Origin of the sequence: Pedobacter immunditicola, from assembly GCF_037482985.1 — a bacterium.
Classification (GTDB): domain Bacteria; phylum Bacteroidota; class Bacteroidia; order Sphingobacteriales; family Sphingobacteriaceae; genus Pedobacter; species Pedobacter immunditicola.
This window is the reverse complement of record NZ_JBBHKC010000010.1, coordinates 1-115,343: the sequence shown is the minus strand read 5'-3', so window position 1 is coordinate 115,343 and position 115,343 is coordinate 1. Positions and strand designations below refer to the sequence as shown.

Below are 115,343 nucleotides of genomic sequence, written 5' to 3'. Positions count from 1 at the left end.
AAGCCTGGCCTCGGCGCATAAAACCTTAGGTTGACAGTAATATTCCAGATTGGGTTTACACTTTGTGAATTATATTCAAAGACATTGGCCTTACTTTGATCTGCAAGGAGCGCATTGCTCAGCGCAGCAGCATAATTACCTGCCATTAGGTTATAACGAGCATTGTAAGTATATAAAACACTACGTAAGTCAAAGCGCGGACCTGTAATCAGCGAAGTGAATTCTGGCGTAAGTGGTGTGGCATTGATTTCAGCGATGGCTTCATCCAGCAAACGGATGGCCTCTGCTAAAACCTGCGCCCGGGGTACGAAGGTTACTTTCTCCGTTTTACTGGTGGCAATATTGGCCTGCTCAAAGGAGGTCGCCAACGTGCCCAGGGAAATGGCCTTGAAAAGTTTCGCATTAGCATTAATGCCAGCCAGTAAACCGCCGGTCAGTGTGGTTACATTGGGTGCATTGGTGATTACATCCTGACTCATGGTCATCAGGCGCTGCATGTCAGACCATAAAGTCAGAATATTACCATTTGCAGTCGGCAAGGCTGTTCCTCCAGCCTCCAGTTCCAGGGTATTGGTAAAAGTAGCCACCCCTTGTATTTCCCTGGCGGTTACTGCCGGGTAGAAATAAGCTGATGCAATGCCGTTGCTGGCATAAAATTGCCGCATCCCTATACTCAGTCCGATGAGCCCCTCACGTGTGGTCAATACATCGGTTTCATTAGGTGCATTGGGGCTCACCGTATCCAGCTTGCAGCTGCCTGTAAATAAGAGCAAGGTAATCAGTAAGCCTGTCTTTATCGTGTAAACGAGCTTGTTCATATTTTTATAATTGATCATATTCATCTGCTTATACCTGTTAAAATGTGACGCTTAAACCGGCAACGATCATTCTCGGGATAGGCACTTCCACAAAATCAAATCCGCGGACGGCAGAACTCTGTCCCGCCGCATTTACTTCCGGATCATAGCCACTGTAATCATCGAAAGATAAGAGGTTCCGTCCGGCGATGCTTACACGCATGCTGCCCGATTTCAAAAATGCAGGCTTAAACTCATAAGTTGCCGAAACTTCCCTCAACTTCACATAGGAGCCATCCTCAATCCAGTTCTCGAAAATAGAAAATAAAGCCGCAGAGGTTCCCTTGGGCACTTCACCCCTAAGCTCAGGCTCATAACCCTTCAGACCGCCGTAGAGATCCCGGTCGCCAACCCTTTTCGTAAAGTTAAATACATCGCCACCGATGGAAGCGTCAAACTGAGCACGGAAAGTCCATTGCTCACCAACGGACACTTCATTAATCAAGGAGCCGATCCAATCTGGATTAGGATCACCGATCACCTTTCTCAGGGTAGCACCAACAGGCTGCCCGTTTGCATCGCGGCCTACTTTCTCTGTCTGTGGTAAGCCCGATGCGTTCAACAACCTGGAGCCATCCGCATTGCGTGCAAAATAAGTAGAGTAAAAGGTGCCCAATGGCTGGCCATTGATGGCAGCTACTTGTCCGAAGCCACCTGCAAAGGTCAGCAGGCCACCGGGTATGTCGTCCACCTTATTCCTGTTCCTGGAGTAGGTAGCTGTAATGTTCCACCTTAAATTATCCTTATAAATAGGTACGCCCCGCACCATCAGTTCAACCCCCTTATTGGTCATGGTACCCACATTGATAAACTGGCTTACATAGCCGGTAGTGGGGGCAAGGTTAGCCAGGATGATCAGGTCTTTCACATCTTTTTTATAATAACTAAATTCCAGGCTCAGCCGTTCACTGAAAAAACTCATGTCTGTACCAATCTCAAATTCCTGCTGGCGTTCAGGCTTAATGTCTGCATTGCCCAGTAGCGGCGGAGAATAGACCCCCGGTAAGCTGGAAACGTTCACTGGTACATAGGATGTGGTTTTATCATAAGCAGAAATGGCCGTTAAATTACCCGCCTGTCCGTAGGAAGAGCGGATTTTAAAACTGGAAATCACCTTTGAAAGATTGGAATTCTTCCAGAAATCCTCATTGGAGATGACATAACTGCCGCTTACTTTCGGATAAAACTGCCCCCTGAACTCCTCACCAAACACCGAGGAAACATCATAACGCGCCGCACCGGTGATGTATATCTTATCTAAGATGCCAAAAGTCTGCTGTGCAAAAGCACCCATGATGTTGATGTCACTACGAAACTCCGTTGGTACAGCAACCCCGTTGTTAATAGTTTGTCCGATAGGGCCCAGTAAGGTGGCGGTAATGGCAGTCTGGTAAAGTTTTTCGCTTTGGGCGGTAGCGCCAATCCCAGAAGTGGATTCCAGCCAATCGTTTATTTTAGTTTGATAGGAGATATTGATGTCATTGTTGAGCAGATAGGTCGTGCGGTCGGCCCTGCGGGAATACCCTGTATTGTAGGAAGGTGTGGTGTTACCCACTGGGATATAACCCGTGCCTATTTGTGTAGAGTTATCATAACCAAAAACATAATTAATGTTCAGTCCCTTGATAGGGTTGGCAGTTAATTGAAGATCCCCTATAAAGCGGTTGGTCCTTTGTCTGAAATTAAAACGGTTAATTGCTTCCAGGGGGTTGGTTCTGGCGATGGCAGGAGATAAGGACGGGTAGACCCCGGTTACAGGATCAGGGTATGGGCTGATATGGTTATTGCTAAAGATAAAGCCTGTTAAAGCGCCGTAGGCCTCTACTAAACCCCCGTTTGGTATTTCCTTACTTGTGCTCAATACATAATTTGCACCCAGCGACAGTCGCAGCCAGTTATTTAATTTCTGGTCGATCCTTGCCCTGCCACCACCTCTTACAAAGTTGGTCTGGTCAATAATTCCCCGGTTATCAAGGAAGTTTGCGCTCACATAATATTGGGTGAGGGCACTACCTCCTGATACGGAAATATTATTATCGGTACCGATAGCGCCAATAAAAATTTCATTCTGAAGGTCATAGCGGGTAACGGGTGTCTGGGTATTATCGGTTGCAATAAAATTGTTGAAGCGGAAACCATACCTGTTCACCTCCAGTTTCTTTCTTAAATCACTTACACTGAACTGTGTAGAAACGGTGAAAGAAGGTTTCCCTTCCCGGCCTCTTTTGGTAAAGATCTGCACAACGCCGTTGCTTGCCCTTGAGCCATAAATAGCTGCTGCTGCAGCGCCTTTGATGATCTCCATGCGGTCGATATCATTCGGGTTTAAATCAACCAGGCGGTTTTGTGAATAACCACCCAGATCCAGCAACTCAGCTGAGCTGTTATTGATGATCACTCCATCCACAATGTAAAGGGGGTCACCGGCGCCGGCAACCGTACTCGTGCCGCGGAGCCTCACACTGATTCCGCCGGCAGGGTTTCCTGAGTTTTGGGTAATCTGTGCACCCGAAATTTTACCACTCAATGCCTGGTCGATAGAGGTCGCTGCACTGCTGGCAATATCCCTGGAATTTACCGTGGATATGGCGTTACCTAAAGTTCTTTTGGTCCGCCCCCCGGGGTTACCGGTTACCACCACCTCATTCAAACGCACCAGGTCTTCAGCAAGGCTGGCATCCAAAGTAACCTCAGTCTGTTGCCCCAATGTCAATGTCTGTGTTTTTGGCGTATAACCCAGGTAGCTGAAAGTCAGCGTATAACTGCCCGGAGCCAGTTGCACGCTAATCTGATAGGCGCCATCGTTGTTGGCCACATCGCCTGCATTGGTGTTGTTAATTCTGACACTTGCTCCTGGAATAAGTTGATTTGTTCTGGAATCTCTGACCACGCCTTTGATCGTGTATTGTTGGTTCTGAGCCAACACAGCTCCTGAGAAAAACAGCAGCATAAATGCGAGTAGTTGTGTTTTCATCCGTCTATTATTTGGTTTTCATAGGTGATGAAGCTATCATAAGCCACATTTCCACTTAAAGTTAAGCAATTGTGAAGAACAATTTCCTAGTATTTTAAAATTGGGAAGTGCTTGTTAACCAGCATGTCTATCTCGCTTGCCGGCGCCTCATGGACACGTTATGTTGTGTGCGCACTCCCTGCACTCATGGTGGACTCACCCTTATCGAGCGCCAGAACGACACCCATTTTGATAAAAGACAAAAAGCAGATATTTTATAAGGATGATTATGCTAACTTTAAACCATGATTTACCAGTCGACTTATCAAGCAGCCAGAATTGTTGCTCCGAAATTGGAGGCCATATTTGCAGAACACCTAAAGACAGCAAAGGAAAGCGGAGAGGACGACCTTGCCCCCCTGCCCGAGGCTCATTTCGTAGAACATATATTGGATGCCACTTTTTGGGCTAGTTTGCGTAAAGAAGAGGGGCACCCCACAAAGATATCTTTGGCCTTCGTCTCTCCTGAACAGGCTGGTAATCCATTGCTTCTAAAACATCATTTGCCTTTAAACCCCAGCGTTTTAACCAAACTGGCACCAGGTGTAGAGCGGCCCGGTATACATATTGGGGTCTGGCATGATGGCAATGACCTGTATGTTTGGGGTACAACCATCATTATTCCGAATTATTGTTTCGTACTCGATGTTTCTGAACCTGGTCTGCTGGTCATTAAACACCGCAGAATTTATGGCTTCGGAAAATATACCAATGTGGCTGTGCTGAAGGGTGAACAGATTAAAATTGTTGATACCACGTCGCCTCGTTCTCACGACTGGCCCACCATGTTACTGACGCTACTTGATTTGATGGCGCCTTCTTACTGGAACGATTCCGTCAATGTGCTCATCCAGATTGCCGTTTCCATGCGTGCGCACCAGCGCGGGGGTATCATGCTGGTGGTTCCATCAGAAAATAATAATTGGCTGCAGTCTATTGTAAAGCCCATCATTTATAGTGTGCAGCCTTCTTTTAGCGGCTTATCGAAGTTACTGATCCAGGACAGGAAAGAGGCCAGTCAGATTTTTTGGCAAACGGCCTTAAGGCGTGAAGTAGATCACTTAGCCGGTTTAACTGCGGTTGATGGTGCAACAGTAGTGAACGAGCGGTTTGAATTATTGGCTTTTGGTGCTAAAATTGGCCGTGCAAAAGGGAAAGATATTCTGAATGAAGTCTCCTTCAGCGAGCCTATTGTTGACGGTGGTGCCATCAAGATTCCTGCAGCCAAAATTGGCGGCACGCGCCACCTTTCAGCAGCACAATTTATCAATGATCAGAAAGATGCCCTTGCTTTAGTCGCATCACAAGATGGCCATTTCACCATTTTTTCCTGGTCTGAACAAAGTAATTGTCTGCAGGCACACCGTATCGATACCCTGTTGTTATAACATCGCATACCTGAATATAGGGCGTAGAAAATGCAAAGCATTCGTCAGCTGGTTTTCTACCGTGCGTTTTGAAATGCCCAAGTGCCTTGCGATCTCGTCGTTGCTCAGTTGTTTCCTGCGGCTCAGGATGAAAATTTCCCTGCATCTTTTTGGCAATTGCTTTAAGGAAGTATCTATGGTGTTTTCCAGTTCTATCCGGCAAAGTTTTTCCTCGCCTTCATTGACGCTTTTCTGCCGTGGCTGTATTTTTTCATAATCAGCGATGTAGGAAAGTGACGCTGATTTTTTCGCTTTCAATTGTTTGTAAACATGATACCTGGCTGCACTTTCCAGGTACTGCTTTAAGCAGTGAATCTCATACACATGCCTTTTCTGCCAGATCCTTAAAAATATATCCTGCACCACTTCTGCTGCTGCTGCTGCATCTTTCAAAAAATAAAATGCAGTCCCGTATAAGCTGGACCAGTAGCGATTAAACAAAGTGTCAAATGCTTTGTGGACGTCTCTTTTCATGGCCTCCAACAATTCCAAATCTGAATACTGATGTAATAACATACAATGTTTTTGAATGGTTATTCAATTTACTTAAAATTTAAGTTGGGAGCAAATTTTAAATTTTATGTGTGTGAACCCGGAAAATGGTCTCTATAGTAAGATATCATTAAACCAATCTATTATGAAAAAAGATTATCTAACCATGAACATGATCAGGGTCATACGGCTTATGCTGATCTTATTCTTCACCACAGTTTTCCAGGCTAAGGCCGGCAATTATTTTCAGGAACAGCCCTTTCGGGTTACAGGGGTAGTGAGCGATGAAAACGGACAACCCTTGCCGGGGGTTGGTGTTAAAGTGAAGGGCGCAACTGTTGCTACGGTAACCGATACCGAAGGCCGGTTCGGACTGCAGATTCCAGGGAATAGCACCTTGATTTTCACGTCAGTAGGGTACGCAGCCCAGGAAATAGCCCTCAATGGGCGGACTTCCCTCAATGTAAGAATGGCGGAAGCTGCTGCGGCATTAAGTGAGGTGGTGGTTATTGGTTATGGTACCGTTAAGCGGGCCGACCTCACCGGTTCGGTGGCCACGGTAAAAGGTGCCGACATTAAATCGCAGGGTGTGAGTGATATTACACGCTCCTTGCAGGGTAAAATGCCCGGTGTAAGCATTGAATCAGCAGGGGGTGACCCCGGTTCGGGAACAAGGATTTTAATCCGCGGTGTGGGTACTTTAGGAAATGCGTCACCGCTCTATATTGTTGACGGTGTACAGGTATCTAACATCAATAACCTGAACCAAATGGATATCGAGTCTATTGATGTGCTGAAAGATGCTTCTGCAGCAGCTATTTATGGTTCCAGGGCTGCCAATGGCGTGGTTTTGGTGACCACCAAATCAGGCAGGGCCGGCGCTCCGGTGGTGCAGGTAACGGCCAATTATGGTGTTCAAAAAAAGGCCAGTAGTGTAGATGTGCTTAACGCACGGGAATGGGCAATAGTGAGTAACCAGGCAAATGCCAACGCAGGTTTCCCGGGCTTAGAAATTGCGCAGAACCCTGATCAGCTGGGTGAAGGTACAGACTGGCAGGATGCCATCTTTAGAACCGGAGCCGTGCAGCAATACAATTTATTGGTAAGCGGAGGTGGGGAAACCACCAAGTACAGTGTTTCTGGCGGTTATAACGACCAGGAAGGAATTGTGGATATCACCAATTACCGGCGTTATAATTTAAGGGTGAAAACAGAAACGACTAAGGGTATATTGAAATTCGGACAAACCGTATTGCTTTCCCGGGAGAAGTTTGTGACTATGCCCGGTGGCTGGGGCGGACAGGGAGGAAATCCGGTAGGCTCGGCCATGCAAATGATTCCTGCTTTTAGCATCTATGACCCTGCTGCTCCGGGCGGTTACGCCGGTGCTTTTGGTCCGGTGGTTAATATTGCCAACCCTGTTGCACAGTTGTACCTTGAAGATATTAACCGGGTCAATACCAGCTTGCTGGTAAATGCTTTCGGTGAATTAAAGATTCTGCCGGGCTTAACCTACAGGCTTAATGTCGGTTATACCAATGCTTCCAATTCTAATTACGACTATTACAGGCGCCATACCGTAGGTGCTTTGTTTTCGCACCCCACAAATGATATTTCTTTAAGTGAAGACAGGAATATCTTGACGCTGGTTGAGAATACCCTTAGTTATAACAAGGAGGTTGGAAAACACAGCATTCAGGCGCTGGCAGGTTATACCTATCAGGATAACGACTATAAATTTACCGAAGCCGCCAGAACAGATTTGCCTGATGGCATTGACCAGATTGATGCCGGTGGAGGTATCTCTACCAACTCTGGTAATAGCCTGGAGAGCAAGCTGGTTTCTATTCTTGGCCGGGTGATTTATTCTTATGATGAGCGTTATTTGCTGACAGCCAGTTTCAGGCGTGATGGTTCTTCCAGGTTTGGTCCGGATAACCGTTATGGTAATTTCCCCTCAATAGCTTTGGGCTGGAATATTTTCAGGGAGAATTTCTTTGAGCCCGTAGCAGATATTTTCTCCAACATGAAATTAAGAGCGAGTTATGGGGTGTTGGGAAATCAGGAAATTGGCGACTATCAATATAGCGCAGCTGTGGCGTCAAATATTAATTATGTCATCGGTGCTGATCAGCAGCGATGGTTTGGGGCCATCCAGACTGCCTATGCATCGCCAGACATTAAATGGGAGACTACCAAGACATTTAACTTCGGTGTGGATGCAGGGTTCTTTAAAAATAAACTGACCTTCAATGCTGATTATTTCATCAAAAAAACTTCTGATGTTCTTTTAAATGTGCCGATACCTGGTTCTGCCGGTGCAGTTACCAATCCGGTGGTGAATGCGGGTACACTGCGTAACAATGGCTTTGAGTTTGGAGCGAACTTTAACAGCAGCTTTGGTAATTTTAATTATGGTGTTACGGGTACCATCTCAGCAGTTAAAAATAAAGTGATCGAACTGGGTACAGGCTCCCAGCAGATTTTTGGCGGTCAGCCTTCCCACCATGGTGCTTCCAGTACCCTAACTGAAGCAGGTGGTTCTATCGGTTCTTTCTTCCTCATCGAGGCCACAGGTATTTTTAATTCGCAGGAGGAAGTGAACAACTATGCCAGGAATGGACAGCTGATACAGCCTAATGCAGGGCCTGGAGATATCATCTTTGCTGACCATAACGGCGACGGACAAATCAACGATAATGATAAGGTCAACCTGGGTAGTCCTTTTCCAGATTTTGAATATGGAATAGGCCTCAATGGCTCGATGTACAACTTTGATATCAGCCTGTTTTTCCAGGGTTCACAAGGCAACAAAATCTACAATGGCCTGGCACAGGTGCTGCAAAGTACCAACCTGGGGATCAACTATTCTACAAAAATGCTGAATGCCTGGACCCCGGAAAACCAAAGTGATATACCGAGGGCAATTTCCAGTGATCCCAACTCCAATAACAGAACCTCGTCAAGGTTTCTGGAAAGCGGATCTTATTTCAGGATGAAAACTTTGCAGATCGGTTATACGCTAAAAGAAGAGCTTGCGAAAAAAATCCGTGTGAATTCATTGCGGGCTTATTTCAGTGCCGATAACTTGTTTACCATCACCGACTATAGCGGCTTTAACCCGGACCTTGGAAGAACCGGGACTATCCTGGATCGTGGGGTGGATTTTGGTCATGTTGCTTATCCGCTGGCCAGAACCTTTTCCTTTGGTATTCAATTGACCTTGTAAATACTGTGCAAAATAAATGCATGACCATTGAAACTTAAACTACATACAGATGAAAAAATTAATCATATTTTTTTTAGCAGCAGCCCTGTTCGGCAGTTGTAAAAAAAGCGTTTTAGAACTAGAAAATCCCAATCAAATTACTGAAGAAACTTTTTGGAAAACTGAAGCTGATGTTAACAGTGCCTTTGCTGCAACTTATACTTTGTTAAGGAATGTGGATGGCGGCTTCTGGGGGGTAAGGGGAATTGAACTGGCTAATGGCAGGGGAGATGACTTTTACATCAGAAATGACGTTGCTGATCTGTACCAATTGTCCACATTTACCAATAATGCCGATAATGGTGTAGCTGCTAACCTGTGGAACACTTCTTACCGGGCTATTTTCCGGGCTAATCAAATTCTAGAGAAGATCCCGGGGATGTCCCTTGATGCCCAAAAAATGACGGAATTTACTGCTGAAGCTAAATTTTTAAGAGGGCTGAATTATTTTATTCTTGCCATCAATTTTGGCGATGTGCCTTTGATTCTTGCTGTCCCTAAAAACAAAGATGAGTATTTCCAGCCTAAAGTTCCTGAAGCGGAAATATGGAAACAGGTCATTGCAGATTTTACTGCTGCAAGTACTGATCTTCCGGCTTCCTATTCAGCACAATGGGTTGGAAGGGCTACAAAAGGTGCAGCCCTGGCATATCTTGGCAAATCTTACCTCTACATGAAGGATTATGCTAATGCAGAAACCACACTTACCCAGGTAACGGCTTTGCCTTACCAATTGATGCCTGATTATGAGGCTAATTTTATGGCAACGACAAAGAACAATGCAGAGTCAGTTTTTGAAATTCAGCTGGCCGATGTTGGTGGTACAGACCCTTGGGCAGGTGAAGTTGCCAACCAGGCTTTAGGCGTAACCACGGCACAGGAATTTGCGCCTTCAGAAGTGGGCGGCTGGTTTGAAATCGGGCCAACAGATAAGCTCTTCAACGAGTTTCAGAAAGAAAAAACGGTTGATAATGATTTCGATCCGCGGATGTATGCCACCATCGTCTGGAATTATCCTGGAGCAACCTTTTACAGGAAGCCTTTCAGTAGTTTCAACCTGGTATTCGGCTACCAGAGTTTACTTAAGAAATACCAGAATTTTTTGCAGGAGAATGAGTTGTCTGGTGCCAGCGGTGCTTCCAACTTTACTTCCAGCAATAATGAAAGAGCCTTGCGTTATGCCGATGTGCTGCTGATGCTGGCCGAAGCTTATACCATGCAGGGCAATGTAGGTGCAGCTTACCCGCTGGTGGAACAAATAAGAACAAGGGCCAAGCTTGCTGCCTTACCTGCTGGTTTTACCCAGGATCAAATGATGACCGAAATCAGGCACCAGCGGATGATTGAGTTTGCAAGGGAAAATCAACGTTTTTATGATTTAAAACGCTGGGGACTGCTACAACAGGAAATTGTCAATAGTGATAAGGTTGGAAGGCAGTTCTTTGTTGGTGGAAAACATGAATATTTCCCTATTCCACAAAGTGAAATCAATGCAAATCAGGCAATTCAGCAAAACCCTAACTGGTAATTTGCTGCCAATGCTCATAAAAGGGGCCTTTCCTTAACCGGAAGGTCCCTTTTATATTCTCACGCTGTTAAAACTTAGCGGCTTGTTATGAAAACACGACAGCACCGATGATGGCCAATAAAAAAAGCAGTGCCATTACAATGCGGTCGATTTTTATCCATTCTTCATGGGTTAATGATGTCTTCGTACTTACTTTTTTTTCCACCCTTTGCCTGGCAAACGTTGGGAAGAGATAGTTCAATTTAAATAACATATTGGACGTAAAGAGATGTACTCATCTCTCGCAAACCTTAAGCCAGCTTTAAGAAAATCTATTAATTGTAATAAAAACTGCTCACAAAGGTGTGCAGTGTGATATATAGTTAAAAGCTGTGTATTAGATCTTTATACCTCAGATTCTTGCTTTTTGTGTAGCGCCTTTCTTAGGACACTGTTCTTTTTACCGTATAGAAAATAGATGGCCAGGCCGATGGCTAACCATACAATTAACCGTAACCAGGTGTCCAGTGGCATGAAAACCATCATTGCCAGACAGGTAACAATCCCTAAGATGGGAATTAAAGGAACGAATGGCACTCGAAACGGCCGTTCAGCATTTGGGTCAGTCTTGCGTAGAATCAAAATGCCCACGCAAACCATTAAAAAGGCCAGTAAAGTGCCTATGCTGGTCATTTCACCTACCACACGCATGGGTACAAAGGCTGCGAACATGGAGATAAATGCACATAAAACGATATTTGATTTATAAGGTGTCTTAAATTTAGGATGTATTTCTGAAAATATCTTTGGCAGCATACCATCACGGCTAATGGAATAAAACATGCGCGACTGTGCCATCAGGTCGATCAGGATGACAGAGGTATAGCCAATCAGGATCGCTAAAATAATGGCCTGACTCAACCAGGCATAGGGTGTGTTTTCTATGGCAATGGCCACCGGGGCACCGCTATCCCCAAAATCTTTATAATTTGCCAGACCGGTCATCACATGTGCAAACAAGCCGAACAACACAGTACACACCAGTAAGGAGCCTAAGATTCCGATAGGCATATCCCTTTTCGGATTTTTAGTTTCCTGCGCTGAGGCCGCAACGGCATCAAACCCTATAAACACAAAGAACACTAATGCTGCTCCCCTTAGCACACCACTCCAGCCATATTCACCGAATGTGCCTGTGTTTTGAGGGATATAGGGTTGGTAATTGGCAGGGTCTATGTAATTCCAGCCCAAGGCAATAAACACCACGACCACACCAACCTTTAGAAAAACCACAATGGCATTAAATATTGCCGATCCTTTAGTGCCCCTCATGATGATCATGGTCATCATGATCACAATCAGCGCCCCGGGTATGTTGATCCAACCCTGGACAATACTGCCATCGGCAAGTTTGGCAGTTTCAAAGGGCGACATGGTGAGCTGTGCCGGCAGGTAAATGTTAAAAGAGGCGAGAAAACGGGTGAGGTACTGCGACCAGCTGATGGCTACCGTGGCACAGCCGACGGAATATTCCAATACCAGGTCCCAGCCAATAATCCAGGCGAAAAACTCACCCATAGTGGCATAAGAATAGGTATAGGCACTACCGGCAACCGGGATCATCGAAGCAAATTCTGCATAACATAAAGCAGAAAAACCACAGCCCAATGCCGCAATAAGAAAAGAGAGGGTAACAGCCGGACCTGAATAATTAGCTGCGGCAATGCCGGTGATGGAAAATAAGCCGGCTCCTAAAGTTAAACCTACCCCAATCAGGATGAGGTTGAAGGGGCCCAAGGTCCTTTTTAAGGAGTTTTCTGAATACTCGGCCGCCTCTTCTTTGATCAGCGCAATTGGTTTCTTTAACATCTGCGTTTAATTGGTTTGCAAAAGTACTTTATTGTTGATATAAGTACGACAAAATAAGTCGTTTAAATCGCTTAAAAAAATTAATAACTTAATTATCAAATGGTTATAAAATTTATTTATCTTTATATAGTACTATGTATTGCATATTACTATATAAAACATATATCTTTGTGATATGATAGCAGAAAATACGCAAACGCAAATGCGAAAGGGCATACTCGAGTACTGTGTGCTGCTTATAATATCAAGGGGCGAGATTTATGCTTCGGATATCATCGCAGAATTAAAGTCGGCCAAATTACTGGTGGTAGAGGGAACGCTCTATCCATTGCTGACCCGTTTAAAGAATAATGGCTTGCTGAGTTATAACTGGGTAGAGTCTACATCGGGACCGCCGCGCAAGTATTACACCTTAACGGAAGAGGGTAAGGGGATGGTAAGACAACTGGATACCACCTGGAAGGAATTGGCTTATGCAATTGAAACATCTAAACAAACAAAACAATGAAACGAACGCTAAACATAAATATCGGCAACTCCATTATCCATATCGAGGAGGATGCCTACGAGCTGTTAACCAGTTACCTGAATGAGATCAAGGCTCATTTTGCCAGAAATGCAGATGATTTTGAGATCGTAACAGATATCGAAAACAGGATTGCCGAAATGTTCCTGGAGATTTTGACCATCCAACAAAAGCAGGTGATCAACATCGATGATGTGCGGGTGATCATGGCGCAGATGGGTAGTGTGCATGATTTTGAAACTGGTGAAGAAGCTGCAGAGCCTATTGATTCTTCCTATTCAACAGGGGTTAAAAAGTTATACAGGGATACCGACCAGGGTATGGTTGCTGGTGTTTGTGCAGGTTTAGCTCATTATTTAAACGTGGAAGCGCGATGGGTAAGGCTGTTTGCTTTAATTACGATATTTTTTGGTGGCGCTGGTATATTAGCTTACCTGGTGATGTGGATCATGGTACCGCGTGCGGCAACGAGGTCAGAGAAAATGTACATGAAAGGGGAGGCCGTAAACCTGCAAGGTTTTATACGCAGTTTCCAGGAGGAGATGGAAAGTAACCAGCTGATTAAAAGGTCTGGCGGATTTCTCAGCGAAATGGTAGACTGGCTAGGCAAGTTTTTAGGCGGGGCGGGCTCTGCACTCTTTAAAATCTTCGCTGCCATCATCATCTTTATTGCTTCGGGCATGTTATTAAGCCTGGTCGCTGCATTGGCTGCTTTTCTAGGAATTTTTGATGCCAATACCAATGAGGTCTTTCCTTTAAGTATGGTGGATCCTTCCTACCTTTCCCCGTTATTAATTGCGATTTTTCTAGCCTTAGCGATCCCTTTATTGGCCCTGGTGCTTTTCGGCGTCCGTGTGGCATTTAACGGTAGGCCGATGAACAGGTCTGTTTCCTTCGGACTGCTGATCATCTGGTTACTTGGGGTTGCAACGAGCATCTTCTATATTGCCAAAGTAACCTCTGAATTTAAGGAAGAGGCGGAGTTTACACAAATAATGCCTTTAAAGCCTTATCCGGTATATACCCTGGAGCTGAATAATTCACGTTTTTTCTCTAAAGAAGATAGCATCAGGTACAAGATCAATGCGGAAGGTTATAAAGGAAAGATTATTCTGGATGACCGGGAGGGGCCTTTCAATAACCGCAATAATGTGCGCATTGATATCGTGAAGAGTCTTGATAGTGTGGTTTCCGTTTCACAGAATTACAGTGCACATGGAAAGACTTTTGAGCTTGCTTTGAGAAATGCACAAAATATAAAGTACGATTTTCAACAACAAGATTCACTCTTGCATTTCAGTTCGAGCTTACACCTGGATAAGAATGTAAATTGGCGCGACCAGGAGGTACGTTTAACGGTTAAGGTTCCTGTAGGAACTAAATTGATATTGAGTGAAAAGCTGGACCGCTATTTAAATCAGTATGGATCCTGGGCATGTAACGAGGAGGGAGAGCGTAACCGCGATTATATAGAATGGGTGATGACAGAAGAAGGTTTGAAATGCCAGTATGAATTAAACCAGGGAACACATCAGCATGATCAGTGATGATGTGCTCCCCGGTGGAGAATTATTTAACGGTATAACGGTAGACAAAACGGCCAGGGTTGCCGTTTTTGTCTAGCCCTTCTACTACTGCTTTATAGGTTCCTTTACCTTCAGCATTATAAAAGTCAAAAGATATTGTGCCTGTGGCATCAGTGATCACCCTTGGATTCCAGTAAATGGTGCTCCTCAAGTCTTTAGCTGTTGAATTAGGGGTAGTATATTTCGGAGAATAGAATTCTCTGTGTTTGCTGAACCCTTTAGGGTTAATGGTGACAATATTGTTTTGAGGCAGCAACTTTTTAAGGTCTGCCAGGCTCATTTTTTCTTTCTTGATTACTTTCATGTTAATGGAGATCACACCATTAGTACCATAGGTACGGTTAACGGTCCCCAGTTCATCCTTCAGGAAGATTTCAATAGACTCCATCTCTGCAATATTCACCGAGCTGATTGAAAAGACATCTACCGGTGTACCTGCCAGGAATACCTGCATAGGCGTTCTTCTGCCAGCATTATAGTCCCTGGTGATATAAAAGTAGCCTTCATCATAGGTTACCCCTGTGGCCATGGTTCTTAAACAAGAAAGCAGATCGTTACAGCCAGCAAAGCGTGAACCATCGATCTGGTGATCGGCCATCATAGAGAGTGAAGATAAGGCAGAGTAATCGGAGTGATTTACCTTTTTAATTGGCGCACCTTCAATTACCACCTCTTTTAACTGGCGCATATAGCTGTATTGTTTTTTGCTGTTACTCAGGTAATTGTTTAAAGTGCTGTCGATGTTCTGAATTTCTTCAGCTCTATTTTTGTTATGGGAAATTGCAGCCATCGGTGCCTGGTCTACCATGATCATTAAATTATTGCCAGCAGAGCCATATTTAGCACTGATCACCACCTGTGAAGAATCAGGGAAGTTCAGGTTCTGGAAGTTAAATATTCCCGAAGGACTGGTCAGTGCCTCTGATGAGTAAGTTCGTTCTGGAATGGTTAGGCGTAAGCCTGCCTTTTTCACAGGCATCCCTGTGCGGTCCCTTAAGGTTCCGGTAATGTTCATGCCCTGTTCCGGAAGAAAGTTAACCTTCGGATATTTATCGGCAAGGATATCCTTGTAATTAAACCTGCGGTATCCCTGGGTCAACATCAGTATATCGAGTTCAGCCAGTTTTTTATCATCAGTTTTATTAAAATAATAGTTCGGTTTTTCTATGTATCCTTTCAGGTCGGAACTTAAAAGTAAGGAACTGAAAATAGTAGTCTCTGTGTCTTCATTTGTAGGTACTTTCTGTTCATCAGTAACCGCAACCGAGAAATCGCCGACCAGTTTTTCCGTTGCATTTTTTGCTGTAACGGTCATCTTCACTTTCTGGCGGGGCTTATAGGTTGGCAGGTCTGTTGCAACGGTCAGTTTTAGCGAATCCGGATGTAAAACAAATACCAATCTCTCGCTCACAGGCTCTCCTGCTGCAGAAAACAAGGTGATCTGAACGATGCCGGAAGGGAATTTTGCTTTCGGGATTTTAGCCGTAATCACCTGGTTTTGCAAACCAGTTTGTGCGGCATAATAAATTATTCCGCCATTTTGAGCAACAATGTAGACCCCTTTATCTTTATGCTGTTGGAAGAAAGCATCATTGGCCACGATTTTAAGGCTGATGTTTTCAGGATTGCTATTGTTGATCTGTAAGGTAACACCGGAGGCTACAGGTTTAGGCAGTTCTATTGTTTTTTTACTGCCATCCTTAAAGCTGATAGTGGCTTTATAGGTTTTAGCGGCATCTGTATTCAGGTAAAAAGCACCCATGCCCGCATGGCCAGACGTAAACGTGGTAATCTGGTTGCCATCCTGATCGGTAACTGTTCCTGTTGAACCAATACCAAGGCCTTTAGAATTTACTGCTTTAAAGGCTACCTGAGTAGGGACCCCTAATATAAGATCTCCTCCTTCAGGAAAAAACTGGATATCATTTTCGCCGGTACTGGGTTTAATATCAAAGCTGGCGCTCAAAGTTTCTTTATCGGCAACCGTGATGTCGGTAACCAGCTGGCCATTTTTGATGGCTTCGCTTTTACGCGGACTGATGTTTAACGTCAACACCCCGTTTTGATCGGTGGTGCCTTTACCCTTATCCACAACATCGTAGGATGATATCATCTTCCAATTGACGGTTTTATTGGCATAAGCCACTTTATCTGCGTTTTTGTATTGAATGCGTGCCTTGATCACCTGGTCTTTGGCTGTCTTTTCGGTGTCGTAACTGAAATGTGTTAACAATTCCTTGTCGACAGCCTCTCCAATGGCAATATTCTTTGTAAAAAAATAGTCGGGATCGAAATTAAGCATCCATACGGTGTAAGCCCTTACATAATAGTTCCCCTGTTTAAAGTTCAATGGATCTAGCGGAAGGTTGCCATAGGCAACACTGTTTGTAACGGGGAATTTTAACGAAGAAACCAGTGAATCCTTGCTGTTCATCACGTCTACGTAGACAATTTTGCTGAGCAGTGAAGGAAGGTTTTGCTCTGAAGTGAGGTATGCTTTGAACCAGATGGTATCTACCACACTGTAATAAGGTTTATCAAAGTGTAAATAAACCTTCTCCACCGGATACAATTCCGGAAGCTTGCTGGTTTTATTGATAATGTTCGTTAAAGTTGTCGTGTCTAGCTGCGAAAATGCTGAAAATTGCAGGCCAATTACCAGGATGATCAAGGCAGAAACAAATTTTAAATACTTCATGAATATAATTTAACGTTTATTTTCGCTAATATATTCATTTAGCCTCTTAGCTGCTTCATATAATCAAGCCTTTAACAAATTTTTACATTTTGATAAGGGGAAGAAAAAAAAAGGCAGGCTTGATCATATGATCAAGCCTGCCTTGGATATATATTTAAAGATCTTAATTTAATTCAATCACAAAGTCAGTTAAAGGCGTGCGGACTTTTTTAAGGTTCACTAACCAATCGCCGTTTTCTTCACGGTAACCCAAAGGTAGCAGGGTAGTGCTGCCCAAGTTTTGTGCTTTAAGATCTAACAGTTCATCCAGTTTTTCGGCGTCGAAACCTTCCATTGGTGTTGCATCAACTTTTAATAAAGCTGCTTCTGCAATGGCCGTTCCGAAACCAATATAGGCTTGTTTAGCTGTATGATGAAAGTTTTCTTCAGCAGATCTGGTGGTGTAGTTTGCGATCAGCATATTTACATAACCTTCAGTAGCTGAATCAGGCAGATTTCTTTCTGCATTTGCATGAGCAAATACTTCTTTGATGTTTTCTTCGGTGTAATTTTTCCAGGCTGCAAAAACCAATAGGTGTGAACAGTCGATAATTTGTTGCTGGCCATTGGCAACTGCAGCGATTTTTTCTTTCAGTTCTGGATTGGTGATCACCAAAATTTTGAAAGGCTGTAAACCTGAAGATGTTGGTGCAAGGTGTGCTGCTTTAACAATCTGGTCTACTTTTTCTTGTGGAACGGCATTGCCATTCATTTTTTTAGTCGCATAGCGCCAGTTTAAGGCTTCAATTAAACTCATAATTTTTTATAATTTATTAAAATTTTTCTTAATGATTACTTCATCACCATATATGAACAAACTATAGGCTGATGAAGATGTTATAGAGAGGTATTGCAAAGATAAGCGTTGAGATCCCTGCATAAGGAATGTGGCGCCTCTTTTGACTTTTAAATGAAAATGGTCGGTTTATGACGAAAGCGAAATATTTAATATAATGGCTTCATTGCCCGTAAAAACAACTATTATGAAACAAATATTACTTAGTTTTTTATTGATCATTCCTGTTTTGGCTTTCTCACAATCCTTCCAGGTCAACCTGCATGGACAAAAACAAATTGGAATGTCAGGCGCCGGAACCGGCGTAGTGTTAGACGAAGCGGCCTTGTTTTTTAATCCGGGTGCGGTTTCATTTCTGAAATATAACGGCGTACAAGGCGGTGTGAGTCCGATTTTCTTGAAAGCTGCATTTAATGAATTTGGTTCCACCCTTGTAGAGCACAATAAAAATAAAGTGCCTACGCCAATACAGTTATATGCTGTTTTTGGTTCCCCTGAAGGTCGTTTAAGGTTTGGTTTAGGTGTGTACACCCCTTTTGGCGGTGATATGTTCTGGGATGAAAACTGGAGCGGTAAATACAGCATTACTTCTTTAGACTTGCAGGCCATCTTTATCCAGCCGACTGTAAGTTTTAAAATTACAGATCAGATTGGTATTGGCGCCGGCTTGGTTTATGCCATGGGGAAGGTTGATTTAAGACGTGCCATTCCGTTGACGCTTAACAATGGGCAGACTGCTACAGCACAATTAGAAGGCGACTCACATGATTTTGGCTGGAATGCCGGCATTTATGTGGAGACCGTATCTGGTGTGTCTATCGGTGTTACTCATCGCTCGCAGGTTACTGCGTCTGTAGATGATGGTGATGCTATCTTTAACGTTCCCTCGGCACTGGTTGCTGGCTTCCCCACCAAGTTCTCTGCGAAGTTACCCTTGCCGGCAACGACTACCATTGGCTTTGGTTTTCGTCCTTCAGCGAAAACCACACTTGCCCTGGATGTGAACTGGGTGCTCTGGAATAAATATGAGGAGCTGGCCTTTGTTTATAACAACAATGACAGGATTGAAAATACGAGGTCTCCCCGCAATTACAAGGATGCAGCAACTTTTCGTTTCGGCATAGAAAACCAGACTACGGATAAGCTTGCGCTGAGGGCTGGTATCGGTTATGCGGTTACGCCAGTAAGAAAAGGTTATGTAACACCCGAAGTTCCGGATGCGGACCGTTTGTTACTAAGTGCTGGTGTTGGTTTTAAACCTACAAAAAGGTTGGGTATAGATCTTTCCTTTCTTTATGAAAACCTGGTGTCAAGAACGGAAACGAATATAGAAACGGGCTTAAATGGCACTTTTAAAACTTTAGTTTACATTCCTGGGATAGGTATTTCTTATAAATTTTAATATCAATCAGAAACATCATGAAATCATTATACTTCAATAAAATATACGCCCATAAGATAATGCTGGCAATAGGTGTGTTCAGCCTGGCCGCCTGTAAGCCTTCTATAGATACGGTCGCTCCTGATAAAGGTACAGCAGATTTCTCCCGTTATATTGCGGTTGGCGATTCCTATACTGCTGGTTTTGCTGACGGTGGTTTATACCTTGAAGGGCAAAAGAATTCTTTTCCTGAAATGCTGGCTGCACAGCTGAGAAATGTTGGTGGCGGCGAGTTTGCTACGCCGTTTTTTACGGAAGCCCAGGCAAATGGCTCGGGGTACCTGAAGCTAACCGGTTTTAACCCCAACGGTACGCCAATCATCACTCCGGAGACAACAAATTTAGCTATACGGGGGCAGGTTGCCATTCCTGGTTTTGGCGATGTAACCCTGTATACCAAACACACAGGTGCAATTAATAATTATGGTGTTCCCGGATTGAAGTCAACACATGTCAATTTCGCCCCATACGGCAACTTAAATGGTTATTATGAACGGCTGCTTCCAGGGAATGCAGGTGCTAACAATACCGCATATCTAGATTTTATAACTGCCGAGCCGTTTACATTTTTTAGTTTGTGGTTGGGCTATAATGACATTGCAGGTTATGCGAATTCTGGTGGTGCTGGTGATGTGCCAACACCTGCGCCTACATTTTCTGCTTTATACCATGCGACAGTGAACAAGTTGGTGGAATCGGGTGCCAGGGGAGTGCTGGCTACAATTCCTGACCTGGTAAATTTACCCTATTTCAAGACCGTAACCCTTGAATCGTTGTTGGCGGCAATCCGTGCCACACCTGCAGGTGCTTCGGTAACGGCTTTGTATATTAAAACCGGCGCTAATGTGACCAGAGCGGCAACTGTGGAAGATTTATTTACCTTGACTTTAAGTTCTGCCAATGTCATTGGTGTGCCCAATCAATCACAAATTCCCTATGGCTTGCATCCTTTAAACCCTATTGAAAGCAAATGGGTGCTGGATCCTGCAGAAGTTGCTGTAGTCAACAACTTTGTCAATGACTACAATGCGACAATCAAATCGGCAGCAGCTTCAAAAGGCCTGGCGCTGATGGATGCCTATGAATTGCTGAATACCTATACCACTAAAAATGAGCAGGGTGAGTTAGTGGGCGCACCAGTAAATGGTGCCGAGGTAAGCTCGGCCTTCATTACAGGTAACCTTTATTCATTGGACGGCATTCATTTAACGCCCCTCGGTTATGCAATTATGGCTAATGGTTTTATCAAGGCTATTAATAGCCAGTATGGGTCAAGTATCCCGATCGTAGCGGTGTCGAAGTTTAGCGGGGTAAAATTCCCTTAATTTCTGATATAATATTACTTTTTCAGCTTATCTTTTTTCAGTTTGTCTTTGAATACTTTTTCCAGTTTATCCAGCTTTGGTAAAATTACCGCCCTGCAATATGGCTGATTTTTATTATTGTTGAAATAATCCTGGTGGTAATTTTCAGCCACATAAAATGGCGCTGATTTTTGAATGGCAGTAACTACGGGTTTCCCAAAGGCATTGCTTTTGTTCAGCTCATTTTTGTATTTCTCTGCCGTTGCTTTCTGCTGTGCGTTGTGGTAGAAAATTACCGAGCGGTATTGTGTGCCCACATCGGCACCCTGACGGTTTAATGTCGTCGGGTCGTGGGTTTTCCAGAATACATTCAGCAATTCATCGTAGCTGATTTTAGCCGGATCGAAAGTAATCTCAATGACTTCTGCATGTCCTGTTGTGCCGGTGCACACCTCCGCATAGCTGGGGTTTGGCACTGAGCCACCCTCATAGCCTGATCTGGTGCTGATTACCCCTTCTAAACGTTGAAATACGGCTTCTGTACACCAAAAGCAGCCATTTCCAAATGTTGCCTTTTGTACCTTTTTCTGCTGGGCATCAGCATTGATAAAGGATAAAAGGACCAAAACTAGAATAGATAAATATTTCATCTTCAATTATTTTTTTAAAGTTACGTATCAGGTGGCATTTTTGTTTTATAACGCTGGATTCTTATGATTAATTACACGCTGCTGATATAGTTTGATTTGGTTTACTGCTGTCGTTTTTATTTAGTAAGGCCTGCAGGTGTCTGGGATTGTTAATAACTTAAAATGCTGATTTCAAAAACATTACCAGCCTGATATGCGTATAATAAATGTTTATTAACAATTGTTCCTAATTTTGAGGCCTACATGATAAAAGCAAAACCGATGTCAACACCTTATATACCTTGTTTAGATCTGGGTTCCTATATCAATGGAACTGAAGATGAGCGTAAGCAATTTTCTGACCAGTTGGGCAGAGCCTTTAATGATTCAGGTTTCGTAACCATCACCAATCATGGTGTTAGTCAGGAATTGATTGATCAGCTTTATGAAAATATTAAAGCTGTTTTCGCTTTGCCGCGTGAAGTGAAATTAAAATATGAGAAACCTGAACTTGCTGGTCAGCGGGGTTACACTAGTCCGGGTAAGGAAACTGCTAAGGGGGCTAAAACGGCCGACTTAAAAGAATTCTGGCAAATTGGCCAGGAAGTAACTGATGGTGACCCGATTAAAGCGTTATATCCTGACAATGAGTACCTGGAGGAAATTCCGGGATTTAATACGGTGACACGAGAGATCTACGAAAAGTTGGAAAGCAATGGGAAGCATTTGCTGCGGGCTATCGCCACTTACCTGGGGCTGCCGATTAATTATTTCGATGCGCAGGTTCATAACGGAAACTCTATTTTAAGGGGGATCCATTACTTCCCTATTGAGCACCCCGAAACTATTCCTGCTGATGCAGTACGCGCCGGTGCGCATGAAGATATTAACTTAATTACTTTGTTGATTGGTGCCAGCGCGGACGGTTTGGAAGTGCTGACCCGGAGTAAGGAGTGGCTGCCAATTAAGGCGCATCACTCGGATATTGTGGTGAATGTGGGGGATATGTTACAGCGATTAACTAATAACAAATTACGGTCAACTACCCATCGTGTGGTTAACCCTCCACGTGAACTGATGAAAACTTCCCGTTTTTCTGTGCCTTTCTTTTTACATCCCAGAGCAGATATGGATCTAACGAGCTTGTCTTCCTGTGTGGATGCTGAAAACCCGAAAGTGTATGAGGATATGACGGCTGGGGAATATTTGGATGAGCGGTTGAGGGAAATCGGACTCAAAAAATAATTTTACTCCGGAAGTAACAGGTATGGTTGGCGTTTGGTTTGGTTGTTTGGTTAGTGTGGTTTTTTGGGTTGTTGTTTTAGGTTGTTTGGTTAATATATTTTTTTTGCGGTGTTTGGTTCTCGCAATTTGCTCAAAGCCGTTTTTGCAACCTGCCAGAAGAAACTTTTGTTTGGTCCAGCCACCCATAACAACAAATATGCGCCAACTCTTTGCACCCTGTCGGAAAGACCTTTGCAATAAGGCCATTGGCCGAGCCTGACCATAACATTAACTATGTTCAACTTTCCAAAAAAAAACAATGTCTGTGAAAAGGCCTAGAAATCTTTTGCCTCTTCCGGCAAAAGATTTCAGACTTTGAATAGACATTGTTTTTTTACTGTTATTGGAGTATTTTACTTTTATTTTCGGCCGGCATCAATTGCCTTATTGATCACATCTTGAATTCTTCCTCTGATTTTCAATTTACCCAGCATTTCAGATACCCCCGGATGTACCCGGTTGGACAGGAAAACATACACCAACCCTCTTGATGGATCTACCCATACGCAAGTTCCGGTGTAGCCTGTATGACCAAATGTTTGTGGTGAAGCCAACTCTGATGGATATTGTTTGGTTGCATCTGGATCCCAGCGGTCAAAACCTAAGCCTCTTCTGCTGAGGTTGGATTGCTTGATCGTAAACTTTTCTACAGTTTCCGGCTTAAAGTATTGATGACCACCGTAGCTGCCTTTATTGAGCAACATCTGGTAAAAAATAGCCATATCATTTGCGCTTCCGAATAAACCGGCATGACCTGATACCCCGCCGACAAGTGCAGCACCCTGGTCGTGGACATAACCTACAAGCAGTGTTTTTCTAAATTGTGTATCATTTTCTGTGGGGATAAGTTGTTCCCTTGTAAAGCGGTTGCGTGGTACAAAACCTGCAGTCTGCATGCCGAGTGGTGCATAAAAATTCTCATCTACATATTCATTTAGCGGCTTATAGCTGATCCGTTCCACGATATCTTTCATTACATACATGCTGATGTCGCTGTAAACGTATTTTCCGCGTGTTTTAATGGGAGAGTTTAACATTTTAGGCCACATAAAGTCTTTAAAAAAGTCTTTTCTGACAAAATAACCATCGGCTGCCTTGATAGGGTAAGCGGCTGACGAGTCTGCACTGTTGTCTGTTGGTTTAACCAGGTTATGGAACGGGATAAAAGGGATGAACCCAGCCTGGTGTAACATCACCTCACGGACATGGATGTTGTTCATGGGAGAAGTTCTTGCTCTTGGAATATAAGCGCCTACATTCGTGTCCAGATTTAATTTCTGCTCTTCAACCAGGCGCATCACCGCTGGTGTGGTTGCTGTCGTTTTTGTAACGGAAGCCAGGTCATAAATATCCGTTACTTTATTTTGCAGGGAATTGCTGTCGTAAGTATGGGTGCCATAAGCCTTGTTGAAAATTACTTTACCATCTTTGGCTACAAGGACAACCATGCCAGGGGCCGCTTTGGCTCTAATCGCTTCGGCAACAATTTTATCGATGTCTTTTAAATGGTCGCTATTAACGCCTGCATCTTCAGGAACCGTATACTTAAAACGAATAACGGCGGTCATAAACCCTGAACCCAAGGTGTATTTTGGCGAATAAGCCTGGGTTAATTTACCTGTGGTGGCGATGCCGCCAAAAATCATCTGTGGAACAATGCCCGCTGCTTCAACATTGTTTGCTGAGCACCAGATGATGGGTGCAGAGATGGCATCAAAAGAAGCCAAGCTTTTACCTTCGCCAAATAAGGAGATGATGACCTTTTTGCTTTTGGCTATGTCTCTGATAAAATTCAGATACTGACCATTGGTGGCATCCTTGTCTGCAATGGAGATGATTACCGTATTGAAAAATTTAAGGTCATCTTCCAGGAAGTTCAACGTGTCACCATAATTGGCTGCGGAGAAAGACGTGACTTTTGCATATTTGTTCAACAGGCTGTCTACTGTTAACTGTTTGTCGTAACCAAGGCTCACAGAAGCAATGGTATTGGTATCCAGTGAGAGAATAGGGACCAGGTTTTCCTGGTTATTTAATAAAACGGTATGGTTAATGGCATTATTGATTTGGGCAAGTCTGCTTTCATTTTTTCTATGCTCCTGTGCGCAGGCACTAAAGGCAAAAAGAGCGATAAAGCAAATGGTAAGCAAGCTTGTCAGGTTATTTTTTCTCATAGACTTTCTCTCCATTGATATAGGTTTTTATTACTTGTGTTTTTAAAATTGAGGGTGCTGCCACGGTCATGATGTCCTGATCGAGGATAATGAAGTCTGCGAATTTACCTTTTTCAAGACTTCCTTTTTCATTTTCTTCAAAGTTAGCTTTTGCGGCCCAGATGGTCATCCCTTTGAGTGCTTGTTCTTTCGTAAGCGCATTTTCCATTTGGAAGCCGGCTTCAGGATAGTTTTTTGCATCTTTTCTTTCTGTTGCGGCATAAAAGGTGTTGATCGGGTTGATGTCTTCAACAGGGAAATCTGTTCCTAATGCTAACCAGCCATTTTGCTTCAATAACTGCTGATTCGCGTAAGCGCCTTTTACGCGTTCATGACCAAGTCGGTCGGCTGCCCAATACATGTCTGATGTGGCATGCGTTGGCTGTACAGAAGGAACGATGTTCCCTTTTCCAAATAGCTCAAAATCTTCGGGGGCTACCACTTGGGCATGCTCTATGCGCCAGCGTTTGTCGTTTTTACCACCCAATACTTTATTATAAATTTTGAGGATGCTGCGGTTGGCAGAATCACCAATGGCATGGGTGCACATCTGAAAGTCATGATCGGCAATTTTCCGGGCTACAGTTTCGAAATGCTGAGGATTGCTGAGCAGGAAGCCTTTTTTATTGGGCATATCCTGGTAAGGTTGCATTAAACAAGCACCACGGGAACCTAGAGCGCCATCCGCAAAAACTTTAAAAGAGCGAACATTCAACCGTTCAGTTTTAACTGCACCACGTTTGAAAAGATAGTCGTAATTTGATTCTTTGTCTGCCAGCATTAAATATAAGCGCATCTTTAGGGCATTGGAGGCCTGGAGTTTTTCGATCACCTCAATCAACCTTGAATCAACACCGCAATCATCAATGGTGGTCAATCCTGCGGCAAAGCATTTCTCTTGTGCATCCAATAACATTTTTTCAACCTGTGCTGCGTTAACAGGAGGGATTTTACTGCTGACCAGGTCGATGGCATTGTCGATCAGGACGCCAGTAAGTTTTCCGTTTATTTTGATAATTTCTCCGCCTGTTAAGGCATAACTTTCTTTAATTCCGGCAGCTGTTAAAGCATGCTGATTTGCAATGGCGGCATGTCCATCGATACGGGTGAGCAGCACAGAGCGGTTAGGGAACATTTTATCCAACTGTGATTTCTCAGGGAATTCTTTATTTTTCCAGTCATTTTGATCCCAGCCCCTGCCAATCAGCCAGCCTTCAGGATGAGTTTTTGCAAATTCAGCTAGTTTCTGACAAGCTTCTTCCCAGCTGGTGGTTCCGCTTAAATCCGCCATTTGCAAACTTTCGCCATAACCGTAGAAATGTGCATGGGCATCAATAAAGCCAGGGAATAACGCTTTTCCTTGTGCATCTACTTCTTCAGTAGCCGAAAACTGTTTACGGATTTCCTGGTCGGTGCCCAGGCCGATAATTTTACCATCTTTAACGGCCATGGCCTGGGTGATGTCGAAATTATCATTAACCGTATACACTTTGGCATTGTAAACAATCAAATCTGCTTTTTGACCTGCGCAACTGCAGAGCAGAATCACGCATAAAGTAAGGATGGGTAAAAGTTTATTCATATTTCGAAGGTTATAGAATTAATGTTATTGTTAAAGGTATAAAAAATGGTGTCTTTACCTTCCAAATTACATTCAAATTAGAGAAAAGACACTAGGGTAAGGCTTATTTTAGCTAAATTAGCAACCTTTACCGAAGATAATAAATGTCAGATATTATACAACTTTTACCCGATAGTGTTGCGAATCAAATTGCAGCAGGAGAGGTGGTTCAACGCCCCTCCTCGGCAGTAAAGGAACTTTTAGAGAACGCGATAGACGCCGGGGCGAATAAAATACAATTAATACTTAAAGATGCAGGGAAGGCCCTGCTGCAAGTGATTGATAATGGGTGTGGTATGAGTGTTACCGATGCACGTATGTGCTTTGAGCGGCATGCCACTTCTAAAGTCCGCAAGGCGGAAGATCTTTTTGCCATCCGCACGATGGGTTTTCGCGGGGAGGCCATGGCCTCCATTGCAGCCATTGCGCAGGTAGAAATGAAATCCCGCAGGCATGAAGATGAAATCGGAACGCTGATTGAAATAGAAGGTGCAACCTTTGTTAAACAAGAGCCTGTGGCCACCGCTGCAGGAACAAGTATATGCGTTAAGAACCTGTTTTTTAATACACCGGCACGCCGGAACTTTTTAAAAAGCAATCCAGCGGAGATGCGTCACATTATTGATGAATTTCAAAGGATATCAATGGCTAACCCGCATATTGCTTTTACCCTACATCATGATGGTATAGAGATTTACCGCCTGCCGTCGGCCTCTTTGAAGCAGCGGATCATCCATTTATTTGGAAATAACTATAACGAGCGGTTAATTCCCGTGGAGGAAGAAACTTCGATCATCAATATCAAGGGATTTATAGGTAAGCCAGAATTTGCGAAAAAAACCCGTGGAGAGCAGTTCTTTTTTGTCAATAACAGGTACATTAAAGATGCCTACCTGAACCATGCGGTGAATAAAGCCTACCATGAACTTTTGTCTGAAGAAAACTTCCCTTTATATGTTTTGTTTATTGACATTGACCCTGCGAAGATTGATGTGAATGTGCACCCTACGAAAACAGAAATTAAATATCTTGAGGAAAAATCAATATACGCCATCATTCATTCTGCGGTAAAACGTTCTTTAGGCAAGTTTAATATTACGCCAACCATAGATTTTGATGTGGAGACGGGTTTCAGCAATATGATTACCAAAAAAGCACCTGAAGATATTGTTCCGCCGACGATAAGTTTTAACCCTAATTTCAATCCTTTTGCAGGGGAGAAAAGTTCAGAGCGAACACATTCCTATGTAGGGAATTTAGAGTCAAGAAGTGCGAGCAGTAAAAATTGGGGCTCACTTTATGAGATAGCCAATAACCAGGCTCCGGAGCAGTCAACCATGGATTTGACCGGCAACGGGGAAGAAGATACTTTTAAGCCCCTGCAGAAGCAATTAATGCAGGTGCATAACCGATATATCGTCTCCCAGATCAAGTCTGGATTGATGGTGATTGATCAACAGGCTGCGCATGAGCGGATACTATATGAACGCTTTATCGTACACCTGGAAGACCGGAAAGGCGCTTCTCAACAAAGCTTATTTCCGCAGACGGTCACTTTAAGTCCGAACGACTATGAGCTGGCAAAAAGCCTGCTTGAAGATATCAAAAGCCTCGGTTTTGAAGTGAGGGAATTTGGTAGAAATACGCTTATAATTGAAGGAATTCCTGTAGATTTGGGTAGCAGTAATATCAATGAGACACAGCTGTTTGAGCACCTCATTGAAGGCTTCAAAAACTCACAGCAGGAGCTAAAACTGGACAAACGAGATGCACTTGCCCGCAGTTTGGCAAGAAACAGCGCTATTAAAGGAGGTATTAGTCTTGGTCAGGAAGAAATGAATACACTTATTGAGCAATTATTTGCTTGTAAAACACCTAACTTTAGCATTAGTGGTAAGCCGGTTATACAAACTATTACATTAACAGAACTTGATAAGAAATTCGACAGATAAAAAATGAACCAAATAAATATCCCGCCAATTGTTAAAAATTTACTGATTATCAATGTTTTGTTTTTTGCCGCCACATTTGTATTTGAAAGCAAAGGAATCAGGTTAGCAGAATACTTAGGCGCTTATTATTTTGATGCGCCGAATTTTCAGATCTGGCAACCTATTACTTACATGTTTATGCATGGGGGTTTTACACATATTTTGTTCAATATGTTTGCTTTATACATGTTTGGCGGAATTTTGGAAACAAGGTGGGGGTCTAAAAGGTTTATTAATTTCTACCTGATTACAGGTCTTGGTGCTTTGGGCTTACAATGGGCTGTCCAGGCTTATGAGGTGTTCCAAATTACCGGCAGTCCGATTAATCAGGGAGCCGTTCTTTTAAAATCACTGGCTGAGGGTATGTATAACCCTGCATTACTGTCAGAAGTACAGGCAAGTACGCTGCATGGCGTTTATTTCACGCCAATGGTGGGTGCTTCAGGTGCCATCTTTGGCTTGCTGGTTGCTTTTGGAATGCTATATCCGAATACCGAATTGTATATCATGTTTATACCTGTTCCTGTTAAGGCAAAATACATTATTCCTGTGTATATTGTGTTGGAACTTTTCCTTGGTGTTGCCAGTTTCCAGGGAGATTCAGTAGCCCATTATGCACACCTTGGCGGTGCGCTTTTAGGCTTCATTCTTGTTAAACTTTGGAAGGATAAAAATACTTATTACGATTATTATGAATAAGACACTTTTTGAGGACTTGAAATATAAAGTATTACATTCCGGTAATCCAATATTTTTATATATCGGGATCAATACTTTTATTTTTGTGTTGGTCGCTTTTATAACGGTGGCGATCTTCCTGTCGGGTAATTCGGCTGCAGGTTTGCAGGCCTTTATCAATGAATATTTTGCCTTTCCGGTAGCGCTTGAAAAATTACCTTACCGGTTCTATACCATCATTACCTATCAATTCTTCCATAGCGGGGTATTTCATCTGCTGTTTAATATGCTATGGCTTTATTGGCTGGGCAGGATATTTCTGGACTTTTTGAAGCCGCGTCAGTTTCATTTTGTTTACCTGGCGGGTGGCATTGCAGGTGCCGTGCTTTTTAGTCTGGCCTTTCATTTATTTCCGGTGTTTGAAAAAAACATTGCGGAGGCTTCCGTTATCGGATCTTCTGGCGCTGTGATGGCCATTGTTGTGGCCACGGCCACCTTGATGCCAAATTTTACCATTCGGTTGTTGTTTCTTGGTGATGTTAAATTGAAATACCTGGCATTAGCTTATGTTGTGCTGGACATTATTGGCGTTGCTTCTGTAAATGCCGGAGGAAGTTTTGCGCATTTGGGAGGTGCTGTTCTTGGTTTCAGCTATATCAAAGCGTTAAAAAGTGGTTACGACTGGAGCAACATCTTTAAAAGAAAGCCTAAGGCGCCGAACATGAAGGTAAATAAAAATGAAAACTACAAACGCAGCAGCAGCAGTTCGAAAGCAGACGTTGTAGCTCAGGCTGAAATTGATGCTATACTGGATAAGATTTCCAAATCCGGCTATGATAAATTAAGTAAAGAGGAGAAAGAAACCTTATTTAAGGCAAGTAAGCATTAATACTTCCTGATCTTTGAAAAACGAATTAATACGAATGAAAAAAGTCCAACCTACGTTTGTGGATAAAGTTGTGCGCATCGTTGCCTTGTTGATGGCCATTTCGCTTTTGATAGGTTGTTTTGCCGGAGATGTGGATCCACGGGAAAATAGGGTAATTCCTTTTTTTGGCCTGGCTTATCCATTTTTATTATTGCTGAATATCTTTATGATCGCCTGGTGGTGTATCCGGGGGAGGTGGATGTTTGCCGTTTTAACTGTTCTCGTGATTACCGTAGGTTGGAGAGCGCTCACCGCTACTTTCAGTGTTACTGGTGATGGCGGAAAGGGCCCTAAGACTGATGTTTCCATGATCAGGATGATGACTTACAATGTTCACAGTTTCAGGCCCTATGATGCTGGTCTGTTAACGGATAGCTCTGAAGCTATTAAATCGAAAATGCTGAAACTGATTGAGACCGAGAACCCGGATATCATTTGTCTGCAGGAATACTATACCCGCAATAAGGGTTCTTTTCACCTCACTGACAGCTTAAAAAAGATTCTAAAAACAGCTCATTATTATTTCCGACCGTTTTCAGAGAACGACTATGAAGCTACAGGACTGGCTATTTTCTCAAAATACCCCATTAAGAACAGAGGTAATATCACTTTTGAGCCAGGCAGGGGAGGTAACGAAAGTATCTTTGTTGATGTAGAGGTCAATAAAAAATTGATACGTGTATACAATGTGCATTTACAGTCTATCGCTTTTAATAAACAGGATTACCAATATTTAGATAAGGTTACCAAAAAGATGGATCCAGAGCTGGTGCCTTCAAAAAGAATTTTGAGCATGCTAAACAGTGCTTTTTTAAAGCGCAGCGGCCAGGTGGATATTATGAAAGCCCACATGGATGACTGTGAAATGCCCTTTTTAATTGCTGGTGATTTCAATGATACCCCTGCGTCATATGCAGTAACCCAGTTGACCGGCTCCCTCAATAACGCTTTCGTGAAGAAGGGAAGGGGCTTCGGACGCACCTATAATGGCAAATTTCCTAATTTCCAGATAGACTATATTGCTGCTACAAAAGATTTCAAAGTCATTAACCAGCGTATTGTGGAAGCAAAGCTTTCAGACCATTTCCCTGTTAGAAGTGATTTAAGTTTAAACCCTTAATTTTTTTACCTTTGTGAAGGCTATCTACCTATGATAGCCACCTTTAGAAAACAATATTATACTAATGAACAACCCTATACAAGTTTACAATACCCTTACCCGTAAAAAAGAAGTATTTGAACCGCTTAGTCCACCGAACGTGGGCATGTATGTTTGCGGCCCAACTGTATATAGTGATGTGCACCTGGGTAATTGCCGAACCTTTATTTCTTTCGATTTAATATTCCGCTACCTTAAATTTTATGGCTATAAAGTACGTTATGTACGCAACATTACGGATGCCGGACACCTGGAGGGCGATCGTGATGAAGGGGATGATAAATTTGCGAAAAGGGCGAAGCTGGAACAGCTGGAGCCGATGGAGATCGTACAAAAGTATACCTTAGGTTTTCATGAGGTGTTAAGGCAGTTCAACACCCTGCCACCAAGTATTGAGCCGACTGCAACAGGTCATATCATTGAGCAGATTGAGATGATCCAGGATATCATCGCGAACGGCTTTGCTTACGAAGTAAATGGTACTGTGTACTTTGATGTAGAGAAATATAGCAACACCTTTAATTATACCATCCTTACCAACAGGAACCTGGAAGATATGCTGGCCAATACACGTGAACTGGGTGGACAGGATGAGAAAAAAGGCCGTTTGGATTTTGCTTTGTGGATTAAGGCCAAGCCTGAGACATTAATGAAATGGACCTCTCCATGGGGCGTTGGCTTTCCGGGATGGCATATTGAATGCTCTGCCATGAGTGCAAAATATCTTGGGAAGGAATTTGATATCCACGGGGGCGGAATGGACCTTGCCGCAACACACCACACCAATGAAATAGCGCAGTCTGAAGCCTGCAGTCACGTCATGCCTGCCCGATACTGGATGCATACCAATATGTTAACCGTTAACGGCGTCAGGATGTCTAAAAGTGCGGGTAATGGCTTCCTTCCGCAAGAGTTATTTAGCGGTGACCACCCTTTGCTGGCCAAAGGCTATAGTCCGATGACGGTTAAATTCTTTATGCTGCAGGCACATTACCGCAGTACCCTTGATTTCTCCAATGATGCCCTTGATGCTTCAGAAAAAGGCTTCAAACGTTTAATGAATGCTGTTGCGTTGCTGGAGAAACTTGTCCCTGCTGAAGAAAGTGATTTTGAGATTGAACCGATCAGGGCTAATTGTATCCAGGCAATGAATGATGATTTCAACAGTCCGGTAGTCATTGCCGAGCTTTTCGAATGCGTCCGTATCATCAATAACGTATACGATGGTAAGGCGAAAGTCTCTTCCGCTGAATTGGGTAAGCTGAAACAGCTGATGCAGGACTTTGTGTTTGATGTATTTGGACTGATGGATGAAGTAAGCAGCAATGGCGAATTAAACGCTGTGCTGGACATGGTAATTGATATCCGCAAATCTGCCAAGGAAAACAAAGATTATGCAACCTCAGACCGGATTAGGGTGGGGCTGCAGCAAATGGGTATACAGCTTAAAGATAGTAAAGAAGGTACCAACTGGAGTAAAATATAAATCATAACTTAGCACGATACAACATCTATTATGAAGATTAACAAGTTAATTTACACTTTTATCGCGGCCTCCCTTACTTTAGGCGCCTATGCTCAAAAGTCTGACGGCACAACGAAATCCCTTGTGGCTGCAGAAAAAGCTTTCGCAGAAAGTGCTGCGAAAAACGGTGAGAAGTCTGCCTTTCTCTCATTTGCTGCGTCTGATGCCATCGTTTTCAGACCAAACCCGGTAAATGTTAAAAGTTTTTATGCAAATAAAGAAAACAATACCAACCTGAGCTGGACACCTGCTTATGCAAGGGTATCTAAAAGCGGCGACTGGGGTTTTACCTCAGGTCCCTATATATTTGATGCGGCAGAAAAAAACTACGGACAATATTTGTCTGTCTGGAAAACGGTTAATGGTAAATGGGTGTTGGTTTTAGACATTGGAGCGGAACACAATAAGCCATTAAATGCGGTTAAGACACATATTGTAGAGCCTAACGGTTTTCATAAGCCTAAAACCAATAAGGAACAGATTGCTGCAGGTAATGATATCATCATGACCACAGAGAAAACCCTGAATGCGACCATTAAATCTTATGGTGCGGCTGCTTTTGCTGGCTTCGTTAACAAGGATGCCCGCTTGTTATTTCCCGGTCGTGAGCCAATCATTGGAAAAGACAACATCGTTGCTTTCTACAATAGCATGGTGAGTAAAATGACCTTGAAAACCACAAAGGTTGAAAAAGCTCCCGGTGGTGACCTTGCTTATACTTATGGCGTTGCAACAGTTGATTATAAAGCAGATCTTAGAGAAAGCTTTAATTATGTGAATATTTATGAGCGCCAGGCAGATCATTCCTGGAATCTTGCTTTCCAGATTTACACACCAGCTGAACGTTAAACATTAGGATAAGAAATTCAAACAATTGATATCGTACAAAAAGGCTTCTTAAATTTAAGAGGCCTTTTTTATAACTATTTTACCCCAATTACGTTAGCATTAAAAATGAATTCAATGAAGCACACTTTACTTATTACTTTACTTTTCCTGGCATTCCAGGTACAGGCACAGAAAAACTTCATGCTTATAGGCCACCAGGGCGCCCGTGGCATCATGCCTGAAAATACCATTCCGGGAATGCTGAGAGCGCTTGACCTTGGTGTAAATGTCCTTGATATGGATGTAGTGGTTTCCAAGGACCAGCAGGTGGTGCTTTCTCATGAGCCCTATTTTAACCATGAAATCAGCACCCTGCCTAATGGCAAAGCGATCACTTTTAAAGAAGAGAAGAAATATAACATGTTTAAGATGGATTATGAGGAGATCAGGAAGTTTGATGTGGGCACAAAGGTGCACAGGCGGTTTCCCGGGCAGACTAAAATGAAAGCTTACAAACCCTTGCTTGCTGAAGTGATCGACTCTGTAGAAGCTTATGTTAAACTGCATAAACTACGCAAGCCTACCTATAACATCGAAACCGCTTTTATCCGTAAGGGCGATGGCGAATTTCAGCCGGAGGCTGCTGTGATTGTTGAGCTGATCATGGACATCGTAAAAGAGAAGAAACTAACCAAGAGGGTTATTATTCAATCGCTGGATCTTCGTACACTGCAATACCTTCATCAGGCTTATCCGAAAATAAAAACCTCGCTGATGGTGGATGAGAAGCAGGATTTTGAAGAAGGAGTGGAGAAATTAGGATTTACACCAACTTATTACAGTCCTTATTATGTGTTAGTAGGGAAGGGCCTTGTAGACCGCTGTCATGAGGCCGGTGTGAAGATCATTCCCTGGACGGTCAATTCTGTAAAAGATTTAAAGTACCTGCTGAACCTTGGTGTGGATGGTGTGGTGACTGATTTTCCCAACATCATTAATCATTTAGACTAGGCTGAAAACAGGAACAGCCTGCCGAAGCAAGCTGTTCCTGTTAATTCAAAACCAGTACTATTTGATTATTCTGGTTTGTTCCGTTAAGCTGGTTTAGAATATTGAATTCGATTATTCAATAATCCTGGTTATTCAGTTTCAGTCGATTCTGGTTTTGTCCAGATTTTCAACTCTTCACAAGTGCTATATTCAGGGTCAATTTTGATATAAGTGCTTTCCCTGCGTTTTTCAAACCACTCGCTCAGCACTTTGTCCATTTTCTGTTCCTGTGCTTTTTCTTTAAACTTAGCATAATCCTGCTCCAGGTTTCCTTTATGTGGTGGAATCTTCGATTTCAACAAAAGGATTTTGTAACCTTCTTTACCATCTGCCCCTGTAAATGGCACTGGTTCAGAAACGCCTCCAACCTGCATGGTATCTACCACCATAAAGATTTTTGGATCTACTTTATCAGCAGGAATGAATGTTGTTCTTGCGGTTACGTTGTCTGCATATAACATCATCCCACCATTGTATTTGGATTCTTTATTGTCTGAATATTTTGATGCAGCAGTAGAGAAAGGGATTTTTTTAGCTAAAATATTTTTGTAAATACTGTCGGCATGCAATTTCACACGTTCTAAACTTTGAGGAGTAACTAACGGACGAACCAAGATATGTCTTGCATGTACCTGTTCACCACGGCGCTCAATTACCTGTAAAATGTGGTAACCGTGTTCAGTTTCAAACACTGGAGAAATCTCCCCTGGTTTTAATTTAAAAGCATAAGCCGTAAATTCTTTCACCATCATGGTACGATCGAAGAAACCTAAATCACCACCATCAGGAGATGATCCCGGATCCTCTGAATAAGTTTTGGCAAGGAAGCCAAAGTCTTCTCCACTTTTAACCCTTAGCCTGATCGCATCCAGCTTATCATAGTATTTTTGTTTCTCTGCTTTAGTCAATTCGGGATGCAATACGATCTCACCAATTTCGAATTCCGTATTGATATCCGGCAAGCTGTCTTTCGGATAGGTGTCAAAATATTTCTTCACTTCCAAAGGCGTAACATTCACATTTTGAGTGATTGTTCCCTGCATTTTATTAGCGATTAAGGCATCTTTAATGTCAGGTCTGATTTCATCCTTGTATTGTAGCACCGATTTGTTCAGGAATTGCTCCAGGCGGTCCTGACCACCTGCACGCTGGATGCTCGAACGCATTCTTCTATCCACTTCTTCGTCAACCTGCGGGTCATCCACCATTACCGAGTCAATTTCAGCCTGTTGCTTCAAGAGTTTCTGCACGAGCATTTGCTGTAGAATATAGCATTTTACACTTTCGTTATTTGTATTTCCTGAATTCAAATATTGAGCATACTGCTGGTTAAGTTCAGATAACAGGATTACATTGTTGCCCAATACAGCCACAACTTTATCTATGTTTTTTTTCTGTGCCTGTACATTCAAGAACAAACAGAGTAATCCGCCTGTCATCCATAATATTTTTTTCATTGATATTTAGTTTGTTATTTAATGGTGATGAAACTATCATAAGTTCATGATCGCTTCATTGTATTTTGTTCAATTTTAATTTTGCAAATCTAATCAAATTTAATAACACGCCTCATTAACAGCTGCCTTACCAAATCATTGATGGTCTAAGAAGCCATATCAGTCGCTTACGCAGGGGTGTTATTGTATTTTTAAGGTATAAAAGTAATAAATAAAGGCGCTTTAATTAGATATTTAACTAATTTTAACAGAAAAATGATTCCCCCTAAAAAGATTTTAATGGCAGCGCAACTTACCAGCAATATGGAAGCCTTACGGTTATTTTTTACGGATGATATCTACCTGATTGCCAATGATGTTACTTCAGTTCCATCTGTGGCTCAGGAAACTGCAGTTGTAAAAGAAACACCGGAGGTAAAGAACGACGTTCCTGTGATAGAAACGTCAGCTCCAGTACCGAACTATCAATTCCTTGGTGAAAATTCAAGGAAGGTGCTTATTCTTGTCAATGATGCCAATAACCCGGTGAGTTCGCCGGCTGGTACAGCTTTGTTATGGAAAATTGTGACAGCTATAAAACTCAGCCCAAATGATTGTGCAGTGCTCAATTACCAGCAACATCAGGGTGTGAGCTTTGAGGAATTAACTGCTTATTTCCAGCCCCAGCTCCTGCTTTCTTTTGGAATAGCACCAGCCACCATGGGCCTGTCGGAACAGCAAACCGAGCTGATTGGCCTGCAGGGGACTGTCAAAACTATTTTTTCTTCAGAACTGGATGCACTTGAAGTGGACATCACTATTAAAAAAGCCTTGTGGAAGAGCCTGCAACAATTAACCTTATCATGAGAGAACTAGTTTTCGCAACAAACAACCAACACAAAACAGCAGAAGTTACCCAGCTTTTAGCCGGACAATACAAAATATTAAACCTGCGTGATATTGGATGTACAACTGACATACCCGAAACTGGCAGTTCATTCGCCGAAAATGCGGAACTAAAAACCACTTATGTGCAGGTGCATTACCAGCTTGATTGCTTTGCTGACGACAGCGGACTGGAAGTAGAAGCGCTGAACAATGAGCCGGGAATTTATTCTGCCCGGTATGCTGGTGGTGGTGGAGATGAGGCTAACCTCGAACTCGTATTGAAAAAAATGGAAGGTCAATCCAATAGAAATGCCCGTTTCAGAACAGTCATATCCCTGATCCAAAATAATCAGAAATACCTATTCGAAGGCGTTATTAACGGCAGCCTTCGACAGGAAAGTGCGGGCGTGAAAGGCTTTGGCTATGATCCTATTTTCCAACCTGATGGTTACGAAATCACTTTCGCAGAAATGAGTATGGAGCAGAAAAATGAAATCAGCCACCGTGGCCAGGCAATGAAGAAGTTGATTACTTTTTTACAGTCGGCACAGGTGTAACCGCTTTCTTCACTGTATCTACTACTTTCTTCGTGCTGTCCGATGCAGTTTTCGTTGTATCCAGATTCACCCCAGCTGTATCCGTCTTTGAAGGTGTTTTAGCCGTTGTTACGGGTGTTTTTGCTGTCGTTGCCGGTGTTTTTGCGTTGGTCTTGACTGGTGTTTTAGTCGCTGGTTTGGCACCTCCTTTAGCTACTGCCGTTGTTTTCGCCTTGGGTTTAGCTGGGGTTTTTGGATTGGTGATCGCCGCTTTTGACGTTGGCCTGTTCTCCGGTTTCCAGATAAAGCCCGTCAGCAGCACTTCTTCTTTTACTTCATTAGCCTCAGTAGCAGTTCCTTCAACATCCTTGATCGGTACAATTTCGCTGATCTCATCGTTTTTGAACAGAATTTTTATCCTGCTGCTGATGGTGCGGTTCATCTTATCATACTCACCATTATCCTTCTTGCTGAAGTAAACACTTTCTGAATTCCCGTCCACATACATCCTGCTTAACTTGCCATCTTTAAAGAAGCCGGTCATCAGTTTTCCTTTGATCTGGTTAAAATTGGTAGAATCTTTATACACATTCACTGTAAAACCATTTTCCAACACCTGTACCGAATTCAACTTTTTATTCCGGAGCTGTAAGTAGATTGTGTCGCCGGTCTGTTGAGTCCCCTCTGCCCACAAAATGGGGTTGTGGAACCAGCGAAGGGTGGAGTCGGCACTGGTATAAAACAATGAATCAGCCCGTGCCTGCAAGTTGGACTTGTATACTTTCACATTGTGGTAAGCCTTGATCGTCCTGGCTTTAACCGTATCCACAGGGTTTTTAACCGTATCTTTAATCGTGGTCTTTTTTGCAGCAGCCTTTTTTGCAGCGACGGCTGTCTTTACTGCGGCAGGATCTTTCCCCGGAACTGCTTTTTCCTTGCTGTTATCCGGCAATACCGATACTTTGATGGTGCTGTCTTTTTTCAAGGTAGCACTATCCGTTTTTAAAATGACCAAATCCTTTATTTTAACAGCAGCCCGGTCAAGACTGTCTTTACCAATCAAGCTTTCGTTCCTGGCAATACTGTCTTTAAGTGCATTTCTTTCTTTTCTGGTCAGTCTTTTTTTCTTTACAGCTTTGTCTTTACTGCTCACCACTTCTTTAGGCGCAACAACGTCTTCAGGAGCAACAACGTCCTTGACAACATTACTTTCTTTTCTGATCACACTGTCTTTCGTCAAACTATCCTTTGGAATTTTAGGAGGTTCAACTACCGGAGGGCCTTCTTTCTTATCGGTTTTAACCGGCTCCTTTTTATCGGTAACCGCTTGTTTAGGGCTCTTTCGTGCTTCTATTTCGTTTGCTGCTTCTGCCTCAGTCAGCCCTAGCGCTTCGTCATCAGGAAGCACTTCCCCCAATTCATTGTCTTTTTGGATCACCGGCAGGGCCAATAATTTCAAGGTATGCCGCGGCACCATCACCGTCTCCAGTGTATCTGCGCCAAGCCATAAACTATCCGGTCGCTTCACATTATTCACCATTAGCGAATCATTGGTGCCAAGGCCCACATAAGCGTTTTTCGTTACAATCGTTCGCTCGTCAGCCTTGTAATAATAACCCAGCTGTCCGTACATGGAAGTTTTATCGGTCGTATCCAGAAAGACGATGTTACGCACCGCCTTCCCATAACCCGCCACGCCATCATAATACAAACTGTCGCCCCTTAGTGACTTACTGCCTGAAGTATATAAGTTTTTCTTACCGAAATAAGCGTATTCAGTTTTGGTATTATAAGCACCGTTCTCCGTGTAAAGGTTGTCGTCCTTACCTTTGATATTGGTAGGGCCATAAAAATAAGTCCAGTTGGTTAAGGTGTTATAGCGCAGTGTATCAGATTTGATTGTTGTTTGAGGCGTAACCACCACTACATTATATCTAAAGTAAGCATCGCGGGTGTTAGCGAAATAATAGCCGTTTTTGCTGGTCAGGGTTACATCCTTATTGACAATCTTTCCGCCATTTACATAAGTACCAATTCTAGTGCCCATGTTATAGTCTAAAACATTGGTGGTCAGCACCGACTCCTGGTCCAGCATTTTAACCCTGTTGGTCAGGTGGGCAACTTTGGTGTTGCCATTGTAGTTTAAACGATCAGAATAGATGTTCAGGGTATCTGCCTGGTTAATGTGTACATTATTGAAAGCTTCAAAAATGTTCTTATCTTCATAAAATACCGCGCTATCACAGGTTAGGATAGCATTATCGTGACGGAAAACCGGTTTCCTGATATAGGTGGTTTTCGTTTTATTATCAATGATTCCCCGTTCGCTTTTGATTAAATATATTTTTGTTCTTTCCTGGGCAAGTAAAGAAGCTGGGAATAAAAAGACCAATAACAATAAAAGGTATAATTTCTGCACTTTACAAAGTTAGTTGTTTGCTAACCATTTTAAATTAAATATTTTTGAAAGATGTTTCCTTTACAAAAATTCCGGGATTATATTGATCAAAATTCCCTGTTGCGCGCTGACCAAAAAGTATTGCTCACGGTAAGCGGAGGTAGAGATTCAGTGCTCCTGGTACATTTGTTTAAGCTTGCCGGTTATAGCTGTGGTATCGCACATTGTAATTTCAACCTTCGTGGTGATGAATCCCAAAGGGATGAAGCATTTGTGAGAATGCTGGCTGCAACCATGGATATGCCTTTCTATGTGAAACATTTCGACACTAAAGCTTACGCTGAAGAGCAAAAAATTTCTACCCAGATGGCTGCCCGGACTTTGCGTTATGACTGGTTTGAGGAAACCAGAGTTCAGGAAAACTACGACTTTATCGCTGTAGCGCATCACCAGACTGATGCTATAGAAACGATATTGCTCAACTTAACCCGCGGTACCGGCATTGCCGGCCTGCATGGTATTTTGCCTAAAAGAGGCTTCCTGATCAGACCCATGCTGTGTTTGTCGAGGACTGAAATAGATGAAGTGATAGAAAAGGAGCATCTTGATTTCGTTGAAGATAGCTCCAACAGGGCAGATCATTATGCGCGCAATAAGATCAGGCTTCACGTGCTTCCCCAGCTGAAAGCGATAAACCCAAACCTGGAGCAGACTTTTGAACAGAATATTGAGAAGTTCAGTGAAACGGAAATGGTGTTGCAGCAAGTGGTCAACACCCTGCGCTCTTCCATTTGTAAGACACATCAGCACCTGACGACGCTGTCTCTGGCTGAAATAAAAGCCCTAAAGCCCCAGCAGTTATTGCTGTTTGAACTGTTGAGGCCATTTAACTTTCAGGATCCTGTGGTGAGGGATATTTTGTCATCGCTGGATAAACAAAGCGGTGTCTCCTTTTACAGCCATAGCCATAGGGCTACCATCGACCGCGGTGAATTACTGATATCTCCTGTTGAAACTGCCGCTGATCAATATGATCTGGCGGTGCATCCGCATGATGAGACTGTCGTTTTTGGTAAGCAGCAACTCCTGATCAGCCATACCGATAACCTCAATTTTGAAAAAGTAACTCATAAAGCTTTCGTTGATGGGGATAAATTGATGTACCCCTTAATTTTACGGTGTTGGCAGGATGGCGATCGTTTCATGCCCCTGGGGATGGCAGTTTTTAAGAAACTGAGTGATTATTTCATAGATGAAAAGGTGCCGCTCCCGCTAAAGGCGCATATTCCAATCCTGGTTAATGGCAATGGAGAAATTATATGGGTTGTGGGGATGCGTGCAGACAATAGATATAAAGTAAGTGCTGGTAGCAAAAAAGTGACTATATTCGAATTAAAATCTGCTACAATTGAATAATAATGAAATGGTCAATAATTGCGCTTTTTTAGAAAAGCAGTATATCGGAAGGGATTACATCAGAATTCTTATCCGGATGGTTATCGTTGCTTTCTGCTTTGCCGCCTATGTTTACGAACGTGACCGCAACAATACACAGAGTCTTTACCTGATTGTAGGCTTTGGAATTATCGGGATTTCTATCATCCTGATGTTTTTGATCCAGTACCAAACCTGCATCTACAATAAAAGTATCATCATTGACGGACTGTGGACGGCAAAAAGAGTGAAGATAGACTTGAACAGCATTGTGAAGGTGCGGAAGGACAAGTACAACAACTTTATTTTGAATAACCCGGTTTATAACCTTCACAGAAAGGGCAGTATCCGCTTTTATTCTTCCGGAAAGGATGCTGTAGTGCTTACCGACCGCGATGGCCTGGAATATTATATCGGCACCCAAAGACCTAACGAAATGTATATGGTGATCCTAAATGAGATGAAGCAGTAATGGCCTTTACAAAATAATTGCAATTGTTTAACACAAAGCTCAATGGAAGTGTGGTAATTTGCATCGCTTATGATAGCATCATCACCAATTAAAAACAATAATATTTCAATGAAAATAGGTATAGTTTGTTACCCAACTTTTGGCGGTAGTGGTGTAGTTGCTACTGAATTAGGTAAAGCACTTGCAGATGAAGGACATCAGGTTCATTTCATTACTTATAGTCAGCCGGCGCGTTTAGACTTTTTCTCTGCAAATTTATTTTACCATGAGGTATCCGTAAGAGATTACCCCTTGTTTGATTACGCCCCCTATGAATCTGCCCTGGCCAGTAAACTGGTAGATGTGGTCAGGTTTGAGAAACTAGATATTCTACATGTTCATTATGCCATACCCCATGCATCTGCAGCCTTTATGGCGAAGCAGATCCTGGCTACCTATGGTATTCATATTCCTTTTGTAACCACTTTGCACGGTACAGATATTACCCTGGTAGGGAAAGATCCAACCTATAAACCAGTGGTTACTTTTTCTATCAACAAATCTGATGGTATTACCACGGTTTCACAAAGCTTAAAAGATGACACGCTAAACCATTTTGACATTACCGGGGAAATTAAAGTGATCCCTAACTTCATCGATTTTCACAGGTTTAGCTTACAGCCAAAAGATCATTTTAAAAAGGCCATTGCACCGAATAACGAAAGGATTCTGATTCATACTTCCAATTTCAGGAAGGTGAAAAGGACAAGCGACGTGATTTTGATGTTCCATCGGATTTTAGATAAAGTACCTTCAAAGTTATTGATGGTAGGTGATGGGCCGGAGCGTGCGCCGAATGAGCAGTTGTGCAGAGACCTCGGTATTGGTGAACATGTAAGGTTTTTAGGTAAACAGGATGCCGTGGAAGAAATTCTGTCGGTATCTGATTTGTTTTTGATGCCTTCAGAATCGGAGAGCTTTGGTTTGGCCGCCCTTGAAGCCATGGCTTGCAAAGTTCCTGCTATTACATCGAATGCCGGTGGATTACCCGAGCTTAATATAGATGGATATTGTGGCTATATGAGTAATGTAGGCGATGTTGAAGATATGGCTTTGAAATCCATCTCCATCCTGGAGAATGACGAAGTACTTCATCAGTTTAAAGAAAATGCTTTTAAAAGAGCACAGGATTTTGACCTGAAGAAAATCCTTCCCATCTATATAGATTATTACAATAGCATTATTGAAAAGCAGAAGGTGTTGACGAAATGTTAGTTATTATCGTCGAATACAAGGTTTACAGGTGCACCTACGGCAATTCTTTTGCCTGAATCGGTTAAAGCGCCGGTAGTTTGATCTCTGTTAAAGATAACTACTTCATTGCTTTTTTGATTGGCAACCAGTAAGTATTTTCCGCTGGGGTCTATGGCAAAATTCCTTGGCCCTTCACCTAAAGTACTTACCCTGGATACGAAGGCCAGTTTGCCCGTTGGAAAAATAGAAAACACCGAAATGGTATTCAGATCGCCACGGTTACTTTGGTATAAAAACTTGCCATCCGGAGATACATGAATATCCGCGGCATCAACTTTTCCTGTAAAGCCTTCTTCTGTAGAGGCAATTTCCTGGATGCGGTTTAAATTACCGTTAGCATAACTAAAGGCAGTAATACTGCCGTTAAATTCATGGGTAAGGTAAGCAAATCCACCATCCGGACTAAAAGTCATATGCCTTGGTCCGGTACCAGGCTGTGTTTTGTACACCGTTTTTAAGGTCAGCACCTGAGCACTGGCCAGGGGGTAATAATTGTAAATGTAAACCAAGTCTTCACCCAAGTCGTTACAAATCAGAAAGTTCTTGTCTGGTGTAAACTGAACCATGTGCACGTGCGAACTTTCCTGTCTTTTTGGGTCGATGCTTTTACCGGTATGTTGGATAACCTGCTTGGCGTCGGTTAGCGATCCATCAGGGTTTCTACCAAAAACAGTAATGGTGCCCCCAGAATAGTTGCCCACAATCACGTTTTTATTATCGGCCGTAATATAACAAGGATTTGCACCCTCGCTGTCCTTTTTATTCTGCAACAGCAATTCAGCTGCTGTCGCATTATAGCTAAAAGCACTTACAGCACTTTTATCGCCCGATTCATGGACGCTGTATACAGATCTGCGGTCTGGAGAAATTGCAAGGAAACTAGGGTTATCCACATCTTTTGTGGTGCTTTTTAAGCTGGTTTCCGCGTTTAAAGTATTGAAGTTATAAGTATAGATCCCCTCACTCTTACCAGTATTTGTATATGTTCCAATGAGCAGGTTAAAATTAGTTTTTTGTGCCTGGGTGTTAAAGCTCAATAAAATTACAGGTAACAGGGAGAAGATCTTATACATATATTAATTAATTATTTGATCAGGTGTTTGATTTGAATCAGTTCATGCTCTTCCAGGTAGCGCCATCTGCCGCGTGGAAGGTCTTTCTTGGTTAGATTACCATACACAACACGGTCAAGCTTCACTACATCATAACCCAGGTGTTCGAAAATCCTGCGTACAATTCTGTTTTTACCACTGTGTATTTGTATGCCGATTTCTTTTTTGCTGCCACCGGCAACATAAGAAACGCTGTCAGGTTTAATTAAACCATCTTCAAGTTCTATACCAAATTGAATTTTATTCAAGTCACCCTGGCTTAAGCTTTTGTTAAGTTCTACCTGGTAAATTTTAGTAATGCCATTTTTTGGATGTGAAAGTTTATCAGCAAGATCACCATCGTTAGTCATTAACAATAAACCAGTGGTATTTCTATCTAAACGGCCAACGGGGTAAATGCGTTCTCTGCTGGCTTTTTCCACCAATTGCATCACGGTACGTCTTTCCTGAGGATCGTCAGTAGTGGTGATGTAATCTTTAGGTTTGTTCAACAACACATAAACTCTTTTTTCGCGTTTCAACAATTCACCGTTGTAACGGATGCTGTCTTTTGCCGGGTCTACTTTATGGCCCAGTTCAGAAATCACTATATTATTTACGCTCACTACACCAGCAGCGATCAGCTCATCTGCTTTACGGCGGGAACATATTCCTGAATTGGCTATGTAACGGTTTAAACGGATCAGGCCATCATCTGCTTTCGGTTCAGCAGGTTTCCTGCTACGCATAACCGGTTTGTCACCGCGAGGTGAAAAGCTAGGGCGTCCTTCTCCACCTTCTTCTTCTCTTTTTCTAAAAGGCCTGCTGTCCGTACTTCTTGACGCGGAGCCTTTTTTATCATCGAACTTTCTGTAAGGCTTCTCAGCTCCTGCAGCAAAGTTGTCTTTTTTAATGTAACCTCTGGTTTTAGGCGCAGCACTGTCACCATCTCTAGGGGTACGGGGTTTGAAATCTTTGGCATCGCCAGTGCGTGGTTTAAAACCTCTTGAATCACCATCTCTGGTTTCTCTTGGTTTAAAATCTCTTGAGCCAGTGCTTTTGCCCTGGTAACCTCTTGAATCACCATCTCTGCTTTCTCTCGGTTTGAAATCTCTTGGGCCAGTGCTTTTGCCTTGGTAACCTCTTGAATCACCTTCTCTGCTTTCTCTCGGTTTGAAATCTCTTGGGCCTGTACTTTTTCCCTGGTAACCGCTTTTAGGAGCTTCTTTGTCGCCTCTTTCTCCAAATTTGCTTTTCTCCTTGTAAGTGCTGTCTGCACTACTTCTGCTTCTGCCAGTTGTGCTTCTGTTGCCCGGTTTGGACTTGTCATCCCGACTGTTCCTGTTGTTATTTTTAATCATGATACTGTGTTAACCACATAATTATGCGGGCTGCAAATTTAGCAAAAAAACATGGATTCTTAAATTCATAATTTCAATGGTTTTGATCGATAAAAAATCGCTGTTGAGAGATGTTTAAAGGGCGATTTCTGCATTAAGTTTCGTAATAGCTTGATAATTAGGTTCATATAAACTATATTTGCAGCCGTTTTATATTATTAACCAAAAGAAGGAGGAAAATGATAAAGAAACACGGAGTAACATGCGCAGTAATTTTAAGCTTATTGATCATGGCAACAGTGTTTGCTTACCAACTGCCCCAAGCAGAAAAAAGTGTAGTAAAAGTAGATAAAAAAACAGTTCAAATAACCTCTGTAAAACAGGAAACCCCTGCGAGAGAGGTGGCACCGAAGGTAACTAAGGTGGTTAAAGTAAAAGCCCCTAAACAAGTAAGGGTGCCCTTAAATTTTGCAAAAGAGACTTTACCCAAAGGAGATAAAAGGGTGGAGGCTAAAATGAAAAAATCTCTAAAAAGGTTTTCTTATGCAAAAATTCAAAGTAATGGCTTGCACCAAAGAGCAGCAGAATGGTTTCCTGTTATTGAGCCAATTCTAAAGTCTTACGGCATTCCTGAAGATTTTAAATATATGCCACTTGTAGAATCTGGCATCAAAGGCGGAGTTTCTCCCAAAGGTGCAGCAGGCTATTGGCAATTTATGCCCGCTACTGCCCGAGGTTATGGCTTAAAAGTCAATTCTAAAGTCGATGAACGCAATAATCTGCGTAAATCTACCATCGCTGCCGCTAAATACCTCAAAGAATTACATAACATTTTTGGTAACTGGACCTTAGTTGCAGCAGCATACAATGTAGGTGATGGTCACATGAGAAAACAAATCAACCGTCAAAATCAAGATAATTATTTTAAAATGAAACTTAACCGCGAAACGGCTGGTTATGTTTATAAATTAATATCTATGAAACAGATTATTAAAAATCCTGTTCGTTATGGCTATAAAGCCCCCAAAGAATTATTGGTTTGGAACGAACAGAAAAAGAATATGAAATTATAATCTCTTGTTTTGAAAATTATTAGCTGAGTATATTTAGCTCGGTATTACGATAGATGAACCCACTTATATGAAGAATGTAAGTGGTTTTTTTGTTTAAACCACTATTGTCTATCTTTTCGCCCTGGTTTTCTTCCAGCACAATTTCGAAAAAGCGAAGCCGATAAATTCAGCATTTTTAGAGGAGGAGAATATCACACCTAATAAAGTAAGTATACCAGATCAGGCATTGATCTGCCCTGCATCTACCTTTCTCCACAAAAAGGTAGATACAACGTAGATCCATGGTAGATCCACCCTAGATCCACTATCACTTCTTATCAACTTGTCTTACTCTTATATAAACAAGCCTCTTTAATTTCCAAGCCCCTAAAAAGGATTCGATATAGGACATTCCATTAACAGAAAAAACGGTACTTTTGTGGCTGAAATTTTGCTGTCTGATACAAAGATTTATAGCAGTTTTGAATAACATATGAGTAAGAATACTGTTGACCTTGGTGAGCAAAAAGATGTAGAAGTATATGGCGCCAGGGTTCATAACCTTAAAAATATAGATGTATCCTTTCCCCGGAACAAACTGGTTGTCGTAACCGGTTTAAGTGGAAGCGGGAAATCGTCCCTTGCCTTTGATACCATTTACGCGGAAGGACAACGCCGTTACATGGAGACTTTCAGTGCTTATTCCCGGCAGTTTATGGGTGGCATGGAAAGACCTGATGTAGATAAAGTTTCCGGCCTAAGTCCGGTTATTGCCATCGAGCAGAAAACCACCAGTAAAAACCCCCGCTCTACCGTAGGTACCATCACCGAAATTTACGATTTCATGCGTTTGCTCTATGCCCGTGTGGCCGAAGCCTATTCTTACAATACCGGTGAGAAAATGGAGCGCATGAGCGAGGAGCAGATTATAGAAAATATCTTTAAAAAATACGACCAGATGCCGGTTAATATCCTGGCACCTGTGATAAAAGGTCGTAAGGGCCATTACCGCGAATTGTTTGAGCAAATTCGTAAACAAGGTTATGTAAAGGTCCGCGTAGATGGAAACATACAAGACCTTGTCCCGAAAATGCAGCTTGACCGTTACAAGATCCATGATATTGAAATTGTTGTCGACCGGCTGATCATTGACAGAGAAGATAAAAAGCGCCTGCTTGACTCTTTGCAAACTGCGATGCGTGTAGGCAAGGGCATTATCAAAATCAGCGATAAGGATAACAACGTATCCCATTTCAGTCGCTTTTTAATGTGCCCAAGCACAGGTATCTCTTATGATGAACCGCAGCCCAATAGCTTTTCCTTTAATTCTCCTTATGGCGCTTGTGAGCGCTGTGATGGTTTGGGTTATATCTTTGTCGTAGACCGGGAGTCTGTGATGCCTAATCCTAAATTAAGCATCATGAACGGCGGCCTGGCCCCAATGGGTGAGTACAGGGATATATGGATGTTCCAGGTGCTTAAAGCACTGGCCAAAAAATATAGCTTCTCTCTTTCTACACCGATCGAGAAATTAAGTGAAGACATCATCCACCTCCTGTTGAACGGCAGTCCGGATTTACTTTCGGTCGCTGTAGAATATAATAAATGGAATGTCCAGAATTACCAGGTTACTTTTGACGGCATCATTAAGCTGCTGGAAGAACAACAGGAACGTAAAGGCGAAGGCCCGGCAGATGATATGGACAGTTTCCGCAAACTGAAAACTTGTCCCGTTTGCAATGGTGCCCGTTTAAAAAGGGAAAGCCTGCATTTCAAACTTGATGGCATGAACATCTTTGAGCTTGCCGAAATGGACATTGTGAGCGTTAAAGCCTGGTATGAAAATTTGGAACACAGGCTGAATGAAAGACAAAATACCATCGCCAAAGAAATACTTAAAGAAATCAGGTCTAGATTAGGCTTTTTAAGCGATGTAGGGTTAAATTACCTTACGCTTGACCGTACGGCAAGAACTTTATCAGGTGGTGAGGCACAGCGCATCAGGTTGGCTACACAAATTGGTTCACAGCTGATGAATGTAATGTATATTCTGGATGAGCCAAGTATTGGTCTGCATCAAAGAGATAATGAACGGCTGATCAATGCATTAAAGAACCTGCGTGATCTTGGGAATACGGTTTTAGTGGTGGAACACGATAAAGAGATGATTCTGGAAGCGGATCATGTGATTGATGTTGGCCCTGCTGCAGGTTTTAAAGGTGGCTTTATTGTTGCCCAGGGAACACCCGCAGAAATCCTGAAATCTAAAACACTGACAGCAGCTTACCTGAACGGTAAAAAGAAAATTGAGATCCCCAAGAAAAGAAGAAAAGGAAACGGGCATAAACTCTCCATTATTAAGGCCAGCGGACATAACTTAAAGGATGTGTCGGTAGATTTTCCATTGGGGAAATTTATTGCGGTGACCGGTGTGTCCGGCAGTGGTAAGTCGAGTTTAATTACTGAAACCTTATACCCGATTTTAAACCACCATTTCTTCAGGGCCAAAAAACACCCCCTGCCTTACGAGAAAATCTCGGGCTTAAAGGAAATTGATAAAGTTATAGAAATTGACCAGGCGCCAATTGGCAGAACCCCGCGTTCTAATCCTTCGACTTATACCGGTGTGTTTTCTGATATCCGGAACCTGTTTGTGCAGTTGCCGGAAGCAAAAATCCGTGGTTATAAACCAGGCCGTTTTTCTTTCAATGTAAAGGGCGGCAGGTGCGAAACTTGTCACGGTGCCGGACTGAAAGTGATTGAAATGAATTTCCTTCCTGATGTGCAGGTGCCTTGTGAGGAATGTGGCGGCAGAAGGTATAACCGCGAAACTTTGGAAGTTCGCTATCGTGGGAAGTCCATTAGCGATGTGCTGGACATGAGCATCGAGGATGCTTGTGATTTTTTCGAAAATATGCCCGTGATCTACCGTAAAATAAAGACGCTGAAAGATGTAGGCTTGGGCTATATTACCCTTGGTCAGTCGTCAGTTACTTTGTCTGGTGGTGAGGCCCAAAGGGTAAAGCTGGCAACAGAATTATCAAAGAAGGATACCGGAAAGACTTTTTACATCCTGGATGAACCGACCACAGGTTTGCATTTCGAGGATATCAATGTATTGCTGGGTGTATTGAATGAGCTTGTTGAAAAGGGTAATACCGTATTGGTGATCGAGCATAACCTGGATGTAGTGAAAGTTGCCGACTGGGTGATTGATCTTGGTGAAGAAGGTGGCGCCGGTGGGGGAAGGATTTTATTTGAAGGTACACCTGAAGGATTGATTCAAAACCCGATTAGCTTAACCGGTAAATTTTTGAAGAAGGAAATGGCGTAGTCATGTTAAGCCATCAATTGAGTTGCTTTGATCTGTAATCACATAAAATATAATTCTTTTGAAGAATTAACTGTTTAAAAATGAGGGTGGTAATGCCCTCATTTTTTGTTGCTGCCATTTTCTCATTAAAATGTTACCTGACTTTCCAGTAAAAAAATGCAGTTTTGCGGTGTGAAGCCCCATAAAGGAAATATATTTTTATTGGCTGCAAAGAGATTTGTCACTGTGCTTATGGTGCTCCTTTTTGCCGGGGCTCCGGTTATGGATGTGCTTCACCATCATGAGGACTCTGTAAGTACACAGCTGCAGGGCGAAAACCTGACTTCACACCAGGTGAAATGTGAGCTATGTGATCACACCACCCATCACCAACCCATTCCGTTACTTGATATGGCAACAATGACTTTAATTCATTTTGAAGGAAATGTTCAAACCATCAATACGCAGGTTAATCAAAAACTACTATCCTTAGCTGGCCTCGGCTGGTCCAATAAGGGTCCCCCTTCTTTACTTTAGTCTTTTCAAGACTTCTTGTCGATGCCATTAAACGAAACGTTTAAGGCAAACCCGTGCTGTTTTTTCCAGCCGCTTTACGCTATTTAATTTCCTTTTCTTATGCGCAACAGGTTATTTTTTGTAATCGCTGCGATGCTATTGTTATCCCCGGATGTGTTCGCACAAGCCCGGCAGGATACTTTGCAGCCGCAAATTGATTCCCTTAAAAAAACAGATTCTTCAACTATTGGGTTGAATGAGGTCCACATTCATGGTTTAGCACTTCCGGTTAGGCGAAGTGCTGTTTCCTCTACTTTATCTTCCAAACAGCTGGAAACCTCAAAAGGTGCTGCATTGGGAGATGTTTTAAAAGCAATAGCTGGTGTAAATGTATTAAAGACTGGTGCTACCATTTCAAAACCTGTGATCCACGGACTGCATAGTAGCCGTATCCTGATCTTAAACAATGGCATCAGGTTAGAAAGTCAGCAATGGGGCACGGAGCATGCACCTGAAATTGATCCTCTGATGGCAGAAAGTATGCATGTCATTAAAGGCGCAGAATCTGTTAGATATGGTGCTGATGCTATTGGGGGAGTCATTATCGTAAATCCACCTGCACTTCCGGTGGAGAAAGGGATGGGTGGCGAGTTTAACCTGATCAGATCAAGTAATGGCCGTTCGGTGATTTCATCAGGGATGCTTCATGGCGGATTGGCGGCTTTGCCGGGATTTGGGTGGCGCATCCAGGGGTCTTTTAAAAGAGCTGGAAATGTTCGCAGCGCAGCTTATTATCTGGGAAACACAGGACTGAGGGAGTTGAATTACAGCGCCGCATTAGGGTATCGGAAGAACAAGGCGAGTTATGAAGCCTATTACAGCCAGTTTACTACCACTTTAGGTATTCTGTACAGCGCCCATGTTGGCACTAAAGAAGATATTGAGGCCCGCATAGCGCAGGGCAGGCCTTTGGAAGATTACGGCTTTACCTACGATATTTCAGTACCTAAACAAAATGTCGTACACCAGCTCTTTAAATTAAAGACGCACTTTGATCTCAATGACCATCAATCGCTGAACCTGGTCTATGGTTTTCAGCAAAATCATCGCCAGGAATTTGACTTCAGACGTGGAAACAGGGAAGCGCTGCCCATTACCGACCTGGTGTTAAACACCCATACCATTGATCTTGACTTGGAGCACCGGAAAGAAAATGGCACTGCAAGATCCTATGGCTTCAATGGAACGGCACAGGTCAATAATAATATTCCAGGCACATTGGCCAACACTTTTATCCCCAACTACGATAGCATGACCGCCGGTTTTTTTATCATCCAGAAATGGGTAAAAAAAGCTTTTGAGTGGGAAGCAGGTTTAAGGTATGACCTCAAGGTGTTTGATGCAGCCGGATTTCGGTATGCAAACCAGGATGCTGATCAGGATGTTGCTGAGCAGTATTACGGCGGCCGCAATGATTTTCACAATGTTACCGGTTCTGCAGGCGGAACATGGAACCTTAACCATTCCTGGAAATTAACTTCGAATATAGGTTTGGCCTGGCGGGCACCTACAGCAAATGAACTTTACAGCAATGGTTTGCACCATGGTGCCGGCATCTATGAAATTGGAGATGCTCATCTAAAAAGTGAGCAGGGCTACAAATGGATCAATTCGGTAAAGCACTTCAATGAGCGTTTTTCGTTCCAGCTTGATGCCTATGCGCAATATTTGAACAATTACATTTTTAGCGAAGCCGAGTTAAACTTTAAGCAAACCATCAGTGGTACTTATCCAATATTTCGCTATAAACAAAGCAATGCATCTTTCATAGGTGCAGATCTGACGATGTCATACCGGCTTTTTCAGGCGCTTTCTTACAAAATTAATGCAGCTGTAATACGTGCAAAGAACTTATCAGCGGACAAATTCCTTCCCTATATCCCGTCAGACAGGCTGGATCATAGTTTAAAGCTGAGCCTTCAGCCTCGCACTTTCAGCGCTAGTTTTCTGCAGTTTGGCCATAGCTATGTGAGTAAACAGGCACGTTACGAAGCGGGAAGTGACTATGCTGCTCCACCACCGGCTTATCAGCTGTTCCACCTTATTGCAGGCACAACATACACCCATCAACAAAATGAGCTCGCCATTAACCTGAGTGTCGACAACCTTTTCAATAAAAGTTATAAAGAATACATGAACAAATACAGGTATTACGCCCATGACATGGGCAGAAATATCACCCTCCGCTTAGCCTACAAATTTTAATTATTAATACATAAAAACAATTTAACATGAACAAATTACGTAATTACAAAACACTGATCCTGACTGCATTTATTGCCTTGACATTTAACGCGTGTAAGAAAGACAGTCCGACACCGGAAGTTCCGGAAGAAGAAATTGGCAAGGCGGAACTCACTTTCCTGGAAGTAGTTCGCGAAGTCCATGGTGATCACTATCATTACAATGAAATTGCCGGAGCGGAGCCTTTAAAGGTAGCTTTCGACGCCAGTGGATTGGCGCCGGTTGGTACGCATGCACATTTAACGGAAGGTAAGACCTATAAAGTAACGTTAAAATCTTTTGACTTTGCCGGTCGGGAGATGGAGGCAGAGTTTGTGGAGAAACATGACCTGCACCAGGCTTTTATTCTAGGTGCGCCTGCAGGTGTTTTAACTTATGCCTATGGGGACAGAGATAAGGATAATAAAAAAGTAAATGTGGGGGTGACTGGTTATTTAACCGTTAATGAACACACGGCTACAGGCTTTACTTTTCGTTATGTGCTCCGTCACCTTAACCCTGGTGTAAAAGCCAGCATTACTGCAGAAAATTGGAATGACATTGACTTTTCTTCCAAGTTTGCAGGTGCCAATGATCTGGACTTAAAATTTGAAATGCACCTGGTTGAGGCGGGTGGACATGATCATTAAGCACTGACATTCTTGGTGAAAGCGAATTCTTCTGTTGTCTACTTTGTTTAGACAGCAGAAGAATTTTATGATTTACGATAATCAGTTTTTTTGTGTAATTTTTGTGAGCTCATCCTAGCTTCATAACCTCTTAAAAACGATCTGCTGATGAAAACCTTGATTTTAACCCTCCTTTTCACCTCGTCCCTTATTGCAGCACAAGCTCAGGGCCTTCGAGATACGAATTTTATCGAATCAAAAGTCCCTGCTTACACCTTGCCAGATGTATTGAAGACAAGAAACAACAAGGCTATCAAGACCAGCGAAGATTGGGAGGCCAATAGGTCAGCGCTCCTTACCATTTTTGAAGATAACATTTACGGGCAAATGCCCAAATCTTTCGATGACATCAAATTTGCTGTTGAAAAGGAGGATAAGGCAGCCATGCAAGGGAAGGCCACGTTAAAAGAAGTGGTGATTACGGTTGTTAAAGACAATAAAGCGGTGAAGTTAAAACTTGTACTCTTTGTGCCTAACAACCGAAAGAAAGCTGCGCCAGCGTTTTTACTGATCAATAACCGTGGAAAAGAGCATATGGATCCCACAAGGGTGACGAAAAGTGGCTTCTGGCCAGCCGAGATGCTCATCGACAGTGGCTATGCAATTGCTGCTTTTCATGTCAGCGATGCGGCTCCTGATCATCGGGATACCTTTATGAATGGTGTTTTGCAATTGTATCCAGAACAGCTTCAAGCGGATAATGGCATGAGGGCAATCGGTGCCTGGGCATGGGCGGCCAGCAGGGTGATGGATTATTTTGAAACAGATCCTGCTATTGATGCTAAAAAAGTAACCGTTGTGGGCCATTCAAGGGGTGGAAAAGCATCCTTATGGGCTGCTGCGCAGGATAGGCGTTTTGCCATGTGTGTTTCTAATAACTCTGGAAATACGGGTGCTGCACTTTCCCGCAGACACTTTGGTGAAAGTATCAAAATGATCAATACCTCTTTCCCTCATTGGTTCAATACCAATTATAAGAAATTCAACGATAAGGAGCATTTACTGCCTGTTGATCAGCATATGCTGGTTGCGTTAATTGCACCAAGGCTAATTTACGCAACGAATGCCTCAAAAGATCTTTGGGCAGATCCAGTCGGTACTTTCCTTGCATTAAAGCAGGCTGAGAAAGTTTATGCTTTATATGGCATCAAATCACTTCTGCCAGACCTTCCTCCGCAAATTAACGTACCCATTGTGAATGCACAGTTAGCTTACCACAATAGGGAAGGGGCACATGATCTTACTCCCTACGACTGGAACAACTTCATCAAATTTGCGAATTATCATTTTAGCAGGTGATCTTAATTTCAGCTTGTAATTTAGAAGCTGAAATTACAGTTGCTGTGTTTCCAGGTTACTTTTTTCTGCTTTCTTGTTGGCTCTTTCAACTGCTAACCAACCGCTGTAAAGTAACTTTTTATCGATAATAGGTTTAGGAAAGTAAAAGCTTGCCAGGTATCCTACAATCATCACGATGAGGTGGCTATACACCCCTAACATCAATTTGTTGTGAGTATAATTAAAGCGTCCCATATCTAAAAGGATGGACTTATTAGCTCCGACTCCTATCTCTGTAGATGTAAGTACCGCATAGGCCGTGAAAATAATACAGGTAATAATTGCGATGGTGACACCTTGGTTGTTGGTTCTGGTGGTAAATAACCCGAGTAAAAAGATGCCGACAATGCCACCGGAAAAAATGGCATACAACGTAAATACAATCCCCAGAACACCATCACTCCCAGCATTGATATACAACATGGCGATTGCCATGGAGATCACACCGGAAAGAAAAACAATCCATTTGGAAGCCCTCAAGTAATGTTTATCAGATCTTTCTTGCTTTATCTTTTTATAGTAATCTTCTACGCCGACAGCAGCAAGTGAATTTAAGTCTGCACTTAGACTGCAAATTGCAGCAGAAATCATTGCCGAAAGAATTAATCCAACCACACCGACAGGTAATTTCGACATAATAAAATAGGGGAAAACGGCATCTGCTCTTATTCCGTCCGGGATAGGGTTCTGCTTATAAAACACAAATAAGGCTGTTCCTATGAACATAAATAAAGCCCAAACCGGAACAGTTAATAAGATGCCTAAAATAGATGCCCTGATCGCTTCTTTATCGCTTTTTGCTGTTAGGTACCGCTGTACCACCGTTTGGTCAGTTCCATATTTTTGGATTGCATAAAAAGCACCATTTATGGCCATCACCAGAAAAGTTAATTTGGTGAGGTCCCATTCATAGGGTCCAAAGCCTGTTCTGTCATTTGCTGTTGCCACCTTCCATACTTCCATCGGTCCTCCTTCCACCGAAAAGAGTAAAACACCGATGCAGATGAGTCCGCTTGCAAACAACATAAATCCTTGAAAAACATCCAGCCAGATTACGGCTTCAATCCCACCGAGCAAGTTAATAATGATAATGATGAGGCCCACCACAAGGATAATCACAAAAGTGTTGATATGAATCATGCTGTTGAGCGCCACTGCCAGTAAAAACAAGACGGTTCCCATTCCTGAAAATTGCCTGAGCACAAAGGCGATTGAACTGTAATAACGGACAAAAGAGCCAAATCGTTGTTCAAAGTATTCGTAAGTACTTAAATTAATCACCTTTCGGTAAATGGGTACAATAAACCAGATGACGCCAAATAAAACTATGGGGACCATGAGTCCTTGAACCAATAAAATCCAGTTTGAAGAATAACCCGTGCCAGGATAAGCTAAAAAAGTAACACTGCTAATGAGCGTGGCAAGAAGAGAAATGCCTAATGCCCAAGAAGGTATTTTACCTTTTGCTAAGAAATAATTATTGGTTGTTTTCTGGCTTTTAGAAAATTTAAGGCCAAAACACAGCGTCCCTATGAGAAATACAATAATAATAATGTAATCTGCTACGTGCAATGAATTCATACCTGGTTAGCGTTATATTTTGGTTTTATTGTTTAGGTTTTATATCAAGGTTTTTCTTGTGAGCGCAATTCAATTTATCCAGTACTTTTTAATGCGGCACTACCTACATCAAGGTCATGCCTGCATTATTATATCTCAATGCTTTTGTTGTAATTCCAGATTGATGCCGGCCAGTGATAGCTTCCAGGTTTCATGGTTATAAACAGGTCCTTGTTTTCTTCAACTTTCATTCTGATGACACCAACTGCCAGTTCCTGAACCGGATAAAACTTTTTGTATTTTAATTTTTTAATAATCGATGAAGCTGTTGCACCACCCTCTATTATTAATTCCTCAACTTTAATCCGTAGCATCACCCGTTCAACAACTGTGGCAATAACTTTGCTGATATCAGTGGCCAGGTTAGCTGAACCCGGGCATTTAAGGTCATCGATTGCAATGATGACTTGTCCTGTTTCGCAAATGCCTTTAATGATTTTGTCTTCCCATGCCATCAATAGGGTTTCCATGTTCGCACTTTCGCAAAACATATCAGAAGGCATATATGCAACAAAACGGCCGTTATTAAATGATGCTGCAACAACTCGCCTGCTAAATGGAAAAGCACTGCCGCACACATATATTCTATTTTTTCCAACAACTAAACTTTGTTCCGGATCTGCAATAGGATGTAACCTTATCTTTCTTAGAATTGCATTGAAGAAGCTTGAGCCACCTGCCATAAGCGTTTCGTTATCTAGCTTCTCTGCCCAATGTGTTAAATCTGTTTCATCCACTGTGTTACCAATGATTAAACCCTCCGCTGGAAGCGAATCGCCATTGGAGATGATGGTGGTATAATGCGCTGATTTTTCACCAATTAAATCCAGAACTTTAGAAGAATTGTTTTTGATAGCCGATTCCATAGAAAAATTCGAGCTATTTAAAGGAGCACCTTCATAATAATAAATCCCATCTTTAATGATACGGTTTAATGAAGGATTTGGAGGGATAATCAAAGCTCTTTTTTTAGAAGATACCTCCATTTGCTCCATAAGTTCCTCTCCAACATTTCCACGAAGTACAGAATCAATTTTCTTATAAATCAGTTCAGGACCGAGCTCTAGCAGTTGTAGTGTCAGTTCCCGAATTATTTCCCTTGCCTTCTCCGGGGGCTCAGATCTAGTGTCTGTTGCAATAATCAGTACATCGGTATCATAGCGCGTCTCTAAATTGGTTGTAAAAACAGCATTGTAACCATGCCTTAAGGCGATTCCGCCTATCTCAGCAGCTCCAGTAAAATCATCTGCAATAACAGCTATCATTTCCCTGCTTATTTAATACCTATGATGTTCACGGCATATTTGATGGCCAAGTTCATTGCATCTGCACTTGCAAAACCTTTACCAGCGATTTCCATGGCCGTACCATGGTCTACGGAAGTTCTGATGATCGGAAGGCCCAGGGTGATGTTCACGCCTCTCACGCTTTTCATTCGTGCGGACTGTTTATCCCAGTTAAATCCGACCATCTTAAATGGAATGTGTCCCTGGTCATGATACATGGCAACAATACCATCATATACACCGCCAATAGCTTTGGGGAAAAGGGTGTCAGCAGGGACTGGCCCTTCCACATGATATCCCTTTTCTCGTGCCATCTCAATAGCAGGGAGAATTTCCTCTCGCTCTTCATCACCGAACAAACCGCCATCACTTGCGTGAGGATTTAATCCGGCCACACCTATTTTTGGGTTTTTTATACCTAACTGTTGGCATGCGCTTACCAGGAGATCTATGGTATCAACAATCCTGTCTTTTTTGACAAGGTCGCATGCTTTTCTTAAAGAAACATGTGTTGATACGTGAATAACACGTAAATCATCTTCAACTAGCAGCATACCATACTTTTTAGTGTTGGTATAATGTGCATAGATTTCAGTATGGCCTGAGAAATCATGTCCTGCCAAATGAATGGATTCTTTATTAATCGGGCCGGTTACTGTAGCATCAATTTCCCCTTTCATGGCAAGATCGATCACTTTAACCACACTGTTGAAGGCCGCATGGCCTGCAGTAATTGAGTTTTCTCCGATTATTATTTCAGGACTAGCATATTCCAGGTCATAAACGTCAATTGTGCCGAACTCAAATTTGGCGTCTTTTACATTTTTTACAGCATTAACTTTTAAATCCAGCTTGCAGAAGCCGATAGCCGTCTTGCAAGTCTGTGCATCTCCAACAAGGATAGGCTTACAGCTTTCGTAAATTGAAGCATTTGCCAAGGCTTTCACTGCAACCTCTGGTCCTATACTCGCAGGATCTCCCATTGTTATACCTAAAATTGGCCTGTTAACTTTCATTCTCTATATTATTTATACTGTTTAAATTGCCAAAGGTCATTAACACTTCATTCACAACTGATTCGGCTTGTTGGTGCTCTAATGGATGCAAGGGTGGCAATACAGTTGTTTCACAAAGCTGGAATGCTGACATCATGGTTTTCAATACAGGAAGTGATCTGCTTAGTATTTTGTCTTTTTGATAGATTTCTGAAATGAAATCTGCCTTAATTTGCGCGTTGAGGGCTAACTTTTCATTTCCCGCTTTACCTGCTTCAAAAATTGTCTGGTAAAGTCCAGGACTTAGGTTTCCCGTGCTGGGTACAATTCCATCAGCCCCTAAAGCCATTGCTTTTTGAGACATCAGTGCCCAACCCAGCAGATAGGAGAAATCTGGCCTGTTTTTCCAAAGTGCAATTGCATTGACTACCCGGTCAATTCCTTTCTCAGAATCTTTAAAGCCCATAATGTTATCATGATAACTTAGTTTATCTGCAATAGCTAAAGGAATAGATAGATGCGTCGTTGATGGAATATTGTAAATAATTAAAGGTAAGCTAACGGCATCAGCCAGCGCTTCAAAATACCTTAACATCTGATCTGGATCTACCGGGTAATAACAAGGCATTGTAGAAACGAAGGCATTAACACCCAGATCTGCAAATGCTTTGGCTTCTTCTATTACTTCTGAAAAGCAGTTTCCTGAGATGCCTGCGTACACAGTTTTCCTTCCGGCTGTAGCAGCTACCGTTGCTTTAACCAGTTTTAATCTTTCCTGTTTGGAGATGGAAACGGATTCGCCCGTCGTCCCCAATACAAAGGGATGTGTATTGTGATTAATCAGGTGTTCTGCGATGTTAACTACCGCATTGGTATCAACTTGAAATTGTTTTGTAAAAGGGGTGATCATGGGAACCACTACTCCACTAAATTTTTTCTCCATAATAGTTTTAGAATGCTGATAGATAAATTTTTTCGGCGTCTTTTAAGCTAACTTCTCTTAAATTATTTTTAAGCAACCTTTGGACTTTCATTGCGTCGGCCGCCATCGTTGCTACAGCATTTGTCGGAATATTTAGCTCGGAAAGTGTTGTTGGTAATCCACAATCTTTAATTAGTTTCCTTAGGATTTTTACACCTTCCCTGGCTGTTTCCAGATCTGAGGCCTGCTTTTTGGCACCCAATGCTATTGCGATGGTTGCATATCGTTCTGGTGCGACTGTCAAAGTGAATTCCATTACAGCAGGAAGCAATAAGGATATAGATAATCCATGGTTAATGTGAAAGTCAGTACCCAAAGGGTAAGCTAAGGCATGCACGGCTGCTGTATTTACAGGGCCAAGACACATGCCTCCATACATGCTTCCCAAGGCCAGTTGGGTTCTTGCTTCCAGGTCTGTACCATCATCGCAAGCCTTTTTTAAAGATTTAGAAACTAGGCGGATGCCTTCTAAAGCAATTAAATCAATTACTGGATGTGCAAACTTATTGGCATAGGCTTCAAGACAATGTGTCAGAGCATCTATACCTGTGGAAGCGGTGATATGTTTAGGGACGGATAAGGTTAAAACTGGGTCAACATAAGAAGCATCAGGAACTAAATACGGACTGATTACACCAACTTTGTTTCCATTGCTGTCCAGCAAAATTGAATTTGGCGACACTTCACTTCCTGTACCCGCTGTTGTTGGAATACACGCCAGGTAGGTTCTTCTTTCAGACAGGTTTCCTATCCCTGTAATGGCCGAAGTTGGTTGAGCATTTAGTAATTGTGCGGCTACCAGCTTGGCAACATCCAATACACTTCCTCCCCCTATACCCACTATAGCATCTGCTTCAAAGTCCCGTGCTTGTTTTAGTATTTCTTCAAAACCTTCGAATGAAGGCTCTTGTTTAATGGCATGATTTGACTTTATAGTGATGCCATGGCTTTCCAGTTTGTTTAGCCCACACGACAATTCGCCTTGCAGTTCTTCAATAGAAAGCAGATAAAGCCTTTTAAGGCCGAGTTTAAGAAAGTCTTCAATAAATTCATGGAAACAGTTTGCTCCAAAAACTAATTTATTTGGGTTTAGCAACGATATTGAAGTTGTGCTTTTCATTGGTATTTGGTTATTTTTATTAGTCGTAAAACTATCACCAGCTTATAATTCTGGCGCAATCTCATTTTCCACTATAGCCTATCAAGGTTTCTTGACAGGTCATCTCCTTACAATGATAATAAAAATGTAATCGTTTACATTATTATTTCAAGGAAATTTTTATTCTATACTTATTGATTTCCCTTACTTAAATCCACATGATTTTCTGACCATCAATTCGGTCTTCAGAATAATACTGGCCACGGATCTTTTCGGATCATTGATGCGCTGGATAAGAAGTTCACAGGATCTTTTGCCTATTTCAAAACCTGGTTGTCTCACTGCTGTCAGGGGAGGATTTAAGGAGTTTGCCCAATAAACATCGTCAAACCCTACAATTGCGATTTCATCTGGAATTTTTAGGCCTCTACGGTTAATGGTGTCTAATGCTCCTAATGTCAGAAGGTTATTTCCGGCAAAAATTGCCGTAGGCGGATGATCAAGGTCTAACAGGTAATCGGCGAGTTCTGCGCCACTCTGATAATCTGACTTTTTGCTCACTACAATTTCAGGATCTATTTTAATGTTATGCTTTTTCAAAGCTTCTTCATATCCTGCAATTCGCTCTAAAGTTGTAGGTATACGCCGATTTCCGGTAATGTGCGCGATTCTTTTATGGCCTAAGTTAATCAAGTGATTGATGGCGTTAAAAACTCCAGCCTGGTTATCTACCTTCACCAGATCGACTTCAGTGTCCTTTAAACCCCTGTCAATACAAACTATTGGAAAGCCTTCTTTAAGAAGTTCTTTAATATGTACATCCTTTTCATTGGAGGGCGCTACAATGAAGCCATCAACAGATTCAGATTTTAAGATATCGATATAAAGTTTTTCTTTTTTATCATCCTGCGAGAAATTGCCAATGATGACTACAGAATTGTTAGCATAAGCATGATCTTCAATTCCCCTAATGACATCTACATAAAATGGATTTTGGATATCCGGTATGAGCAGGCCAATTATTCTGCTATTTTTCTTTGTAGATCTTAAACGCTGGGCAACTCTATTTGGTGAATACTTTAATTTTTTCATGGCATTCATCACCTTCACCTTCGTTTCGTATTTTACTACTTCGTCAGAATTCAGTACCCTAGATACTGTAGCGATAGAAACGCCGGCCATATCTGCTACATTTTTTAGCGTTGACATTTTGTTTTCATAAGCGGTGCAAAAAGAAATCAGTACGTCATCAAAGATAACCTGAATTTGTTAATATTCAGGTTATCTAAAATAGCGTATCTTGACTTACAAAGCCTCTGTTTTAAGATGAGGAATGTAAAAAATAGCAGGTTCGATTTTTGTATCTGCATTTGGCAAATCATACTTTTGGTCAGTAGGGGTGTCAGCATTTGGAAAGCGACGGGTATGGCCAGTTCTAAATGATATGCGGGAAACATTTTCAAGGGGTGCGAATAATTTATTTTCACCGTAAGCCTGACCGTTTACCTTAATGATGTATAACCTGGTTTCGGTATTTAATTCCACATCTATATCATATTTTTCTCCGGGCGTGTAGGCTGTTAAATTTTTATTCCTATACCCTGCTTTGGTGTGGATAAACCCCTGATCATCAAAAGAAAGTCTTATTCCTGGAGTGCCTTTCGCATCTTGAAGTTCAATATCAAGCATGCCGTTTTTGTTTTGTTGCGGAACCACAGAGAATGACAACCGGAGCTTTTTTGTCGCCGGAATAATTCGTTCTGCTTTAGCGTAATCAAAAGGGTCAAAATCGGTTAAGGTAAGTGCTTTTTTACCATCTTTCGTTTGTTGGATATTCACAGGAGCACGTAACGGGCTATACGTATTCCAGCGTAAAAGCGCCTCACCATCGACCATCGTATCAAAGATGTCATTTGCTTGTTTATCTGCCTTGTCGGTAATCGGTACGGGAATAGATGACACCCAAATGTCTTCCTTATTTACACTATACGTAACCCACAATTTTTGATCAGGGGGCACGCCGTTTCCTTCCAGAATTCCACGAACATATTGAGGGCCATAGGATTTATATTCTCCACCGTAACGCATCTCCGTAATTTCTCCATGTACCAGAAGAAGGTTTTTATAGTCCAATCCGTCCTCACTCACGGAGATAGCGAGTGGCCACCTGAACTCTGAGGGGTTATATACGGCAGCAAATTTACCGTCAGTTGTTTGTTGACCCCATATTTTAGCATTGCTGTTGACAATTCCTGGTGCCCGGCGTGGCTTAAATTCCCAGGTCAGGCCTTCGTCCTTACTGATGCTGGTAAGTCCCTCTTTCCAAAAGCCGACCACTTTACGATCTGGAAGGTGATAATAATTAAACGCTTTGTATTCACCTTGCAACTTAATAAGGGTGTCGTCTCTATCAGATTCTTCCGACCATTGCTGAACCATCAGTGGATTGGCGAGCAATTCCTTGCAGGCTTCTACAAATCCTTTGTCCTTATTCGTGGTGAAATTGGGATAATTTGTGTTTTTAGGCGAAAAAGCATGATTATATCGGATGAAGTAAATAGGGCCATATCTACCGTCCGGTAAAATCTCTCTAACCACTCTTCCGATGCCATTTCCATCATTCGGTCCATCTTTGGGGCTAAAGGATATTCCATAATAGGCTACTGCGAGTAATCGGTTCTTTTTGGAGATAAAGAAGCCCATACGCTGATGCATGACAGCGGATAGATTTTTAGCAACGTCGTTACCTCCTTCTTTTTTAGTGCCATCAGCGATTTTATAAGGCGGAAAGATCACGACAGGAGTTGACCAATGGGCACCATCAGTAGAAGTCGTGAGGAGCGTTTGCCCAGGTGGGACATGTTCACCAACCGGATTACTCAAGTATTGAAGATAAAATTGCTTGTTCCAGTAGGCTAGCATAGGGGCGTGGTTATAAGTCCAATTTAACCCACTTTTCTTGTCTTCATTCGAACGATCTGCTCTTACTACCTGAATGTTGTGCACTCCAACCGCCGGCGACAGCTGGCCATTATGGTAATCTATGTTTACCAGGGTTTTACCTGTGTACTTGACAATATCCTGCGCTGTGGTGGTAAAGAAGCACCCCAGGAGGGCAGTAATTGTTATTTTAAAAAGATTAGATGTCATTATTTCCGTTTTCTAATAGCCTGGATTTTGTGTGATGTTACTATTTTGAAGTCTGACAATTTCGGGAATTGGCAATAAAAGCTTTTCTGCGGTAACCGGCTTTCCTTTCGCAGTGAGCACCTGCACAGCCCGGCCTGTCCGTTTCAAATCGAACCAGCGGTGAAACTCTATTGCCAGTTCTACTCTTCTTTCATGTTCTAGAGCCAATTCCAGTGTTGGATATTTTGCAGACGGATAAGCGGCGGTTCCAAATAAAGGCAATCCAGCTCTTGCTCTTACCGCATTTAGGTAAATTGGATCACCAGTTGCTTCAGAAAGCATTAACAGTACATCGGCATAACGGTAAATCATGAAATTATTATTCGCTAACACTGTATTGTCTACTTTGGTAGCAGTGAGGTCAACCCATTTTATAGGGTATTTCTGCTCTTGAAACACAGCGCCGTTTTGAAAGCCTAAAGCTATGCTCACCTCACGTCTTGGATCACCAGACTCATATTCATTGTATAAATCGTCAGTTACCTGGTTCATTCCAATCCCTCCAAATCCGAAAAGATTTACATTTGGAGAATAAAAACGGTAATATTTACTGTAGGTATTTGTAGATACACTGCTTGCTCCACCGAGGTGCTGAATTTCAAAAATTGATTCCTGTGTGTTTTTTACATTAGGTCCAAATACAGCCGAATAACTTGATTGTAACTTATATAAGTTGCTTTGGTAAACCGCATTTAAGGCAGTTTTAGCATTTTCTTTATCATTCCGCGTTAAATATACTTCGCCCAGCGCTGTCAATGCAGCTGCTTGACTTGCTCTTCCTACGACAGAAGCCGGAAGTTTTTCAGCTGCATATTTAAGATCGTCAATAATTAATTTATAAACGTCTTCTTGAGGGGAACGCAGGACCTGGTAGGTTTCTTCAACGGTTAATGGTGTGGTTACAATCGGGATTTCTCCCCAATGCCGTACCATATTGAAGTAATAAAGGCCTCTTAAGAACAGCATTTGTGCTTTTACGTTCTCCTTTTCGGTAGCATTTAAATCCGAAGCTTCAAGTTTGCTAATTACAATGTTGATGCTGTACAGCGCAGCGTAATAAGACTTCCAGAAACTGTAAACCAGTGTATTGTTGGTTTTAACATTATAGTCTTTAAACGCAAATTTGTCCGTTTGATTTCCAGCGATGATGTAAAGCGTAGTGTTATCTCCCATCATTTCACTGGTGTAAGAAACAGGTCCTTCGGGATCATAAATAGTATATAGAGTTGAATATGCGGCATTTACCGCAAGCTCCATATCAGCTTTGGTTTTATAGAAAATTTCTGCATTTGCATTAGATGCAGGCGCTAGCTCCAAAAAGGACTTTTTACAGCTGGAGGCCGTTAGGACAATGAAAAACAGGAGTAGGTATGTATGTTTGATGTTCATGATTTCTTTTTTAGTGATTTAAATAAAATATGCCGACTTAGAAACTAGCCTTTAATCCTGCAGTAATCACGCGTGGAACCGGATAAGAGCCATAATCTAATCCGATCATTGCACCCGGAGGGACTGCCGAGGAAACTGTGCCAGCGTTGGCAGCGGTACCGTTAGAAGAATAAGAAGTGGCACTGAAAGTCGTGTTTTCGGGGTCATAACCAGTATACTTACTGAATAGATAAACATTATCAGCATTGACATACAGACGCAGACTTTTAACTGGTGTTTTTTGTAAGATGCGTTGAGGCAATGCAAAGGAAAGATTTATATTTTTTAACCTGAGATAGGAAGCATCTTCCACCCAGAGCGTAGAGAAAGCAGATTGAAATGCTTTTCGTTCCATCGTTGGTCGTGGATTGATGCCATCGCCAGGTTCACTTTCTGATTTATAATAGTTATTCACCTTCGCATATAGATTTCTTCCGCTGTTCCAAAAGCCTAAAAACCTGTAATTTTGATTTACAATTTCGCCGCCATAAGAACCCTGGAACATAAAAGAGAGTTCTATGCCTTTGTAGGAAAATGTATTCACAATTCCAGCTGTGAATTTTGGTTGGTAATTCCCGATAACCGTTCTGTCATCCGTGGTAATCTTCCCATCACCATTAACATCCCGAATAATAGGATCGCCGGGTACCGTACTTGATTCACGAACACTGTTATTGATCTCTGTTTGGTTTTTGTAAACCCCATCAAATTGATACCCGAAGAAATTAGAAATCGGTTGGCCTACTTCTGTTTTGACCATCGTTTCATTGTCGGTGAAATAAATTGGTGCATTATTTGGTCCTAATTGCAGAACTTCATTTTTGTTATGTGAGAAGTTAAAATCTGTACTCCACTTAAATCCGCCAATCAGGTTCTTTGTGTTTAAATTAAATTCAAACCCACTATTTTTCATTTTACCAATATTGGTAAGCTGAGTTCCAAAGCCTGATATATCTGGTATCGGAACATTCAGCAACATATCGTTAGTGATTGATCTGTAGTATTCAGCTGAAATATTAATCCGGTTCTTAATCAAGCCTAAGTCAAGTCCCAGGTTCAATTGTGTAGTCTTTTCCCATTTTAAATCTGCATTATTAAGATTTATGGTAATAAGACCACTCGAAAGAGTATTTCCAAGTGCATAATTACCCTGACGAAGCAGACTGCTTGATCCATAGTTAGGAATCTGGTTATTTCCTGCAATGCCATAACTTGCCCTTAATTTCAATAGCGAGACCGCCTTTAAATTAGCCATAAAATGTTCGTCAGATACGATCCAGCCAGCTGATACCGAAGGAAAGTAGCCCCATTTGTTATTGCTTCCAAAGCGTGAACTTCCATCCCGGCGAATTGTTGAGGTAAGAAAGTATCTATCTTTAAAATTGTAATTTAACCTTGCGAGGTAACTGATCATTGACCATTCTGTAAGTGTGGATGTTCCAGAGGTGACTGTGCCGGCATTCAAGGTGTGCACCAGGTCATTGGGGTAATTGGTAGCAGTGGCCGATTGAAATTCATCGTGCTGTTTCTGTACGGTAAAGCCAGTTAAGATGTTGAAGCTGTGGTTCTTAATTTTAGCATCATAAGTTAACGTATTCTCATTTAGCCAGTTCAACATGTATCCGCTTGATGCTGTGCCTGTCGCCGGGGACAAAGATTGATTATAACCATATCCCTGGTTTTTATATTGATAATAATCATAACGATTGTTACCTAAATTTCCGTTGATGCTGGTTCTAAGTTTTAAGTTTTGCAGGATTTTATATTCAGCATAGCCGATGCCCAATGTATTGAAGGCCTTATTTTGTTTGTCGGTAAACCTTGTGGTGGCATAAGGGTGCCATAGGTTAACTGGGTTATATTGTAAATAGCGATTCCAAACGGAATTTGGGTCAGCGATGCCAAGATTTCCATTCTCATTATATAAAGGGAAAATGGGGTCACTTTGTAAGGCAAGACCAATGACATCACTTTTTCCTTGCGTACCATCTGTTCTATCCTGAATGCCCGTAAAACTAAGATTGAAACCGAGGGTAATTTTATCAGATACCAAATGTTTGATGTTTGAACGCACAGCCAAACGTTTATAATAGTTATTGTCTAACACTGCATCCTGATCTAAAATGGAGCCTGAGAAAAGGAATTGAGTTTTTTCTGTTCCTCCTGATGCTGACATTTGCATGCTTTTCATAGGGGCAATCCTAAACATAACATCCTGCCAATCTGTACCGTTACCAAATTGCGCCGGATTGGTTATAAATTCTTCAGGAATCTTATAGGTCGATGCATTTCCCCTCACGCTGTTGGGATCCGTAGCACTTCTTCCTGCGCCTGAGGCCGTCCAGGAATTGTTTTTGGCTGTGATGTAATATTGTATCCATTGCTGAGCATCCATCATATCCACCTTATTCATGACCTCCTGGACACCGTATTCTGCATTGACATCAATAGCTGTTTTCCCTGCCTTGCCTAACTTAGTGGTCACCAATATGACGCCACTTGCACCCCGGGAGCCATAAATAGCTGCTGACGATGCATCTTTTAAAACCTCAACCGAAGCAATATCCTGTGAATTGATCAGGTTTAAATTGAAGTTTTCAAGTGGTACACCATCAACTACAAATAAGGGGTTGGTGCCAGCGGTAAGTGAACTTACTCCCCTGATCCTGATGATAGGTGCAACTCCAGGAGCGCCTTGACCTTGACTTATATTAACACCTGCCACTTGCCCGGCTAGTGATTGTACGACGTTACTATATGACCTATCTTTAAATTTGTCATATCCGATAGAGGCAACGGCGCCCGTAATGCCTTTTTTAGACTGTGTTCCGTAACCTACAACAATAACTTCATTCAGCACTTTGTTGTCTACGGACAGTTTAACGTTGATCTTACTTTGTTTATTAATTTGAATTTCCTTGGCTGTGAAGCCTGTATAGCTAAAAACGAGGACACCATTATCAGGAACACTGAGTACGTAATTACCATTTAAATCTGTGCTAGTCCCAATTGTTGTTCCTTTTAACTTTACACTAACGCCAGGTAAACTCATATCCTGATCATCAGTGACACGGCCGCTTACCCTGATGTCATTTAATGTTGTTTGAATGGGTTGAGAAGGGGAAGGTTCAAACCCTGCTGAGGCGTACAATGTGGATATACCAAAAGATAGAATCAATGTAGTTAAGATCTTTTTCCTGATATTTCCCAGTACCATTGATTTAAAGCAGGGTTTATGTACCTGATTTACATTTCTAGAGGTACACGAGGGTGATGGGGGTAAATAGATTACGTTCATACTCAATATATTTGGTTAGATAAAGTGTTACTCCTGGCGTATTTTATTTAATCAAATGAAATACAGTTACTGTTCAGCTCCATATTCGTTTTATTCGAAAATGCTTTGCGCTTCTGACCAGTGATTTTAATGAAATATATTTGGTGCCTTCAAGTACTGCGGGCTTATGTAATCGTTTACATTACAAATGAAACTTTTAAATATTGAAATTCAAAATTTAATTATTTAAAATATTTTCGGCACGATTAATCAGTCCAGGAGAGAGAGCAAGGACTGATTAATCGTGCCGAAAATCAGGATGAGAAATTGTTTGTAATCGTATAGGGATTAACTTGAGCCTAAAACGACTGATCTATTAGTTTTCAACCAACAGGTTGTAATAGCTACTATTTAAATTGCTATTCTTTTTTTCTGCTTCTTCGATAATTGTAAAATCGGAAAGAATTTCCGGCTTACCTTTCTTTACACAAACGTTATGCTCGAAATGTACGGCTGGAGAACCGTCTTCAGTAACAATGGTCCAACCATCATCAAGCGTATATATTTCACGGTTACCCATGGTAATCATCGGTTCAATGGCCAAGACCATATTCTCCATTAATTTCTTGCCGCTTCCACGTCTGCCATAATTTGGCACCTGCGGATCTTCGTGCATTTCCCTTCCAACACCATGGCCTACCATTTCACGTACCACACCATAGCCATGTTTTCCATTGGTGTAATTTTCAATGGCATAACCAATGTCTCCAGTACGGTTTCCGGTTACCGCCTGCTGAATACCAACGTAAAGCGACTCTTTTGTGATCCTTACGAAATCCAGAATCTCTGGTGTGGTTTCCCCGATAATGAAAGTGTAGGCATGGTCACCATGAAATCCATTCTTATAAACCACGGTATCAATCGTAATCAGGTCTCCATCTTTTAATTCATATTTCCCCGGAAAACCATGTACTACTTGTTCATTTACGGATATACAAAGGGAATAGGGGAAACCGTGATAGCCTTTACAAGATGGAATTCCACCATTATCTCTGATAAAAGTTTCCGCCATGGTATCTAGTGATAAAGTGGTGATCCCTGGCTTTAGTATTTTTGCAACTTCAGTAATTGTTGCACTCACCATTAAACAACTTTCACGTTGAATTTCTACTTCTTCGTTTGTTTTATATTGCGCCATTTAAAATCCTTCTTTTTGCAAAAATACGAAAGTTAAATTTAAGCCTGTGTGTTGGCAGTCTCCTATTTCAAATTACCTGCCAGTGGAAGGGATGGGCATCGGTACATTTTCTTTAACAGGTTGACCAAAGTTTGGTGTGCCATCAGCATGCCATGAAAAGCGCTGTGCCCTCGGCGAACGGAAACGTGCGCAACCCTGTCCAGGTTTGGAATTGGCATGGTAAAGGATCCAGTCTTCCTTGCCATCCGGAGATTTAAAAAATGAATTATGGCCAGGGGCATAGACCCCGTTTTCTTTCGATTGCTTAAATACAGGCTGCGGACTTTTTACCCATGATTTAGGGTCAAGGATATCAGTGCCCGTTAAGGTAAGCATCCCTAGGGCATAAAAGTCTGTCCAGCAGCCACTGGCAGAATAGATCAGAAAGGTCTTATCCTTGTTCCTCAAAATTTGGGGACCTTCATTTACGGAAACATGGGGTGGGTTGTCAGGGTCGTTCAGGTCGCCGTGTTTTTCCCATTCATATTCCGGGCTGGATATTTTTGACCTCTTTCCTTTAATCGTCCAGGGGTTTTCCATCGCTGCGATGTAAATCTCCTGTTTTTCGTTGATATCACCTTCCCATCCGGCCCAAACCATATAAAGCTGGTTCTGGTGGTAAAAAACAGATCCATCAATCGCCCATTTATCTGATGGATCAGTTATCTTTCCCTTTAAAACAAAAGTTCCTGAAAAGGGGTCTTTTGCGGAGTTTTCCAGCACATAAAGTCGGTGGTTTTTATTCTTTCCATCATCAGCAGCGAAATACACGTACCATTTGTTGTTTAAATAATGGATCTCCGGTGCCCAAAGTTCTTTCGAATAAGGAGTGCCTGGAGGAGGGACATATATGGTTTTCTTTTCTGCTGTTTTCAGATTAGCAATGTTCTTTGTCTTCCAAATCACCAGGCTATCTTGTAAAGTATGGGTATAATAGTAATAGCCATCGTGGTAAATATTCCATGGGTCAGGGCCGGACGGCAACAGCGGGTTGGTAAAAGTGTAAATATTCCGCTGGAAACAGCCTGGGTTAACCATAGCCGTGATGAGCAGAGCAAAGATCAAACTTAAAAATCTTCTGTTCATGTTATTTATCTCCTGATGGTTTGTTGATTTGCAGTCCGGTAGCTACCGGTTCCCCTAAGTTAGGAATTCCATCGGTGCTGAAAGTAAATTTTTGCATCCTCACGTTTCGTTTGTCGGCACAACCCTGGTTGGCCGCCGAGTTTGCATGATAAATGATCCAGTTCTCGGTATCGTCTGGCGACTTAAAAAACGAATTATGTCCGGGGCCATAAGCAAAACTTTGTGGCTTTTTTGAAAATACAGGTGCTATGAATTTGATCCAGCTGGAGGCATCCATAGGATCTGTTCCGGCAGCAGCTTTCAGCATTCCCAATGAATAATCATCAGTGCCACAATAACTGGCAGAATAAACAAGAAAAACATCATTAACCTTATTCTTTAAGGTGACTGGTGCTTCATTCACACCGAAACCGTGTTTTTCCCAGTTATATGCTGGTGCAGTTAACGAGGTCACTGAACCCTCCAGGGTCCAGGGGTTGGTCATTTTGGAGATGTAAATCTGCTGCGTGAGGTCCGTATTGGTGACATCAGGCCTGCCACACCAAACAAAGTAGCGGTTATTGTTGACTTCCAGTATAGTGCCGTCAATTGCCCAATAATCTGCATTTTTATTATAAATTCTGCCTTTATCGACCCATGTGCCGCTCGTTGGATCGGCACTGTCGTTCTCAAGCACCCAGGTACGCTGACTGATGTCGGTTCCATTGCCGGCAGTATAATAAATATACCACTTGCCATCCAGAAAGTAGATTTCCGGTGCCCAGATGTTTCTCGAATTCTCCGCATTTTGTTCTGGGGTGAATACGGTTTGTGAGGCTGAGGAGGCTAATTTTGACATCGAAGTCGTTTTCCACAAGCGGATAGAATTACCAACGGTTTGCAGGTAATAATAAATGCTGTCGTTCTGGTAAACCGAAGGATCAGCACCATTCATGATGGGATTGGTAAAGGTGGTTATTGCTGCAGGTGGTTGTACCGGCGCAATAGGATCGGGGTCGCTTGATTTACTGCAGGACCACTGTGTAAGGACCAGTGATGTGAATAAGTATAACCAGAACCCGGGACGACGAAACCTCATGATACAAGCTCGCTAGTTATTTAATAATTCGGATTTTGTGTTAAGTTTGGATTCAAATCAATGTCGCGCTGTGGAATAGGGTAATATTCATGTCTGCCGACAATAAAGTTCCTGAACTCCGGATCCCTTTCGGCAAGTGTCGGACTTAAATCTCCCCAACGCAGCAAATCTGCCCAACGCCAGCCTTCACCAGCCAGTTCCACGATGCGCTCATGTTTGAGCTGTGTTAAAAATGCTTCAGCAGTAAGGCCTGGTTTAGTGGCGGTTAATGTTGCCAGTCCTGCTCTTTGCCGTACCCTGTCCACATATGGATAAGCTTCCTGGGTTCTGTTCAGGCCGTTCAAGCATTCCGCATACATCAGCAATACATCTGCATAACGAATCATTCTGTAGTTATTCGGCGACCGGAATCCCTCTTCATTCTTCCAGTGATCATTTAATAGCTTCCTGAACCAAACTCCGTTCGCGTCAGGCGGGTTAGGGTAACGATCAGCGAAAGTACGTCCGTATACTAATGTTGCCGTTGGGCCCGCGGGATCTGTATTGTTGTATATAAAGGATGCGGCAAGCCGGGGATCCCTTTCTCCGGTGATGGTTTGTTCTTGCAGGAACTCATCAATCAACCATCTTCTGGCCGCACCATCATTGAAGCCAACACCCGGAGGTGCATAAAACTGGGAAATGGAAGTACCTGTATTATTCACACGGGTTTCATCCACATCGTCATCGGTACTTTCTGCTATATTCTCACTGAACTGAATTTCGAACACAGATTCTGCATTATTCTCTCTGGTGATGATGAAATTATCACGGTAGTTGGGCACTAAATTATAAATACTGCTGCCTTCGCCCACAACGAGCCAGTTAAAAGCTTGTTCAGCAAGTTGATAATTCTTTTGCTGTAAAAAGGCTTTTCCTAATAAGGCATAGGCAGCTCCTTTGGTTGCCCGCCCAAGATCAGTGCCTGTAAAGGAAACCGGAAGGTCAGGAATGGCTTCGTTCAAGTCTTTAGCAACTTGTGCCCAGGCGTCTTCCGTAGTCGCATTTGCAGGTACGTCTTGCAGTTCTGAAGGTTCCAGCATGAGCGGAGGTCTGGCAAAATACAAGGTAAGGTTATAGTAAAATAAAGCCCTCAAAAACTTAGCTTCCGCCATTAACCTCGCCTTTAATGCGGCATCCATCTCTATGGCAGGTACGTAAGCAATAACCTGGTTTGCCCTGAATACGCCGACATATAAGGTTTGCCAGGTGAGTGCAGTCAGGTCCAGGTTATAGTTTGTCTGGTTAAAACTCATCAGGTTGTTCAGATTCCCATCCCCACCGGAGCCAAAGCCTTCATCAGATTTAAGGGTCCCATGATAATAAAGCCACCTGGAATATAAAGAAGCTGTACGGTAAAAGGTTCCGTAAATGGCATTTACCCCTTTTACGGCATCGTCACTTGATTTCCAGAAAGTAGCCAAAGTTGGTGCATTCGGATTTGGGTCATCAAAGTCCCGTTTACAGCCACTCAGTATAATGATCGATATGGTCATAATAATACTAATTAATCTTTTCATAATGCGCTTTCTTATGTTTCTACAAAATCAATTAAAATCCAAGGCTTAAACCGAATGAAATAATCCTTGAAGCAGGATAATTACCATTATCAACACCTGGTTCGAGGTTAATATTAGCGCCAACCACATCCGGGTCTATACCACTGTAGCTGGTAATGGTAAATAAATTTTGAGCACTGATGTAGAGCCTGGCGCTTGAAACATGCACCCTGCTCAATAAAGAAGCAGGTAAAGTATAACCAAGCTCTATATTACGGAGCCTTAAAAAAGAGCCGTTTTCAATCCACCTGTCTGAATTGCCCCTGGCATTGGAAACAATGCCCCTATCTGCGGGTTCACCACCTACACCATAACCTACGCCCATCCGCGGATCGCTTGTGCCCGTGTTCGTCGGTGTCCAGGGATTAAGGTCCTGACGATAATTGGAATAGCCATAGCTATCCAACTCCCTCAGGACATCATTATAAAGCTTTTGTCCGAATGAGCCATACAGCTGCAGGTTGAGCGAAAAGTTTTTATAGGAAGAGTTAAACTGCAATCCTGTTGTTAATTTGGGCCATGGAGAGCCTGCAAATTGCCGGTCCTGGTCATTGATATCATCGTCTGTGCCACCGTCCACCAGGTTCTTGTACCTGATATCCCCGGGTTGTGCATAGGCCGCCTGCGCCCGATGGGCATTTATTTCTTCCATGCTCTGAAAAATACCCTCACTTCTCAGCACATAATATTCCCCCACCGCACCACCCACTTGTGTGCGTGTATTTCCAGAGGTAATATAGGACCTTTGTTCACCTGTAGCTTCATCTATACCCAGGTTTCCCAATTCGAGCACTTCATTTCTGATGATGCTGAAATTGGCGGATATATTCCATTTAAAATTACCGGTTGTTTGTGGATTATAGCCGAGCTCCAACTCTATACCTTTATTCTCGATGGATCCGATGTTCACCAAAGGGTCGCCCTGTAAATTTCCAAGGTAATTTGGAAGGGCCTGCGGCACCAGCACATCTTTGGAAACAGACCTGAATATATCGAACACTACGGTAAAGCGGTTATCTAATAAGGCAGCATCGAATCCAAAATTGGTCGTTCTCTTTTCCTCCCAACGCAAATCTTCGTAAACCAGTCTGGCCTGTGTAGCACCATTGAATGATTGCTGATCAGGACCGAAGACAACCGTCGGGCCCTGGTTAAGGAAACCAACATATTGATAAGCGCCAAGATTTGCGTTACCAAGCACCCCATACGATCCCCGGATCTTTAAATCTGTGACCCAGCTCAGCTTGAAAAAATCTTCGTTGGAAATTCTCCAGGCAAGGGCTGCCGAAGGAAAGTTACCTGTTCTATGATCAGGCGAGAAACGGGAATCCTTATCCGACCTGAAGGTTAAGGTTGCCAGGTATTTGTCAGCATAATTATAGTTTAACCTTCCTAATATAGAGTTGATTAAATATTTGTTCAATAAACCGGAGGAGGTCATATCTCCTGTAGCCGAATTGATGGTGGTAAAGTAATTACCGCCGAACTGGGCAAGGTTTAACCTGCCACCCGAGATACTGTCTGTTTGGACGGTTTGTTCTGTATAACCCACAACACCATTTAAGTTGTGTTTACCACGTGTGTAATTGAAGTTCACAGTATGTTCCAGCAAATAACTCAAGAACTGCGACCTGATATCTGCTAACTGACTGACCTCCGGACTTTGGTTTTGATACCATGAACCATCTTTCCTGATTGATTTTATTTTACCGTAGCCTGTTTCCAGTCCTGCATTAAACCTATAATTCAAGCCATCCAGGATTTTGAAGTCTAAATAGGCATTGCCGATCAGCCTGAACAGATTATTTCTTAAGGAAGTGATATCGGCGATAGCGACCTGGTTACGGGCAAAAGTATTCACTGTGGAGGTGGATCCATAACCCCAGCCACCGGGATTCCCGTTACTGATCAGGCTATTGCTTCGAACGGGGATGATCGGTACGCTGCTCCACATGTCATACCAGGGATTGCCGGCGAAGTTGCCTCCCAGAAAAGGAGTTTCACCGATGGAATTCGTGAAAGAGATGTTCTCTCCCAATTTAAACCTTCCCCTGGTGGTTTCGGTATTTACGCGCAAGGACTTCCTGTCGAAATCTCTAGCGATCAAAGTCCCTTTATCATTGAAATATCCCGCAGAAATAAAATAATTTGAGCTGCTGCTGGCACCGGAAATACTTGCATTGTAATCCTGCACGGCACCTGTCCTTAATAATTCATCGGACCAGTTGGTATTGACGCTGCCGTCATAATTTGCCACAGCATTCTGCAGGGGAAAATTGCCTGCCTGATAGGCGATGGTATTCATCCTCACATACGCAGGGCCATCCATCATCTCATACTTTTTAGGAATCTTGGATACGCTGAACCGTGAGCTGACTTCGATTTTAGGTTCCTCGCTTCTTCCTTTTTTTGTGGTGATGATGATGACTCCATTGGCAGCCCTGGATCCATAAATAGCCGCCGCTGAAGCATCCTTCAGTACTTGTATATCTGCAACATCGTTGGGATTAACAGCGGTATTTACATCGGCATACATCCCATCGATAATATATAACGGACTTGCATTACCAAAAAAAGTGTTCAGGCCCCTGATATTGACTACCGCTTCCTGGCCTGGTGCACCGCCATTACGGATGGTTACACCGGGTGATAAACCTTGCAGGGCTTCAGGTACAGAACGGGAAACAATCCGATCCGCATTTTCTGTATCAATGGTAGCAGCAGATCCGGTTAAATCTTTCCGCCTTACCGTTTGATAACCAATCACCACCACATCGGCCAACGTTGTTTCAGATGGGACTAAAATGGCGTTGATCTCTGTTCGTCCACCTACACTGATTTCCTGGGTCACATAACCGATGGAAGTGAAAACCAGGGTTGCATTTTCTGGGGCGGCAATGGTGTAGCGGCCGGCGGCATCGGTAACAACAACTATTTTAGTGCCTTTAACACTTACCGATACGCCTGGTAGTGTTTCTCCGGTACTGTTTGTTACCAAACCCCTGATTTGTACATCAACATTTTGAAGGATGATCAATCTATCCTTGTTTTCGATTATTCCGGCATACACATGACAAGCCAGGAGGCCTAAAAAGAATTGAAAGACCAATGTTTTAAGTAGAAGTTCCCTTTTCATACGAATGTAATTTGATTTTTAAAGATCATGAAGCTATGGAATGCAATCATGCCTGGGAATGGGTTAGTCCACAGGCCTTTAGAAAATAATTGGGCGCTTTATCTCAGATACATTATATAAGTTAGGAAGAAATATATTCACTTTTGGAAATAGTTTTATTTTGTAACCCCCTGTATATTTAAGGGTTAAGTGTTTTAGAAAAAGGAAAGAAATACGAATGGTAGCAAATTTGTCCTGGAACAATTGCACTAAACCAACTTTCAATTAACTTAGTGTTATGCAAACACTGCTTACCGCTGCCCAAATGAAAGCTGCCGATGCTTACACCATCAACAGCAAACCGATTTCTTCTGTCGATTTAATGGAAAGTGCGGCAGAAGCCTTTTTGGTTGCTTTTTTGCGCGAGGACATCAGTAAAGAAAAAACCATTGCGGTGTTTTGTGGGAAAGGAAATAATGGGGGAGATGGCCTGGCCATTGCCCGCTTATTGCTGAACAAGGGATATAAAAACCTGCAGGTTTTTGTGCTTGACCTATTCCCTAAACAAAGTCCCGACTTCTTGGCGAACTTATGGCGTTTAAAGGAATCATTGGTCAAGATTACTGAACTTTCAGAACCGGAGGAAATTTTAGGACTTGAGGCAGAAATTCTCGTCGATGCCATCCTGGGATCCGGCTTGAATAAACCTTTGGAGGGGAAGCTGGAACAGGTGGTGCAGCAAATAAACGGGTTGAACAAAAAAGTGTATGCTGTAGATGTTCCTACAGGTTTTTATGCCGAAGGTGTGCTGCCGATGCCTTATAATGGCATCAGTGCTTATAAGACCATTTGTTTTCAAAGACCAAAGATCAACTTTTTTTTTCCTGAATCCGTAGCGGCAACGGAACACTTTGTAGTGGAAGACATCGGGTTGGATGAACAATTCATTCAATCACAAAAGCCGGCCTATCAACTCGTCGAAATTCAGGATATAAAAGGTTTTTTAAAACCCAGGAAGCCTTTTAGTCACAAAGGAACTTATGGCCACGCACTGCTGATTGCCGGGGCCACACAAACCATGGGTGCTGCGCTTTTGAATGCCAAAGGTTGTTTATATACCGGAGCGGGTTTAACCACCCTTTCTGTTCCTGAAAGCGGCCTGAACACCTTAAATACTGCCCTGCCCGAAGTAATGTATATCGATCGTAAGGAGGTGTTGGCGAAAATGGATAAGTATGACGCCATTGGCATTGGCAGCGGACTAGGGACCTCCCCAGTGGCCAAAGATTTACTGCAGGAAGTGCTGCTTTCAAAGAAAGCACTGGTCATGGATGCAGATGCGCTGAACCTGTTGGCACAGAACAAGGGCCTTCAGGATTTAATCAGTGCGGGATCTGTTTTAACGCCCCATATGAAAGAATTCGATCATTTGTTTGGTGCACACGCTTCCTGGTATGATCGCTTAGAAACAGCTCGCTTACAAGCTGAAAAACTGCAAATTGTCATCGTGCTTAAAAACCGGTACAGTTTTATCGTATCGCATGAAGGCATAGTTTATATTAACCCGACGGGTAATCCCGGAATGGCCCAGGGTGGGATGGGAGATGTGTTAACGGGCGTAATTACCGCCTATGTTGCAGAAGGGTTTTCAGCGGTACAAGCCGCGATCACGGCCTGCTATGTGCATGGAATAGCAGGTGATGATTTAGCCGTTGATCACTTTAACAGCACGGCATCACAGGTTGCAGAAAATATACCCAAGGTTGTCAGGCACATTACTGGCTGAAGTTTAAATCGCTTAAATTTAAATCACTGCGGTTTTAAGATCGGAAATAAACAGCGGTTGGTTTAACCCTAAAAGTCAAATAAATGCTTTTCAGCATGGTAAGAAGAACGCACCAATGGTCCGCTTTCCACATACCTTAAACCTTTAGCCAAGCCCACTTCCTTGTATTTTGCAAACTGATCAGGATGGATCCAGTCAACAACAGGATGGTGGTTGCGGGTAGGCTGTAAGTACTGGCCCAGGGTTAAAATATGAACGCCATTGGCCACAATATCATCCATCGCTTCAAAAACATCTTCTTCAGTTTCTCCAAGGCCAAGCATGATCCCTGTTTTGGTCCTCACACCAGATTCAGAAATACGTTTCAAACATTCAAGGCTCCTGTCATATTTCGCCTGAATCCTTACTTGTTTGGTCAGCCTTTTTACAGTTTCCATATTGTGTGAAACCACTTCCGGTTTTTCTGCCAGCACCCTTTCCAGGTTAGGCCAGATACCCCTGAAATCAGGAATCAAAGTTTCCAGTGTAGTTTCTGGACTTTCGCGGCGGATCGCCTGTAAAGTTTCAGCCCAGATAATGGAACCACCATCTTTCAGGTCATCCCTGTCAACTGAAGTAATTACGCAATGTTTCACCTGCATTAACTTCACAGAGTTGGCCACACGGTTAGGTTCATCAACATCCACAGCAAGGGGTCTTCCTGTCGCTACAGCACAAAAGGAGCAGGAGCGCGTACAGATATTTCCCAGGATCATGAAGGTTGCGGTACCCGCACCCCAGCACTCACCCATATTAGGGCAATTACCACTTTCACAAATAGTATGCAGTTTATGTGTGTCCACTAAGCTGCGTACCTGAGCATATTCTTTCCCTACAGGAAGCTTTACTCTAAGCCAATCTGGTTTACGCTGTGTTTGGTTTGCTGAAACAACCGGAAGTTCGATCATAGGGCAAAGTTAAGCAATAGGATTGAATTGTTGCCTGCTCAAGGTTGATATCCAAAAAAATTAATGGTAATCTTGTAGTCAAAAAACGAATATGGCAACTTCAAAAATAACCTATAACGGAGATTTAAGAACTACCTCCATCCACGAACGCTCTGGAAATGAAATTATTACAGATGCACCTTTAGACAATAAAGGCAAGGGCGAGGCATTTTCCCCATCAGATCTTTTAGCTACCTCTTTGGGTAACTGCATGCTCACTATTATTGGCATAGCCGCAAGAGAACATGGTTTTAATGTTGATGGCACCACCTGCGAAATTACGAAGGTGATGGCCGAAAACCCAAGACGCGTTGCAGAAATTAAAGTGAACTTTCAGTTTCCTGCAAATGAATATACCGACAAGGTGAAAACAATCATCGAAAGATCTGCGCATACTTGTCCGGTTGCCTATAGCATACACCCGGACATTACCAAAACAGTAACTTTTAACTATTAATCACCTTATTGATCACCTCGGCTACCTCTTCTGCAGAGATATCGCCATGGGAAGCATCAAGGATACATTCGCCATCTTTAATCAATAAGATTTGCGGTGATTCATGGTGAACCTGGAAAGTGTCAGCTATTTGCGCAGAAATGTCGCGATAGCTGATTAAATCCAAAAAGTATAAATTAGTTCCTGCAGGAATAGCATCCCAATCCAGTTCAAATCTTCTTTTAGCCATCGAACTTACCGAGCAACGGGTACTGTGTTTGAATATCAGGCTATAACCGGCCTGTTGTTTAATGTCAGCAATTTGTGCAACATCAGTTATTTTCTTCCACTCCATCTCAATTCTTTATTAATGTTTAAATAAATGGTTGCTACACCGTAGCAGCAAGTTCAGCCATTTTAATGGCAGTTATTGCTGCCTCATCTCCTTTATTGCCATGTTTACCTCCTGCACGGTCAATCGCCTGCTGCTGGTCGTTGGTGGTAAGGACACCAAAGATAACCGGCTTGCTGTGTTTAATGCCTACCTGGGTAATTCCTTGTGCAACCGCATCACAAATAAAATCAAAGTGTTTGGTGTCTCCCTGGATCACACAGCCCAGACAAATAACAGCATCAAGCTGCGGATGTTTGTTTAAAAGTATTTCTGCAGCAGCAGTAAGCTCAAAGCTTCCCGGAACAGCGACAGAAATAATGTTTTCTTCCTTAACACCATGTTGTCGCAGGGTGGCCAATGCGCCATTGTATAAAGCACCGGTTACTTCTGCGTTCCATTCTGCAACTGCAATAGCAAAATGATAAGAACTGCCGTCAGGAACTGTGGTATGAGAGAAATCACTAAGGTTTTTTAGTTGTGTTGCCATGAGGTAAAGATAAGGATTGCCTACAAAAAAGGCTAACCTGTGCGGTTAGCCTTCTTAAATATTTTGGTGAATGTTATTTAATTTGTGCCTCTGCGCGTGCGATGTATGCATCAATCATTGCCGCTTCCTGACTTGCAGGATATTCTTTAAGGATTTTAGTATAAGCATCCTTCGCAGACTTAAAGTCTTTTAACTGCTCATAAACCAATCCCAGTTTTTTAAGGAACATCGGAGAGGTAAATTTATTGCTGGCTTTATCAGCTGCTTTTTTATAATAAGTAGCCGCTTGTTTATAATCTTTTAATTCGCTGTATGCATCACCCAATAAACCAAGGGCCAATGGATCTGCAACAGGACTGCCTGTTTCAGCATATTTTCCTAACGCTTCAGTTGCTTTTTTATATTCACCCTTACGTAAATAGATACCACCTAAATAAAGGTTGGCAAGGTTTGCCGATTTTGTGTTATCATATTCCGCTGCAATTTGTTCAAATCCAGGATAACCACCATCACCCTTTAGGGCTTTGTTAGCCAGAGAATCAACACCTAAGAATTGTTCAGCTTTATACATCTTCGCTGAAGCTTCCTCAGCCCTGTCTTTTAAATAGACGTTCTGATACCAGATATAAATACCGATCAATACCACTATCGCACCTACAATAAATAACAGGCTTTTTGAGTTCTCTTCTACAAAAGACCCTTTTTTAATAGGGTTGTTTAATTCTTTTTCTGTTGTGGACATTTTATATAAAAATATTAAGGATTGCAAAAATACGTTTTTCGTTCAAAGTATCAACCATTTTCCGCACTATTTAATTAAAGTTTAGTGTTTTAACCTAGTTAAAGGGTAACTTTGTGGTGTAAACTATGTGGTTAAAAAATATTACGCTTTTAAATTTCAAGAATTATGCTGATGCTGATGTCCGTTTTTCTCAAACAGTCAATGCCTTTGTAGGTAATAATGGCGGTGGAAAAACCAATCTGCTCGATGCCATACATTATTTATGTTTGTGTAAAAGCTATTTCAACCCTATTGACAGTCAGCAAATTAAAACAAACCAAGATCTTTTTTTAATACAGGGTGATTTCGAGCGCCAGAAAAAGAATGAAAAAATAACCTGCGGCGTAAAAAGAAATCAGAAGAAACAGTTTAAGCGCAATAAAAAGGAATACGAAAAACTCGCCAATCATATCGGCCTGTTTCCTGTGGTGATGATATCTCCGAATGATGTCAACATTATTTTAGATGGCAGTGAGGAGCGCAGGCGTTTCATGGATAATGTGATCTCACAAACTGACTCCAGTTACCTCGATGAACTGATGATTTACAACCGTCACTTGTTAAACCGCAATGCGCTGTTGAAACAAATTGCCCAGACACGCAAATATGATCCTGCCCTGCTGCAGATCTTTGATGAACAACTGGTGGCCTCTGGCAACAGGCTCTTCATTAAGCGCAAAGCTTTTATGGAAGAGTTTATCCCCTTATTTAATAATTACTATTCATTTATCAGCGATGGCAGCGAGGAAGTTTGTTTAACTTATGCGTCGCAGTTGAACGATCATGATTTTTCAGGCTTGCTGGCACAAGCGGCAGAGAGAGATAAGATTCTGGAAAGGACAACAGTAGGAATTCATAAAGACGATCTCCTGTTTACTATCGCAGACATGCCATTGAAAAAGTTCGGTTCACAGGGGCAACAGAAATCTTTTTTAATTGCACTAAAACTTTCACAATATGCTTACCTCCAGAAATATAAAGGCTTCAAACCCTTATTGCTGCTGGATGACATTTTTGATAAGCTTGACGACCGGCGTATACATAAACTGATGGAAATGGTATCACATCATGATTTTGGCCAGATCTTTATTACTGATACCGGGAAAGATAGAGTGCTTAATATTTTTAATAGCATTAATGTTCCCGTAACTTTGTTCGAAGTAAATAATGGAGCTGTAAATCATGCGTAAACCTAATGACATCACCTTAAAAGAAGGTATCGATAAAATGCTTTCTGTGTATAAATTGAGAAGCCGGTTCGACCAGACTTCCGTGGTTGCCTTATGGCCCGAGGTGATGGGGAAGGCAATTGCCAACCGGACTACTCAAATTTACGTTGCGCATCAAAAGCTCTTTGTAAGAATAGAATCCTCGGTTATTAAGAATGAACTCTTAATGGTAAGAACCGGTATCATCCAAAAATTGAATGAAAGAACCGGTTCTGAAGTGATTACTGATATTGTATTTTTATAAAGCTTAACCTCTTCCTCCAAATATCTTACTGACGATCCAGATGAGGAGTGCAAGCACGAGCACTACGATAATTATTCCGGACCAGAGCCCTGCTTTAAATATGCCTTCAATGGCGTCGCAACTTGTTAGCGTTGTGGCTATAAATGCCACCATGGCGAGAGGAAGATACTTTTTCATAGTTATAGATTTTGTTTCCCTAATAACAATGAAGCCTTCAAATGGTTTGTTTGCTGCGTTATTTACCCTCTATTTCAATCAGTTCAATTTCAAAAATCAGATCGCTGTAAGCAGGTATTTCTGGTCCGGCAGCACGTTCACCGTAAGCCAGATGGTAAGGTACAAAGAACTTGAATTTAGCACCTTTCTGCATCAATTGTAAACCCTCAGTCCAACCCGGAATAACGTTGTTCACCGCTAATGGCGTAGGCTCTCCTCTGTCGTAAGAGCTATCGAATTGTTTTCCGTTCAGCAAAGTACCTTTATAATGAACTTTAACCTGTGCTGTTGGCCCCGGTTTTTCGCCGCTCCCAGCTTTTAATACCTGGTATTGCAGGCCGCTGGCCGTAGTAATGACACCGGGCACTTTTTTGTTCTTCTCAAAAAAAGCCTTTCCTTCAGCAATGCTTGCGGCATTTTTCACTCTACTGGCTTCTTTGAAAAGGGTAGTGATGGCAGTTTCTGATTGCTCAGGAGATAACAGGGCAGTTTGGTTGCTGAAGGCATCTTTTAAGCCTTTCACCATGATATCGTAATTTAAAGTCGTTAACCCGTTAGATTTTAAGTTTGTGGCCATAATTAACCCAAATGCATAACTGGCAGAATCAAGCCCGTTGTTCAGTGCTGGTTTCTTCACTTGAACAGGTGCCGCTTGTTTCTTTTGTGTAGCGGCAACTGGTTTTTTCTGTGCAGATGCCGTAAAGACAAACATGGTCCCCAGCAGGCATATAAAGATGTGTTTCATTTTATAGTATCTAGTTGTATAATTCGGTTTTTTAGATTTCAGGTTGTCAACGGGCGCTAATTCATTCAATTAATAGATCCTGGAACAGTGCCCGGGATGACGATGGAACGGTGCCCCGGATGATGAAATATAAAAGGCTGTACCATGTTCATGTGATACAGCCTTTTAAATAGCTCATTTTAATATAGCTCAATTAAAGCTTAAAAACGTTCTTCAGCAGTAAAGAAGAAGTCGCCTTCAATTTGTGCATTCTCATCAGAATCTGAACCATGAACCGCATTGGCATCAATTGATTTAGCGTATTTTTGACGGATGGTACCTTCTTCAGCTTTTGAAGGATCAGTAGCACCAATTAATTTTCTAAAGTCTTCAATTGCATTGTCTTTTTCTAAAATGGCAGCAACGATAGGGCCAGAAGACATAAAGTTTACTAAATCAGTATAAAAAGGACGCTCTTTGTGAATTTGGTAGAATTTACCAGCCGTTTCCGGTGTAAGTTTAGTGTATTTTAATGCAATGATTTTGAAACCTGCAGCAGTGATGTCGTTGATAATTGCTCCGATGTGCCCATTAGCAACAGCATCAGGCTTAATCATGGTAAAAGTTCTGTTTGTAGCCATTTAATTTATAATTTTTTTCAAAATTACATATAATACACTTAATATTAAAGCTTGAAATAATATGAGCGTCATTTATCATTAAATTGTTAGCTTTGCAACTATATATATGCTATCTCTTCCTGAACTAAAATCATTGCTGGCAACGCCACAAAAAATCGTCATAACGACTCACCATAAACCAGATGGTGATGCTATGGGTTCTTCATTAGGCCTATACGCTTATCTGATACAGAAAGGGCATCATGTGAAGGTGATTACTCCTACAGATTACCCTTATTTTTTGCACTGGCTGCCGAACCATTCCGATGTGATCATTTACACCCAGGAACAGCAAAAAGCTGATGAACTGGTTGCTAATGCGGCCCTTATTTTCTGTCTTGACTTTAACACACTGAGCAGGATCAATGAACTGGGGGAGGTGATCCGTGCCGCTTCTGGTTATAAACTGATGATTGATCATCACTTGGATCCTGAAGATTTTGATGATTACAGACACTGGAATATCAATGCCTGTGCTGCTGCCCAATTGGTCTATGATTTTATCATCAACGAATTGGAAGATGGCGCCTATATGACAAAAGATATTGCAACCTGTCTGTATACAGGAATCATGACAGATTCAGGGTCTTTCCGCTTTCCTTCGGCCACTGCGGCAGTTTATCGCATTGCGGCAGACCTGATTGATGCAGGGGCAGAACACTGGCGAATTCACCAGCTGGTATACGATAATGCTACCGAAAACCGTTTACGTTTTCTGGGACATTGCATATCGAACAAGCTGGAAGTGATCAAAGAATTAAATACAGCTATCATTACGGTTACTGCTGAGGAATTGAAGGAATATGATATTGTTACCGGCGATACGGAAGGCATAGTAAATTATGCTTTATCGGTAAACGGCATTAGATTGGCCGCATTTGTTATTGAAAGAAAAGATAAGGTTAAGCTATCTTTGCGCTCTACAGGAGACTTTCCTGCCAATGAAATTTGCAGAAAATACTTTAACGGTGGAGGGCATAAGAATGCTGCAGGTGGTTTTTCTGAGAAAAACCTTGCAGATACAGTGGAGTACTTTAAATCAATTTTACCAGAATATAAAACGCAATTATTGCTTTAAAACATTGAATTTCGAAAGAGTTCAAGCCATAAATAAAAACAAAATAGATCAAAAGAACGCCATGAAGCCATCATCAACTTTTAATGGTTTCATAACAAATTAAAAAACAAATTATAACGAATGAAAAAGAGTTTAGTAATTATTTTAGCGGCAACCCTTGGTTTAGCTGCATGTAACAACTACAAAAAGGGACCGGGAGGTTTAATGTACACGGTACATAAATCAGAAGGAAAAGAGAAAATTAAAGAAGGAGATATCATTAAATTGAACTTTATTCAGAAAAATGATAAAGATTCAGTGATGGCTAATACCTATGACCTGGAACAACCACAAGTATTTCCGGTTGGAAAGAAAATGTATGATGGTGATATGAATGATGTGTTGTTCCTTTTTGGTGAAGGTGACAGTGCTACTTTCAAATTAGACCTTGATACCATGGCTAAACATTCTGGTCAGCCAAAACCAGAACAGTTTAAAAACGATAAATACCTGGTATTTACGGTTAAAGTGGAAAAAGTATTACACAAACATAAAGGTGAAGCTGATTCAACTTTCCAGAACAAAGCAAGAGAATTCTTCCAGAAAGATTTTCAGGCAGCAATTGAAAAACACAAAACTACTGAAGAAGGTAAAATCAAAAAGTATATTGCTGATAACAAACTTAAAGTTCAAACGACTGCTTCAGGGTTACAGTATGTAATTACTAATCCGGGTTCTGCTCAAAAACCTGTTATAGGCGATACCATCATGGTTAACTATACCGGTAAATTAGCGACTAAGAAAACAGACGGTAAAGACAATGTTTTTGATACCAGTGATGAGAAAATTGCGAAAGAATCAGGTAAATTTAATCCTGGTGCACAATACGGCCCACGTGAATTTGCTTTGGGAAGAGCCATTCCAGGTTTTGACGAAGGTTTGCAGTTATTGGGTAAAGGTGGTAAAGCTACTTTCATCATTCCTTCAAAACTAGGTTATGGTGAGAATGGTATGCCTCAGGGTGGTATCAATCCTTATACACCTTTGGTATTTGAAGTTGAATTAACAGACATTAAGAAACCTTCAGCAGCTCCAGCAGCTCCGGCAGCTTCAGCTCCTGTAAAAAAATAAGCATCCGGTAATTTTTACTGATGTGTATTAAACCCTGTCCAGCCATTTGGACGGGGTTTTTTTGTGGGTGGATTGGAAGATGCTTTATACCATTGAATTTATTCTTAGCCCGAATAGTTTTGAATATCATTAATAATATCTGCATCTTTATTTTTTATGATATAAACAATATGATACGCTCTCACTCTCATTTACTGCCAGAATATATTATTACATACAACTCTAGATTTCAAGTAGCTGAAGTTTATAGTAGTAACTTTCAAATCATTTATTCTTTCTAACACTCTAAATCAGTGCCATACCTTCAGGGGCTAAAAAGGTTCCCGAACGGGAGCGTGGCTTTAAGCAACAATTAAGAATTAATCCGTTAAATCTAGATAATATAGAAGTAATTTTATGAATTTTGAAAATGAACTTATAAAGGTAGTTAAACAAAGTAGAAAACAGGAGATGCCTATAGTAGGCGATGAATTCACCAACACATTAACAAGCAGGATAATTAAAGAGTTTAAATTATCTACTATTGAAGATATCATCTATTATTTTAGTTCTTTCTATTCCATAAACACAAAATTTGTTATCACGAATTACCAAATTGCTTTTACGCAAGGAAATGAGAAATTTAACTTTCAATGGGCAGATATTGAATCTATAAATTATGACAAAAAAACAGATTATTTAGTAATAACTGTTCAAACTTGTATACATCAAATCCCCATTAAGGATTGTTGCGACTTAAAGCCAAAATTTTTAAATGAATTTGCAGATCTTCTTAACAATAAGTCTCGAGGTACTTTTATTAGGATGGTTAAAAATGAAGATAGTTTGGATGAGGGAAATGAAATAGAGGTAGAAGACGAATTCGAACTTGAATCTTCTCATTATGTCGAGCAGGAACTTCAGAAAATCGAAGGTCTATTTCAGCTTGGTGAATATCAAGGTGTTGTAATAAATAGTGAGAGGTTAATTAATGAGTTAATAAAAACAAATGTCTTTCAGAGAAATGCCCATGGGAAATCAAATTATTTAGTTTTCATAAATCTTTATCTGTCGGCTAAATTATCTTTTTACATTCACAATGTTAATATTGAAATTCCCTTTGAAGAAATTGATGATGTTAATATTCGTTTAAGTGATGCTTTCAAGTTGCTTAGCTTCATACAAGGTAATTTGAAAGACATTATAAAAATCTCTGAAGATGAAAAATGCGACCATAATGAACTAAATGATATTTTTCAAAAGACTTTTCAAGAACGTTTGATAGAGAAACGGCATATCGGACGTAAGCTCGATTTGACAGAGGTGAGAGAATATATGCAAGAACTCATAAATCAATATGATACTTATAAGGAGACTTTAAATACTGTAAATGCTGGATTTAATGCAATAGGAAAAAAAGAAAACTTATGGTTTGATGCTCGAAAACAAATAATAAAAAAATTGGGTAATGATATAAACGATAAGTTTCATGCCGACCTTTATTCTATTGTCGAATCTAAAATTACTGATTCTGTCTGGGAGAAAGCTTTCGATTCTTGGCATGTAAGTAAGCGTCAATTTTTAGTTGTTTTTAAAGATATTGCCGGTAGATACTCGGATGAAATTTTGACTTTCGAACAAGACAGAGTGCCATCTTTTTTAAAGTTTCCGTTAAACCATCCAGTGCCAAATATATTATATACTTCACATCCTTATGATGCCAAATTATATGTTCCGTATGAAGAAGCTGAACTTTTATTTTTCGAGGATAAGATAAGCGAATTTTATTTGTTATTACAGGGTCTGGGAGCCACTCAAATAAAAGTTATTTCCCAGAATGGATTAAAAGTCAATGAAGCCCACACTAACGAAGTTAATGTAGGTGTTGAAGGTGCTGTAAGAATAGTCGGTGCGAAAATCAATGCGGATACAAAAACGGGAATAGAGGATGATTTATCCATAAATTCGGATCAATATTTATTGTATGAATTTAATCCATACAAAAAACCTTACGTCCCCACTGACTTGATATGGTATCCAAAAGAAACTAAATGGCAAAGATTGGCGTCTATGAGACTAAATGGTGACCAATTGTCTTTTACACAAAACATATCAACTAAAGAAGTTAAGTTCACTTCAAAAGAGTCGGAGCTAAATGTTTCAGCGGAATTTAATGCGCTACTATCCAAAGGCAAAGCAAATGCCGATGTCAATTCTAAAAGAACATTTCAATCAGATGCAGAAACAACATGGAAAATTGAAGTCAAGTTTAAATCAATCAATGAACTCAATAATTTAACAATTCCTATTGCAAATCATGCTTTAACCGAGACGGAACAACAATATTTAGAGGAATATCTTTTTGTTTGCGAAAATGGGCCGATTATAAATGAAAACGAGAGGTACTATTTAAACAGAAGAAGACAAAAATTGGGAGTTTCTGAAGAACGTGCTAACGAGATTGAGGCTTGCAATAATCCGTTTAAAATGACAGAAGCCGAATTAGAGTATGTAGAAGAATTAAAAGAAGTTATGATAGATGGTAAGATTCCTGAACAATCATGGAGAGTTTTAGATAGGTTAAGAAACCAATTAGCTATTTCTGATTTTAGAGCGCGCGAAATTCAGGAATCACTCGTACAGACAAGTGATTAATATATTATGGAAGAATTAAGACTAAGTATCCCTGTAGGGAAATCTTCATTAGACGTTATTCAAGTGTCACCAAATGAATGTATTCCGAAATTTGATAATCTAACTATCAAGGGCGATGATTATTCTAAAGAAGTAAATGAGGTGGTCCTAAGTGAACGAAGAAAACAAATGGCACCATATTTACAGTTCCCCACAGATGATAATCTTCAAAAGATCGGTGCAGCAAAATTGAAATTAGGTAAACAGTCATGTAGAAGAATCTTAGCAAAAAATCTGCTCGCTGCAATGGATCCACTTGCATGTAAAATCTCAAATGCTTTTGGCGGAAAAGAAGCACACCATGTTGTTGAAGGAAATGATATAAATGCAAATGGATCAAGGGATATTCTCGAAAAGTTTGACATAGATATAAATCATCCTATCAATGGTATTTTTTTGCCGGGAGATAAAAATAGTATTTACAAAGGAACATTACATAAAGGTAGTCATTCGAAAGAATATGCATATGCTGTATATAATAGAATAAAAAATGCAACTACAAAAGAAGAATTAATTACAGAATTGAATAATATTAAGCACGATCTCTTCAATGGAAGACTTAAATTGGAAGGAAAATTTCATTCAATAAATAAAAATAACATTTACAAATAGTCTTTACCCTTATTAGTCAAAATGATAGAGAATTTAATACCAAGATTGTTATTTCCGTTGATGTAAATTAAAACTGAAGTACCTTTGCCAGGTTTAAGATTGTGGGGCTTGAAATCATTACCTATTAGATACCATTAATGATCAGCAATTATGGCAAGTGTAAACGAATTTCATATAGACATCGCCTTCCACCCGGGTGAAACCTTGGGCGAAAAATTGGAAGAGCTGAATATGGGCCCTAAAGAATTTGCGGTACGTACAGGGAAACCTGAAAAAACAATAATAGCCATTCTAAAAGGCGAAAGTTCCATTACACCAGAAATAGCAGTGCTTTTTTAGAATGTACTTAAAATACCTGCTCGCTTTTGGATGAAGAGGCAATATGGCTTTGATGAATATAAAGCTTAAATTTTACTACACTTTTCTTTTTAACTTAGAAAGAAGTTAAGATACTGAGCATATGATAACCTATATTAACAATGTCGATGGTGAACGCGTGACAATAGCAGGCGGTGAATACAGAATTATTATCGATGGCAAGCAAACAAACGGGTCCTATGCTGTCATTGAGTTGAATGTTCCGCCAGGCAGTGGGCCTATGCCACATTCCCACCCGGATATCCAGGAAACCTTTTTTGTTCTTGAAGGCGAAGTTGAATTTCGTACGGCAGAGGGGAAAATTCAGGCAAATCAAGGTGCTTTTGTCAGCATACCTTTTGGGGGTGATGTTCATGCCTTTAAAAATACTTCAGACCGTATAGCCAAACTGATTTGCACGGTAATGCCGGCTGGACTCGAAGAGATGTTTAGGGAAGTGAGTGTGGCTGGTCCAGAAAAGGTTAAAGAAATTGCAGAGCGCTACGATATTGTTGTTTATCCGGCAGATTACTTTGGCTAGGTAAAGGACATCTCGTTCGTTCTATCGGTCAAAAGCCTGGTGTCTTCAGTCTTCTACCTTGCAATAATTCCCAGAGGTGTGCAGGACTTTCAACGCTGATGATGGGTAACTCCACCTTTACCCTCACGATGTGGACACCTAACTGAAAACTAAAGGTTACCAAGGCATTGGCAGGGCGTTGCTAGGGCCTTGCCAGGGCCTAACCAGGGCAAATGGCCCTGCCAACGCCCTCGTGACCCCCTGCCAGGGCCTCCCTAAAACCTGCCTAACGTTTGCCATCGGCAAGCTTAACCCTTCATCTCCCTTACCTTATCATTAAATAGTTTTCAATAACTTTGCGCCATGCTTTTAACAGATACCCACACACACCTGTATTACGAAAGGGATGAACAAAAACAAGCAGCCTTAATGCAGCGTTGCCTGGACAATCAAGTGGAACGATTGTTCCTACCCAACGTAGACCTAGCCTCCATACCCATGATCGACGAACTGTTAGCGCGATATCCCGAAAACTGTTTCGCTATGGCAGGTCTTCATCCCTGTGATGTGAAGGAAGATTATCAAACCCAACTCGAAGGGATTTATAACAGCATCCCTGACCGCAAGATCGTTGCCATCGGCGAGATTGGAATTGATTTGTACTGGGACAAAAGCACCCTTGCTATACAGGTTGATGCTTTTAAACAACAGATCTCCTGGGCTAAGAAACTGGATTTACCTATTGTGATTCATTGCCGCGAGGCTTTCGATGAAATATTTGAAGTGCTGGAAGCAGAGAAAGACGAAAAGTTAAGAGGGATTATGCATTGTTTTACCGGCAACCTTGACCAGGCCCTTCAGGCTATTGAACTCGGTTTTTACCTTGGTATTGGTGGGGTGGTGACCTATAAAAAAGCAGGACTGGATGAAGTGCTGAAACATGTGCCCCTTGAAAACATCGTGCTGGAAACCGATTCTCCCTACCTGGCTCCGGTACCTTTCCGCGGAAAGCCCAACGAAAGCAGTTACCTGGTGCATATCGCTAAAAAAGTAGCTGAAATTTATGCCCTTCCGCTGGAAGAAATTGCGGCTGTGACCACAGCCAATTCAAGAAATATTTTTTTAGTTTAGCACCACATGATCAAACTCCTCATCATTTATACGGGCGGTACCATTGGGATGGTCAACGACCCCAACACCGGTACGCTGATGCCATTTGATTTTAAACAAATCCAGCAGAACGTACCTGAAATGAACAGGCTAAATTACCACCTGGAGGTGCATTCCTTTGATCCTATCCTGGATTCATCCAATATGAACCCCGAAGTATGGGGCGAGCTGGCGAGAATCATTGAAAGCAGGTATACTGAATTTGATGGTTTTGTGATCCTTCACGGTTCTGATACCATGGCTTATACCGCATCGGCCCTAAGCTTTATGCTCGAGAACCTGGCCAAGCCTGTGGTATTAACTGGTTCCCAGTTGCCCATCGGGGAAATCAGGACTGATGCCAAAGAAAACCTGATCACTGCCCTGGAAATTGCCGCGACCAAGAAACAGGATAAAGCCATGGTGCCTGAAGTGTGCATCTATTTCGACGGCCAGTTGTTTAGGGGTAACAGGGCCATTAAATACAATGCCGAAAATTTTGAGGCTTTCCGCACACCCAACTATCATAAACTGGCAGTGGCGGGGGTACACCTTACTTTTTTCAAAAACTACATCAAACAGACGCCAGTGGAGCCTTTAAAGGTTCACGCAAACTTCAATGCCAACATCGGCGTGCTCAAAATCTATCCGGGTATCACCACAAAAGCCCTGCAAGCTGTTACCCGTTCTGAAGTGGATGCCATTATTTTGGAGACCTTCGGTTCTGGAAACACCACCACAGCAGCATGGTTTATTGATAGCCTGCAGGAAGCCATCGCTGCAGGTAAAATCATAGTCGACATTTCGCAGTGCCAGGTAGGCTCAGTAGAGCTCGGCAAATATGAAACCAGCAGGAAACTGCAGGAAATGGGGGTGGTCAGCGGCTATGATATGACCTTTGAAGCTGCGGTCACAAAACTCATGTACTTGATGGGAATGGGACTGCCGCCGGCAGAATTAGCCCAGTTAATGTCACAATCGCTCCGTGGAGAGCTCACGGTATAAGAATTAAAGGTATTTTTGTCAGCAATACGACGCCATGAAGATAGAACAAATTTACACAGGATGCCTCGCTGAGGCTGCTTATTATATCGAAAGTAATGGGGAGGCCGCAATCATTGATCCGCTCAGGGAAGTAGCGCCTTACCTAAAAAGAGCAGAAAAAGATGGTGCTGTCATCAAATATATCTTTGAAACGCATTTCCATGCAGACTTCGTGTCCGGCCATCTGGACCTGGCACAGAAATCGGGTGCAACAATCATATATGGCCCAACGGCTGATACCACCTTTGAATCGCATATTGCGGTCGATGGCGAGGTCTTTAACCTTGGTGAAATTACCATCACCGTTTTGCATACCCCGGGGCATACCCCTGAATCGGCCACTTTCCTGCTGAAAGACAAAGATGGCAAGCCTTACTGTATTTTTACCGGCGATACCTTATTTATTGGCGATGTGGGACGGCCAGACCTTGCACAGCAAGGCGAGCTGACCATGGAAGACATGGCTGCAACCCTATATGATTCCCTTCACGGAAAAATAATGACTTTGCCAGATGAGGTGCTGGTATATCCGGCACATGGCGCAGGCTCCGCTTGCGGTAAGCACATGAGTAAAGAAACTTTTGATACCCTGGGTAACCAAAAGCTGAACAATTATGCTTTGAAGGCCAGTACCAAAGAACAGTTTATCAAGGAGGTTACCGAGGGGATTTTACCTCCCCCTCAATATTTTTCAAAGAATGCTGCCCTGAATAAAACTGGCTACGGCAGTGTAGACAAGGTTTACGAAAAAGGCCTCAATCCTTTATCGCCTGAAGCTTTTGAGACACTGGCCAATCAAACCGGTGCTTTAATCCTCGATACCAGAGATCCGGAGGTTTTTGCCCTTGGCTTTATTCCTTCCTCGGTTAACATTGGTTTAAATGGCCAGTTTGCACCTTGGGTAGGTTCCTTAATTACCGACCTGGAACACCCTATTTTATTGGTGGTGGAAGAAGGTAAAGAACAGGAAGCACTAATGAGACTTGCAAGGGTGGGTTACGATAGTACCATCGGCTTTTTGGAAGGTGGCCTGCCGGCCTGGATTGCTGCTGCCAAAGATGTCGAAACCATTGATTCGGTGTCTGCGGAAGAATTTGACCAGATCATTAAGGAAAACCCAGGCAGCAACGTGTTAGATGTACGTAAACCTGGCGAGTATGAAGCTGGACATTTTGACTTCGCCTCCAGCAAGCCTTTGGATTATATTAATGACTGGACCGCTGAAATTCAACCCCGGGAAACCTATTATATCCATTGTGCCGGTGGCTACCGATCAATGATTGCTGCTTCCATTTTAAAAGCAAGAGGCATCAACCAGGTGGTTAATATAGCAGGTGGATACAGCGCCATGAAGAATATTATGCCGTATTAGCGGAATTTATTATATGTTTGTGAATAACTTTTTTAACCTGCATGCCGGGAATAAATCAAATTAAACAACCTATAGCAGCCGATATCTCGGTTTTCGAAAAGAAGTTCAAAGCTTCTATGCATAGCGATGCGCCTTTGCTTGACCGGATTACACATTATATTGTAAAACGTAAGGGTAAACAGATACGCCCCATGTTTGTGTTCTTTGCCGCAAAACTTTGTGGCGGCATTGTAGAATCTACACACCGTGGCGCTTCATTGGTGGAATTGCTGCACACTGCTACCCTGGTGCACGATGACGTGGTGGACAATTCTTATGAACGCAGGGGCTTCTTTTCTATTAATGCTTTATGGAAAAATAAAATTGCCGTGCTGGTGGGAGATTACCTCCTGGCCAAAGGGCTGTTGTTATCGATCAATAATGATGAGTTTAAATTGCTGAAGATCGTTTCTGAAGCGGTTAAACAGATGAGTGAGGGAGAATTGCTGCAGATCGAGAAAGTACGCCGGATGGACATCAGCGAAACTTTATATTTTGATGTGATCCGTCAGAAAACAGCTTCCTTAATTGCATCCTGTTGTGCCTGTGGTGCAGCTTCGGCGGGTGCCAGTGATGAAGATGTGGAAAAGATGCGTTTGTTTGGTGAAAAAGTGGGTATTGCTTTTCAAATCAAAGATGATACTTTTGATTTCGGAACAGATGACGTGGGTAAGCCGTTGGGAATCGATATTAAAGAAAAAAAGGTTACCTTACCGTTGATTTATGCGTTGAACAATGCTGATAAAGCAGAAAAAAAACGGATGATCAACCTGGTGAAAAACCATAAAGATGATCCGAAGAAGATTCAGGAGATCATTGATTTCGTTAACAGCAAGAATGGCGTTCTTTATGCAGAGGAAAAAATGCTGGAATACCAGCAGGAAGCTTTTGAAATTCTGAACAGCTTTGCTGATGGTGAGGCAAAAACAGGTCTGGAACAACTGGTTCGTTACACTACCGAAAGAAAGAAATAAAATATGAAGAAGGCTATCGCTGGTTTTTTACTGATTTGCTGCAGTGTTTCCTTGCATGCACAGGATAAATTTTATAACACCTTCTCCAGAATCAATACGGAAGTTCAGCAACACTCTCCGGTATATAACAATTTAAAACAAGCTTCAACGACCATTGGTCACCGTTTAACCGGTTCGCCTAATGGCGCTAAAGCTGAAGAATATGCTTATCAACTCCTCCAATCATATGGCTACCAGGTAAAATACCAGCCCTTTGAAGTGGAGAGCTGGAGCCGGCTGACCAATCTCACTAAAATTGGCGAGCTCAGCAATAACTTAAAGGAAGTGAAAACGGTCGCCCTTGCGCATTCGCCGGTTAAGGCCAGTGTAACTGCCGAAGTAGTGGATGTAGGCAATGGCCTGGCTGCCGATTACCAACGTGATGGCGTACAGGTGAAAGGTAAAATTGCCCTGGTATACCTTGGCGTGCTGTCCGGCTCTGCTGCAGGTACACCTTCTTTGCACCGTTCGGAAAAAACTGCCCTTGCCATCGAAAACGGTGCAGTGGGCGTTATCATCATCAATACCGTAAAAAATAATGTGCTTTTAACAGGTACAGCTTCCGTTACCGGAAAGTTGATTGCTATTCCTGCTGTTTGTATAGGACTAGAAGATGGGCTAAAAATTAAAACGGCCCTGACGTCGGGCAAGCAAATGGCAAGCCTGGAGATGACAAATTTTTCTGGCCTGATCAAAGCCCGTAATGTGATTGCTACTTTGAAAGGTAAAGATCTTCCTTCAGAAAAAATTGTTGTGGGCGGGCATTTAGATAGCTGGGACCTGGCCACTGGTGCCATTGATAATGGTATTGGTTCTTTTGCCGTGATGGATATGGCCCGTACTTTTAAAAAGCTGCAGTTGAAAACCAGGCGAACGCTGGAATTTGTATTATTCATGGGCGAGGAGCAGGGTTTACTGGGTTCTAAAGCTTATGTGGCGGAGGCGATTAAGGCGGGCAACCTGCAAAAGGTGAAATTTATGCTCAATTACGATATGACCAACGACCCTAAGGGGGCTGCGGCCAGCAGGAAAGAAATGCAGGAGCTGTTTAGTGCATGGGGCACTGACATGGCTAAACTGGATACAGGTTACAAAAATCTGTTCAGAGCAGGCGCTGGTTTACACAGCGACCATCAGCCATTTATGCTGCAGGGTATTCCAACAGGAGGGAGCTTCGGTGGGAAACTGCCCAATAATGCTGGTCAGTTTTATCATTCCAACGGTGATGATTTTGCCCTCGTAGATGAACAAGGCTTAAAAAATACAGTGCGTTATGGTGCAATGCTCAGTTATGCACTTGCAGACACGAAAGAAATACCCGTTCAAAAACAATCAGATCAGGAGTTAAAGCAGTTTTTACAGGATAGTGGCCTGGAGTTGCCCTTAAAGATTGCCGGCGATTGGCGCTGGAATAAAGAAACCGATGGAAAATATTAATATTAAACAGCTGGCCAAGGCCTTGAACTTGTCGACTTCTACCGTTTCCAGGGCTTTCCGGGATAACAGTGACATCAATAAGGAGACCAAGGAGCGCATTCTGGCTAAAGCTAAGGAGTTTCATTACCAACCCAATCATTATGCCAGCAACCTGCGCGAACAGCGCAGTAAAACGATTGCAGTGATTGTTCCCGAGCTGGGTAATAACTTTTTCTCCCAGGCCATCAATGGTATTGAGCGCATCGCACGTGAAAAAGGTTACCATATCCTGATTTATGCTACCGATGATGAGTATGAAAAAGAGGTTTCCTTTATCCGGCATTTGCACAATGGAAGGGCAGATGGCATCATTATGTCTGTTTCTGGTGAAGCAAACGATCATACCTACCTTAATGAATTCGGTAAAAAGCGTTTGCCCCTGGTTTTCTTCGACAGGGTGTATGAAGATATCATTACCCCAAGGGTCATCACTAACGATTATGACAGCAGTTTTTCGGCAACGGAGCACCTTATTGAGCAAGGCTGTAAGCGCATTGCTTACCTCGTGATCAATAAGAATCTTTCCATCGGTAAAACCCGCATGCAGGGTTACCTGGATGCGCTGGAAAAACACAACATTTCTTATGATGACCGACTGGTTGTAGATTGCAGTAACAGTTACGATGAAAACAATATGATCTTGAAGAAAATGCTGCAGGTGTTAAAACCTGATGGCGTTTTTACTTCCGTAGAGCGACTTGCTTTTGCGACCTATTATGCTTGTTATGACCTTGATATCAAAATTCCTGATCAAGTGAAGGTCATTGGCTTTTCAAGTCTGGTTATAGCCCCTTTGCTTAATCCTTCCCTCACTACGGTTACACAACCTGCCATACAAATTGGCGTTGAGGCGGCCTCGCTTTTGTTCAATATGCTGGAGGCCCCGGATGCTGTGGAGTGTGATAAAAAAGTGGTCCTGGATTCGAAATTAATCAAGCGCAGATCCACTGAAAATAACGTCTGAAAACGCCTGTTTTCAGCACCCTTAATCTCCCTTATTTTCGAGCAATATTTTTCAACTTTTAGCCTGAACGCGCAGAAATCTGACGTCTTCAAAGGTCAGCTAAATGTAAAAACACCAAAACCTTCGGGAACGATCCCGGGATCGTTCCCGAAAATACCTCCAAAATACCCTTAGTGTAAATTTCACACTTTTTTAAACAGAATCACTTTGTAATGAATTGATGATCAATTGCTAAAGTTAACAAATCCTTGTTTTTTAAAAAATGAACCTACAAATAATCAGGTGTTTATGGAGGGTAAAAAAGTATATAATATGGCGACAGAAAAAAAGCTGAAATTATATTTTGAATTACCGAATACAGCTGTAGATTTAGCTTAGTGTTATAAACGCAGTTTGTTAACCAAATATTTACACCTAAACACGAGTTCAAATATGAGAGTATTTTACCTACTTAAGCCTTGCTTATTGTTGCTCCTAATGATGTCAGCATTCATAGTAAAGGCACAAACCAGTTCACTGACTGGAACAGTTTTAGATGAAACCGGACAATCACTTCCGGGAGCGTCTGTTCAAATTAAAAGCCTTAGCAGAAGCACAACAACTGATGTAAGCGGGGTTTACCGCCTTACCGGTTTAAGCAATGGTTCCTTCCTGGTTACCGTAAGTTATGTAGGCTACAGTTCTACAGAGCAAACGGTTAATGTATCAGGAAACACCACCGCAAATTTTTCGGTTAAACCTGATGCACAAAACTTAAATGAGGTTGTGGTGATCGGTTACGGTACTGTAGAGAAAAAGAACTTAACAGGTTCTGTATCGACAGTTTCATCCAAAAATTTCCAGACCGGTAGCATTACCAGTCCTGAGCAATTGATTGCCGGTAAAGTAGCAGGTGTGCAAATCACCTCTAACAGCGGTCAGCCGGGGGCGGGAAGTGTAATCCGTATCCGTGGTGGTGCCTCTTTAAATGCCAGTAACGATCCTTTGATCGTTGTGGATGGGGTTCCAATGAGCGGATCCAGCATTGGTGGTGCCGCAAATCCTTTAAGTTTAATCAATCCTAATGATATTGAAACATTCACTATCTTAAAAGATGCAAATGCAACTGCTATTTACGGTTCAAGAGCTTCAAACGGAGTTGTTTTAATTACCACTAAAAAAGGTAAAGCAGGTGCGCCTGTCATTAATTTAAGCACAGTAAATTCTTATGGAACGGTTGCAAAACAGGTAAGTATGTTATCTGCGGAACAACTGCGTGCTTATGTTGCCGCAAATGATAAAGCCTACAATGATGACGGGGATACTTTTTCTTCTTTGTTAGGTAGTGCAAATACCAATTGGCAAAATGAAATTTACCGAAATACTTTCAGTACCGATAATAACATCAGCATTGCTGGTTCTTTCAAAAATGTTCCTTACCGTGTTTCTGTTGGTTACCTTGATCAGGAAGGTGCTTTAGTTACAGACAGGCTAAAACGTGCAACCGGTGGTTTCCGTGTTTCACCAAGCTTTTTTGACAACCACCTTAAAGTTGACCTGAACCTTAAGGGATCATTGAGCAATTCTAATTTTGCCAATACGGGAGCCGTAAGTGCTGCCTTGCAGTTTGACCCAACGCAAGCAGTTCGCGCGCAAAATGCCTATGGTAACTACTTTGAATGGATCGCTGATGGTGTTCCAAATCCAAATGCACCAAGAAACCCATTGGGTTTAATTCACCTGAGAGATGACAATGGCCAGGTTGACCGTTCTTTCGGTAATGCCCAAATTGACTATTCGTTCCATTTCCTTCCTGAATTACATGCGAATGTGAACGTGGGTTATGATATCTCCAAAGGACAAGGCTGGACCAGAGTTCCGGATTTTGCTGCGCAAAGTGCTGCTACGAAAGGATCGATGAGTCATTTCTTAAACAATCAGGAGAATACTTTCCTGGAGGCTTATTTGAACTATGCCAAAGATTTAACCGGTCTCAACAGTAATATCAATGTAACAGCGGGTTATGGTTATTATGATAACAATGATCAGAAAAACAATTATGATACTTACAACGCTGCAGGAAATGTGCTTTCAACGCCTAAATTTCCATTTGGCATTGAGCAAAATAAATTGCTTTCTTACTACGGCCGTTTAAACTACACCTTAGCTGATAAATACATCATTTCTGCCACCATGAGGGCCGATGCTTCTTCTAAGTTTTCTGAAGAAAACCGTTGGGGTTATTTCCCTTCTGCAGGTTTTACCTGGAGAGCGATTGGTGAAGATTTCTTGAAAGATAGTAAAGTAGTATCTGATTTAAAACTTCGTTTAAGTTATGGTGAAACGGGTAATAAAGATGGTATCGGCAATTACGACTACCTGTCTAAATATTACCTGAACTCAAATACTGGCCAGTACCAAGTTGGTGGTGTTTACTATGATTATTTCTCACCTGCTGCTTATGATCCTGATTTAAGATGGGAAACTACCCAGACTTATAATGCAGGTATTGACTATGGTTTCTTCAATGGCCGTATTTATGGTAGCGTTGATGTTTATTACAAGGAAACCAAAGATCTATTAAGTACCATTGACATCCCGGTAGGGGTAAACTTTAGCAACAGGTTAACTACGAATGTGGGTAACATGGAAAATAAAGGTATTGAAGCCAGTGTGAACATTGGTGCCATCAGAGGCGAAAACCTGAAATGGGACTTCGGCTTCAACATGGCTTACAACAAAAGAATGGTGACTAACCTAACTGTTAATCCTAATTCTGATTTTAAAGTAGATGCCGGTACGATTACCGGTGGTACGGGTATCAACATTAAATACAATACACCAAACCAGATCCCCGGAACTTTCTTTGTTTATCAACAAGTATATAATGAGCAGGGTACACCATTGGAAGGGGTTTATGTTGACCGTAACGCCGATGGCGTGATCAACACCAGTGACCAGTATTATTACAAATCACCGGAACCACAATTCCTGTTTGGATTTACCACCTCGCTTGATTATAAAAAATGGACGCTGAGCACGGTGTTAAGAGCAAGTGTTGGGAACTATGTATATGATAACGTTTCATCCAACCTTGGTGTGCGATCAAATATTTTGAGCCCGAGTGCTTTGGTAAACAATGCCAATCCGGATGTGCTTTTCACCAATTTCACCTCTAATCAATACCTGAGTGATTACTACCTTAAAAATGCTTCTTTCCTGAAAATGGATAACTTAAGCCTTGGCTTCAATGCAGGTAACATCTCTAGAAATGGTACAGCCAACCTGCGTGTTTCTGCCAATGTGCAGAACGTGTTTGTAGTTACAAATTATGATGGGGTAGATCCTGAATTGAGTAACGGTATAGATTACAATTTGTACCCTAGACCGAGAATTTTCTCTTTAGGTCTTAATGTTGGATTTTAATTAAAATGAAGAATATGAAACAATTACATAAGATATTAACCTTTTCCATCATTTTATTGGTGTCAGTTTCTTCTTGTAAAAAAGACGCGTTGAACTTAACTCCGGTTAATGATAAAACTTCAACAGATGTTTATGCTACACCAGCAGGATATAAAAACTCCCTGGTAAAATTATATGCCAGTTTTGGCTTAACAGGTTCCGGTGGTTCTGGTGCCAGTGATATCGGCGGATTAGATGCTGGTTTTGCAGATTTTTTACGCCTGTTCTGGATGTCCCAGGAATTAACGACAGATGAAGCCATCTGTTCATGGGGTGATGTGGGAATTCCTGAATTGAACACCTCCTTATGGTCAACAGACAATACTTTCTTAAGAGGTTTGTATTCAAGAGCCATGTACCAGATTACGGTGAGCAATGAGTTCCTTAGAGAGAGCACACCAGAAAAACTGGCCAGTCGTAATATCTCGGGTGCTGATGCGACCACTATCAATCAATACAGGGCTGAGGCTCGTTTCCTGCGTGCTTTTCAGTACTGGGTGTTGATGGATGGTTTTGGTAATCCTCCTTTTGTTACAGAAGATGATGCGATTGGTAAAGTAGCACCAAAACAAATCAGCCGTGCCGAATTATTCAATTACGTAGAGTCTGAGTTGAAAGCCATTGAAACGGAACTTCCGGATGCCCGCAGTAATGAATATGGCAGAGCCGACAAAGGTGCCGCATGGGCATTATTGGCAAGGTTATATTTAAACGCACAAGTATATGCAGGAACTCCTAAATATACAGAAGCCATTACTTATTCAAGTAAAGTGATCAACGCAGGCTATAGCCTGTCGACAACTTACAAAAACTTGTTCCTTACCGATAACCACATCACCAGTAAAAATGAGCTGATCTTAACGCTTAATTATGACGGCATGCGTGGTGAAAACTTTGGTGGTACGACTTACCTGATCAATGCTGCCGTAAATGCAGAAATGGTACCAGCTTCTTTTGGTATTCCAAACGGTGGTTGGGGCGGTAACAGAAGTTTGAGTAACCTGCCGCTTAGTTTTGCTGATCGCACTGGAAATACAGATAAACGCGCCATGTTCTTTGGAACAAAGGTAGCTACAGATGATCCGGGTGTGTTCTCTGATGGTTTAAGGGTTACTAAATTTAGAAATTTAAGTTCTACAGGTGTTGCTGCGCCTTCAAATGGCGGTTCAATGTCTTCACTGGATTTCCCTTTATTCCGTTTGGCTGAACAATACCTGATCTATGGTGAGGCTGTGGCCCGTGGTGGAAGTGGTGGTAACCAGGCAACGGCACTGACTTATTTTAATAACCTTCGTCAGCGTGCTTATGGCAATGCTACAGGTAATGTGACGTCACTTAACGTGAACTTGTTTTTAGAGGAGCGTGCCCGTGAGCTTTATTGGGAAGGTTTCAGACGTACAGATTTAGTGCGTTATGGCAAATTTACCGATGGATCTTATTTATGGCCGTTTAAAGGTGGTGTCAAAGCAGGTACTGCGCTTGCAGAAACACGCAACCTTTTCCCTATTCCAACAGCAGATTTAATTGCTAATACCAACCTTGTTCAAAATCCAGGTTATTAATCAATAATATTGAAATAGATATGAAATCATTCATCATAAAATCTGTAATGCTCGGCCTGATGACCTTGTCATTATGGTCCTGCAAAAAGGACGAAACCAAAGCGATTGCTGCCAATGGCACCGGAGGGGAGATCACTTCTTCAGTATCTGCTGTAACGATAAGTAAGGAAGGGCTAGCTGCGGATGTCATTTCCTTTAGCTGGAAAAACCCTTCTTATGGCTACCAGGCTGCTGTAACCAATACCCTGCAGCTTGCTGTAAAGGGCAGTAACTTTGCAACGCCAAAAGAATTTGTTTTGCCTGCCAATGTAACTACAAAAACATTTACTGGCAATGACTTCAATACGCTCCTCCTGGCTTTAAATCTTTCCTTTTCGGAAAGTACAGCTATAGAAGCAAGATTAAAATCAACGGTTTCAACCGCTGTTGCTGCTGTATTTAGTAGTGCACTTTCTTTAAATGCTAAACCTTATCCTTTAACTGCCTGGATATATGTTCCGGGAGCTTACCAGGGATGGGATCCGACAACTGCAGAAAGTTTAGTTTCTCCAACCGGCAATGGGATTTATAACGGTGTCGTTGGTTTTACTGCAGGTAATCTGATGTTTAAAATTACCCCTGAGAAGTCATGGGATGGCGCTTACGGCGATGCGGGTGCTGGTAAATTAAGTACCACTGGTGGCGATATTGCTGCCCCTGCTGCAGGTGCATATAACCTTACTGTAGACTTAAACGCCAATACCATTGAGTTTAAGAAAGTAGTTTGGGGACTGATCGGTGATGCAACTGCAGGCGGTTGGGACACAGATTCAGACATGACTTACGCAAAAGGGAAATGGTCAATTACCACTACGCTGAAAGCCGGTGAGCTTAAGTTTAGAAAAGACCATGCCTGGGATGTGAACATCGGCGTGAAAGATGGAGTGACCATGATCAATGGCGATAATATCAAAATTACAGCTCCTGGTTCTTATACCATCACCCTTGATACCATCAACCTGATCTATACTTTAGTTAAAAACTAATATTTTATATGAATAGCCCTGCAAAATTGATATCCATTTTTGCAGGGCTTTTTTTGGCCTGAATTCCCTGACATTAATACATAGATATGAGAAAGTTATTCGCAGTACTCACTTTGCTGCTATTCACAAGCATCGTACAAGCGCAACAATTGCAGCGTGTAGAACCCATGTTCTGGTGGGTAGGTATGCAAAATACCAAACTACAACTTTTGGTTTATGGTAATGATATTTCATCGCTTGAAGCACAGCTCAATTACCCTGGTGTAACACTGGAGAAGGTGCATAAAGTGGAAAATTCCAATTACCTGTTTCTTGACCTTGAGATTACTGCGGATGCCAAAGCGGGTAAATTTCCGATCACTTTTGCGCAGAAAGGCAAAAAGAAATTGCAATACCAGTACGAACTTAAAAACCGTGATCAGTCTGCCTCCAGGATTCAGGGCATCACCAACAAAGACCTGATTTACCTGTTAATGCCTGACCGCTTTGCCAACGGCGACCCAAAAAATGACGTAGTTAAAGGCATGGCGGAAACCAAACTTAACCGTGATTCGATGTATTACCGCCATGGTGGTGACATACAGGGGGTCATTAATCACCTGGATTACATCAAGGACCTGGGCGTAACCGCCATCTGGATGACCCCGGAAATTGAAAATGATATGCCTTTGGCTTCTTACCATGGTTATGCTGCTACAGATAATTATAAAATAGATCCACGTTATGGCACCAATGAATTATTTAAAACTTACGTAGACCAGGTACATGCCAAAGGAATGAAAGTAGTGAAAGATGTGGTGCATAACCATATTGGTACGGGTCATTACTTATTTAAAGATATGCCCATGAAAGACTGGGTAAATCAATGGCCTGCCTATACACAAACCAGCTACCGCGACCAGCCAGTGATGGATATCCATGCTGCTGCTGCTGATAAAAAGCGAATGCTGGATGGATGGTTCGTTCCCTCCATGCCTGATTTAAACCAGCGCAATCCTTTTGTACAAAACTACATCACCCAGAACCATATCTGGTGGGTTGAATATGCGGGCATCGACGGGTTAAGGTTAGATACTTATCCTTATAGTGATCCTGTTTATATGGCCGATTGGGCTAAAAAAATGCAGGCTGAATTCCCTACTTTGGGCATCTTCGGCGAAACTTTAGTGAACTCTGTGGCGAGCCAGGCTTTCTTTACTGGTGGCAATACCGTTAACGGTGGTTTTGAGACCAACTTGCCCGGTATAACTGACGCCGTTTTGAAAGACGCAATTTACGAAGCACTGAATGGCAAGTCGGGTTGGACCGACGGAATTTACAGGCTTTATGCCACCCTTGCCCAGGATTTCCTTTACAAGGATGCCAGCAAAAACGTTATTTTCATGGATAACCATGACATGAGCCGTTTTTATTCCATGGTGAATGAAGATATAAATAAATATAAAGCAGGCTTATCCTTGCTTTTAACCACCAGGGGCATTCCCCAGGTGTATTACGGTACTGAAATTCTAATGAAGAATTATTCCAATCCTGATGGATTGGTGCGGTCGGATTTTCCAGGCGGATGGAAAGCAGACAAGAGCAATAAATTTACGCCTGCTGGCCGTACAGCCGCAGAAAATGAAGCCTTCAACTACTTTAGGACATTAGCTAATTTTCGTAAAAATAGTGAAGCATTACAAACTGGTAAAATGACACAATATGTGCCACAGGATGGTTTATATGTGTATTTCAGATATAGCGAAAGCAACCCCTCAACACCAGTGATGGTGGTGATTAACACCGAAGACAAAGAAAACCAATTAAATACTTCCCGCTTTAGTGAGCGTATCGGCAAGGCCAATACAGCCAGCAATGTCATCACGGGAGAAACATTAAATGATATCAAAACCATCGTGGTCCCTGCAAAAGGAACATTGGTTTTAGCCATAAAATAAAATGCAAGAAGCTATACAACACCCAACAAATCATGCTGTAGCCTGCATCTTCGACCTCGACGGAGTGCTGGTAGATACGGCGGTTTATCATTTCCAAGCCTGGAAGAAGCTGGCAAATTCCATGGGTTTTGACTTTACGGCAGCACAGAACGAGCACCTGAAAGGGGTAAACCGGATGCGCTCCCTCGACATGATCCTGAACTGGGGTGGTGTGGAGAAATCTGCTGAAGAGAAGGAAGCCCTTGCCACTACAAAAAATGCCTGGTATGTGGACATGATCAGTAAAATGACTCCCGAAGAAGTTTTGCCAGGTACCCTGCAATTACTGGAAGACCTCCGCAGACAAGGTATCAAAATAGCCCTGGGTTCTGCCAGCAAAAACTCGGCGATGATTTTGGAAAGAACACAATTGACCGGGTTTTTTGATGCGATCGTTGATGGGAATGTGGTGTCGGCTTCTAAACCGGATCCTGAGGTGTTTACCAAAGCAGCTACTTTGCTGGATGTTCCGGTGGAGATATGTGTAGTTTTTGAAGATGCACAGGCAGGTGTGGCAGCAGCTATTGCCGGTAAAATGAAAGTGGTGGGCGTAGGTGCTGAAGAGAATTTGAAAGGTGCTGATTGTTATGTAGATGACCTTTCGCAAATAACAGTGCAGGAAATTAGAGCCCTTATTCAGGGATAAAGATTAGCAAAAGATGAAGAATTATATAAAAGCACAAGAGTGGAATATTATAGAGGAAGGTTTTGATCCTCATCTAAATAAGATATCTGAAAGTATTTTCAGCATTGGCAACGGCCGGATGGGTCAGCGTGCAAACTTCGAAGAACAGTATACCGGCGAAACCCTGAAAGGGAATTATGTAGCGGGTGTTTATTACCCGGATAAAACTCGTGTAGGCTGGTGGAAAAACGGCTATCCTGATTACTTTGCAAAAGTGCTGAACGCAGCCAACTGGATTGCACTCGATATTCGTGTCGATGGGGAAGTGCTTGATTTAAGCACATCGAAAGTTACCAATTTCAGGCGTTTGCTGAACATGAAAGAAGGTTGCCTGCAGCGTTCATTTACCGCAGAACTGAGCAGCGGTAAACAGCTGAAGGTTACAGCGACACGTTTTTGCAGCATCGCTGATGACGAAATCGCAGCCCTGCACTATCAAATTATCCCTTTGAATTTCGAAGGCACAATCAGCATCACTTCCACAATAGATGGTGATGTCGTGAACCAGGACTCCAATTATGACGAGAAGTTCTGGGATGAAGTGAGCAGGCAGACTGTAGGTCAGCATACCTATTTAACTTTAAGAACGAAAAAGACGGCCTTTGAGGTTTGTACAGCTACACAAACCAGCATTTTTGTGAATGGTGCTGCTCAAGAATTGCAGGCCGGTGCAGCTGATCAGCCTAAAAAGGTAAGTCTTTTGTCAGACGTTGCAGTTAAACAAAACGATATCCTAGATATCTATAAAATCGCGGCTAACATTTCTTCGATGAATTACGATAAAAGCGAACTGCAGGAAAAAAGCAGTGCTGCTTTAGGTCGTGCTTCAAAGAAAGGGTTTCAGCAATTATTGTCGGAACAAGCAGCGGCCTGGTTAACAAAGTGGGAAGGAAGTGACATCATCATTGAAGGCGATGTTGCTGCCCAGCAAGCTATCCGGTTCAACATCTTCCAGATGAACCAAACCTATACAGGTAAAGATGCTCGTTTAAATATCGGCCCCAAAGGTTTTACCGGCGAAAAATACGGTGGCTCTACTTATTGGGATACCGAAGCTTATTGTATTCCCTTTTATTTAGCTACTGCCTCTCAGGAAGTGGCTAAGAACCTGTTGGTCTACCGTTATAAGCACCTGCAAAAGGCGATAGAAAATGCAGAGAAGTTAGGCTTTAACAAGGGCGCGGCACTCTATCCGATGGTAACCATGAATGGTGAAGAATGCCATAATGAATGGGAAATCACTTTTGAAGAGATTCACCGTAATGGAGCTATTGCCTTTGCCATCTTCAACTACATCAGGTATACCGGCGATGAAAGCTACTTACAGGAATATGGTCTGGAGGTGCTTATTGGTATTGCCCGTTTCTGGAAACAACGCGTTAACTGGAGTATAGAAAAGAACAAGTTTGTGATCCTCGGTGTTACCGGTCCGAATGAGTACGAAAATAACATCAACAACAACTGGTATACCAATACCCTAGCCGCCTGGTGTTTGACTTATACGGTGGAGGCCGCTAAAATTGTCGAGGCCAAAGCACCTGAATTGTACCAGGCGCTTTTACAGAAAACCAATTTACAGCCAGCAGAAGAGTTCGGCGAATGGATCAATATTGCTGATAATATGTTCTATCCTTATGATGAGCAGTCGGCCGTGTTTTTGCAGCAGGATGGTTACCTGGATAAGGAACAAATTATGGTAGCCGACTTGCCGGAAACGGAAAGGCCGCTTAACCAGAAATGGAGCTGGGACAGGATCTTGCGCTCTTGCTTTATCAAACAGGCAGATGTGTTACAAGGCATGTATTTCTTTGAGGATAACTATGACTTGGAGATGCTGCGCAGGAACTTTGAGTTCTATGAATCAAGAACGGTGCACGAGAGTTCATTGTCGCCCTGTGTGCACAGCATCCTGGCTTCGCGCTTAAACGACGGAGAAAAAGCCTATGAATTTTACCTGCGTACGGCACGCCTCGACCTTGATGATTACAACAATGACACGGAAGATGGTTTGCATATCACTTCCATGGCAGGTACATGGATGAGTATAGTGGAAGGCTTTGCAGGAATGCGGGTAAGGAACAACCAGTTGAGGTTTAATCCTTTTCTGCCAGAACAATGGCAATCGTTTTCTTTCAACATCAATTTCCGGGGCGCAACCCTGAACATCAGCATCAGTACTTCGCAGATCAGCATTACCAATCATTCGGCAGAACCGATAGAAATATATATTCTTGACCAGGCTTATGTTTTCCATCCGGGAGAGCAGACCATAAATATTAAACATGAGGTTAAAACACCATAAATACCCGCTGTTGCTTGTTGTGGTGCTGTTTTGCAGCATGCAAACCACCATTGCACAAAAAAAGCGTAAAATTGCCAATCATAAAGCATTAACTATGGGCCATCAAAAATTGATTATCTACCAGCTGTTACCGCGTCTGTTTGGCAACAGCAATACCAACAATGTGGTCTACGGTACCATTGAACAAAATGGCAGTGGCAAGTTTAATGACATCAGTGAGAAAGCACTTGATGGCATCAGGGAAATGGGTACCACCCATGTTTGGTATACCGGCGTGATCGCTCACGCCAGTTTGACGGATTACAGTGCTTATGGCATTCAACCTGACGATGCAGATGTGGTTAAAGGCCGCGCAGGCTCACCTTATGCCATCAGGGACTACTATGATGTAGACCCTGATCTTGCTGTTCATGTGAACAAAAGGATGGCAGAGTTTGAAGCCCTGGTGAAAAGAACACATGCTAAAAAGATGAAAGTCATCATCGACTTTGTGCCTAATCATGTGGCCCGCCGTTACCAGGCTTATGCAAAACCGGCAAATGTCATTGATTTTGGTGCTGCAGATGATGTCAGCAAAGCATTTGCACCGGGTAATGATTTTTATTACGTACCAGGAAAGGCTTTGGTGGCACCAACGCATCCGGATACCATTACCACGGCGCTTTCGCCTTTACAGGATCATCATTTTAAAGAATTTCCAGCAAAAGCAACCGGGAACAATGTGTTTTCGGAATATCCTCATGCGAACGACTGGTATGAAACCATTAAGCTGAATTACGGGGTTGATTACCTTGACGGCGACAAGAAATACTTTTCGCCAATGCCGCCTGTATGGGGCAAAATGAAAGACATTTTAATGTACTGGGCTGATAAAGGGGTAGATGGATTCAGGTGTGACATGGCTGAAATGGTGCCTGTTGAATTCTGGAACTGGGTGATCCCGGAGATTAAGAAAGCACATCCTGAAATGCTGTTTATCGGGGAGGCTTATAACCCGCAGGCCTATGAAACCTATTTTAACGAGGGTAAATTCGATTACCTTTATGACAAGGTGGGTTTGTATGATGGTTTGAAAAGACTGATCAGGAACGAGGACCATGCCGATGTTTACGAAATTACCAAAGCATGGCAGGTAGAACGCCATGCATTTTCACATAAAATGCTGCGTTTCCTGGAAAACCATGATGAAGAGCGCATTGCATCTGCTGGCTTCGCCGGAAATGCCTTGTTGGCTTTACCAGCCATGGTGGTCTCTGCAACTTTATCCGGCGGACCGGTCATGCTCTATTTCGGTCAGGAAGTCGGTGAGCCTGCTATTGGTAAGGAAGGCTTTGGCGGCGATGACAACAGAAGCACTATTTTTGATTACTGGGGCGTCCCTGAACACCAGAAGTGGATGAACAAGGGGGCTTTCAACGGGGCTTTATTGTCGCATGAACAGGTTCAGTTAAGGGATTATTACAAAAAGCTCATGCAGATTACCGCCACTTCACCTGCGGTTCAGCGTGGAGAGATCTTCGAAATACCGCGCAGTGGCAATATGAACAACAGAATGTATGGTTATATCCGGTACACCGCCGAACAGCGGTTGCTGGTTGTGGTAAATTTTGATCGCCATCAAACCATGGAAGTGGAAATTGATATTCCGGAGCATATCTTAAATGGTAAGGATGTATCAAGAGCGCTCCCATTGCTGGGTGCTACAGACTTGAGTCATGACGCAAAAACAATTACCGTTAAGTTAGACCCTGTTGATGCCCAGATTATCGAATTTTAACCAGATCATTGAATTTTAAAAAGGTATCATTTCCATAAAAAACAAATTACGCTGATGACAAGTAATAAGGTTAAAGTATTAGTGCAAAAACCACGGTTGTCTACCGCTCAGGTCTTTAATTTGAGTGCAGGCTTTTTCGGTATTCAATTTGGCTTCGCCCTGCAAAATGGAAATGCCTCCAGGATCTTACAAACTTTTGGTGCTGATGTAGAACATCTCTCCCTGTTTTGGTTGGCAGCCCCCTTAACAGGGATGATTGTACAGCCTATCATTGGTTATTATAGTGATAAAACATGGAACCGCTTTGGCAGGAGAAGGCCTTTCTTCCTGATTGGGGCAATTCTTACGGCCATAGCGCTGATGATCATGCCTAATTCAGGCTCCTTGGCGGGTTATATGCCGCCGATCATCATTGGCGCAGGGATGCTGATGATCATGGATGCTTCCATCAATGTGGCCATGGAACCCTTCCGTGCCCTGGTGGCTGATAAATTGCCTGAAAGCCAGCGCAGTTTCGGCTTTTCCATGCAGACTTTCCTTATCGGTGCCGGTGCAATTGCCGGTTCCTGGTTACCTTACATTTTCTCGGAATATATTGGCGTTTCAAAAACGGCTGCGCAGGGGCAAATCCCTGATAACGTGATCTATTCTTTTTATGCCGGTGCGGCGATTTTAATCCTGACCATCCTTTGGACGGTAGTCACCACCAAGGAATATCCGCCTGAAGAAATGGAACTTTACCATGATGAGCCTAAAGAAGAAGATGCTGGTCTGTTCTCCATTTTTAAGGACTTTTCAAAAATGCCTTTAACGATGAAGCAACTGGGGCTTGTACAGTTTTTCTCCTGGTTTGCCTTGTTCTCCATGTGGGTGTTTTCGACGCCGGCTATTGCACAACATATTTATAAAGTAATGCCGGGTGATACTTCTTCCATTGCCTTTGCTGATGCAGGTAACTGGGTGGGCGTGTTGTTTGGTATTTACAATGGTGTTTCGGCCATCTATGCCTTAATGCTTCCCACCATTGCACGTTTAACGAGCAAGAAAATAGCGCATGCCTTTTCATTGGTTGCCGGTGGAGCCGGATTGCTTTCCATCTATTTCATCACTGATCCTGATTATCTAATTATATCCATGATTGGTATCGGACTGGCCTGGGGAAGTATCCTTTCCATGCCTTATGCCATCTTATCGAGCTCTATCCCAGCAAGAAAAATGGGGGTATATATGGGGATATTCAATTTCTTCATCACCATGCCGCAAATTGTGAATGGATTTTTCGGTGGAATGATCGTGAAGCAGTTTTATAATGGGGAGGCCATTTATGCCATCGTACTCGCCGGAATATTTATGATACTTGGTGCTGTTTCTGTCTTATACATCCAGGATAACACGGAAAGCTGAGGAGATAACTGATGATCAGCTGATGTTACTTTTTAATTTCTTAACCTACTTCTAACCAAAAATTACAAATGAAACGATTTCATATAGCGCTGCTAATTTTAGCGGCATTGGCCACTGCATGCCAAAAAAGCAGCCTGCCGCCCGGTGAAATTGTTTCGCCGGTTACAGGCCAACCTGCATCTGAATTGCCTGCTGGCGCCAAAGAAGGGGTTGTTTACCTTAATAACGGCAGTTCTGCCATCGTTACTTTGTATGCCCCCTCAAAATCAACTGTTGCTTTAATAGGTGATTTTAACGACTGGCAGTCAACTAAAAACCCCATGAAAAATACCGCTGATGGTAAAACATGGTGGGTACAGCTTGACAACCTCGACCCTGCAAAAGAATATGCCTACCAGTTCCTGGTGGATAATGATTTAAGAGTTGCTGATCCTTATACGGAGAAGGTCCTGGATCCGCAGAACGATAGCTTTATCAGTGCTACAGTTTATCCCGGTTTAAAAGCTTACCCAACGGGAAAAACAACTGGAATAGTGAGCGTAATGCAAGGGCTTAAACCAGCATATAGCTGGAAAAATACAGCTGGCTTTAAACGTCCTGATCAGAATAACCTGGTTATTTATGAACTCCTCATTCGCGACTTTACCGCAGGTCATGACTATGCCTCCACTTTGCAGAAGCTGGATTACCTGGTGGCATTGGGGATTAATGCCATAGAGCTGATGCCAGTGAATGAATTTGAAGGCAACCTGAGCTGGGGTTACAACCCTTCTTTTTATTTTGCGCCCGATAAATATTACGGTACTAAAACTGCCCTGCAGAATTTTATTGATGAGTGTCATGGCCGTGGTATCGCCGTCATCCTCGATATGGTATTGAACCATTCTTTTGGCCAGTCGCCGATGGTGCAACTGTATTTTGACAAAACAAGCAAAAAACCTAATGCCAATAGTCCATGGTACAATGCTGATGCTACCCATCCTTTTAATGTAGGTTATGATTTTAACCACGACAAGCCCGAAACGCAGGCCTTTGTTAAAAATGTCATCAAGTTCTGGATGGAAGAGTATAAAGTGGATGGTTTCCGTTTCGACCTCTCCAAGGGATTTACACAAAAGAAATCTACTGATGATGCCGTTTTTCGCGTCTATGATGCTGCCAGAGTTGCCCTCTGGAAAGAGTATAATAACTATATCAAGACCATTGACAACAAGGGGTTTTACGTGATCCTGGAGCATTTTGCTGATGTGCAGGAGGAGAAAGCCCTTGCGGCAGAAGGCATGATGCTTTGGAATAATATCAATTATGCCATGAATGAGGCGACCATGGGCTGGCTGGATAAATCAGATTTTAACTGGGGATTTTATACACGCCATGAATTAAGCAAGCCTGATCAGCTGGTCACTTATATGCAAAGCCACGATGAAGAGCGAACCATGTATAAAAATATCAGCTATGGCAATACCGCTGGCAACTATAATGTCAAAGAACTGGCTACGGGGTTGCAGCGGGAAAAACTCGCAGCGGCTTTTTTCATGATGATACCCGGTCCGAAAATGATGTGGCAGTTCCAGGAATTGGGCTATGATGTTTCCATTGATTTCAATGGGCGGACTGGCGATAAGCCCATCCGTTGGGAATATGCACAGGATGAACAACGTAAGGCTCTATATGAGGCTTATGCAAGGTTAATCAGACTTAAAAAACAAAATGCAGTCTTCAACTCCGCTGATGCTGTTTTTAGTTTGTCTGGGCCCGTAAAATTCATTAAATTAACGCATGCCAGCAATACGGTCTTCGTGATCGGTAATTATGATGTGGTGAGCCAAATGGCTACCATTGATATGGGTAGCGGAGGGACCTGGTTTGAAGCAGGGACTAACACCCCGGTAGATTTTGCGACTAGAACTTATTCAAAACTAATGTTGCCCGGTGAATATCATATCTTTAGTAAAACTGCTTTGATTAATTAAGGAAATTTTGTCTATTTTTACCGCCCACTTATGGAACAGATAAAAACGTCATTCGATTTTGAAAAACCTATTGCTGAATTGATTCAGCAAATTGAAAAGGTTAAACAGGTTGCTGATAAAACCAAAGTAGATATGTCTGCTACCTTAACAGAGCTGGAGGAAAGACTTGTGGAAACAAGGAACAGCACTTATACCAACCTTAGCGGATGGCAGGAGGTACAGTTGTCGAGACACCCTGAAAGACCGCAGACCCTGGATTATATCAGCATGATTTGTGATGATTTTATTGAGCTCCACGGTGATAGAACGGTTAAAGATGATAAAGCTATTATTGGCGGCTTTGCAACCATCAACGGGCAAACCGTGATGGTGATTGGTCATCAAAAAGGCAAAAATACCAAAGAACGCCAGTTCCGTAATTTCGGAATGGCAAATCCTGAAGGTTATAGGAAAGCACTTCGCTTAATGAAATTGGCGGAGAAATTCAATAAGCCTGTTATTTCTTTCATTGATACCATGGGTGCTTACCCTGGCCTTGAAGCTGAAGAACGTGGACAAGGAGAGGCTATCGCCCGGAATTTACTGGAGATGTCTGTTCTTCGTGTACCGATTGTATGTTTCGTGGTAGGTGAGGGTGCTTCTGGTGGTGCCTTGGGTATTGGTATCGGCGATAAAGTTTATATGCTGGAGCATACCTGGTATTCGGTGATCTCACCGGAATCTTGTTCTTCTATCTTATGGAGGAGCTGGGATTATAAAGAACGTGCTGCAGAATGCCTTAAATTGACTTCTACGGACATGTTTAATAACAAGCTGATTGATGGCATTGTGAAAGAACCGCTTGGTGGTGCTCACCAGGATCCATTGAAGATGGCTGAAACCTTAAAAGCACAAATTGTGAAAGATATGTATGAACTTGGCTTAAAAGACACTGACCAGATGATCACAGAGCGAATAGATAAATTCTGTGCAATGGGGGTAGTAACCGAAGATTAAAAATCATATAAAGAAAAAAGCCTGTCTCATT

The 115,343-nt window shown here is 42.2% G+C and carries 87 protein-coding genes (1 of these 87 running past the window's edge); 52 read left to right on the top strand and 35 right to left on the bottom strand.

Translation table 11 applies throughout. From position 1 onward, the window contains the following. Both WG905_RS17225 and WG905_RS17220 read right to left on the bottom strand, forming a co-directional pair. Positions 1–818, bottom strand: the 5' portion of a protein-coding gene (locus WG905_RS17225) for a RagB/SusD family nutrient uptake outer membrane protein (protein WP_339592995.1). 493 nt of this gene lie to the left of the window's left edge; 818 of the gene's 1,311 nt are visible here — the first part of the coding sequence; it begins with the start codon at positions 816–818; the stop codon falls past the left edge of the window. A 37-nt stretch (positions 819–855) separates the two neighbouring features. Next, positions 856–3,831 carry a SusC/RagA family TonB-linked outer membrane protein gene (locus tag WG905_RS17220; protein WP_339592994.1) on the bottom strand — a complete coding sequence of 992 codons (2,976 nt, stop codon included), beginning with the start codon at positions 3,829–3,831 and terminating at the stop codon, positions 856–858. A 284-nt stretch (positions 3,832–4,115) separates the two neighbouring features. Between WG905_RS17220 and WG905_RS17215 the strand changes: the two genes are divergently transcribed. Continuing rightward, complete coding sequence (locus WG905_RS17215) at positions 4,116–5,258, top strand: putative sensor domain DACNV-containing protein (RefSeq protein ID WP_339592993.1); 1,143 nt, start codon at positions 4,116–4,118, stop codon at positions 5,256–5,258. Here the strand turns inward: WG905_RS17215 and WG905_RS17210 are convergent. Continuing rightward, complete coding sequence (locus WG905_RS17210; protein WP_339592992.1) at positions 5,253–5,813, bottom strand: RNA polymerase sigma-70 factor; 561 nt, start codon at positions 5,811–5,813, stop codon at positions 5,253–5,255. The two genes, WG905_RS17215 and WG905_RS17210, sit on opposite strands and share 6 nt — an antisense overlap. A gap of 121 nt (positions 5,814–5,934) precedes the next feature. Here WG905_RS17210 and WG905_RS17205 point away from each other — a divergent pair, with 121 nt between their 5' ends. Both WG905_RS17205 and WG905_RS17200 read left to right on the top strand, forming a co-directional pair. After that, the gene (locus tag WG905_RS17205; protein WP_339592991.1) at positions 5,935–9,018 is read left to right on the top strand and encodes a SusC/RagA family TonB-linked outer membrane protein; all 3,084 of its coding nucleotides are present in this window, start codon (positions 5,935–5,937) and stop codon (positions 9,016–9,018) included. Positions 9,019–9,067: 49 nt separating this feature from the next. Continuing rightward, positions 9,068–10,585 carry a RagB/SusD family nutrient uptake outer membrane protein gene (locus WG905_RS17200; RefSeq protein ID WP_339592990.1) on the top strand — a complete coding sequence of 506 codons (1,518 nt, stop codon included), beginning with the start codon at positions 9,068–9,070 and terminating at the stop codon, positions 10,583–10,585. 85 nt (positions 10,586–10,670) lie between these two features. Here the strand turns inward: WG905_RS17200 and WG905_RS17195 are convergent, their stop codons facing one another. After that, entirely contained in the window at positions 10,671–10,838 is a 168-nt protein-coding gene (locus WG905_RS17195) for a hypothetical protein (protein WP_339592989.1), read from the bottom strand. Between the two features lie 131 nt (positions 10,839–10,969). Next, complete coding sequence (locus WG905_RS17190) at positions 10,970–12,433, bottom strand: amino acid permease (RefSeq protein WP_339592988.1); 1,464 nt, start codon at positions 12,431–12,433, stop codon at positions 10,970–10,972. 175 nt (positions 12,434–12,608) lie between these two features. Between WG905_RS17190 and WG905_RS17185 the strand changes: the two genes are divergently transcribed. Together WG905_RS17185 and WG905_RS17180 are read left to right on the top strand one after the other, a co-directional pair. Beyond that, positions 12,609–12,941, top strand: a complete 333-nt coding sequence (locus tag WG905_RS17185) for a PadR family transcriptional regulator (protein ID WP_339592987.1) — start codon at positions 12,609–12,611, stop codon at positions 12,939–12,941. Further along, entirely contained in the window at positions 12,938–14,506 is a 1,569-nt protein-coding gene (locus WG905_RS17180) for a PspC domain-containing protein (RefSeq protein WP_339592986.1), read from the top strand. The genes WG905_RS17185 and WG905_RS17180 overlap by 4 nt, the downstream gene beginning before the upstream one ends. Before the next feature lie 22 nt (positions 14,507–14,528). Here the strand turns inward: WG905_RS17180 and WG905_RS17175 are convergent, their stop codons facing one another. Beyond that, positions 14,529–17,243, bottom strand: coding sequence for a carboxypeptidase regulatory-like domain-containing protein (locus tag WG905_RS17175; RefSeq protein WP_339592985.1), 2,715 nt, complete (start codon positions 17,241–17,243; stop codon positions 14,529–14,531). Positions 17,244–17,406: 163 nt separating this feature from the next. Then, on the bottom strand, positions 17,407–18,039 hold the full coding sequence (locus WG905_RS17170; RefSeq protein ID WP_339592984.1) for an NAD(P)H-dependent oxidoreductase: 633 nt from the start codon (positions 18,037–18,039) through the stop codon (positions 17,407–17,409). 226 nt (positions 18,040–18,265) lie between these two features. Here WG905_RS17170 and WG905_RS17165 point away from each other — a divergent pair, with 226 nt between their 5' ends. Next, positions 18,266–19,480, top strand: coding sequence for an OmpP1/FadL family transporter (locus WG905_RS17165; RefSeq protein ID WP_339592983.1), 1,215 nt, complete (start codon positions 18,266–18,268; stop codon positions 19,478–19,480). A gap of 17 nt (positions 19,481–19,497) precedes the next feature. Further along, on the top strand, positions 19,498–20,844 hold the full coding sequence (locus tag WG905_RS17160; RefSeq protein ID WP_339592982.1) for an SGNH/GDSL hydrolase family protein: 1,347 nt from the start codon (positions 19,498–19,500) through the stop codon (positions 20,842–20,844). A 14-nt stretch (positions 20,845–20,858) separates the two neighbouring features. Here WG905_RS17160 and msrA read toward each other — a convergent pair whose 3' ends face one another. Then, complete coding sequence (msrA, locus tag WG905_RS17155; RefSeq protein WP_339592981.1) at positions 20,859–21,473, bottom strand: peptide-methionine (S)-S-oxide reductase MsrA; 615 nt, start codon at positions 21,471–21,473, stop codon at positions 20,859–20,861. A 261-nt stretch (positions 21,474–21,734) separates the two neighbouring features. Between msrA and WG905_RS17150 the strand changes: the two genes are divergently transcribed. Continuing rightward, complete coding sequence (locus WG905_RS17150) at positions 21,735–22,697, top strand: isopenicillin N synthase family dioxygenase (protein ID WP_339593038.1); 963 nt, start codon at positions 21,735–21,737, stop codon at positions 22,695–22,697. A gap of 398 nt (positions 22,698–23,095) precedes the next feature. Here WG905_RS17150 and WG905_RS17145 read toward each other — a convergent pair whose 3' ends face one another. After that, the gene (locus WG905_RS17145) at positions 23,096–24,925 is read right to left on the bottom strand and encodes a serine hydrolase domain-containing protein (protein WP_339592980.1); all 1,830 of its coding nucleotides are present in this window, start codon (positions 24,923–24,925) and stop codon (positions 23,096–23,098) included. Then, positions 24,897–26,531 carry an amidohydrolase gene (locus WG905_RS17140; RefSeq protein WP_339592979.1) on the bottom strand — a complete coding sequence of 545 codons (1,635 nt, stop codon included), beginning with the start codon at positions 26,529–26,531 and terminating at the stop codon, positions 24,897–24,899. Before WG905_RS17140 ends, WG905_RS17145 begins: the two co-directional genes overlap by 29 nt. Before the next feature lie 143 nt (positions 26,532–26,674). On the opposite strand from WG905_RS17140, the gene mutL reads away from it, so the two are divergent. The 7 genes from mutL (at position 26,675) to WG905_RS17105 (ending at position 34,690) form a co-directional block, all read left to right on the top strand. Further along, a complete protein-coding gene (mutL, locus tag WG905_RS17135; protein ID WP_339592978.1) occupies positions 26,675–28,522 on the top strand; it encodes a DNA mismatch repair endonuclease MutL in 1,848 nt (615 codons plus the stop codon). Between the two features lie 3 nt (positions 28,523–28,525). Continuing rightward, a complete protein-coding gene (locus WG905_RS17130) occupies positions 28,526–29,260 on the top strand; it encodes a rhomboid family intramembrane serine protease (protein WP_339592977.1) in 735 nt (244 codons plus the stop codon). Next, positions 29,253–30,128, top strand: a complete 876-nt coding sequence (locus tag WG905_RS17125; RefSeq protein ID WP_339592976.1) for a rhomboid family intramembrane serine protease — start codon at positions 29,253–29,255, stop codon at positions 30,126–30,128. The genes WG905_RS17130 and WG905_RS17125 overlap by 8 nt, the downstream gene beginning before the upstream one ends. Positions 30,129–30,162: 34 nt before the next feature. After that, positions 30,163–31,287: an endonuclease/exonuclease/phosphatase family protein gene (locus WG905_RS17120; RefSeq protein ID WP_339592975.1), complete on the top strand. Its 1,125-nt coding sequence runs from the start codon at positions 30,163–30,165 to the stop codon at positions 31,285–31,287. 64 nt (positions 31,288–31,351) lie between these two features. After that, positions 31,352–32,812 (top strand): cysteine--tRNA ligase, encoded by a 1,461-nt coding sequence (cysS, locus tag WG905_RS17115; RefSeq protein WP_339592974.1) that lies wholly within the window; start codon positions 31,352–31,354, stop codon positions 32,810–32,812. A 30-nt stretch (positions 32,813–32,842) separates the two neighbouring features. Next, positions 32,843–33,700, top strand: coding sequence for a DUF4440 domain-containing protein (locus WG905_RS17110; protein ID WP_339592973.1), 858 nt, complete (start codon positions 32,843–32,845; stop codon positions 33,698–33,700). 114 nt (positions 33,701–33,814) lie between these two features. After that, positions 33,815–34,690, top strand: a complete 876-nt coding sequence (locus WG905_RS17105; RefSeq protein ID WP_339592972.1) for a glycerophosphodiester phosphodiesterase family protein — start codon at positions 33,815–33,817, stop codon at positions 34,688–34,690. A gap of 128 nt (positions 34,691–34,818) precedes the next feature. Here WG905_RS17105 and WG905_RS17100 read toward each other — a convergent pair whose 3' ends face one another. Next, entirely contained in the window at positions 34,819–36,186 is a 1,368-nt protein-coding gene (locus WG905_RS17100; protein ID WP_339592971.1) for a peptidylprolyl isomerase, read from the bottom strand. 279 nt (positions 36,187–36,465) lie between these two features. Between WG905_RS17100 and WG905_RS17095 the strand changes: the two genes are divergently transcribed. Next, the gene (locus WG905_RS17095) at positions 36,466–37,032 is read left to right on the top strand and encodes a hypothetical protein (protein ID WP_339592970.1); all 567 of its coding nucleotides are present in this window, start codon (positions 36,466–36,468) and stop codon (positions 37,030–37,032) included. Further along, a complete protein-coding gene (rdgB, locus tag WG905_RS17090) occupies positions 37,029–37,610 on the top strand; it encodes an RdgB/HAM1 family non-canonical purine NTP pyrophosphatase (RefSeq protein ID WP_339592969.1) in 582 nt (193 codons plus the stop codon). The genes WG905_RS17095 and rdgB overlap by 4 nt, the downstream gene beginning before the upstream one ends. Here rdgB and WG905_RS17085 read toward each other — a convergent pair. Then, positions 37,582–40,008 (bottom strand): OstA-like protein, encoded by a 2,427-nt coding sequence (locus WG905_RS17085; RefSeq protein WP_339592968.1) that lies wholly within the window; start codon positions 40,006–40,008, stop codon positions 37,582–37,584. The two genes, rdgB and WG905_RS17085, sit on opposite strands and share 29 nt — an antisense overlap. 51 nt (positions 40,009–40,059) lie before the next feature. Here WG905_RS17085 and tilS point away from each other — a divergent pair, with 51 nt between their 5' ends. The 3 genes from tilS (at position 40,060) to bshA (ending at position 43,147) form a co-directional block, all read left to right on the top strand. Then, positions 40,060–41,403, top strand: coding sequence for a tRNA lysidine(34) synthetase TilS (tilS, locus tag WG905_RS17080; RefSeq protein WP_339592967.1), 1,344 nt, complete (start codon positions 40,060–40,062; stop codon positions 41,401–41,403). A gap of 7 nt (positions 41,404–41,410) precedes the next feature. Next, entirely contained in the window at positions 41,411–41,893 is a 483-nt protein-coding gene (locus WG905_RS17075; RefSeq protein ID WP_339593037.1) for a hypothetical protein, read from the top strand. A 108-nt stretch (positions 41,894–42,001) separates the two neighbouring features. After that, positions 42,002–43,147, top strand: a complete 1,146-nt coding sequence (gene bshA / locus WG905_RS17070; RefSeq protein WP_339592966.1) for an N-acetyl-alpha-D-glucosaminyl L-malate synthase BshA — start codon at positions 42,002–42,004, stop codon at positions 43,145–43,147. Here the strand turns inward: bshA and WG905_RS17065 are convergent. Next, positions 43,144–44,259 (bottom strand): lactonase family protein, encoded by a 1,116-nt coding sequence (locus WG905_RS17065; protein ID WP_339592965.1) that lies wholly within the window; start codon positions 44,257–44,259, stop codon positions 43,144–43,146. The genes bshA and WG905_RS17065 overlap by 4 nt on opposite strands. 11 nt (positions 44,260–44,270) lie before the next feature. Next, positions 44,271–45,638: a pseudouridine synthase gene (locus WG905_RS17060; protein ID WP_339592964.1), complete on the bottom strand. Its 1,368-nt coding sequence runs from the start codon at positions 45,636–45,638 to the stop codon at positions 44,271–44,273. Between the two features lie 269 nt (positions 45,639–45,907). On the opposite strand from WG905_RS17060, the gene WG905_RS17055 reads away from it, so the two are divergent. The 6 genes from WG905_RS17055 (at position 45,908) to WG905_RS17030 (ending at position 54,769) form a co-directional block, all read left to right on the top strand. Further along, complete coding sequence (locus WG905_RS17055; protein ID WP_339592963.1) at positions 45,908–46,690, top strand: lytic transglycosylase domain-containing protein; 783 nt, start codon at positions 45,908–45,910, stop codon at positions 46,688–46,690. Between the two features lie 472 nt (positions 46,691–47,162). Next, on the top strand, positions 47,163–50,003 hold the full coding sequence (gene uvrA / locus WG905_RS17050) for an excinuclease ABC subunit UvrA (protein WP_339592962.1): 2,841 nt from the start codon (positions 47,163–47,165) through the stop codon (positions 50,001–50,003). Positions 50,004–50,159: 156 nt separating this feature from the next. Then, on the top strand, positions 50,160–50,519 hold the full coding sequence (locus tag WG905_RS17045) for a hypothetical protein (RefSeq protein WP_339592961.1): 360 nt from the start codon (positions 50,160–50,162) through the stop codon (positions 50,517–50,519). A gap of 99 nt (positions 50,520–50,618) precedes the next feature. After that, positions 50,619–52,763, top strand: a complete 2,145-nt coding sequence (locus WG905_RS17040) for a TonB-dependent receptor (protein ID WP_339592960.1) — start codon at positions 50,619–50,621, stop codon at positions 52,761–52,763. A 26-nt stretch (positions 52,764–52,789) separates the two neighbouring features. Next, positions 52,790–53,431, top strand: a complete 642-nt coding sequence (locus tag WG905_RS17035) for a hypothetical protein (protein WP_339592959.1) — start codon at positions 52,790–52,792, stop codon at positions 53,429–53,431. Between the two features lie 147 nt (positions 53,432–53,578). Next, entirely contained in the window at positions 53,579–54,769 is a 1,191-nt protein-coding gene (locus WG905_RS17030) for a glucuronyl esterase domain-containing protein (protein ID WP_339592958.1), read from the top strand. Positions 54,770–54,802: 33 nt separating this feature from the next. Here the strand turns inward: WG905_RS17030 and WG905_RS17025 are convergent, their stop codons facing one another. The 14 genes from WG905_RS17025 to WG905_RS16960 all read right to left on the bottom strand — a co-directional run bounded on the left by WG905_RS17025 (position 54,803) and on the right by WG905_RS16960 (position 76,819). Continuing rightward, positions 54,803–56,389 carry a sodium:solute symporter family protein gene (locus WG905_RS17025; RefSeq protein WP_339592957.1) on the bottom strand — a complete coding sequence of 529 codons (1,587 nt, stop codon included), beginning with the start codon at positions 56,387–56,389 and terminating at the stop codon, positions 54,803–54,805. 128 nt (positions 56,390–56,517) lie between these two features. Continuing rightward, positions 56,518–57,693 (bottom strand): four-carbon acid sugar kinase family protein, encoded by a 1,176-nt coding sequence (locus WG905_RS17020; RefSeq protein WP_339592956.1) that lies wholly within the window; start codon positions 57,691–57,693, stop codon positions 56,518–56,520. A gap of 8 nt (positions 57,694–57,701) precedes the next feature. Next, positions 57,702–58,730 (bottom strand): 4-hydroxythreonine-4-phosphate dehydrogenase PdxA, encoded by a 1,029-nt coding sequence (gene pdxA / locus WG905_RS17015; RefSeq protein ID WP_339592955.1) that lies wholly within the window; start codon positions 58,728–58,730, stop codon positions 57,702–57,704. Then, entirely contained in the window at positions 58,720–59,652 is a 933-nt protein-coding gene (locus tag WG905_RS17010; protein ID WP_339592954.1) for a dihydrodipicolinate synthase family protein, read from the bottom strand. The genes pdxA and WG905_RS17010 overlap by 11 nt, the downstream gene beginning before the upstream one ends. 7 nt (positions 59,653–59,659) lie before the next feature. After that, positions 59,660–60,811 carry an iron-containing alcohol dehydrogenase gene (locus WG905_RS17005; RefSeq protein ID WP_339592953.1) on the bottom strand — a complete coding sequence of 384 codons (1,152 nt, stop codon included), beginning with the start codon at positions 60,809–60,811 and terminating at the stop codon, positions 59,660–59,662. Between the two features lie 183 nt (positions 60,812–60,994). Further along, positions 60,995–61,999 (bottom strand): LacI family DNA-binding transcriptional regulator, encoded by a 1,005-nt coding sequence (locus WG905_RS17000; protein WP_339592952.1) that lies wholly within the window; start codon positions 61,997–61,999, stop codon positions 60,995–60,997. 96 nt (positions 62,000–62,095) lie between these two features. Further along, positions 62,096–63,940, bottom strand: a complete 1,845-nt coding sequence (locus WG905_RS16995; protein ID WP_339592951.1) for a sialidase family protein — start codon at positions 63,938–63,940, stop codon at positions 62,096–62,098. Positions 63,941–63,952: 12 nt separating this feature from the next. After that, the gene (locus tag WG905_RS16990) at positions 63,953–65,368 is read right to left on the bottom strand and encodes a RagB/SusD family nutrient uptake outer membrane protein (RefSeq protein ID WP_339592950.1); all 1,416 of its coding nucleotides are present in this window, start codon (positions 65,366–65,368) and stop codon (positions 63,953–63,955) included. Positions 65,369–65,405: 37 nt separating this feature from the next. Further along, on the bottom strand, positions 65,406–68,624 hold the full coding sequence (locus WG905_RS16985; protein WP_339592949.1) for a SusC/RagA family TonB-linked outer membrane protein: 3,219 nt from the start codon (positions 68,622–68,624) through the stop codon (positions 65,406–65,408). Positions 68,625–69,060: 436 nt separating this feature from the next. Beyond that, positions 69,061–69,882, bottom strand: a complete 822-nt coding sequence (map, locus tag WG905_RS16980; RefSeq protein ID WP_339592948.1) for a type I methionyl aminopeptidase — start codon at positions 69,880–69,882, stop codon at positions 69,061–69,063. A 72-nt stretch (positions 69,883–69,954) separates the two neighbouring features. Next, a complete protein-coding gene (locus WG905_RS16975) occupies positions 69,955–71,007 on the bottom strand; it encodes a glycoside hydrolase family 43 protein (RefSeq protein ID WP_339592947.1) in 1,053 nt (350 codons plus the stop codon). Between the two features lies 1 nt (position 71,008). After that, positions 71,009–72,085 carry a glycoside hydrolase family 43 protein gene (locus WG905_RS16970; protein ID WP_339592946.1) on the bottom strand — a complete coding sequence of 359 codons (1,077 nt, stop codon included), beginning with the start codon at positions 72,083–72,085 and terminating at the stop codon, positions 71,009–71,011. 20 nt (positions 72,086–72,105) lie between these two features. Beyond that, the gene (locus WG905_RS16965) at positions 72,106–73,644 is read right to left on the bottom strand and encodes a RagB/SusD family nutrient uptake outer membrane protein (RefSeq protein WP_339592945.1); all 1,539 of its coding nucleotides are present in this window, start codon (positions 73,642–73,644) and stop codon (positions 72,106–72,108) included. A 31-nt stretch (positions 73,645–73,675) separates the two neighbouring features. After that, a complete protein-coding gene (locus tag WG905_RS16960) occupies positions 73,676–76,819 on the bottom strand; it encodes a SusC/RagA family TonB-linked outer membrane protein (RefSeq protein ID WP_339592944.1) in 3,144 nt (1,047 codons plus the stop codon). Positions 76,820–77,096: 277 nt separating this feature from the next. Between WG905_RS16960 and WG905_RS16955 the strand changes: the two genes are divergently transcribed. Continuing rightward, positions 77,097–78,584 carry an NAD(P)H-hydrate dehydratase gene (locus WG905_RS16955; RefSeq protein WP_339592943.1) on the top strand — a complete coding sequence of 496 codons (1,488 nt, stop codon included), beginning with the start codon at positions 77,097–77,099 and terminating at the stop codon, positions 78,582–78,584. Positions 78,585–78,652: 68 nt separating this feature from the next. Here the strand turns inward: WG905_RS16955 and lipA are convergent, their stop codons facing one another. Continuing rightward, positions 78,653–79,531 carry a lipoyl synthase gene (gene lipA, locus WG905_RS16950; RefSeq protein WP_339592942.1) on the bottom strand — a complete coding sequence of 293 codons (879 nt, stop codon included), beginning with the start codon at positions 79,529–79,531 and terminating at the stop codon, positions 78,653–78,655. Between the two features lie 91 nt (positions 79,532–79,622). Between lipA and WG905_RS16945 the strand changes: the two genes are divergently transcribed. Continuing rightward, complete coding sequence (locus tag WG905_RS16945; protein WP_339592941.1) at positions 79,623–80,027, top strand: OsmC family protein; 405 nt, start codon at positions 79,623–79,625, stop codon at positions 80,025–80,027. Here WG905_RS16945 and ytxJ read toward each other — a convergent pair. From ytxJ to WG905_RS16930, 3 genes are all read right to left on the bottom strand, one after another. Further along, positions 80,017–80,361, bottom strand: coding sequence for a bacillithiol system redox-active protein YtxJ (gene ytxJ / locus WG905_RS16940; protein ID WP_339592940.1), 345 nt, complete (start codon positions 80,359–80,361; stop codon positions 80,017–80,019). The two genes, WG905_RS16945 and ytxJ, sit on opposite strands and share 11 nt — an antisense overlap. A 34-nt stretch (positions 80,362–80,395) precedes the next feature. After that, positions 80,396–80,887, bottom strand: a complete 492-nt coding sequence (gene ribH, locus WG905_RS16935; RefSeq protein WP_339592939.1) for a 6,7-dimethyl-8-ribityllumazine synthase — start codon at positions 80,885–80,887, stop codon at positions 80,396–80,398. A gap of 73 nt (positions 80,888–80,960) precedes the next feature. Then, positions 80,961–81,629, bottom strand: a complete 669-nt coding sequence (locus tag WG905_RS16930) for a tetratricopeptide repeat protein (protein WP_339592938.1) — start codon at positions 81,627–81,629, stop codon at positions 80,961–80,963. Between the two features lie 125 nt (positions 81,630–81,754). Here WG905_RS16930 and recF point away from each other — a divergent pair, with 125 nt between their 5' ends. Both recF and WG905_RS16920 read left to right on the top strand, forming a co-directional pair. Next, positions 81,755–82,858: a DNA replication/repair protein RecF gene (gene recF, locus WG905_RS16925; protein ID WP_339592937.1), complete on the top strand. Its 1,104-nt coding sequence runs from the start codon at positions 81,755–81,757 to the stop codon at positions 82,856–82,858. Beyond that, on the top strand, positions 82,851–83,141 hold the full coding sequence (locus tag WG905_RS16920) for a DciA family protein (RefSeq protein WP_339592936.1): 291 nt from the start codon (positions 82,851–82,853) through the stop codon (positions 83,139–83,141). Before recF ends, WG905_RS16920 begins: the two co-directional genes overlap by 8 nt. A gap of 3 nt (positions 83,142–83,144) precedes the next feature. On the opposite strand, the gene WG905_RS16915 is transcribed toward WG905_RS16920, so the two are convergent. The 3 genes from WG905_RS16915 to WG905_RS16905 all read right to left on the bottom strand — a co-directional run bounded on the left by WG905_RS16915 (position 83,145) and on the right by WG905_RS16905 (position 84,722). Continuing rightward, positions 83,145–83,318, bottom strand: a complete 174-nt coding sequence (locus WG905_RS16915) for a hypothetical protein (RefSeq protein ID WP_339592935.1) — start codon at positions 83,316–83,318, stop codon at positions 83,145–83,147. Positions 83,319–83,376: 58 nt separating this feature from the next. After that, a complete protein-coding gene (gene bamJ, locus WG905_RS16910) occupies positions 83,377–84,102 on the bottom strand; it encodes a BamJ family beta-barrel-assembly machinery protein (RefSeq protein WP_339592934.1) in 726 nt (241 codons plus the stop codon). Positions 84,103–84,302: 200 nt separating this feature from the next. Further along, on the bottom strand, positions 84,303–84,722 hold the full coding sequence (locus WG905_RS16905; RefSeq protein ID WP_339592933.1) for a nucleoside-diphosphate kinase: 420 nt from the start codon (positions 84,720–84,722) through the stop codon (positions 84,303–84,305). 106 nt (positions 84,723–84,828) lie between these two features. Between WG905_RS16905 and WG905_RS16900 the strand changes: the two genes are divergently transcribed. The 22 genes from WG905_RS16900 (at position 84,829) to WG905_RS16795 (ending at position 115,312) form a co-directional block, all read left to right on the top strand. After that, positions 84,829–85,839, top strand: a complete 1,011-nt coding sequence (locus tag WG905_RS16900) for a DHH family phosphoesterase (protein ID WP_339592932.1) — start codon at positions 84,829–84,831, stop codon at positions 85,837–85,839. 120 nt (positions 85,840–85,959) lie between these two features. Further along, positions 85,960–86,949, top strand: a complete 990-nt coding sequence (locus WG905_RS16895; protein ID WP_339592931.1) for an FKBP-type peptidyl-prolyl cis-trans isomerase — start codon at positions 85,960–85,962, stop codon at positions 86,947–86,949. Positions 86,950–87,345: 396 nt separating this feature from the next. Then, positions 87,346–89,583, top strand: coding sequence for a hypothetical protein (locus WG905_RS16890; protein ID WP_339592930.1), 2,238 nt, complete (start codon positions 87,346–87,348; stop codon positions 89,581–89,583). 6 nt (positions 89,584–89,589) lie between these two features. Further along, positions 89,590–90,234 (top strand): AHH domain-containing protein, encoded by a 645-nt coding sequence (locus WG905_RS16885; protein WP_339592929.1) that lies wholly within the window; start codon positions 89,590–89,592, stop codon positions 90,232–90,234. A gap of 150 nt (positions 90,235–90,384) precedes the next feature. Further along, positions 90,385–90,573, top strand: coding sequence for a helix-turn-helix transcriptional regulator (locus WG905_RS16880; RefSeq protein WP_339592928.1), 189 nt, complete (start codon positions 90,385–90,387; stop codon positions 90,571–90,573). 121 nt (positions 90,574–90,694) lie between these two features. Continuing rightward, entirely contained in the window at positions 90,695–91,132 is a 438-nt protein-coding gene (locus tag WG905_RS16875; RefSeq protein ID WP_339592927.1) for a cupin domain-containing protein, read from the top strand. Between the two features lie 342 nt (positions 91,133–91,474). Continuing rightward, complete coding sequence (locus WG905_RS16870; protein WP_339592926.1) at positions 91,475–92,242, top strand: TatD family hydrolase; 768 nt, start codon at positions 91,475–91,477, stop codon at positions 92,240–92,242. 6 nt (positions 92,243–92,248) lie between these two features. Next, a complete protein-coding gene (locus WG905_RS16865; RefSeq protein WP_339592925.1) occupies positions 92,249–93,265 on the top strand; it encodes an asparaginase in 1,017 nt (338 codons plus the stop codon). A gap of 34 nt (positions 93,266–93,299) precedes the next feature. Beyond that, the gene (locus WG905_RS16860) at positions 93,300–94,676 is read left to right on the top strand and encodes an MBL fold metallo-hydrolase (protein WP_339592924.1); all 1,377 of its coding nucleotides are present in this window, start codon (positions 93,300–93,302) and stop codon (positions 94,674–94,676) included. 41 nt (positions 94,677–94,717) lie between these two features. Further along, positions 94,718–95,689 carry a polyprenyl synthetase family protein gene (locus WG905_RS16855; protein WP_339592923.1) on the top strand — a complete coding sequence of 324 codons (972 nt, stop codon included), beginning with the start codon at positions 94,718–94,720 and terminating at the stop codon, positions 95,687–95,689. A 3-nt stretch (positions 95,690–95,692) separates the two neighbouring features. Beyond that, a complete protein-coding gene (locus WG905_RS16850) occupies positions 95,693–97,165 on the top strand; it encodes a M28 family peptidase (protein ID WP_339592922.1) in 1,473 nt (490 codons plus the stop codon). Continuing rightward, the gene (locus WG905_RS16845; protein WP_339592921.1) at positions 97,152–98,168 is read left to right on the top strand and encodes a LacI family DNA-binding transcriptional regulator; all 1,017 of its coding nucleotides are present in this window, start codon (positions 97,152–97,154) and stop codon (positions 98,166–98,168) included. The genes WG905_RS16850 and WG905_RS16845 overlap by 14 nt, the downstream gene beginning before the upstream one ends. 477 nt (positions 98,169–98,645) lie before the next feature. Further along, positions 98,646–101,573: a SusC/RagA family TonB-linked outer membrane protein gene (locus WG905_RS16840; protein WP_339592920.1), complete on the top strand. Its 2,928-nt coding sequence runs from the start codon at positions 98,646–98,648 to the stop codon at positions 101,571–101,573. A 14-nt stretch (positions 101,574–101,587) separates the two neighbouring features. Beyond that, a complete protein-coding gene (locus WG905_RS16835) occupies positions 101,588–103,174 on the top strand; it encodes a RagB/SusD family nutrient uptake outer membrane protein (protein ID WP_339592919.1) in 1,587 nt (528 codons plus the stop codon). 20 nt (positions 103,175–103,194) lie between these two features. Continuing rightward, entirely contained in the window at positions 103,195–104,199 is a 1,005-nt protein-coding gene (locus WG905_RS16830; RefSeq protein ID WP_339592918.1) for a SusE domain-containing protein, read from the top strand. Between the two features lie 86 nt (positions 104,200–104,285). Further along, positions 104,286–106,136, top strand: a complete 1,851-nt coding sequence (locus tag WG905_RS16825) for a glycoside hydrolase family 13 protein (protein ID WP_339592917.1) — start codon at positions 104,286–104,288, stop codon at positions 106,134–106,136. Between the two features lies 1 nt (position 106,137). Next, positions 106,138–106,821 carry a beta-phosphoglucomutase gene (pgmB, locus tag WG905_RS16820; protein WP_339592916.1) on the top strand — a complete coding sequence of 228 codons (684 nt, stop codon included), beginning with the start codon at positions 106,138–106,140 and terminating at the stop codon, positions 106,819–106,821. 13 nt (positions 106,822–106,834) lie between these two features. Further along, entirely contained in the window at positions 106,835–109,162 is a 2,328-nt protein-coding gene (locus tag WG905_RS16815; protein WP_339592915.1) for a glycoside hydrolase family 65 protein, read from the top strand. After that, positions 109,143–110,939, top strand: a complete 1,797-nt coding sequence (locus tag WG905_RS16810; protein ID WP_339592914.1) for an alpha-amylase family protein — start codon at positions 109,143–109,145, stop codon at positions 110,937–110,939. The genes WG905_RS16815 and WG905_RS16810 overlap by 20 nt, the downstream gene beginning before the upstream one ends. 54 nt (positions 110,940–110,993) lie before the next feature. Further along, complete coding sequence (locus WG905_RS16805) at positions 110,994–112,343, top strand: MFS transporter (protein ID WP_339592913.1); 1,350 nt, start codon at positions 110,994–110,996, stop codon at positions 112,341–112,343. A gap of 68 nt (positions 112,344–112,411) precedes the next feature. Next, a complete protein-coding gene (locus WG905_RS16800; protein WP_339592912.1) occupies positions 112,412–114,316 on the top strand; it encodes an alpha-amylase family glycosyl hydrolase in 1,905 nt (634 codons plus the stop codon). 30 nt (positions 114,317–114,346) lie between these two features. Further along, positions 114,347–115,312 carry an acetyl-CoA carboxylase carboxyltransferase subunit alpha gene (locus WG905_RS16795; protein WP_339592911.1) on the top strand — a complete coding sequence of 322 codons (966 nt, stop codon included), beginning with the start codon at positions 114,347–114,349 and terminating at the stop codon, positions 115,310–115,312. Positions 115,313–115,343: the final 31 nt, after the last annotated feature.

Excerpts from the sequence above, each read along its gene's own strand:
- WG905_RS17140 (WP_339592979.1), bottom strand. The coding sequence starts at position 26,531 with ATGAATAAACTTTTACCCATCCTTACTTTATGCGTGATTCTGCTCTGC.
- WG905_RS17000 (WP_339592952.1), bottom strand. The coding sequence starts at position 61,999 with ATGTCAACGCTAAAAAATGTAGCAGATATGGCCGGCGTTTCTATCGCT.
- WG905_RS16795 (WP_339592911.1), top strand. The coding sequence starts at position 114,347 with ATGGAACAGATAAAAACGTCATTCGATTTTGAAAAACCTATTGCTGAA.
- WG905_RS17175 (WP_339592985.1), bottom strand. The coding sequence starts at position 17,243 with ATGAAGTATTTAAAATTTGTTTCTGCCTTGATCATCCTGGTAATTGGC.
- WG905_RS16850 (WP_339592922.1), top strand. The coding sequence starts at position 95,693 with ATGAAGAAGGCTATCGCTGGTTTTTTACTGATTTGCTGCAGTGTTTCC.
- uvrA (WP_339592962.1), top strand. The coding sequence starts at position 47,163 with ATGAGTAAGAATACTGTTGACCTTGGTGAGCAAAAAGATGTAGAAGTA.
- WG905_RS16920 (WP_339592936.1), top strand. The coding sequence starts at position 82,851 with ATGCGTAAACCTAATGACATCACCTTAAAAGAAGGTATCGATAAAATG.
- WG905_RS16840 (WP_339592920.1), top strand. The coding sequence starts at position 98,646 with ATGATGTCAGCATTCATAGTAAAGGCACAAACCAGTTCACTGACTGGA.
- WG905_RS16945 (WP_339592941.1), top strand. The coding sequence starts at position 79,623 with ATGGCAACTTCAAAAATAACCTATAACGGAGATTTAAGAACTACCTCC.
- WG905_RS16845 (WP_339592921.1), top strand. The coding sequence starts at position 97,152 with ATGGAAAATATTAATATTAAACAGCTGGCCAAGGCCTTGAACTTGTCG.
- WG905_RS16875 (WP_339592927.1), top strand. The coding sequence starts at position 90,695 with ATGATAACCTATATTAACAATGTCGATGGTGAACGCGTGACAATAGCA.
- WG905_RS17055 (WP_339592963.1), top strand. The coding sequence starts at position 45,908 with ATGGCAACAGTGTTTGCTTACCAACTGCCCCAAGCAGAAAAAAGTGTA.
- WG905_RS17130 (WP_339592977.1), top strand. The coding sequence starts at position 28,526 with ATGAACCAAATAAATATCCCGCCAATTGTTAAAAATTTACTGATTATC.
- bshA (WP_339592966.1), top strand. The coding sequence starts at position 42,002 with ATGAAAATAGGTATAGTTTGTTACCCAACTTTTGGCGGTAGTGGTGTA.
- WG905_RS16815 (WP_339592915.1), top strand. The coding sequence starts at position 106,835 with ATGAAGAATTATATAAAAGCACAAGAGTGGAATATTATAGAGGAAGGT.
- WG905_RS17215 (WP_339592993.1), top strand. The coding sequence starts at position 4,116 with ATGATTTACCAGTCGACTTATCAAGCAGCCAGAATTGTTGCTCCGAAA.
- WG905_RS16985 (WP_339592949.1), bottom strand. The coding sequence starts at position 68,624 with ATGGTACTGGGAAATATCAGGAAAAAGATCTTAACTACATTGATTCTA.
- WG905_RS17095 (WP_339592970.1), top strand. The coding sequence starts at position 36,466 with ATGGCAGCGCAACTTACCAGCAATATGGAAGCCTTACGGTTATTTTTT.
- WG905_RS16960 (WP_339592944.1), bottom strand. The coding sequence starts at position 76,819 with ATGAAAAGGGAACTTCTACTTAAAACATTGGTCTTTCAATTCTTTTTA.
- WG905_RS17205 (WP_339592991.1), top strand. The coding sequence starts at position 5,935 with ATGAAAAAAGATTATCTAACCATGAACATGATCAGGGTCATACGGCTT.
- WG905_RS16860 (WP_339592924.1), top strand. The coding sequence starts at position 93,300 with ATGAAGATAGAACAAATTTACACAGGATGCCTCGCTGAGGCTGCTTAT.
- WG905_RS16995 (WP_339592951.1), bottom strand. The coding sequence starts at position 63,940 with ATGACATCTAATCTTTTTAAAATAACAATTACTGCCCTCCTGGGGTGC.
- WG905_RS17045 (WP_339592961.1), top strand. The coding sequence starts at position 50,160 with ATGCAGTTTTGCGGTGTGAAGCCCCATAAAGGAAATATATTTTTATTG.
- WG905_RS17125 (WP_339592976.1), top strand. The coding sequence starts at position 29,253 with ATGAATAAGACACTTTTTGAGGACTTGAAATATAAAGTATTACATTCC.
- WG905_RS17200 (WP_339592990.1), top strand. The coding sequence starts at position 9,068 with ATGAAAAAATTAATCATATTTTTTTTAGCAGCAGCCCTGTTCGGCAGT.
- map (WP_339592948.1), bottom strand. The coding sequence starts at position 69,882 with ATGGCGCAATATAAAACAAACGAAGAAGTAGAAATTCAACGTGAAAGT.
- WG905_RS17195 (WP_339592989.1), bottom strand. The coding sequence starts at position 10,838 with ATGTTATTTAAATTGAACTATCTCTTCCCAACGTTTGCCAGGCAAAGG.
- WG905_RS16885 (WP_339592929.1), top strand. The coding sequence starts at position 89,590 with ATGGAAGAATTAAGACTAAGTATCCCTGTAGGGAAATCTTCATTAGAC.
- bamJ (WP_339592934.1), bottom strand. The coding sequence starts at position 84,102 with ATGAAACACATCTTTATATGCCTGCTGGGGACCATGTTTGTCTTTACG.
- WG905_RS17210 (WP_339592992.1), bottom strand. The coding sequence starts at position 5,813 with ATGTTATTACATCAGTATTCAGATTTGGAATTGTTGGAGGCCATGAAA.
- WG905_RS17030 (WP_339592958.1), top strand. The coding sequence starts at position 53,579 with ATGAAAACCTTGATTTTAACCCTCCTTTTCACCTCGTCCCTTATTGCA.
- ribH (WP_339592939.1), bottom strand. The coding sequence starts at position 80,887 with ATGGCAACACAACTAAAAAACCTTAGTGATTTCTCTCATACCACAGTT.
- WG905_RS16835 (WP_339592919.1), top strand. The coding sequence starts at position 101,588 with ATGAAACAATTACATAAGATATTAACCTTTTCCATCATTTTATTGGTG.
- WG905_RS16890 (WP_339592930.1), top strand. The coding sequence starts at position 87,346 with ATGAATTTTGAAAATGAACTTATAAAGGTAGTTAAACAAAGTAGAAAA.
- WG905_RS16905 (WP_339592933.1), bottom strand. The coding sequence starts at position 84,722 with ATGGCTACAAACAGAACTTTTACCATGATTAAGCCTGATGCTGTTGCT.
- WG905_RS17160 (WP_339592982.1), top strand. The coding sequence starts at position 19,498 with ATGAAATCATTATACTTCAATAAAATATACGCCCATAAGATAATGCTG.
- WG905_RS17105 (WP_339592972.1), top strand. The coding sequence starts at position 33,815 with ATGAAGCACACTTTACTTATTACTTTACTTTTCCTGGCATTCCAGGTA.
- recF (WP_339592937.1), top strand. The coding sequence starts at position 81,755 with ATGTGGTTAAAAAATATTACGCTTTTAAATTTCAAGAATTATGCTGAT.
- pgmB (WP_339592916.1), top strand. The coding sequence starts at position 106,138 with ATGCAAGAAGCTATACAACACCCAACAAATCATGCTGTAGCCTGCATC.
- WG905_RS17190 (WP_339592988.1), bottom strand. The coding sequence starts at position 12,433 with ATGTTAAAGAAACCAATTGCGCTGATCAAAGAAGAGGCGGCCGAGTAT.
- WG905_RS16865 (WP_339592925.1), top strand. The coding sequence starts at position 92,249 with ATGATCAAACTCCTCATCATTTATACGGGCGGTACCATTGGGATGGTC.
- WG905_RS17005 (WP_339592953.1), bottom strand. The coding sequence starts at position 60,811 with ATGAAAAGCACAACTTCAATATCGTTGCTAAACCCAAATAAATTAGTT.
- WG905_RS17185 (WP_339592987.1), top strand. The coding sequence starts at position 12,609 with ATGATAGCAGAAAATACGCAAACGCAAATGCGAAAGGGCATACTCGAG.
- WG905_RS17065 (WP_339592965.1), bottom strand. The coding sequence starts at position 44,259 with ATGTATAAGATCTTCTCCCTGTTACCTGTAATTTTATTGAGCTTTAAC.
- WG905_RS17020 (WP_339592956.1), bottom strand. The coding sequence starts at position 57,693 with ATGATAGCTGTTATTGCAGATGATTTTACTGGAGCTGCTGAGATAGGC.
- WG905_RS16825 (WP_339592917.1), top strand. The coding sequence starts at position 104,286 with ATGAGAAAGTTATTCGCAGTACTCACTTTGCTGCTATTCACAAGCATC.
- tilS (WP_339592967.1), top strand. The coding sequence starts at position 40,060 with ATGTTTCCTTTACAAAAATTCCGGGATTATATTGATCAAAATTCCCTG.
- WG905_RS16975 (WP_339592947.1), bottom strand. The coding sequence starts at position 71,007 with ATGAACAGAAGATTTTTAAGTTTGATCTTTGCTCTGCTCATCACGGCT.
- WG905_RS16805 (WP_339592913.1), top strand. The coding sequence starts at position 110,994 with ATGACAAGTAATAAGGTTAAAGTATTAGTGCAAAAACCACGGTTGTCT.
- WG905_RS17180 (WP_339592986.1), top strand. The coding sequence starts at position 12,938 with ATGAAACGAACGCTAAACATAAATATCGGCAACTCCATTATCCATATC.
- rdgB (WP_339592969.1), top strand. The coding sequence starts at position 37,029 with ATGAGAGAACTAGTTTTCGCAACAAACAACCAACACAAAACAGCAGAA.
- WG905_RS16800 (WP_339592912.1), top strand. The coding sequence starts at position 112,412 with ATGAAACGATTTCATATAGCGCTGCTAATTTTAGCGGCATTGGCCACT.
- WG905_RS16830 (WP_339592918.1), top strand. The coding sequence starts at position 103,195 with ATGAAATCATTCATCATAAAATCTGTAATGCTCGGCCTGATGACCTTG.
- WG905_RS17170 (WP_339592984.1), bottom strand. The coding sequence starts at position 18,039 with ATGAGTTTAATTGAAGCCTTAAACTGGCGCTATGCGACTAAAAAAATG.
- WG905_RS16915 (WP_339592935.1), bottom strand. The coding sequence starts at position 83,318 with ATGAAAAAGTATCTTCCTCTCGCCATGGTGGCATTTATAGCCACAACG.
- WG905_RS17060 (WP_339592964.1), bottom strand. The coding sequence starts at position 45,638 with ATGATTAAAAATAACAACAGGAACAGTCGGGATGACAAGTCCAAACCG.
- msrA (WP_339592981.1), bottom strand. The coding sequence starts at position 21,473 with ATGAAATATTTATCTATTCTAGTTTTGGTCCTTTTATCCTTTATCAAT.
- WG905_RS17145 (WP_339592980.1), bottom strand. The coding sequence starts at position 24,925 with ATGGAGAGAAAGTCTATGAGAAAAAATAACCTGACAAGCTTGCTTACC.
- ytxJ (WP_339592940.1), bottom strand. The coding sequence starts at position 80,361 with ATGGAGTGGAAGAAAATAACTGATGTTGCACAAATTGCTGACATTAAA.
- WG905_RS16990 (WP_339592950.1), bottom strand. The coding sequence starts at position 65,368 with ATGAACATCAAACATACATACCTACTCCTGTTTTTCATTGTCCTAACG.
- WG905_RS16970 (WP_339592946.1), bottom strand. The coding sequence starts at position 72,085 with ATGAGGTTTCGTCGTCCCGGGTTCTGGTTATACTTATTCACATCACTG.
- WG905_RS17035 (WP_339592959.1), top strand. The coding sequence starts at position 52,790 with ATGAACAAATTACGTAATTACAAAACACTGATCCTGACTGCATTTATT.
- WG905_RS16900 (WP_339592932.1), top strand. The coding sequence starts at position 84,829 with ATGCTATCTCTTCCTGAACTAAAATCATTGCTGGCAACGCCACAAAAA.
- WG905_RS17150 (WP_339593038.1), top strand. The coding sequence starts at position 21,735 with ATGTCAACACCTTATATACCTTGTTTAGATCTGGGTTCCTATATCAAT.
- WG905_RS17220 (WP_339592994.1), bottom strand. The coding sequence starts at position 3,831 with ATGAAAACACAACTACTCGCATTTATGCTGCTGTTTTTCTCAGGAGCT.
- mutL (WP_339592978.1), top strand. The coding sequence starts at position 26,675 with ATGTCAGATATTATACAACTTTTACCCGATAGTGTTGCGAATCAAATT.
- WG905_RS17120 (WP_339592975.1), top strand. The coding sequence starts at position 30,163 with ATGAAAAAAGTCCAACCTACGTTTGTGGATAAAGTTGTGCGCATCGTT.
- WG905_RS16880 (WP_339592928.1), top strand. The coding sequence starts at position 90,385 with ATGGCAAGTGTAAACGAATTTCATATAGACATCGCCTTCCACCCGGGT.
- WG905_RS17110 (WP_339592973.1), top strand. The coding sequence starts at position 32,843 with ATGAAGATTAACAAGTTAATTTACACTTTTATCGCGGCCTCCCTTACT.
- lipA (WP_339592942.1), bottom strand. The coding sequence starts at position 79,531 with ATGATCGAACTTCCGGTTGTTTCAGCAAACCAAACACAGCGTAAACCA.
- cysS (WP_339592974.1), top strand. The coding sequence starts at position 31,352 with ATGAACAACCCTATACAAGTTTACAATACCCTTACCCGTAAAAAAGAA.
- WG905_RS16810 (WP_339592914.1), top strand. The coding sequence starts at position 109,143 with ATGAGGTTAAAACACCATAAATACCCGCTGTTGCTTGTTGTGGTGCTG.
- pdxA (WP_339592955.1), bottom strand. The coding sequence starts at position 58,730 with ATGAAAGTTAACAGGCCAATTTTAGGTATAACAATGGGAGATCCTGCG.
- WG905_RS17040 (WP_339592960.1), top strand. The coding sequence starts at position 50,619 with ATGCGCAACAGGTTATTTTTTGTAATCGCTGCGATGCTATTGTTATCC.
- WG905_RS17025 (WP_339592957.1), bottom strand. The coding sequence starts at position 56,389 with ATGAATTCATTGCACGTAGCAGATTACATTATTATTATTGTATTTCTC.
- WG905_RS16955 (WP_339592943.1), top strand. The coding sequence starts at position 77,097 with ATGCAAACACTGCTTACCGCTGCCCAAATGAAAGCTGCCGATGCTTAC.
- WG905_RS16870 (WP_339592926.1), top strand. The coding sequence starts at position 91,475 with ATGCTTTTAACAGATACCCACACACACCTGTATTACGAAAGGGATGAA.
- WG905_RS17010 (WP_339592954.1), bottom strand. The coding sequence starts at position 59,652 with ATGGAGAAAAAATTTAGTGGAGTAGTGGTTCCCATGATCACCCCTTTT.
- WG905_RS16855 (WP_339592923.1), top strand. The coding sequence starts at position 94,718 with ATGCCGGGAATAAATCAAATTAAACAACCTATAGCAGCCGATATCTCG.
- WG905_RS17075 (WP_339593037.1), top strand. The coding sequence starts at position 41,411 with ATGGTCAATAATTGCGCTTTTTTAGAAAAGCAGTATATCGGAAGGGAT.
- WG905_RS16965 (WP_339592945.1), bottom strand. The coding sequence starts at position 73,644 with ATGAAAAGATTAATTAGTATTATTATGACCATATCGATCATTATACTG.
- WG905_RS16930 (WP_339592938.1), bottom strand. The coding sequence starts at position 81,629 with ATGTCCACAACAGAAAAAGAATTAAACAACCCTATTAAAAAAGGGTCT.
- WG905_RS17100 (WP_339592971.1), bottom strand. The coding sequence starts at position 36,186 with ATGAAAAAAATATTATGGATGACAGGCGGATTACTCTGTTTGTTCTTG.
- WG905_RS17165 (WP_339592983.1), top strand. The coding sequence starts at position 18,266 with ATGAAACAAATATTACTTAGTTTTTTATTGATCATTCCTGTTTTGGCT.
- WG905_RS16895 (WP_339592931.1), top strand. The coding sequence starts at position 85,960 with ATGAAAAAGAGTTTAGTAATTATTTTAGCGGCAACCCTTGGTTTAGCT.